The organism is Pseudomonas sp. AC463 (assembly GCF_979253585.1).
In genome coordinates this window covers 1-114,505 of sequence record NZ_CEEDDZ010000015.1, presented here as the reverse complement: position 1 = coordinate 114,505, position 114,505 = coordinate 1, and the positions used below count along the sequence as shown (strand labels likewise).

Annotated in this window: 99 protein-coding genes (1 of these 99 cut by a window edge); 33 read left to right on the top strand and 66 right to left on the bottom strand. The window is 62.9% G+C overall.

The window, feature by feature from the left end:
- Window positions 1-287, top strand: the 3' portion of a protein-coding gene (locus AC0IYH_RS19610; protein WP_116627295.1) for a thioredoxin domain-containing protein. 55 nt of this gene lie to the left of the window's left edge; 287 of the gene's 342 nt are visible here — the last part of the coding sequence; its start codon lies off the left edge, out of view; the stop codon is at window positions 285-287.
- 31 nt (window positions 288-318) lie between these two features.
- Here AC0IYH_RS19610 and AC0IYH_RS19605 read toward each other — a convergent pair whose 3' ends face one another.
- Window positions 319-1,587, bottom strand: coding sequence for an Hsp70 family protein (locus tag AC0IYH_RS19605; RefSeq protein WP_122774775.1), 1,269 nt, complete (start codon window positions 1,585-1,587; stop codon window positions 319-321).
- A gap of 237 nt (window positions 1,588-1,824) precedes the next feature.
- On the opposite strand from AC0IYH_RS19605, the gene AC0IYH_RS19600 reads away from it, so the two are divergent.
- Both AC0IYH_RS19600 and AC0IYH_RS19595 read left to right on the top strand, forming a co-directional pair.
- Entirely contained in the window at window positions 1,825-2,772 is a 948-nt protein-coding gene (locus AC0IYH_RS19600; RefSeq protein ID WP_471835818.1) for a DnaJ C-terminal domain-containing protein, read from the top strand.
- Window positions 2,773-2,862: 90 nt separating this feature from the next.
- A complete protein-coding gene (locus tag AC0IYH_RS19595; RefSeq protein WP_471835816.1) occupies window positions 2,863-8,910 on the top strand; it encodes an NEL-type E3 ubiquitin ligase domain-containing protein in 6,048 nt (2,015 codons plus the stop codon).
- A 44-nt stretch (window positions 8,911-8,954) separates the two neighbouring features.
- Here AC0IYH_RS19595 and ureC read toward each other — a convergent pair whose 3' ends face one another.
- From ureC to cbiE, 23 genes are all read right to left on the bottom strand, one after another.
- Window positions 8,955-10,655 (bottom strand): urease subunit alpha, encoded by a 1,701-nt coding sequence (gene ureC / locus AC0IYH_RS19590; RefSeq protein ID WP_116627291.1) that lies wholly within the window; start codon window positions 10,653-10,655, stop codon window positions 8,955-8,957.
- A 114-nt stretch (window positions 10,656-10,769) separates the two neighbouring features.
- The gene (locus AC0IYH_RS19585; protein WP_049710249.1) at window positions 10,770-11,075 is read right to left on the bottom strand and encodes an urease subunit beta; all 306 of its coding nucleotides are present in this window, start codon (window positions 11,073-11,075) and stop codon (window positions 10,770-10,772) included.
- On the bottom strand, window positions 11,072-11,605 hold the full coding sequence (locus AC0IYH_RS19580; protein ID WP_471835813.1) for a GNAT family N-acetyltransferase: 534 nt from the start codon (window positions 11,603-11,605) through the stop codon (window positions 11,072-11,074). Before AC0IYH_RS19580 ends, AC0IYH_RS19585 begins: the two co-directional genes overlap by 4 nt.
- A gap of 5 nt (window positions 11,606-11,610) precedes the next feature.
- Entirely contained in the window at window positions 11,611-12,123 is a 513-nt protein-coding gene (locus AC0IYH_RS19575) for a GNAT family N-acetyltransferase (RefSeq protein ID WP_471835811.1), read from the bottom strand.
- A gap of 9 nt (window positions 12,124-12,132) precedes the next feature.
- A complete protein-coding gene (locus tag AC0IYH_RS19570) occupies window positions 12,133-12,435 on the bottom strand; it encodes an urease subunit gamma (RefSeq protein ID WP_010213535.1) in 303 nt (100 codons plus the stop codon).
- Window positions 12,436-12,521: 86 nt separating this feature from the next.
- Window positions 12,522-13,361: an urease accessory protein UreD gene (locus AC0IYH_RS19565; protein ID WP_471835809.1), complete on the bottom strand. Its 840-nt coding sequence runs from the start codon at window positions 13,359-13,361 to the stop codon at window positions 12,522-12,524.
- A gap of 30 nt (window positions 13,362-13,391) precedes the next feature.
- Window positions 13,392-14,090 carry an urea ABC transporter ATP-binding subunit UrtE gene (gene urtE / locus AC0IYH_RS19560; RefSeq protein WP_116627286.1) on the bottom strand — a complete coding sequence of 233 codons (699 nt, stop codon included), beginning with the start codon at window positions 14,088-14,090 and terminating at the stop codon, window positions 13,392-13,394.
- A gap of 13 nt (window positions 14,091-14,103) precedes the next feature.
- Window positions 14,104-14,937 (bottom strand): urea ABC transporter ATP-binding protein UrtD, encoded by an 834-nt coding sequence (gene urtD / locus AC0IYH_RS19555; protein WP_163821523.1) that lies wholly within the window; start codon window positions 14,935-14,937, stop codon window positions 14,104-14,106.
- Window positions 14,934-16,001 carry an urea ABC transporter permease subunit UrtC gene (gene urtC / locus AC0IYH_RS19550; RefSeq protein WP_116627284.1) on the bottom strand — a complete coding sequence of 356 codons (1,068 nt, stop codon included), beginning with the start codon at window positions 15,999-16,001 and terminating at the stop codon, window positions 14,934-14,936. Before urtC ends, urtD begins: the two co-directional genes overlap by 4 nt.
- Entirely contained in the window at window positions 16,001-17,503 is a 1,503-nt protein-coding gene (urtB, locus tag AC0IYH_RS19545; protein ID WP_116627283.1) for an urea ABC transporter permease subunit UrtB, read from the bottom strand. The genes urtC and urtB overlap by 1 nt, the downstream gene beginning before the upstream one ends.
- A gap of 138 nt (window positions 17,504-17,641) precedes the next feature.
- The gene (gene urtA, locus AC0IYH_RS19540) at window positions 17,642-18,907 is read right to left on the bottom strand and encodes an urea ABC transporter substrate-binding protein (protein WP_116627282.1); all 1,266 of its coding nucleotides are present in this window, start codon (window positions 18,905-18,907) and stop codon (window positions 17,642-17,644) included.
- 186 nt (window positions 18,908-19,093) lie between these two features.
- On the bottom strand, window positions 19,094-20,104 hold the full coding sequence (locus AC0IYH_RS19535; RefSeq protein ID WP_471835806.1) for a FecCD family ABC transporter permease: 1,011 nt from the start codon (window positions 20,102-20,104) through the stop codon (window positions 19,094-19,096).
- Window positions 20,101-21,048, bottom strand: a complete 948-nt coding sequence (locus tag AC0IYH_RS19530; protein ID WP_122774765.1) for an ABC transporter substrate-binding protein — start codon at window positions 21,046-21,048, stop codon at window positions 20,101-20,103. The genes AC0IYH_RS19535 and AC0IYH_RS19530 overlap by 4 nt, the downstream gene beginning before the upstream one ends.
- Window positions 21,045-21,833: an ABC transporter ATP-binding protein gene (locus AC0IYH_RS19525; RefSeq protein WP_116627279.1), complete on the bottom strand. Its 789-nt coding sequence runs from the start codon at window positions 21,831-21,833 to the stop codon at window positions 21,045-21,047. Before AC0IYH_RS19525 ends, AC0IYH_RS19530 begins: the two co-directional genes overlap by 4 nt.
- Before the next feature lie 62 nt (window positions 21,834-21,895).
- Complete coding sequence (locus tag AC0IYH_RS19520; RefSeq protein ID WP_471835803.1) at window positions 21,896-24,004, bottom strand: TonB-dependent receptor; 2,109 nt, start codon at window positions 24,002-24,004, stop codon at window positions 21,896-21,898.
- Window positions 24,005-24,154: 150 nt separating this feature from the next.
- Window positions 24,155-25,537 (bottom strand): PepSY-associated TM helix domain-containing protein, encoded by a 1,383-nt coding sequence (locus tag AC0IYH_RS19515; protein WP_471835801.1) that lies wholly within the window; start codon window positions 25,535-25,537, stop codon window positions 24,155-24,157.
- Window positions 25,538-25,660: 123 nt separating this feature from the next.
- Window positions 25,661-27,694: a TonB-dependent copper receptor gene (locus AC0IYH_RS19510; RefSeq protein ID WP_471835799.1), complete on the bottom strand. Its 2,034-nt coding sequence runs from the start codon at window positions 27,692-27,694 to the stop codon at window positions 25,661-25,663.
- Between the two features lie 92 nt (window positions 27,695-27,786).
- Complete coding sequence (locus AC0IYH_RS19505) at window positions 27,787-28,182, bottom strand: DUF2946 domain-containing protein (protein WP_122774761.1); 396 nt, start codon at window positions 28,180-28,182, stop codon at window positions 27,787-27,789.
- Between the two features lie 11 nt (window positions 28,183-28,193).
- On the bottom strand, window positions 28,194-28,685 hold the full coding sequence (locus tag AC0IYH_RS19500) for a copper chaperone PCu(A)C (protein WP_471835796.1): 492 nt from the start codon (window positions 28,683-28,685) through the stop codon (window positions 28,194-28,196).
- Between the two features lie 46 nt (window positions 28,686-28,731).
- A complete protein-coding gene (locus AC0IYH_RS19495) occupies window positions 28,732-29,127 on the bottom strand; it encodes a DUF2946 domain-containing protein (RefSeq protein WP_122774760.1) in 396 nt (131 codons plus the stop codon).
- A gap of 97 nt (window positions 29,128-29,224) precedes the next feature.
- A complete protein-coding gene (locus tag AC0IYH_RS19490) occupies window positions 29,225-29,470 on the bottom strand; it encodes an addiction module antidote protein (protein ID WP_471835794.1) in 246 nt (81 codons plus the stop codon).
- Between the two features lie 151 nt (window positions 29,471-29,621).
- On the bottom strand, window positions 29,622-30,341 hold the full coding sequence (locus tag AC0IYH_RS19485) for a cobalt-precorrin-6A reductase (RefSeq protein ID WP_471835792.1): 720 nt from the start codon (window positions 30,339-30,341) through the stop codon (window positions 29,622-29,624).
- A complete protein-coding gene (cbiE, locus tag AC0IYH_RS19480) occupies window positions 30,338-31,543 on the bottom strand; it encodes a precorrin-6y C5,15-methyltransferase (decarboxylating) subunit CbiE (RefSeq protein ID WP_471835791.1) in 1,206 nt (401 codons plus the stop codon). Before cbiE ends, AC0IYH_RS19485 begins: the two co-directional genes overlap by 4 nt.
- A gap of 38 nt (window positions 31,544-31,581) precedes the next feature.
- On the opposite strand from cbiE, the gene cobG reads away from it, so the two are divergent.
- The 5 genes from cobG to AC0IYH_RS19455 all read left to right on the top strand — a co-directional run bounded on the left by cobG (window position 31,582) and on the right by AC0IYH_RS19455 (window position 36,930).
- Window positions 31,582-32,928, top strand: a complete 1,347-nt coding sequence (cobG, locus tag AC0IYH_RS19475) for a precorrin-3B synthase (protein WP_471835789.1) — start codon at window positions 31,582-31,584, stop codon at window positions 32,926-32,928.
- Window positions 32,921-33,547, top strand: coding sequence for a precorrin-8X methylmutase (locus AC0IYH_RS19470; protein WP_116627269.1), 627 nt, complete (start codon window positions 32,921-32,923; stop codon window positions 33,545-33,547). The genes cobG and AC0IYH_RS19470 overlap by 8 nt, the downstream gene beginning before the upstream one ends.
- Window positions 33,547-34,278 (top strand): precorrin-2 C(20)-methyltransferase, encoded by a 732-nt coding sequence (locus tag AC0IYH_RS19465; RefSeq protein ID WP_116627268.1) that lies wholly within the window; start codon window positions 33,547-33,549, stop codon window positions 34,276-34,278. Before AC0IYH_RS19470 ends, AC0IYH_RS19465 begins: the two co-directional genes overlap by 1 nt.
- On the top strand, window positions 34,278-35,915 hold the full coding sequence (gene cobJ, locus AC0IYH_RS19460) for a precorrin-3B C(17)-methyltransferase (protein ID WP_471835787.1): 1,638 nt from the start codon (window positions 34,278-34,280) through the stop codon (window positions 35,913-35,915). Before AC0IYH_RS19465 ends, cobJ begins: the two co-directional genes overlap by 1 nt.
- A 235-nt stretch (window positions 35,916-36,150) precedes the next feature.
- A complete protein-coding gene (locus AC0IYH_RS19455; RefSeq protein ID WP_471835785.1) occupies window positions 36,151-36,930 on the top strand; it encodes a hypothetical protein in 780 nt (259 codons plus the stop codon).
- Here the strand turns inward: AC0IYH_RS19455 and AC0IYH_RS19450 are convergent.
- The 13 genes from AC0IYH_RS19450 to AC0IYH_RS19390 all read right to left on the bottom strand — a co-directional run bounded on the left by AC0IYH_RS19450 (window position 36,927) and on the right by AC0IYH_RS19390 (window position 53,812).
- The gene (locus tag AC0IYH_RS19450) at window positions 36,927-37,523 is read right to left on the bottom strand and encodes a MarC family protein (RefSeq protein ID WP_003171467.1); all 597 of its coding nucleotides are present in this window, start codon (window positions 37,521-37,523) and stop codon (window positions 36,927-36,929) included. The two genes, AC0IYH_RS19455 and AC0IYH_RS19450, sit on opposite strands and share 4 nt — an antisense overlap.
- 180 nt (window positions 37,524-37,703) lie before the next feature.
- Window positions 37,704-40,475 (bottom strand): hybrid sensor histidine kinase/response regulator, encoded by a 2,772-nt coding sequence (locus AC0IYH_RS19445; RefSeq protein WP_471835783.1) that lies wholly within the window; start codon window positions 40,473-40,475, stop codon window positions 37,704-37,706.
- A 113-nt stretch (window positions 40,476-40,588) separates the two neighbouring features.
- Window positions 40,589-41,881, bottom strand: coding sequence for a phosphoribosylamine--glycine ligase (gene purD, locus AC0IYH_RS19440; RefSeq protein WP_116627264.1), 1,293 nt, complete (start codon window positions 41,879-41,881; stop codon window positions 40,589-40,591).
- Between the two features lie 73 nt (window positions 41,882-41,954).
- Window positions 41,955-43,562 carry a bifunctional phosphoribosylaminoimidazolecarboxamide formyltransferase/IMP cyclohydrolase gene (gene purH, locus AC0IYH_RS19435; RefSeq protein WP_012721993.1) on the bottom strand — a complete coding sequence of 536 codons (1,608 nt, stop codon included), beginning with the start codon at window positions 43,560-43,562 and terminating at the stop codon, window positions 41,955-41,957.
- Between the two features lie 81 nt (window positions 43,563-43,643).
- Entirely contained in the window at window positions 43,644-43,964 is a 321-nt protein-coding gene (gene fis, locus AC0IYH_RS19430; protein ID WP_002555375.1) for a DNA-binding transcriptional regulator Fis, read from the bottom strand.
- The gene (dusB, locus tag AC0IYH_RS19425) at window positions 43,961-44,974 is read right to left on the bottom strand and encodes a tRNA dihydrouridine synthase DusB (protein WP_116627263.1); all 1,014 of its coding nucleotides are present in this window, start codon (window positions 44,972-44,974) and stop codon (window positions 43,961-43,963) included. The genes fis and dusB overlap by 4 nt, the downstream gene beginning before the upstream one ends.
- Before the next feature lie 185 nt (window positions 44,975-45,159).
- Window positions 45,160-46,386 carry a DUF3426 domain-containing protein gene (locus tag AC0IYH_RS19420; protein ID WP_116627261.1) on the bottom strand — a complete coding sequence of 409 codons (1,227 nt, stop codon included), beginning with the start codon at window positions 46,384-46,386 and terminating at the stop codon, window positions 45,160-45,162.
- Between the two features lie 30 nt (window positions 46,387-46,416).
- Entirely contained in the window at window positions 46,417-47,295 is an 879-nt protein-coding gene (gene prmA, locus AC0IYH_RS19415) for a 50S ribosomal protein L11 methyltransferase (protein ID WP_471835779.1), read from the bottom strand.
- A gap of 204 nt (window positions 47,296-47,499) precedes the next feature.
- Complete coding sequence (accC, locus tag AC0IYH_RS19410) at window positions 47,500-48,861, bottom strand: acetyl-CoA carboxylase biotin carboxylase subunit (RefSeq protein ID WP_116627259.1); 1,362 nt, start codon at window positions 48,859-48,861, stop codon at window positions 47,500-47,502.
- 17 nt (window positions 48,862-48,878) lie between these two features.
- Window positions 48,879-49,340: an acetyl-CoA carboxylase biotin carboxyl carrier protein gene (gene accB, locus AC0IYH_RS19405; protein ID WP_116627258.1), complete on the bottom strand. Its 462-nt coding sequence runs from the start codon at window positions 49,338-49,340 to the stop codon at window positions 48,879-48,881.
- 24 nt (window positions 49,341-49,364) lie between these two features.
- On the bottom strand, window positions 49,365-49,820 hold the full coding sequence (aroQ, locus tag AC0IYH_RS19400) for a type II 3-dehydroquinate dehydratase (RefSeq protein ID WP_056860456.1): 456 nt from the start codon (window positions 49,818-49,820) through the stop codon (window positions 49,365-49,367).
- Window positions 49,821-50,126: 306 nt separating this feature from the next.
- Complete coding sequence (locus tag AC0IYH_RS19395) at window positions 50,127-52,088, bottom strand: methyl-accepting chemotaxis protein (RefSeq protein WP_471835776.1); 1,962 nt, start codon at window positions 52,086-52,088, stop codon at window positions 50,127-50,129.
- A 53-nt stretch (window positions 52,089-52,141) separates the two neighbouring features.
- On the bottom strand, window positions 52,142-53,812 hold the full coding sequence (locus tag AC0IYH_RS19390; RefSeq protein WP_122774749.1) for a response regulator: 1,671 nt from the start codon (window positions 53,810-53,812) through the stop codon (window positions 52,142-52,144).
- A 299-nt stretch (window positions 53,813-54,111) separates the two neighbouring features.
- Between AC0IYH_RS19390 and AC0IYH_RS19385 the strand changes: the two genes are divergently transcribed.
- The 5 genes from AC0IYH_RS19385 to AC0IYH_RS19365 all read left to right on the top strand — a co-directional run bounded on the left by AC0IYH_RS19385 (window position 54,112) and on the right by AC0IYH_RS19365 (window position 59,391).
- Window positions 54,112-55,179, top strand: a complete 1,068-nt coding sequence (locus AC0IYH_RS19385) for a DUF2333 family protein (protein WP_116627255.1) — start codon at window positions 54,112-54,114, stop codon at window positions 55,177-55,179.
- 2 nt (window positions 55,180-55,181) lie between these two features.
- Window positions 55,182-55,718 (top strand): NUDIX hydrolase, encoded by a 537-nt coding sequence (locus AC0IYH_RS19380; protein ID WP_116627677.1) that lies wholly within the window; start codon window positions 55,182-55,184, stop codon window positions 55,716-55,718.
- A 183-nt stretch (window positions 55,719-55,901) separates the two neighbouring features.
- Window positions 55,902-56,273: a translation initiation factor Sui1 gene (locus AC0IYH_RS19375; protein ID WP_471835773.1), complete on the top strand. Its 372-nt coding sequence runs from the start codon at window positions 55,902-55,904 to the stop codon at window positions 56,271-56,273.
- A gap of 142 nt (window positions 56,274-56,415) precedes the next feature.
- A complete protein-coding gene (gene speA / locus AC0IYH_RS19370; RefSeq protein WP_101266093.1) occupies window positions 56,416-58,329 on the top strand; it encodes an arginine decarboxylase in 1,914 nt (637 codons plus the stop codon).
- Window positions 58,330-58,497: 168 nt separating this feature from the next.
- A complete protein-coding gene (locus AC0IYH_RS19365; RefSeq protein ID WP_471835771.1) occupies window positions 58,498-59,391 on the top strand; it encodes an alpha/beta hydrolase in 894 nt (297 codons plus the stop codon).
- Here AC0IYH_RS19365 and AC0IYH_RS19360 read toward each other — a convergent pair.
- Entirely contained in the window at window positions 59,336-60,673 is a 1,338-nt protein-coding gene (locus AC0IYH_RS19360; RefSeq protein WP_471835769.1) for an MATE family efflux transporter, read from the bottom strand. The genes AC0IYH_RS19365 and AC0IYH_RS19360 overlap by 56 nt on opposite strands.
- Before the next feature lie 281 nt (window positions 60,674-60,954).
- Between AC0IYH_RS19360 and AC0IYH_RS19355 the strand changes: the two genes are divergently transcribed.
- On the top strand, window positions 60,955-65,850 hold the full coding sequence (locus tag AC0IYH_RS19355; protein ID WP_471835767.1) for an alpha-2-macroglobulin family protein: 4,896 nt from the start codon (window positions 60,955-60,957) through the stop codon (window positions 65,848-65,850).
- Between the two features lie 58 nt (window positions 65,851-65,908).
- Here AC0IYH_RS19355 and AC0IYH_RS19350 read toward each other — a convergent pair whose 3' ends face one another.
- Window positions 65,909-66,202: a hypothetical protein gene (locus AC0IYH_RS19350; RefSeq protein ID WP_116627249.1), complete on the bottom strand. Its 294-nt coding sequence runs from the start codon at window positions 66,200-66,202 to the stop codon at window positions 65,909-65,911.
- Between the two features lie 232 nt (window positions 66,203-66,434).
- Between AC0IYH_RS19350 and pbpC the strand changes: the two genes are divergently transcribed.
- From pbpC to AC0IYH_RS19320, 6 genes are all read left to right on the top strand, one after another.
- The gene (gene pbpC, locus AC0IYH_RS19345; protein WP_471835868.1) at window positions 66,435-68,747 is read left to right on the top strand and encodes a peptidoglycan glycosyltransferase PbpC; all 2,313 of its coding nucleotides are present in this window, start codon (window positions 66,435-66,437) and stop codon (window positions 68,745-68,747) included.
- 162 nt (window positions 68,748-68,909) lie between these two features.
- Window positions 68,910-69,218: a MazG-like family protein gene (locus tag AC0IYH_RS19340; protein ID WP_119737788.1), complete on the top strand. Its 309-nt coding sequence runs from the start codon at window positions 68,910-68,912 to the stop codon at window positions 69,216-69,218.
- The gene (locus AC0IYH_RS19335) at window positions 69,211-69,960 is read left to right on the top strand and encodes a methyltransferase (protein ID WP_471835764.1); all 750 of its coding nucleotides are present in this window, start codon (window positions 69,211-69,213) and stop codon (window positions 69,958-69,960) included. The genes AC0IYH_RS19340 and AC0IYH_RS19335 overlap by 8 nt, the downstream gene beginning before the upstream one ends.
- 24 nt (window positions 69,961-69,984) lie before the next feature.
- A complete protein-coding gene (locus AC0IYH_RS19330; protein ID WP_069021443.1) occupies window positions 69,985-70,587 on the top strand; it encodes a DUF4136 domain-containing protein in 603 nt (200 codons plus the stop codon).
- Window positions 70,588-70,632: 45 nt separating this feature from the next.
- Window positions 70,633-71,190, top strand: coding sequence for a DUF4136 domain-containing protein (locus AC0IYH_RS19325; protein WP_116627246.1), 558 nt, complete (start codon window positions 70,633-70,635; stop codon window positions 71,188-71,190).
- 120 nt (window positions 71,191-71,310) lie between these two features.
- Window positions 71,311-73,257, top strand: coding sequence for a pilus assembly protein TadG-related protein (locus tag AC0IYH_RS19320; protein WP_471835762.1), 1,947 nt, complete (start codon window positions 71,311-71,313; stop codon window positions 73,255-73,257).
- Here AC0IYH_RS19320 and AC0IYH_RS19315 read toward each other — a convergent pair.
- Both AC0IYH_RS19315 and AC0IYH_RS19310 read right to left on the bottom strand, forming a co-directional pair.
- On the bottom strand, window positions 73,254-75,971 hold the full coding sequence (locus AC0IYH_RS19315; protein ID WP_471835760.1) for a PAS domain-containing sensor histidine kinase: 2,718 nt from the start codon (window positions 75,969-75,971) through the stop codon (window positions 73,254-73,256). The genes AC0IYH_RS19320 and AC0IYH_RS19315 overlap by 4 nt on opposite strands.
- Window positions 75,968-76,417, bottom strand: coding sequence for a TadE/TadG family type IV pilus assembly protein (locus AC0IYH_RS19310; RefSeq protein ID WP_471835758.1), 450 nt, complete (start codon window positions 76,415-76,417; stop codon window positions 75,968-75,970). The genes AC0IYH_RS19315 and AC0IYH_RS19310 overlap by 4 nt, the downstream gene beginning before the upstream one ends.
- Window positions 76,418-76,489: 72 nt before the next feature.
- Between AC0IYH_RS19310 and AC0IYH_RS19305 the strand changes: the two genes are divergently transcribed.
- On the top strand, window positions 76,490-76,939 hold the full coding sequence (locus AC0IYH_RS19305) for a prepilin peptidase (RefSeq protein ID WP_116627242.1): 450 nt from the start codon (window positions 76,490-76,492) through the stop codon (window positions 76,937-76,939).
- Window positions 76,940-77,064: 125 nt separating this feature from the next.
- Window positions 77,065-77,853: a response regulator transcription factor gene (locus tag AC0IYH_RS19300; RefSeq protein WP_471835756.1), complete on the top strand. Its 789-nt coding sequence runs from the start codon at window positions 77,065-77,067 to the stop codon at window positions 77,851-77,853.
- A gap of 2 nt (window positions 77,854-77,855) precedes the next feature.
- Here the strand turns inward: AC0IYH_RS19300 and AC0IYH_RS19295 are convergent, their stop codons facing one another.
- From AC0IYH_RS19295 to cpaB, 8 genes are read right to left on the bottom strand one after another with little or no spacing between them, the layout of a single operon-like run.
- Window positions 77,856-78,125, bottom strand: a complete 270-nt coding sequence (locus AC0IYH_RS19295) for a DUF3613 domain-containing protein (RefSeq protein ID WP_471835754.1) — start codon at window positions 78,123-78,125, stop codon at window positions 77,856-77,858.
- A gap of 10 nt (window positions 78,126-78,135) precedes the next feature.
- The gene (locus tag AC0IYH_RS19290; RefSeq protein ID WP_116627239.1) at window positions 78,136-78,846 is read right to left on the bottom strand and encodes a tetratricopeptide repeat protein; all 711 of its coding nucleotides are present in this window, start codon (window positions 78,844-78,846) and stop codon (window positions 78,136-78,138) included.
- A gap of 9 nt (window positions 78,847-78,855) precedes the next feature.
- A complete protein-coding gene (locus AC0IYH_RS19285) occupies window positions 78,856-79,743 on the bottom strand; it encodes a type II secretion system F family protein (protein ID WP_471835753.1) in 888 nt (295 codons plus the stop codon).
- Window position 79,744: 1 nt separating this feature from the next.
- On the bottom strand, window positions 79,745-80,626 hold the full coding sequence (locus tag AC0IYH_RS19280) for a type II secretion system F family protein (protein WP_116627237.1): 882 nt from the start codon (window positions 80,624-80,626) through the stop codon (window positions 79,745-79,747).
- A gap of 10 nt (window positions 80,627-80,636) precedes the next feature.
- Complete coding sequence (locus tag AC0IYH_RS19275; protein WP_116627236.1) at window positions 80,637-81,908, bottom strand: CpaF family protein; 1,272 nt, start codon at window positions 81,906-81,908, stop codon at window positions 80,637-80,639.
- Window positions 81,905-83,098: a pilus assembly protein gene (locus AC0IYH_RS19270; RefSeq protein WP_471835751.1), complete on the bottom strand. Its 1,194-nt coding sequence runs from the start codon at window positions 83,096-83,098 to the stop codon at window positions 81,905-81,907. The genes AC0IYH_RS19275 and AC0IYH_RS19270 overlap by 4 nt, the downstream gene beginning before the upstream one ends.
- Window positions 83,095-84,312 (bottom strand): type II and III secretion system protein family protein, encoded by a 1,218-nt coding sequence (locus AC0IYH_RS19265; RefSeq protein WP_122774734.1) that lies wholly within the window; start codon window positions 84,310-84,312, stop codon window positions 83,095-83,097. The genes AC0IYH_RS19270 and AC0IYH_RS19265 overlap by 4 nt, the downstream gene beginning before the upstream one ends.
- A gap of 19 nt (window positions 84,313-84,331) precedes the next feature.
- Complete coding sequence (gene cpaB, locus AC0IYH_RS19260; protein WP_116627233.1) at window positions 84,332-85,273, bottom strand: Flp pilus assembly protein CpaB; 942 nt, start codon at window positions 85,271-85,273, stop codon at window positions 84,332-84,334.
- 329 nt (window positions 85,274-85,602) lie between these two features.
- Between cpaB and AC0IYH_RS19255 the strand changes: the two genes are divergently transcribed.
- Window positions 85,603-85,800, top strand: coding sequence for a Flp family type IVb pilin (locus AC0IYH_RS19255; protein WP_116627232.1), 198 nt, complete (start codon window positions 85,603-85,605; stop codon window positions 85,798-85,800).
- Window positions 85,801-85,850: 50 nt separating this feature from the next.
- Window positions 85,851-86,255, top strand: coding sequence for a response regulator (locus tag AC0IYH_RS19250; RefSeq protein ID WP_116627231.1), 405 nt, complete (start codon window positions 85,851-85,853; stop codon window positions 86,253-86,255).
- Between the two features lie 56 nt (window positions 86,256-86,311).
- Here the strand turns inward: AC0IYH_RS19250 and AC0IYH_RS19245 are convergent, their stop codons facing one another.
- The 4 genes from AC0IYH_RS19245 to AC0IYH_RS19230 form a co-directional block, all read right to left on the bottom strand.
- Window positions 86,312-87,994 carry a ShlB/FhaC/HecB family hemolysin secretion/activation protein gene (locus tag AC0IYH_RS19245; RefSeq protein WP_471835748.1) on the bottom strand — a complete coding sequence of 561 codons (1,683 nt, stop codon included), beginning with the start codon at window positions 87,992-87,994 and terminating at the stop codon, window positions 86,312-86,314.
- 186 nt (window positions 87,995-88,180) lie between these two features.
- A complete protein-coding gene (locus tag AC0IYH_RS19240; RefSeq protein WP_471835747.1) occupies window positions 88,181-89,674 on the bottom strand; it encodes a collagen-like triple helix repeat-containing protein in 1,494 nt (497 codons plus the stop codon).
- Between the two features lie 300 nt (window positions 89,675-89,974).
- The gene (locus AC0IYH_RS19235) at window positions 89,975-90,823 is read right to left on the bottom strand and encodes a MaoC family dehydratase (RefSeq protein ID WP_471835745.1); all 849 of its coding nucleotides are present in this window, start codon (window positions 90,821-90,823) and stop codon (window positions 89,975-89,977) included.
- A gap of 2 nt (window positions 90,824-90,825) precedes the next feature.
- Complete coding sequence (locus AC0IYH_RS19230; protein ID WP_471835743.1) at window positions 90,826-92,169, bottom strand: 3-oxoacyl-ACP reductase; 1,344 nt, start codon at window positions 92,167-92,169, stop codon at window positions 90,826-90,828.
- Window positions 92,170-92,282: 113 nt separating this feature from the next.
- On the opposite strand from AC0IYH_RS19230, the gene AC0IYH_RS19225 reads away from it, so the two are divergent.
- Both AC0IYH_RS19225 and AC0IYH_RS19220 read left to right on the top strand, forming a co-directional pair.
- Window positions 92,283-93,560, top strand: coding sequence for an acetyl-CoA C-acetyltransferase (locus tag AC0IYH_RS19225; protein ID WP_471835741.1), 1,278 nt, complete (start codon window positions 92,283-92,285; stop codon window positions 93,558-93,560).
- A gap of 133 nt (window positions 93,561-93,693) precedes the next feature.
- A complete protein-coding gene (locus AC0IYH_RS19220; protein WP_116627225.1) occupies window positions 93,694-94,590 on the top strand; it encodes a PA4780 family RIO1-like protein kinase in 897 nt (298 codons plus the stop codon).
- Between the two features lie 148 nt (window positions 94,591-94,738).
- Here the strand turns inward: AC0IYH_RS19220 and cueR are convergent, their stop codons facing one another.
- The 3 genes from cueR to AC0IYH_RS19205 all read right to left on the bottom strand — a co-directional run bounded on the left by cueR (window position 94,739) and on the right by AC0IYH_RS19205 (window position 97,785).
- Window positions 94,739-95,140, bottom strand: coding sequence for a Cu(I)-responsive transcriptional regulator (gene cueR / locus AC0IYH_RS19215; RefSeq protein ID WP_116627224.1), 402 nt, complete (start codon window positions 95,138-95,140; stop codon window positions 94,739-94,741).
- Window positions 95,137-97,338 carry a heavy metal translocating P-type ATPase gene (locus tag AC0IYH_RS19210; protein WP_471835738.1) on the bottom strand — a complete coding sequence of 734 codons (2,202 nt, stop codon included), beginning with the start codon at window positions 97,336-97,338 and terminating at the stop codon, window positions 95,137-95,139. Before AC0IYH_RS19210 ends, cueR begins: the two co-directional genes overlap by 4 nt.
- A gap of 66 nt (window positions 97,339-97,404) precedes the next feature.
- A complete protein-coding gene (locus AC0IYH_RS19205; RefSeq protein WP_116627222.1) occupies window positions 97,405-97,785 on the bottom strand; it encodes a hypothetical protein in 381 nt (126 codons plus the stop codon).
- 147 nt (window positions 97,786-97,932) lie between these two features.
- Here AC0IYH_RS19205 and AC0IYH_RS19200 point away from each other — a divergent pair, with 147 nt between their 5' ends.
- Window positions 97,933-98,130, top strand: a complete 198-nt coding sequence (locus AC0IYH_RS19200; RefSeq protein WP_049710182.1) for a heavy-metal-associated domain-containing protein — start codon at window positions 97,933-97,935, stop codon at window positions 98,128-98,130.
- Between the two features lie 84 nt (window positions 98,131-98,214).
- Entirely contained in the window at window positions 98,215-99,408 is a 1,194-nt protein-coding gene (locus AC0IYH_RS19195) for a multidrug effflux MFS transporter (protein WP_116627221.1), read from the top strand.
- A gap of 8 nt (window positions 99,409-99,416) precedes the next feature.
- On the opposite strand, the gene AC0IYH_RS19190 is transcribed toward AC0IYH_RS19195, so the two are convergent.
- From AC0IYH_RS19190 to AC0IYH_RS19180, 3 genes are all read right to left on the bottom strand, one after another.
- Window positions 99,417-99,590 (bottom strand): ATP-binding cassette domain-containing protein, encoded by a 174-nt coding sequence (locus tag AC0IYH_RS19190; RefSeq protein WP_163821521.1) that lies wholly within the window; start codon window positions 99,588-99,590, stop codon window positions 99,417-99,419.
- 145 nt (window positions 99,591-99,735) lie between these two features.
- On the bottom strand, window positions 99,736-100,749 hold the full coding sequence (locus AC0IYH_RS19185; protein ID WP_471835735.1) for a zinc-binding alcohol dehydrogenase family protein: 1,014 nt from the start codon (window positions 100,747-100,749) through the stop codon (window positions 99,736-99,738).
- Window positions 100,750-100,775: 26 nt separating this feature from the next.
- A complete protein-coding gene (locus AC0IYH_RS19180) occupies window positions 100,776-101,069 on the bottom strand; it encodes a putative quinol monooxygenase (RefSeq protein ID WP_116627219.1) in 294 nt (97 codons plus the stop codon).
- Between the two features lie 117 nt (window positions 101,070-101,186).
- Between AC0IYH_RS19180 and AC0IYH_RS19175 the strand changes: the two genes are divergently transcribed.
- Both AC0IYH_RS19175 and AC0IYH_RS19170 read left to right on the top strand, forming a co-directional pair.
- A complete protein-coding gene (locus AC0IYH_RS19175; RefSeq protein WP_116627218.1) occupies window positions 101,187-102,113 on the top strand; it encodes a LysR family transcriptional regulator in 927 nt (308 codons plus the stop codon).
- Between the two features lie 137 nt (window positions 102,114-102,250).
- A complete protein-coding gene (locus AC0IYH_RS19170) occupies window positions 102,251-102,946 on the top strand; it encodes an ArsR/SmtB family transcription factor (protein WP_471835733.1) in 696 nt (231 codons plus the stop codon).
- Between the two features lie 12 nt (window positions 102,947-102,958).
- Here AC0IYH_RS19170 and AC0IYH_RS19165 read toward each other — a convergent pair whose 3' ends face one another.
- Window positions 102,959-103,912, bottom strand: a complete 954-nt coding sequence (locus AC0IYH_RS19165; RefSeq protein WP_116627216.1) for an adenosine deaminase — start codon at window positions 103,910-103,912, stop codon at window positions 102,959-102,961.
- A gap of 193 nt (window positions 103,913-104,105) precedes the next feature.
- On the opposite strand from AC0IYH_RS19165, the gene AC0IYH_RS19160 reads away from it, so the two are divergent.
- Window positions 104,106-105,197 carry a calcium:cation antiporter gene (locus AC0IYH_RS19160; RefSeq protein WP_116627215.1) on the top strand — a complete coding sequence of 364 codons (1,092 nt, stop codon included), beginning with the start codon at window positions 104,106-104,108 and terminating at the stop codon, window positions 105,195-105,197.
- Between the two features lie 63 nt (window positions 105,198-105,260).
- Here AC0IYH_RS19160 and AC0IYH_RS19155 read toward each other — a convergent pair whose 3' ends face one another.
- The 6 genes from AC0IYH_RS19155 to AC0IYH_RS19130 form a co-directional block, all read right to left on the bottom strand.
- Complete coding sequence (locus tag AC0IYH_RS19155; RefSeq protein WP_122774723.1) at window positions 105,261-106,619, bottom strand: 8-oxoguanine deaminase; 1,359 nt, start codon at window positions 106,617-106,619, stop codon at window positions 105,261-105,263.
- A 188-nt stretch (window positions 106,620-106,807) separates the two neighbouring features.
- On the bottom strand, window positions 106,808-107,494 hold the full coding sequence (locus tag AC0IYH_RS19150) for an SDR family oxidoreductase (protein WP_116627213.1): 687 nt from the start codon (window positions 107,492-107,494) through the stop codon (window positions 106,808-106,810).
- Window positions 107,495-107,528: 34 nt separating this feature from the next.
- Window positions 107,529-108,110, bottom strand: a complete 582-nt coding sequence (locus AC0IYH_RS19145; RefSeq protein ID WP_116627212.1) for an IMPACT family protein — start codon at window positions 108,108-108,110, stop codon at window positions 107,529-107,531.
- A gap of 11 nt (window positions 108,111-108,121) precedes the next feature.
- Window positions 108,122-108,781, bottom strand: a complete 660-nt coding sequence (locus tag AC0IYH_RS19140) for a TetR/AcrR family transcriptional regulator (RefSeq protein WP_122774721.1) — start codon at window positions 108,779-108,781, stop codon at window positions 108,122-108,124.
- A gap of 87 nt (window positions 108,782-108,868) precedes the next feature.
- Window positions 108,869-110,263 (bottom strand): nucleobase:cation symporter-2 family protein, encoded by a 1,395-nt coding sequence (locus AC0IYH_RS19135; protein ID WP_122774720.1) that lies wholly within the window; start codon window positions 110,261-110,263, stop codon window positions 108,869-108,871.
- An 88-nt stretch (window positions 110,264-110,351) separates the two neighbouring features.
- On the bottom strand, window positions 110,352-111,272 hold the full coding sequence (locus tag AC0IYH_RS19130) for a LysR family transcriptional regulator (protein ID WP_116627209.1): 921 nt from the start codon (window positions 111,270-111,272) through the stop codon (window positions 110,352-110,354).
- A 125-nt stretch (window positions 111,273-111,397) separates the two neighbouring features.
- Here AC0IYH_RS19130 and aptA point away from each other — a divergent pair, with 125 nt between their 5' ends.
- Window positions 111,398-112,747 carry an omega-aminotransferase AptA gene (gene aptA / locus AC0IYH_RS19125; RefSeq protein WP_116627208.1) on the top strand — a complete coding sequence of 450 codons (1,350 nt, stop codon included), beginning with the start codon at window positions 111,398-111,400 and terminating at the stop codon, window positions 112,745-112,747.
- A 39-nt stretch (window positions 112,748-112,786) separates the two neighbouring features.
- Window positions 112,787-114,280, top strand: coding sequence for a CoA-acylating methylmalonate-semialdehyde dehydrogenase (locus AC0IYH_RS19120; RefSeq protein WP_471835728.1), 1,494 nt, complete (start codon window positions 112,787-112,789; stop codon window positions 114,278-114,280).
- Window positions 114,281-114,505: the final 225 nt, after the last annotated feature.

Genomic DNA, 114,505 nt, shown 5'->3' with positions numbered 1-114,505 from the left:
CAACAAAACCAGTGGTGCTGACCTTTGTCGGCAACCTGACCAAAGCCGATGGGACGCCAAGCTCCAGCGGAAAGATGAAAGCGGCGGTCGAGCAACTGGCCGACGATGACGTGGTCGGCGCCGGCACGCTGGTGTTGGTCAAGACATTCGACGCCGGTGGTCAAGTCGAGAAAGTCTTCGATGTCCAATCAGGCCCAACGACGCTCCTGCTTGAGGTGGAGCAAGTCGTAGGGTTTTACACGGCTGATTGGCTGAAGACCAAAGTCATCGACACCTTCAAACTCTGACCCCTCACCGAGAGTGAGGGGCCGGGCTTGATCAGATGCCGTAGCGCTTGCTGGCCTCAATCGCCAAACCACTGCCGATGCTGCCAAAGATATTGCCTTCCACGTGCCGCGCATTCGGCAGCATCGCCGAGATGCTGTGGCGCAGCGCCGGGATGCCGCTGGAACCACCGGTGAAGAACACCGTGTCCACTTGCGCGACACTCACCGAGGCATCGTTGAGCAGCTGCGTGACGCTGCCGCGCACGCGCTCCAGCAGGTTGTCGATGGACGACTCGAACAGCGCCCGGCTCAGTTCCACGCTCAGCCCCGCTTCGATACGGTCCAGCGCCACGTGGCGGCTGTCGTCGTGGGTGAGCTGGATCTTGGTCTCTTCCACTTCCATCGCCAGCCAGTGCCCGGCGCGCTGTTCGATCAGCTTGAACAGGCGGTCGATGCCACCGGTGTCTTCGATGTCGTAGCGCATGCTGCCCAGGGCCAGCTGGGATTTCTGCGAGTACACCGAGTTGATCGTGTGCCAGGTGGCCAGGTTCATGTGGTGGCTGGTGGGCATGTAGGCGCCGCTTTTCATTCGGCTGCCGTAGCCGAACAGCGGCATCATGCCTTGCAGGCTCAGTTGCTTGTCGAAGTCGGTCCCGCCGATGTGCACACCGCCGGTGGCGAGGATGTCGTCCTGGCGGTTGTCGTTGTGGCGACGGTCCGGCGACAAGCGCACCAGCGAGAAGTCGGACGTACCGCCGCCGATGTCGACAATCAGCACCAGCTCTTCCTTGGCGATGGTGGACTCGTAGTCGAAGGCCGCCGCAATCGGCTCGTACTGGAACGAGATGTCCTTGAAGCCGATTTTGCGCGCCACGTCCACCAGGGTGTTTTCGGCTTCCTGGTCGGCCATCGGGTCGTCATCGACGAAGAACACCGGGCGGCCCAGCACCACTTCTTCGAACTCACGACCGGCGGTAGCCTCGGCGCGGCTCTTGAGCTGGCCGATAAACAGCGCCAACAGGTCGGTGAACGGCATCGCCGTGCCCAACACGCTGGTGTCGTGCTTGATCAGCTTGGAGCCCAGCAGGCTCTTGAGCGAACGCATCAAGCGGCCTTCGTAGTTTTCCAGGTATTCGTGCAGGGCCAGGCGGCCGTACACCGGGCGACGCTCCTCGAAGTTGAAGAACACCACTGACGGCAAGGTGATCTTGTCGTCCTCCAGCGCGATAAGCGTCTCCTCGCCGGGGCGGATCCAGCCGACGGTGGAGTTGGACGTGCCAAAGTCGATGCCGCAGGCACGGGCTGGGGATGGGTTTTTCATGTCTATCGGGTTCCGGTTGAAAAACGGCCGCGCAGTGTATGCCAGTCGAGCGCGGATGCGTAGGCCGGCTATCTGTAAATACGCCTTGAAAGTGTGGGATTCGCCCCCACATCTGCTCCATACGGCAAGTGCCGATAAAACTCCGACGCACCCCCAGGCCACATCTCTCAACAGGTGCAAAGCAGCGCACGTTGTGCCCCGGGCTGTGCGATCTCGATTAAGGATGGTGAACCGCCGATGGATTTCAAAGATTACTACAAGATATTGGGTGTCGAGCCGAGCGCCGATGACAAGGAAATCAAGGCCGCCTATCGCAAACTCGCGCGCAAATATCACCCGGATGTAAGCAAGGAAAAAGACGCCGAAGCCAAGTTCAAGGACGCGTCCGAAGCCTATGAAGCGCTTAAAAGCGCCGACAAGCGCGCCGAATACGACGAACTGCGCAAATACGGCCAGCATGGCCAGCCGTTCCAGGGCCCACCGGGGTGGCAGAGCCGTGGCGGCTTTGGCGGCGGCGGCCAGGACCAGGGCGATTTCTCGGACTTCTTCAGCTCCATCTTCGGTTCGCGCGGCGACGCCTTTGGCGGCGGCCAGCGCCGGCCGACCGGGCGCAAAGGCCAGGACGTGGAGATGCAACTGTCGGTGTTCCTCGAAGAGACGCTGTCTACCGAGTCCAAGCAGATCAGCTTCCAGGTGCCGCAATACGACCCCTCGGGCCGGCATGTCAGCAACACCACCAAGAGCCTGAACGTGAAGATCCCCGCCGGCGTGGCCGACGGCGAGCGCATCCGCCTCAAGGGCCAGGGCGCGCCGGGCATTGGCGGTGGGGCGAATGGCGACCTGTACCTGATCATCAAGTTTGCGCCGCACCCACGGTTTGAAGTGGATGGCGAAAACCTGGTCATCAACCTGCCGCTGGCGCCCTGGGAATTGGCGCTGGGCACGGAAGTGGCCGTGCCGACCCTCACCGGCAAGATCAACCTCAAGGTGCCGGCCGGCAGCCAGAACGGCCAGCGCATGCGCGCCAAGGGCCATGGCTTGCTGAACAAGGCCGGGGAGCGCGGTTACCTGTTCGTGCAACTCAAGGCGGTGATGCCGAAAAACACCGACGACGAGGTTAAGGCGTTGTGGCAGGAACTGGCGAAAAAAGCCGCGTTTGATCCACGCGAGTCGTGGAACACCTGATACTCCGCTGCACCGCTACATAGATAGGCCCGGCCTTGGAAGTGAGCTGATTAAGTTAATCACCTTTCTACTCTTCAAAGGCAGGTGCCTATGTCCACTCCCCAAACGCCCGGTCCGGGCTCGCCAGTGCCCGATGTTCCAGGCGCCCGCGCGGTACCCGATCTTTCCCTGTCCAACGCGGACTATGTCAAACAAGCACTGCCCGCCTGGCTGATCAAGGCCAGCGCGCAACGTCGTGTAGAGATCACCCTGGGCGATCTCACTCAGCAGCCCTGGTTCCAGGGCCTTTCGTGCGAGCAGCAACAGAACCTGAAGCACTGCACCCGAACCAGCCTGCAATCCCAGCAGGTGGTAAGTGAGCGTATGGCCAACCTGCAGTCGGTCGAAGCGTTTGCCAAGGTGCATTTGTCCCAGGCGCTCAAGGACCGGTTCAAGGTTGAACTCGACGTCGACAACACCTTTATCAAGCTGGAGAAAAACCTCAGGTTGGGACTGCTGGGCATCAAGGCCGGAGAGTTCAACGTATTGAATGTCTCGCTGCTGCATGCAGCCCTGCACAACTTTGAAGAAGACGAAGGTCAGCCGGGCTTCTTTGGTGAAACCTCAGGGTTCACCACCAAGGACGGCTCACCTGTCAGCACCCGCCTGACCGTGGAACAGTTCATCAACCTGTGTCGCAGCCTGGACATCGGCGCGCAGTACCAGGCCTATATCAAGGGCTTTCTGAAACCACAGGACGCAGTGCTCGACTCCTCCTTGCGCCAAGTGGTCACCACCCGCAACAAGGATGCGATGCGGGCGGCGGCTTACCTGGCCCTGGTCAAGCACGACATTGAACCCGACGACTACGCCATGGTGCTCAAGGTCATCGACGGTGAGCGCAACCCGACATTGGGCGGCAAGCCGGTGTGGTTCTGTTGCCTGAGTGTCATGGGGCTAAAACTCAAAGGCTGTGTGGTGTTCGAGCCGGTGCAGAAGTACCGCTATGGCGATGCGTCGATTGTCTATGTGCCGCACGACCCGGAGCATCCGTTCAAACGCTACAACACGTCTGAAGCGCTCAAGGAAGAAATCACGCGGCAATTGCTGGCGCTGGATGCCACGCCGGCCAGCGCCGCAGCCGGGCCGCAACCCACGGGTTATCAGCGCTTTTTCAGCCAGTTTGTCGACGGTGAAAAACGCCCTTATTATTTCAGCCGCTTTACCGAGGCCGTCTCGGATGCGGGGGCAAACCTGAGGGCGGTTACCCGCTCGCCACTGTTCCAGGGCCTTTGGGATTTCGTCAGTCCGCTCTCATCGATAGCGCTCAAACCCCAGGAACAACCGCCGGAAAAACCGGCCACGCGGCATACGGCCCAGGCCCCTGACGTCAAACCGACGGTGGTTGCCCGTTACGGCCTGTGGTCGCCGAATGTCGATTTGTGGGCCGACCTCTACGAGGGCAATCGCGACAAGATCATCAACGACGCCCGCCACCAGGCCGTGCCCACTGCCGACGTGGATGCCAAGGTGCGCGCGCAGAAAATCGCGCACCTGTTGGAGGGCGGTTTCGTGGTGCTCGGGCTGGTGTCGATGTTCGTGCCGGTGCTGGGCGAAGTGATGATGGCGGTGATGGTCGAGCAGCTGTTGGCCGAAACGTTCGAGGGCGTGATGGACTGGAGCCAGGGCGACCGCGAGGCCGCCCGCCAGCACTTGCTGGATGTGGCGCAGAACCTGGCCATGCTGGCGCTGATGGCGGGCGCCGGCAAGGGCCTGGCGAGGTTGCCCAAGGTCGAGACACCGGCGTTGATCGATGAACTCAAGCCCATCAGGTTGCCCACAGGCGAACAGCGTCTTTGGAAGGCAGACCTTGCACCCTACCGCAGTGACGTGAGCCTGCCCGCCGAATCGGCGCCCAATGAGCTGGGTTTGCATCGCTACAACCGCCAGCAAATGCTGCCGCTCGACGACGGCCACTACGCGGTTACGCAAGACCCGGCCAGTGGTGAGTACCAGATCCCCCATCCGACCCGGGCCGACGGTTACGCGGTCCCGCTGGAGCACAACGGCGCCGGCATCTGGACCCATAGCGTCGACGAACCCCTGGCCTGGGACGGCCCGACGCTGATGAAACGCCTGGGCTATCGCGCCCAGGGCCTGGACGACGCACAGCTTGAGCGCGTGCGTGTGGCCAGCGGCGTCGAGATCGACGACCTGCGGCGCATGTATGTTGAACAGGATCAACCTTCGGCCTTGCTCAGCGATACGCTCAGCCGTTTTCGCATTGAGCATGACCTGGAGGTGTTCGCGCGGCAGATCGCCAGTGATCAGCCTCAAGACTTCGCCAAGGCCGACTTGCGTCTGCAATTCAAGATCATGCGCGAGCAGGGTTTGTTGCCGACCAAGCCCCTGCTGCGCGTGATGCTCAGCCGGTTCGATGACGTCTGGGAGGACCCCGCCCCTGCGGATGGGACCGTGCGCCGGCAGGTCATTGTGGTGGACGAGCCAACCCGTACCAATGGCTCGCTCCTTGAGTCCCTGCTAAAGATGTACAGCGCCCAGGGCGTGGACCTGAGCGTCGTACCCGGGACCTCGGAAATGACGATGGCCGAGCGTGCCGGCGCATTGCGCAAGGAGATTGCGGCCGATGCGCAGAGCAATCGGTTGATGCTTTTTGAGTCTCTCTATAAACAACAGACTAGCGGCGCCGACCCGCTGGTTGGGCGTATCCGGGCAAACTACCCGCACCTGCCGGACGCGGTGGCCCGGCAACTGCTGGAACAGGCTACCCCGGCGGAGCGGGAAGCGCTCGCCAACCCCGGCGCCTTGCCGCCGCGTCTCGATAGCCTGGCGCAGTGGTGCCATCAGGAGCTGCGAGTCAACCGGGCTTATGAGGGGCTGCATCTGGATATCAGCGCCAGCGTCGACAGCGAACGGCTGGCGCTGCATAGCCTGGAAACCTTGCCCGGCTGGCCGGCCAATGTGCGTTTCGAGTTGCGTGAAGGCGGTGCCCGCGGGCGCTTGCTGGACACGCTCGGGGTGCCATCGTCAGCGCTGCGCGGCGTGCTGGTGGTCAACGAGGGCTCAGGCTTTGCCCAGGACGGAAGCGGCAGCCTGTATGCCTCGGTATTGAGCGACCTGTTGGCGCAGGAGCGACAGGCGCTGGGCTTCACCCTGCGCGACGCCGAGCGGCTCAAACAGGCCGTGCAACGGGCGCCCATGCCCAGGGACGCTTTCCGGGCGGTGTTGCACGAGCAGCGCGTGCTCAAGCCCAGCCTGGAGCCGGGCTCTCGCCTGGCGGGTGGCATGCCTGTGTTTCAGCAAATGGCGGGCTGGTTCCGTACGTCACGTGGCCGGGTACGAAAGCTGTACCCCGGCTTCACCGAGATGGAAGCCGACGCGTTCCTGCAAACCCTGGGCGACACGGCCGACACCGAGTTGACCCGCCTTGAGGCCGAGTTCGCTGTCTTGAAGCGTGGGTTGACTGACTGGGCGCGCAAATCAGCTTCGCGTCTCGGGACTGATCGAGGGGTTGCCGCGCAAAAAGAGCAGCTGTCCCAGCGCCTCATGCGCTGCTGGCAGCGCCAGGGCGACACCACATTGAACCTGAAAAAGGCAACCGAATTACCTTCGCTAAAGGTACCGCTCCCCTACATCGAGGAACTGGTGCTGGACGAGTCATCCTTCAGTGTCAATGCCGACGCCTTCCTCAATGGGTTTCCCAGGCTCAAGCGCCTGCGCATCAAGGACCAGCGGCTGGGCGCGATCCCGCAGTCCATCGCGCGGATGCAGGACCTGACTCACCTGGACCTCAGTGGCTGCATGATCGAGGCAACCGAGACAGACGCCGCGCTTCTGGAAGGGCTGACCCAACTGCAAGACCTGAACCTGCAAGACCAGAATATGTCGCGACGCTTACCGGATTTCAGCCGCATGCCCGCCTTGCAACGGCTCAACCTCAAAGGCACCTTCACCCGCCAATGGCCGTCCGGGTTGCGTGATCAGGCCGACTTGCAACTGATAGATTTGCGTGACAACCAATTGCGCGAAGTGCCTGCGGCCATTCTTGATCCCGCGCCCGAGCATCTGGAGGCCCAAGCCAGGGCCAATCGGGTGACCTTGCTGCAGGGCAACTGGTTTACTCACGACGTCTATCGACAGCTCAAGGCCTATCGGGAGCGGCTGGCCGCTACCCGGCCAGAGTTGTTGGCGGGCGGGCTGGAGAACGCATTCATCGTGGCGGATCCCGTAGCCACTCGCTTGCTTGAGCTACGCCCCGGCTTGAAACCGGCGCAGGTCGAGGCGTTTTTGCAACCGCTGGAGACGGTCGAGGCCAGGCTGCGGGCCCTGGAGCAAGAGCTTGAGACATTGCGTCGCCAACTCTCGTCCTGGTCGTTTTCGGGCGGCGGTGAGGCGCAACGCTACGTGCGGTTAAATCGCGTGGCGCAAGCGGCAAGCACCCGTGGTGATCGCTACGAGGCAGTGGAACGTATCCTCAAATGCTGGCGCTGGGAGACGGCGCAGAAACTGGCGATTGACGGCACGCCGATCGGTCTGGAACTGAACCTGAGTGGCCTGACCCTGGAAAGCCTGCCGGACCTGGACGCCGACTTCAGCCATGTGGGGTCACTGAGATTGAGTGACATGAACCTGAGCAGTTCGCCGGATGGCTTCCTCAACCGCTACCGGGGCGTGCGTTGGCTGGATATGTCTAACAACCAATTGACCCGGTTGCCGCAGGCGCTGGGTGACATGCACGGTTTGACGCGTCTGTACCTGGATCGAAACCAGATTCGCCTGGACGTCGAGTCGGCTCGGGTGCTGTCTGAGCGAATCACCCTCAGGGGGCTGAAGCTGCAAGATAATCCGTTGGGTATGGCACCGGACTTTACGCAGATCACGGACATGCGCTCGCTCTTTTTGAGCAATACCGAACTCGAAACCTGGCCTGTCGGCCTGTCAGAACAACCGTTGATCGACATGATTGATCTGAGTCAGAACCGCATCACCACTATCCCGGACAACGTGGTGGCGCCGTCTGCCGAACATCTGGAGCAAATGTCGCGGCTCAATGGCGCGACGCAGATCTATGGCAACCCTCTGTCCGAGGCTACCCAGCAGCGGTTGAGCAATTACTGGGCCCGTCTTGAACGTGAACGGCCAGAGTTGGTTCGCACCCGGTATCAATCGGCTTTCAGGTATCAGGCGCCGGCGTTATCTGTGGTGGAGTCGGCGGGGACGAGGCTGGCCCGTGTCCAACTGCAACGCTGGACCCGGGACCTGCCGCTGGAACAGCAGGGAGTACGGGAGGCGCAATGGTTTCAGCTGGTCAGGCATCAAGAGGCGGCGGGATTCTTTGAAGTGCTGCGAGATCTGGATGCCTCGGGGGCAGGTTATGCCAATCTGCAGCAACGCGTATGGGCGGTGATCGAAACCATTACCCGCAACAGTGCCGAGTCCCGGGCGTTGCGCAAGCAAATGTTCGAGTGGGCGGGCAGGGCGGCCTGCGGTGACCGGGCGGCGTTGTCGTTCAGTAACCTGGAGATCATGTCGCTGGTCTACCGGGCCGAAACCCAGGCTGAATCAGGGCAGCGAGCGCCGGCGCTGTTGAAATTGGCCCGTGGGCTGTTCCGCCTCGATCATGTTGAGCGGTCCGCCCTGGAGGATATTGCGCACCGGACAGAACTGATCGATCAGATGACGGAGCTGACGGCGGATGAAAGAGCCATCCGTATCGCACATCTGGAAGAGGTCGAGATCCGGCTGGCTTACCGCTACGGCCTCAAAGACCGGTTGGAGCTGCCGGCCCAGCCCACCCAGGCCAGGTTTATCCAGCTGGCCGATGTCACGCCGCAGATGCTGGACAACGTGTATACGAGCATCGTTTCCATGGACAACTCACCGGCAGAGTTTCAGGCACTGCTGGCGCGGGACTTCTGGATGGACTACGTGACCAACACCTATCGCGCGCAGTTTGAGGCGCAGCGTGAACCGTTCCAGGCGCGCCAGGCTGCACTGCACGAGCGCCATTCGGCGGGGGAGATTTCGGACGAGAGCTATACACAGAGTTCCGATGCCCTGGCGGGGGAGTTGCAGATTGCGGAGGCGGAGTCGATCAAGACATTGAGCCGACAGCTGTTGGCGGATAACCCGCTTTAAAGACCTCGTGGCAAGGGCGCCAGCGCCCTTGCCAGCGGCCTTCGCTAGAACAGGAAATACCGCTGCGCCATCGGCAGCACCTCCGCCGGCTCACACCACAGCAACACCCCATCGGCCTTGACCTGGTAGGTCTGCGGGTCCACTTCGATATCCGGCAGGTAATCGTTGTGGATCAGGTCGGTTTTCTGCACGTCGCGGCAGCCCTTGACCACCGCAATCTGCTTCTTCAATCCCAACTGCTCGGGCAACCCCGCCGCCAATGCCGCCTGGCTGATAAAGGTCAGGCTGGTGGCGTGCAGCGAGCTGCCGAAGCTGGCGAACATCGGGCGGTAATGCACCGGTTGCGGCGTGGGAATCGAGGCGTTGGCGTCGCCCATCAGGCTTGAGGCAATCGCGCCGCCCTTGAGGATCAGGGTCGGCTTGATGCCGAAAAACGCCGGGCGCCACAGCACCAGGTCGGCCCACTTGCCGACTTCGATGGAACCTACGATGTGGCTGATGCCATGGGTGATCGCCGGGTTGATGGTGTACTTGGCGATGTAGCGCTTGGCGCGGAAGTTGTCGTTGCCCGGGCCATCGCCCGGCAGTGCGCCGCGCTGTTTTTTCATCTTGTCGGCGGTCTGCCAGGTGCGCGTGATCACCTCGCCGACGCGGCCCATGGCCTGGCTGTCGGAGCTGATCATCGAGAACGCGCCGAGGTCGTGCAGGATGTCTTCGGCGGCAATCGTTTCACGGCGGATGCGGCTTTCGGCGAAGGCCACGTCTTCGGCAATGCTTGGGTCCAGGTGATGGCAGACCATCAGCATGTCCAGGTGCTCGTCGATGGTATTGCGCGTGAACGGCCGCGTCGGGTTGGTGGAGCTGGGCAGCACGTTGGGGAAACCGCAGGCCTTGATGATGTCCGGCGCGTGGCCGCCACCGGCACCTTCGGTGTGGTAGGTGTGGATGGTGCGGCCCTTGAGCGCGGCGAGGGTGGTTTCGACGAAGCCGGACTCGTTCAAGGTGTCGCTGTGGATCGCGACCTGCACGTCGTATTCGTCGGCAACGCTCAGGCAGTTGTCGATGCTGGCGGGCGTGGTGCCCCAGTCTTCATGGAGCTTGAGGCCGATGGCGCCGGCCTTGACCTGTTCGATCAACGGCTCCGGCAAACTGGCGTTGCCCTTGCCGGTAAAACCGATGTTCATCGGGAACGAATCGCTGGCCTGTAGCATGCGCGCCAGGTGCCACGGCCCCGAGGTGCAGGTGGTGGCATTGGTGCCGGTGGCCGGCCCGGTGCCGCCGCCGATCATGGTGGTGACGCCGCTGGTCAGCGCCTCCTCGATCTGCTGCGGGCAGATGAAGTGCACGTGGGAGTCGATGCCGCCGGCGGTGAGGATCATGCCTTCGCCGGCGATCACTTCGGTGCTGGCGCCGATGGCCATGGTCACGCCCGGCTGGATATCCGGGTTGCCGGCCTTGCCGATCGCGTGGATGCGGCCGTTTTTCAGGCCTACGTCGGCCTTGACGATGCCCCAGTGGTCGATGATCAGCGCGTTGGTGATCAGCGTGTCGACCACTTCATGGGCCAGCAGTTGGCTCTGGCCCTGGCCGTCGCGGATCACCTTGCCGCCGCCGAATTTCACTTCTTCGCCGTAGACGGTGAAGTCCTGTTCCACTTCGACGAACAGCTCGGTGTCGGCCAGGCGAACCTTGTCGCCCACGGTGGGGCCGTACATGTCGGCGTAGGCTTGGCGGCTGATTTTCATGTGTGGTTGCCCTGAAAAATTTATGTTGAATGTGAGTCCGCTATCGGGGGCAAGCCCCCTCCCACAGTTGGAATGCGTATACCCTGCGGGAGGGGGCTTGCCCCCGATGAGGCCCTAAAGATCACCCATGATCCGCCCGGCAAACCCAAACACCCGCCTGCCACCGCTCAAATCCACCAACTCAACCTCCCGACTCTGCCCCGGCTCAAACCGCACCGCCGTCCCCGCCGGAATATTCAGGCGCATGCCACGGCTGGCTGCGCGGTCAAACGTCAGCGCGTCATTGGTCTCGAAAAAATGGTAATGCGAGCCCACCTGGATCGGCCGGTCGCCGCTATTGGCCACGCTGAGGGTGACGGTGCGCCGGCCCACGTTGAGTTCGATGTCGCCAGGCTGGATCTGATATTCACCAGGAATCATGCAGGTTGCCCCAGGGTCTTGAAGTAGATGGCGGTCGGGCTGTAGCGCCCGTCCGGGCTTTGGCAGTAGTCGGGCAGTTCACCGACCTTGGTGTAGCGCAGCGACTGGTAGAACGCTTCGGCGGCAGAGCCGGCCTCGGTGTCCAGGTACAGCAGCCCGCGCTTGTGCTGGCGCGCGGCGAGTTCCAGGGTATTCATCAACTGTTGGCCGAGGCCATGGCGACGCGCGCTGCTGTGCACCAGCAGCTTTTGCACCTCGGCGCGGTTCACGCCGTTGGCTTTCTGGCACAGCGCCAATTGCACGCTGGCCTGCACCTGTTCATCGCGCACCACCACCCACAGCAACAGGCTGGCGTCCTCGATACCGGCGTGCACGCCGCCCAGGTAATCGCGGGCCTGGGCTTCATCGAAGTCGGCCATGAAGCCGACCGACGCGCCATGCTTGACCGCGTCCAGCAACAGCTCAATCAAACCCTGGCGGTAATGGGCAAAACTCTCGGCATTGACTCGACGCAATTGCGCAGCGCTCATCGGTCTTACTCCTTGGGCGGCTCGGCGCCCGGGTTCAAGGCCAGTTGCATAAAAGTCAGGTCCAGCCAGCGGCCGAACTTGATACCCACTTGCGGCATCTGCCCGGTGGTGACGAAACCCAGGCGTGCATGCAGGCGGATCGAGGCCCGGTTGCCGCTTTCGATGGCGGCGACCATCACGTATTTGCCGCAGGTGCGAGCGCGTTCGATCAGGGCTTCCATCAGGCGTGGGCCGAGGCCTTTGCCGCGCTGGTCGTTGCGTACATACACCGAGTGTTCGACGCTGTAGCGAAAGCCCTCGAACGGGCGCCAGTCGCCGAACGAGGCGTAGCCGGTGACTTCATCGTTTTCTACGCTGACCAGGATCGGATACCCCTGGGCATGCCGGGCACTGAACCAGGCCTGGCGGTTGCCGAGGTCCACCGGTTGTTCGTTCCAGATCGCCGTGGTGTTGCGCACCGCATCGTTGTAGATATCGCGGATCGCCGGCAAATCGTTTTGGGTTGCATCACGAATCATGGCCGTGCCTCAGGCGATGGGTTGGTGAACGGTGACCAGCTTGGTGCCGTCGGGGAAGGTGGCTTCCACCTGGATATCCGGGATCATTTCCGGGATGCCTTCCATCACCTGCTCGCGGCTGAGCAGGGTGGTGCCGAAGTGCATCAGGTCGGCCACCGTGCGGCCATCGCGGGCGCCTTCCATCAAGGCGGCGGAAATGTAGGCGATGGTTTCCGGATAGTTGAGCTTCACCCCGCGCGCCAGGCGCCGTTCGGCCACCAGGCCTGCGGTGAAGATCAGCAGTTTGTCTTTTTCCCGTGGGGTCAGGTCCATGGTTCAAGATCCTTCATAAAATGCATTCTTAAATACAACAGAGATCAACTGTGGGAGGGGGCAAGCCCCCTCCCACATTTTGATCTTCATGTGCTCCAGATTCTTGGTGGTACTGCTTCGCGGCCCAGCACCGCCGGGCGTAGCAACTTCCATAAATCAATCAACCAACCCCGCGCCAACAGCGCCTCACTGGCCAGGCAGCGCGCCACCAGCAGGCCGGGCAATTGGGTCAGGTCGCCGCGCACGGCGTGGGGCAGGGCGCGGCATTGTTCAAGTAATTTTGCGTCGATATCGCCGGTCAGCAGCAGCGTGGCGAACACCGGTTGCCCGTCCAGGCCGATGGGCGAGTCGAGCAAGCCGTCGGCGCCCACAATGCGCTGGCGCTCATGCCAGAGCAACTGGCCGTCGCGGCGGATATCCAGGTGCGATTGGAAGTGGCCCAAGTCGAAGCGTTCGTCACTCGCCGGACGGCCGAGGGCGACCACGTCCCAGTAGAACAACCGTGCGTCACCGCGCAGGTCGATGCGCGTGGTGAGTTCAGCCTGGGCGGCGCTGAACACGATGGTTTCCTGGGGTAGCCACTCCAGCGTGGCGCCGGCTTCAACGGTCAAATCCAGCTGCTGGAATGCCGGGCCGCCGGCGCGGTACCACTTGGCTGCGCCGGGGCTGGTCAACTGCGCCCAGGCACCTTCGGCGACATGCGCGCGGATATCCAGGCGATCGCCGCCGGCAATCCCGCCGGGCGGGTGCACGATGATGTGCTGGCACACCTCGGGGCCTTCGGCGTACAGGTGTTTTTGCACGCGCAGCGGGCCGAGGTGGCGGCGCATCACCGGGCGCGTGGTGTCGCCGAAACGCGCGTAGCCGAGTTCCAGCTCGGCGTGCCAGCTGGGGGTGAACAGGGCAGGGGATACGGGCAGGTTCATGTTTTGTACTTATCGTCAGGACGCTACAGGTTAGATGGTAACCAAGCCGCGTACACCCTCGCTTTGCATATTTTCGCCACGGCCTTGCTGCACGATTTCACCCCGGGACATCACCAGGTACTGGTCGGCCAGTTCGGCGGCGAAGTCGTAGAACTGCTCCACCAACAGGATCGCCATATCGCCGCGTGCCGCGAGTTTTTTGATCACCGCGCCAATCTCCTTGATCACCGACGGCTGGATGCCTTCGGTGGGTTCATCGAGGATCAAAAGGCGCGGGCGACTGGCCAGGGCGCGGCCGATCGCCAACTGTTGCTGCTGGCCGCCGGACAAGTCGCCGCCGCGCCGGTGCTTCATCTGCAGCAGCACCGGGAACAATTCATAGATAAACGCCGGTACTTCCTTGGCCTCCGAGCCTGGAAAGCGCGAGAGCCCCATCAGCAGGTTTTCTTCCACCGTCAGCCGGCCGAAAATCTCCCGGCCCTGGGGCACGTAGGCAATGCCCGCGTGCACACGCTGGTGCGGCTTTAGGCCGGTGATCGCTTTGCCTTCCCAATTCACTACGCCTTCTTTGGCCGGCAGCAAACCCATCAGGCACTTGAGCAAGGTGGTCTTGCCCACGCCGTTACGGCCAAGCAGGCAGGTGACTTCACCGACTTTCACGTCAAACGAAAGCCCGCGCAGGATGTGGCTACCGCCGTAGTACTGGTGCAGCTTGTCGACTTGCAGCATGTTCATTTTCTCCTTAGCGGCCGAGGTAAACCTCGATCACCCGCTCATTTTCCTGCACCTGCTCCAGCGACCCTTCGGCCAGCACGCTGCCCTGGTGCAACACGGTCACGTGGTCGGCAATCGAGCCGACAAACCCCATGTCGTGTTCCACCACCATCAGCGAATGCTTGCCGGCCAGGCGCTTGAACAGCTCGGCGGTGAATTCGGTTTCGGCGTCGGTCATGCCCGCCACCGGTTCGTCCAGCAGCAACAGTTGCGGGTCTTGCATCAGTAGCATGCCGATTTCCAGGAACTGCTTCTGGCCGTGGGACAACAGCCCGGCCGGGCGCTGTACCGAGGCAGTCAGGCGGATGGTGTCGAGCACTTCGTCGATGCGGTCTTTCTGCTCGCCGCTCAGGCGCGCGCGCAGGCTGGCCCACACCGACTTGTCGGTCTTCTGCGCCAGCTCCAGGTTTTCGAACACGCTGAGGGCTTCGAACACCGTGGGTTTCTGGAACTTGCGGCCGATGCCGGCCTGGGCGATCTGCACTTCGCTCATGCTCGTCAGGTCCAGGGTTTCGCCGAACCAGGCCTTGCCGTGGCTGGGCCGGGTCTTGCCGGTGATCACGTCCATCAGCGTGGTCTTGCCCGCGCCGTTGGGGCCGATGATGCAACGCAGTTCGCCGACGCCGATATACAGGTTCAAATCATTGAGCGCCTTGAAGCCATCGAAGCTCACGCTGATGTCTTCCAGGGTCAGGATGGTGCCGTGGCGGGTGTTGAGGCCAGTACCGGCAGCCTGGCCAATACCGATGGCATCGCGGCCGCTGCCTGCATCGAAAATAGGTTCAAGCATGACATTCCTCATTTCTTCAGCAGGCCGATAACGCCCTTGGGCAGGTACAGGGTGACGATGATGAACAGCGCGCCGAGGAAGAACAGCCAGTATTCCGGGAAGGCCACGGTGAACCAGCTCTTCATGCCATTCACCACACCCGCGCCGAGCAACGGCCCGATCAGCGTGCCGCGCCCGCCCAGCGCCACCCACACGGCGGCTTCGATGGAGTTGGTCGGCGACATTTCGCTGGGGTTGATGATGCCTACTTGCGGCACATACAAGGCCCCGGCCAGGCCGCACAACACCGCGCTCAACACCCACACGAACAGCTTGAAACCACGCGGGTCGTAGCCGCAGAACATCAGGCGGTTCTCGGCGTCGCGCAACGCGGTCAGCACCCGGCCGAACTTGCTTTGCGCCAGGCGCCAGCCGATGTACAGGCTCGCAACCAGCAACACCACGGTGGCAAAGAACAGCACCGCGCGGGTGCCCGGCTCGGTGATGCCGAAGCCAAGGATGCTGCGGAAATTGGTGAAGCCGTTGTTGCCGCCGAAGCCGGTCTCGTTGCGAAAAAACAACAGCATCCCGGCGAAGGTCAGGGCCTGGGTCATGATCGAGAAATACACGCCCTTGATCCGCGAGCGGAAGGCGAAGAACCCGAACACCAGCGCCAGCACACCCGGCGCCAGAACCACCAGGCACAGGGCCCAGAGGAAGTGCTCGGTGCCGACCCAGTACCACGGCAGTTCGGTCCACGACAGAAACGTCATGAACGCCGGCAGCTCATCGCCGGACGCCTGGCGCATCAGGTACATGCCCATGGCATAGCCGCCGAGGGCGAAGAACAGGCCGTGGCCGAGGGAGAGCATTCCCGCGTAACCCCACACCAGGTCCAGCGCGAGGGCGACGATGGCGTAGCAGAGGATCTTGCCCACCAGGGTCAGGGTGTAGGCGGAGATATGAAAGGCGTTGTCCGGCGGCAACAGCGACAGCAGCGGCAGCGCCAGCAGCACTACAAGGATCAGCGCGCCCACGGCAATCGTGACTTTGGGGCCAGCCTTTTGCGCGGCTGTAAGCATCAATGGCTGGTTCATCAGTCGATCACCCGTCCTTTCAGTGCGAAGAGTCCCTGCGGGCGTTTCTGGATAAACAGAATGATCAGCGCGAGGATCAGGATCTTGCCGAGCACGGCGCCGATCTGCGGTTCGAGAATCTTGTTGGCGATCCCCAGTCCGAAGGCGGCCATGACGCTACCGGCCAATTGACCGACGCCACCGAGCACGACCACCAGGAACGAGTCGATGATGTAGCTCTGGCCCAGGTCCGGGCCGACGTTACCGATCTGGCTCAGCGCCACGCCGCCCAGCCCGGCGATGCCGGAGCCGAGGCCAAACGCGAGCATGTCCACACGCCCGGTTGGCACGCCGCAGCAGGCGGCCATGTTGCGGTTCTGGGTGACGGCGCGCACGTTGAGGCCCAGGCGCGTCTTGTTCAGCAGCAGCCAGGTCAGCACCACCACGCACAGCGCGAAGGCGATGATGACGATGCGGTTGTACGGCAGCACCAGGTTGGGCAGCACTTGGATACCACCGGACAGCCACGCCGGGTTGGAGACTTCGACGTTCTGCGCGCCGAACACCAGGCGTACCAACTGGATCAGCATCAGGCTGATGCCCCAGGTGGCCAGCAGGGTTTCCAGCGGGCGGCCGTAGAGGTGACGGATCACCGTGCGTTCCAGCGCCATGCCGATGCAGGCGGTGACAAAAAACGCCACCGGCAGCGCAATCAAGGGGTAGAACTCGATGGCAGCCGGCACGTAGCGCTGCATCAACAACTGCACCACGTAGGTGGAGTAGGCGCCGAGCATCAGCATTTCGCCGTGGGCCATGTTGATCACGCCGAGCAGGCCGAAGGTGATCGCCAGGCCGAGGGCCGCTAGCAGCAGGATCGAACCCAGGGACATGCCGCTGAAGGCCTGGCCGAGGATCTCGCCCATCATCAGTTTGCGTTTGACCTGGGCCAGGCTGGTTTCGGCGGCGGTGTGCACGGCGGCGTCGGTTTCCACACCGGGGGCCAGCAACGCTTCAAGGCGCGTACGGGCCAGCGGGTCGCCAGTGCTGCCGAGCAAACGCACGGCGGCGAGGCGCACCACCGGGTCGGGGTCGACCAGTTGCAGGTTGGCCAGGGCCAGGCTGAGGGCGGTGTGTACGCCTTCGTTGGTCTCGGCGGCCACTTGCTGGTCGAGGAATTTGAGTTGCGCAGGTACGGCGCTTTTTTGCAGGGTCACCGCTGCGGCCAAGCGCACCTTGGGGTCGGCGGCGAGCAGTTGCTGGCTGGCTTGTACGTTGTCGATCAGGCCGCGCAGACGGTTGTTCAGGCGTACGGTTTTTACTTCACCGTTTAGCGTGAGCTGGCCTTGCTGCAGGGCGTCCACCAACTCGATGCGCGCCGGGTCGGGCTGGGCGGCCCAGTCCTGGAGAAGCTTGGCTTGTTGCATCGGGTTGGCGGCAAGGAAGTCTTCGGCGTCGCTGGCGTGTGCGGCGAAGGGCAGCAATAGCAGCAGCGTCAGGAAGTAGCGTGTGAGGGCAGTGGGCATAAACAAATGTCCTGATCATGCGTGGACAGTGTGGGAGGGGGCTTGCCCCCGATAGCGGAGTGTCAGATGAAACTTCTGTCACTGATCCACCGCCATCGGGGGCAAGCCCCTCCCACATTTTTAACCTGTGGTGGGGTTTTAGTTGCTCTTCACCGCATGGTCCGGCTTCTTGTCATTGCCCGGAATGTACGGGCTCCACGGCTGTGCACGGATTGGTTCATTGGTCTGCCACACCACCGAGAACTGCCCATCGGCCTGGATCTCGCCGATCATCACCGGCTTGTGCAGGTGGTGGTTGGTCTTGTCCATGGTCAGGGTGAAGCCCGACGGCGCGGCGAAGGTCTGCCCGGCCAGCGCTTCACGCACTTTGTCGACGTCGGTGGACTTGGCTTTCTCCGCTGCCTGCGCCCACATATGGATACCCACGTAGGTGGCTTCCATCGGGTCGTTGGTCACCGCTTTGTCGGCGCCCGGCAGGTTGTGTTTCTTGGCGTAGGCTTTCCAGTCGGCAACGAATTTCTTGTTCACCGGGTTCTCTACCGACTGGAAGTAGTTCCACGCCGCGAGGTTGCCAACCAATGGCTTGGTGTCGATGCCGCGCAGTTCTTCTTCGCCCACCGAGAACGCCACCACCGGTACGTCGGTGGCTTTCAGGCCCTGGTTGGCCAGCTCTTTGTAGAACGGCACGTTGGAGTCGCCGTTCACGGTGGAGATCACCGCAGTCTTGCCGCCGGCGGAGAATTTCTTGATGTTGGCGACGATGGTCTGGTAGTCGGCGTGGCCGAACGGGGTGTAGACCTCTTCGATATCTTTATCCGCTACGCCCTTGGAGTGCAGGAACGAGCGCAGGATTTTGTTGGTGGTGCGCGGGTACACGTAGTCGGTGCCGAGCAGGAAGAACCGCTTGGCGCTGCCGCCTTCTTCGCTCATCAGGTATTCCACCGCCGGGATCGCCTGCTGGTTCGGCGCCGCACCGGTATAGAACACGTTCGGCGACATCTCTTCGCCTTCGTATTGCACCGGGTAGAACAGCAAACCGTTGAGTTCTTCGAACACCGGCAACACCGATTTACGCGACACCGAGGTCCAGCAGCCGAACACTACGGCGACCTTGTCCTGGGTCAGCAACTGGCGGCCCTTTTCGGCGAACAGCGGCCAGTTCGACGCGGGGTCGACCACCACCGGCTCGAGCATCTTGCCGTTCACGCCGCCCTTGGCGTTGATCTCGTCGATGGTCATCAGCGCCATGTCTTTGAGCGATGTTTCGGAGATGGCCATGGTGCCGGACAGCGAGTGCAGGATGCCGACCTTGATGGTCTCGGCGGCCTGGACGGTCCAGGTCAGGCCCATGGCGGCAATGGATGCAGACAGTGTGAAAGCCTTGATCAAGCTGCGACGCTTCATGGTGCAGTCTCCGTGAACTCAACATTGTTATGAGGGGGACAAGTCGAGGAGGTGATTGCAAGCGCTGTGCCTAGTCGGGAAACGGCATGAAATGGTCGCTTCGCCCATGGCCGGGCAGGCGTTGTGCACCATGAACTGGCAAGTCGCAGGGCTGGGTGCGTGGTGGTGCGCTACAACGGGGCAGGCTCAGCGCCTGCGCATCAAACCGATAAAAAACAGCCCGCCAATCGCGGCCGTGGCCACGCCGATGGGCAAGTCTTCCGGGGCGATCAGCGTGCGCGCGGCCACGTCGACCCACACCAGGAACACACTGCCCAGCAGTGCACACACCGGTAGCAGGCGGCGATGCTCGGCGCCGACCAGCCGCCGGGCGATGTGCGGCACCATCAGCCCGACAAAGCCGATGGAACCGCTGACGGACACCAGCACACCGGTCATCAGGGAGGCGATCAGGAACACGTTCAGCCGCACATTGCGTGCGTTCAGGCCGAGGGTCACGGCGGTCTGTTCGCCGGCCATCAGCGCGTTCAATGGGCGCGCCATGCCCTGCAGCAACCCCAGCCCGAGCAGCACCGTGGCGGCGGGTATTGCCAGCAGCTCCCAGCGCGCCAGGCCGAGGCCGCCGAGCATCCAGAACATCACCGCCGACGCCGCGCGGTGGTCGCCCATAAACAGCAGCAGGTTGGCGGCGGCCATCATCACGAACGATACCGCCACGCCGCACAGCAGCAGGCGATCACTCTCCAGCCGGCCACTGCGACTGGCCACCGCCAGCACCACCAGCATGCTCAGCAAGGCGCCGATAAACGCGGCGAGGGGCAAGGTCAGCAGGCCGATGATTTCACCCACATGCAGCACCACAATCACCGCGCCCAGGGTGGCGCCGGAGGTGACGCCGAGCAGGTGCGGGTCGGCCAGCGGGTTGCGCGTGACCGCCTGCAACACCGCGCCGATCAACGCCAACCCGGCGCCCACCAAGGCGCCGAGCAGCATGCGCGGCACGCGGATCAGCCAGACGATATGTTCCTGGCCGACGCTCCAGCTCACCTCGCCGAAGCCGAAGGCGTTGTGCAGTAAAATCCGCCACACCACCTCCACCGGCACCCGCGCGGAGCCGAACCCCAGCGACACCACGCAGGAGATCAGCAACAACGCGCCAAGGGCACTCAGCAGCAGGGCGTAGCGACGGGTAATCATTCGCCGTGGAACCCCTTGGCCAGGGTTTCCACCGCCAGCACGTTATCGATGCCCGGCGTGGCCTGCACGTAGGGGATCACGATAAAACGCTGGTTCTTGATCGCGTCCACCGATTGCAGCGCCGGGTTGTTGAGCAGGAACTGCTGTTTTTGCTCGGCGGTGATTTCGCTGTAGTCGACGATCACGATCACCTGCGGGTTGCGCTCCACCACGGTTTCCCAGTTGACGCGGGTCCAGCTGGCGTCGACATCATCGAGGATATTGCGCCCGCCGGCGGCATCGATCAGCGCCTGGGGCATGCCCAGGCGGCCGGAGGTCATGGCGCGGTCTTCGCCGCTGTCGTAGAGGAACACGCGGGGTTTGTCGGCAGGCAGGTCTTTGCGCACCTCGGCGACCTGCGCCTGCATCTGCGCGATCAGCGCATTGGCGCGGTCCTGCACGTCGAAGATCTTGCCGAGGTTGCGCAGGTCGTTGTAGGTGTCGTCCAGGGTCGCGGCCGGGCGCTTCATCACGAAGGCGCAGGATTCGGTCAGCTCATACACGTTGATGCCCAAGGGTTGCAGGGTGTTTGGCGTAAGGTCGCCGCCCACGCGCATGCCGTAGTCCCAGCCGGCGAAGAAGAAATCCACATTGGCATTGAGCAAGGTTTCCACCGATGGGTACTTGCTCGCCAGCTCCGGCAGGCCGTCGAGGGTCTGGGCCATTTCCGGGGTGACCGACTTCCAGCCGGTGACGCCGCTGTAGCCGGCCATGCGTGGCTTGAGGCCGAGGGCGAGCATCATCTGGGTCATGTTGATGTCGTGGCTCACCGCGTGTTTCGGGGCTTCCTGGAAGGTCACGTCGCGGTTGCAGCTTTTGACGGTGACCGGGTAATGGGTCGCGGCGGCGAACGCGTTGGCAGTGCCGAGCAGCAGGGCGAGAGGCAGCAGGGAGCGCAGGATCATGGTTGGGTTATCCAGGTGATTCGAGGGTGGTCGGCCAGGGGATGAGTGTCGATCAGCGCTTCAACGCCGAACACCTCGCGCAGCAGTTCGGCGGTCAGCACTTGATGGGGCGTGCCGCTGGCGACGATGCGCCCGTGGTCGATCACATAGAGGCGATCGCAAAACGCGGCGGCCAGGTTCAGGTCGTGGATGCTCGCCAGGGTGCCGATATTCAGGCGCTTGACCAGCCGCAGCAGCTCCAGCTGATAGCGTGGGTCGAGGTGGTTGGTCGGCTCGTCGAGGATCAGCAACTGTGGCTGCTGGGCCAGGGCGCGGGCGAGGATCACGCGCTGCTTTTCACCACCCGAGAGGGTGGCGAAGGCATGGTCTTCGAAACCCAGCAGGCCGACGGATTCAAGTGCGCTCTGCACCAACTGCTGGTCGTGCAAAGTGTCGCCATCGAACAAGCCTTTGTGCGGCGTACGGCCCATGGCAACCACTTCGTCCACGCGCAGGCCGAAGGCATCGGGGAATTCCTGCAGCACCACGGCGATGCGTTGCGCGCACCATTTGGCGGTTTGTTTCCACACGTTCTGGTGGGCGAGCAGCACGTCGCCGTGGGCCGGTTTGCTGAACCGGTAGGCGCAGCGCAGCAGGCTGGTCTTGCCGCTGCCGTTGGGGCCGATGAGGCCCACGAACTCCCCCGCACCGACTTGCAGGCTGGCGTTTCGCAGCTGGAAGTGGTGGTGACAGTGGCCGTGATCGGACGGGGTCCAAGTCACGTCGGTGAGGGTGAGTGAGGTCATCAATATTCTCAAGTCCAACACAGGTCAAATATGGGAGGGGGCAAGCCCCCTCCCACATTTTGTTAGAAGGTGTAGTCCGCCGTGACGAAGAATGAGCGTGGCTCACCTAAAATCCATTGCTGGCCGTCGTTGTATTGGCTCACGGCATAAGTGCGGTCAAACAGGTTGTTCAATTGCAGACCCAGGGTGGTGTTGCGCGCCGCCTGCCACGACACCGTCGCATCGACCACGGTGTAGCTCGGCAACTCGTTCTGGTTGGCCATGTCGGCATAACGCGCGTCGACGTAGCGCACCCCGGCACCGGCGCGAATGTCGTCGGTCACGGCCTTGCTCAACCACAGGTTGGCGGTGCGGCGCGGTACGTCCACCGGGCGGTTGCCATCGCGGGAGACCTGCACGCCGTTGACGTCCTGGTTGAAGTCGTCGTACTGCGCGTGGACGATGGCCGCGTTGGCTTGTAGCTGCCAGGCGTGCGGCAGTTGCAGGTCGAGGCTGGCTTCCAGGCCACGGGAGGATTGCTGGCCGACTTGCTGCTGGTGGTCGGGGTCGCCCGGTGTGTCGGTGAGCAGCTTTTTCTTGACGATGTGATAGGCCGCCAACGTCCATTCGCCGCGCTGGTTCCAGAAGGCTTGCTTGACGCCGATCTCGGTCTGCTTGGCGGTGGCCAGGTCGAATTGCTGCTGGCCGGGGCTCAGGGAAATCAGGCCGCCGACGCCGTCAGTGCTGGTGGCGTACTGGCCGTAGATCGAGGTGTCCGGGGTGATCGCATACACCAGGCCGACCTTCCAGTTATTGCCGGTGAGGGTCTTGTCGCTCTGGCTGCCGTCGCGCAAGTTGTCGCGGTCGATGTGCGCGTAGTCGCGGCGGATGCCGGTGATCAGCGACAGTTGATCGGTGAGTTGCAGGCGGTTTTCGGCGAAGCCGGCCACGGTTTTGGTGGTGCTGGCGAACAGCGGCTGGAACGGGTCGTTACTGGCGAACTGGCCGGGTGCCGGGTGGTTCACGTCGATGGGTTGGCCGGTGGAAAACGTGTCTGCAAACGGCGAGTTGCTGGCCAGGCGGAAGCGGATGCGGTTGTACTCCACGCCGGTCACGGTCTGGCTGTCGAGGCCGAACAGCGTGTGTTTGAAGGTGAAGGTCTGGCGGTCGCCGACCTGCTCCTGATTGTGCTTGATGCCGTAGTTGCCGCTGCGGGTCAGTTGGCCGTTGGTGAAGTTGTAGTTCTCGGCGTTCTGCCAGCGGCGCTGGTTTTTCAGGTAGAACAGCTCGTTGGTGGCGCTGACGCTGTCGTTGATCTGCCATTCGCTGGTCAGGCGCGTCCACTGGTCGTTGTAGTGCTGGGTGTCGTTGCTGACGTTGTAGTTCTTGTCGCGCAGGCCCTTGTGCAACTGGCCGTTGATCAGCGGCGTGCCGAAGTAGTTTTGCGGGTGCTGGTCGCCGTAGTCGCTGGCCAAGGTGAAGCTCAGGTTGTCGGCGGCCTGCCAGCGCAGGGCGCCGCTGACGAAGTCGCTGCTGGAGTCGCCACGGTCGATGAAACCATTGCTGCGCAGGCGGTTGAGGTTCAGGCGGTAGCTCAGGGTGTCGGTCAGCGAGCCGCCGCTGTCCAGGGCTTGTTGCTGGCGATCATAAGAGCCGTAGCCCAGGCGGATATGGTTTTCGATCGCGCCGCTGAACGGTTTTTTCGGCACGGTGTTGACCACTGCACCGGTGGCGCCTTCGCCATACAGCACCGAGGCTGGGCCGCGCAAAACGTCGACGCGTTCCACTGACCAGGTGTCCACCGGGAAGGTCGAGGTGCCCATGCCCATGTACATGCGATTGCCGTCGTACAGCTGCATCACCGAACCCTGGCCGGTAAAACCACGGGCCGACAGCGAGGTGCCGCCGTCGCCGGGCGAGCCGGTGCGGCTGATGCCGGTGGCGCGGGAAATGGCGTCCTGCACGCTGGCGTCGCCACGTTCGCGGATCTGCGCGCCGGTCTGGCTTTCGACGCTGCCGGGGGTTTGCAGGGCCGTGAGGTTCAGGCGCGAGCCGGCGGTGGTCGGGGTGTGCAGGTCGACGTGCTGGTCGTCCACTTCAGGCGCGGTGATGGGGCTGGCGGGCAGGGTCAGGGCCTGGGCGCTGTTATGCAGGGCGAGCAGGCACAGGCCGGACGCAAGGTACTTGTTCATCGGTCGATCAATCTTCTTTACGGGGGTACTCGCCGCAGAGCGCGGCGAGCAACGATAACGCAGAAAGTGTTATAAGTTAACACTTATTGGCTGCGGGGCAAAAGTTGCGCAAGGCTACAGAAGCCGTCTGCAGCGGGCATCTCGCCTGCTTCATGCAGAACCTGAGGCAGATTCACGTTGCGTGAACAGCCGCGCCAACACCAGGCGGTCCAGGGCCCACACCGCAATCAACGAGGCGCCCACCAACGGAAAAATGATCGACAGCGCGAGCATGATCACCATCGCGGTTTTCCACTTGGGCAGGTCATGGCGCAACGGCGGAACACCCAGGCCGCCCTGTGGGCGACGCTTCCACCAGATCACCACGCCACTCACGGCGCTGAGCAGGATCATCAGGCAGATCAGCAGCACGATCAGTTGGTTGACCCAGCCGAACATCTTGCCTTCATGCAGCATCACCCCGGTTTCGGTAGCGCGCGCCACCGTGTTGTAGTGTTCCCAGCGCACATCGGCGAGGACCTTGCCGGTGTACTGGTCCACGTGCAGGGTAGCGTCGTTGCGTGGGTCGTTGGCGAACACCGCCACGGTGAACACGCCTTCGGCGGTGGTCGGGAAGGTGATGCTGTAGCCGGGCTCGACCTTGCGCGCGGTGGCCAGGTCGACCACTTGTTGCAGGCGAATGCTCGGTGCGGCCGGCGCCGCATGCATGGACCCGTGGTTCATGTGTTCGGCGTGGTCGCCGGACATCGGCATCGGCGTGTTTTCCATGGCCCAGGGCACGGTCTGCTGGCTGGCGGTGTTGAGCACCCGCGCCTGCTGGTCGGATTGCGGCACGTTGTTCCACATGGCGGCAGGGAAGGTGTTCCACAGGTCGGCGTATTGCTTGCCCCAGAAGCCGGTCCAGGTCATGCCGCTGAGCAGCATCACCAACAGGAAGGCCGCGCCCCAGAAACCGGCGACTGCGTGCATGTCACGCCATAGCACACGGCCACGGCTGTTGAAGCGTGGCCACAGCACCCCGGCCGACGACTTGCCGCGCGGCCACCACAGGTACAGGCCCGACACCACCAGCATCACGCCCCAACCGGCGGCGAGTTCCACCAGGCGATCGCCCACGGTGCCGATCATCAGCTCGCCGTGCAGGGCGCGGGCGATGGCTTGCAGGTTGTATTTCGCGTCCTGCTCGCCGAGTACGCTGCCGCGATACGGGTCGAGGAACACGCTGACTTCGCGGCCGTCTTGATGCATAACGAACTGCGCGCTGCTGGTGGCGTCGGCTGGTGGCAGGTATTTGCTGATCTTGCCCTGGGGGAAGGCGGCCTGGGCGCGTTGCAGTTGCTCGTCGGCGCTCAGGGCGTGTTCGGCGGCGGGTACGGTGAGCAGGTTGGCGTACATCAGTGGGTCGAGTTGGGGTTTGAACAGGTAGATGATGCCGGTGAGGGCCAGCAGCACCATGAAGGGTGCGACGAAGAGGCCGGCGTAGAAGTGCCAGCGCCAGGCCAGGTTGTAGAAGGAGATTTTTTGGGTGGTCATCAGGGGGCTCCGCAAAGGCTTTGAATTTTTTGTGTTGGTCAGGCCGCCATCGGGGGCAAGCCCCCTCCCACATTTGATTTGTGAATACATTCAAAGGTGGGAGGGGACTTGCCCCCGATGCTTTTAAAAGCTCATGTCAACTTTGGTCCAGAGTGTTCGACCGGGCTCCTTGATGGCTTGCGGGTCGTTGGCCGGGTAGCCGAACCCGGCGTTGCCGGCCAGGTTCAGGTGCTCGGCGTAGGCCTTGCCGAACAGGTTGTCGACGCCGGTGCTGACCTTGAAGTTTTTATTGATGCGATACGCCGCATTCAGCGAGAACACGCCAAAGCCGCCGCTCTTGTCGAAGTCCTTGCCGACCACGTTGCCCTTGTTCGCGTCGATGCGATTCTGCGCGGCGACCACGCGCCACAGCGCGCCGGCGCTCCAGTCGTCTTCGCTGTAGGTGAGGCCCAGGCGCGCATCCAGCGGCGGCATCTGCGGCAGTGCCTTGCCGTCGCTGCTGTTCTTGCCCCAGGCATAGGCCAGGGTCGCGTCGGCCTTCCAGTTGCGCGTCAGTTTGTAGGCCGCGCCGAGTTCGCCACCCAGGATGCGCGCGTCTACGTTGCGCGCCTGGGAGGTGGTGCCCATCATCCCCGGCCGGTAGTCGAACAGGATGTAGTCGCGCACCTGGCCGATATAACCCGAGGCCCAGGCTTCGAGGTCGGCGCTTTTGTACTGCGCGCCGAAGTCGATTTGGGTGGTCTTCTCCGGTTTCACGCCGTCGAAGGCATTCACCGCACCGACGGCGCCGGTGTCTGGGGAAAACAGCTCCCAGTAATCAGGGAAACGCTCCGCGTGCCCCAACCCGGCGTAGAGGGTGGTGGGGCTGTCGGCCAGGTCGTGCTCGTAGCGCACAAAACCCGAGGGCAGGGTATCGGCGCGGGTGTCGCCTGCCGTTGCGCTGGCTTCGCGAAAATCCTTGGCCGAGGCGCGGTCCAGGCGCGCGCCGGTGATCAGGCGGTCGCGGTCGGCGGCGTACCAGGTGAGTTCGCCGAACACGCCGTAGTTGTGGAAGTTGGCGTCCTTGACCTTGGGCAAATCCTTGTAAGTGTCGATGCCCATGCTGCTGCGTTCGCGGTGTTCGTTGGTCTGTGCGTCCAGGCCGCCGATCAGTTGCACATCGGCCCAGCGCCAGGTGGCCTTGATGCGCGCGCCGAGGGTGCGGCGGTCGACGTTGGCGGCCATCGGCCCGGCCATCATCCCGGTGCCCGACGGCCTGCGCAGGCTGTAGTTGTCCATCACATGGTCGGCGTAGTTGTAGTAGACCTGGGCTTCGACCTTGTCCAGCACCTCGCCGATATTGGACTTTTCGAACCGCAGCCCCAGGCTTTCGCGCAGGAACTGCGAGCCGTCCATGCCGCGCCCGGCGTAGCGTGCTTCGCCATCGCCACGGCCGGCGGTGAGTTCCAGCAGGGTGTCGGCGTCGGGGGTGAAGCCCACGGCGACGTCGCCATTCCATTTGTCGTAGCGTGAGGCGACGGTGTCGTTGTTGCCGTCCTTGTAGTCGTCGGCGTGGGCCTGGTTGCCGATCACACGCACATAGCCCAGCGGGCCACCGGCGGCGGCATCGATGACCTTGTCGAAACGCCCGTTGGAGCCGGCCAGCACACTGGCGTTGAGGCGGGTGCCGAGCGCGCCGAAGTGCTCCGGCTCGCGCTCGAACAGCACCGTGCCGGCCGACGCTCCGGGACCCCAGAGTACGGTTTGCGGGCCTTTGATCACGGTGAGTTTGTCGTAGGTTTCCGGCGAGATGTACGCGGTGGGCGCGTCCATCCGGCCCGGGCAGGCGCCGAGCATCTGGCTGCCGTTGGTGAGGATATTCAGGCGCGAGCCAAACATGCCGCGTAACACCGGGTCGCCGTTGGTGCCGCCGTTGCGCACCAGGGCGAAGCCGGGGATGGTCTTGAGGTAGTCGCCGCCATCGCTGGCCGGCACCGGCTGGCGCGGGTCTTTCGGGTGGGTGACCACGGTCAGCGGTGAGCTGGGGGCGATGGCGGTGATCACCGTGGGGCTCAGTTCATGTTCGTCGGCCTGGGCCTGTGGCGCCAGGAGCGCGCCGCATAAAACGGCGAGCACGGGGGTGCATCCCAAACGGGTGTCAGCAGAAAACCTGGACATAAAAATCCCATCAATCAATCGTAAACAACACGGCCAGCAGCCTGCGGCTGGCTGTCTGAAGTCGGCCGGGGTGAAGTAACGGTATTAAGCGCTTACGCGATGATGGGCGGCGCGCGACTGCGGGCGCCGGGGAAGATGCTTTGCCGGGCGTGGCCCAGGCGCGTGGCGGGGGTGAGGGCGTTGGCCGGCGGCGGGGTGCTGAGGGTGAAGGTTGAAACGCCGCCGGGCAGGGCGGGGCAACTGTAGAGCAGGTCGCAATAGCCGCACTTGGACCAGAGGGCGTGGTGTTCGTCAGGGGCGGGGGTGTGTGCGTGATGGTCGCCCGACATGTCCATGGGCATTTGCATCGACATACCGGCGTGATGATCCATCGGCATCGCTTGGGAAATCAGCGGACCGATAAAGATCATCAGCATGGCGAACAGGCTGATCCAGCTGCCGCGCATTACGCGGTGGTGTGGACGGTGCCTGGCGCGAGGGGCGCCCATCGAGTGTTGGCCTACTGGGCGTGCTTATGCTCGTGGCTGGGCACTGGCGGCACTGGCGGCACTTTCTGCACCGACACTTCCACTTCGACCTTGCCGGCTTTTTCGAAGGTGAGGGTCAGCGGGAACTGTTTGCCATCGGCCAGCAGGCTGCGGTCCTTGAGACCGAGCAACATCACGTGGTACGCCATGGGTGCGAAGGTCAGGTCGCCCTTGGCGGGCACGGCCACGCTGGGCACTTGCTGCATCTTCATCAAGTCGCCCTGCATCACATGCTCATGCAACTCGGCCTTGTCGGCCACCGGGGTGTCGACGCTGAGCAGGCGGTCCGGGGTTTCGCCGGTGTTGTGAATCACGAAATACGCCGCGACGGTGGGCGCGTTCGGCGGCAATTCCTGGGACCAGGGGTTGCTGACCAACAGGTCGCCGGCCTTGTAGTCGTCGGCATTGGCGGCACTGAACACCGGCAGCAGCAATGCCGCCAGAAGCAGGGAAGATTTGAGCATGGCAGTTCTCCAGAACGGTTCTAAACGCAGTTCACTTGCGAAGAAATCAGACCGTTGGAGAGGCGCGCGGGTTGAGGCTCGGCCATTGCTGACGCGGTGTCGGCGATTGCAGCGAAGGGGGCGGCAGGCTCTGGAATGCATCGAACCGCGTGACATACAACTGCGGCACATGCCCCGGCAACGCCACCAACGGCGCCGAGCCCGAGCAACACCAGCAATGCTGCATGGTGGAATGTTCGTCCTGCTGCGGCGCCGGAATTTCCAGCTTGCCCAGGGCAATCGCCTTGAGGCTTGCGCCATTGGAGGAGCAGAAACCGCCCCATATCAATTGCTGCACAGGGTCCTGGGATTGCTGCATCGCACTGGCCATCGGCATGGCAAACGCATTGAACAGCACTGCTAGGCAGGCGATCCAGGCAATTGCAAAGCGTTGACGGGCCATGGCGGACGATCCGTAGGGTTAAACGATCAGGTGGGTATTTAGCCTGATCGGGGGGGATAAGTAAAAAGGGCCGGTGTGGTTTGGTGTCGCAGTGGTATCAGACCGCCCTGGCGTGAAGCTTGAGGCCCAGAGCTTTCATGACTTTCATGATAGTCGCGAACTCGGGATTGCCAGTGCTGGAGAGGGCTTTATACAAACTTTCGCGTCCGAGGCCAGCGTCGCGGGCTATTTGGGTCATGCCTTGGGCGCGTGCAATATCGTTGAGAGCGGTGCGAATCAAAAGACCATCACCCGCATTGTCTTCAAAGCAGGTCTCTCGCAGTTGCTGGCTGATCGGGTGCATGAGGGTATCGGCAGGCAATAGGCGCGGGCAACTCAGAACACAGGTCAAAGGTGGGAGGGGGCTTGCCCTCGATGGCAGTGTGTCAGTCAACAAATCTGTGACTGATACACCGCTATCGGGAGCAAGCCCCCCCACATTGGATCGGTGTTGTTCAAAGAGTCTGGATGGCCTGTAGGGTCGCCGCAGCGCAGGTGAATTCTCGGTCCACTGCTGGCAACCCCGGGCGCTTCAACACCAGCACCGGCACCCGGCGCTCCCGCGCGACTTCCAGCTTGGGCTCCGTCGCCGTACTGCCGCTGTTCTTGCTGATCAACACATCAATCCCACGCCGTTCAAACAACGCGCGCTCGTCATCAATCAGAAACGGCCCACGCGCGCCGATGACTTCACAGCGCGCATTTCCCGGATACATATCCAGTGCACGCAACGTCCAGAATTGATCGACGGGAATTTCATCAAGGTGCTGCAACGGCTCACGCCCCAACGTGAACAACGGGCGCTTGAAGGGTTGCAACGCCTCAATCAACGAGGCCCAATCACTGACCTCACGCCAATCATCCCCCGCCTGCGGCACCCACGCCGGACGCCGCAACGCCCAGCAAGGAACGCCACATAAACGCGCAGCCTCAGCGGCATTGCGGCTGATCTGCGCCGCATAAGGGTGGGTCGCGTCGAGTACCAGGCCAATCCCCTCAGCGCGCACAAACTGCGCCAATCCTTCGGCGCCGCCATAACCGCCGGCCCGTACCTGGCACGTAAGGTCAGTCGGCACGCGGCCAACGCCCGCCAGGCTGTAGATATGCTCCGGGCCCAAGGTCCGCGCGATGGCCAGTGCCTCGGTCACACCGCCCAGCAACAGGATGCGTTTCATAGCGGCTTGACCACGTCCAGCAACGTAATCGGCAGCGCCTGGCGCCAGGTATCGAACTCGCCCAACGGCTGGGCCTGGGCCACGTGGATACGCGTCAGTTCGCCGCCATGCTTCGCGCGCCAGTTCATCAGGGTCATTTCACTTTGCAGGGTCACGGCATTGGCGACCAAACGGCCGCCGGGGCGCAGGTGGTGCCAGCAGGTGTCGAGCACGCCCTCGCGGGTGACGCCGCCACCGATAAAGATCGCATCCGGCGCCGGCAGGCCGCGCAATGCGTCCGGGGCTTTGCCGCGAATCAGTTGCAAGCCGGGCACGCCAAGGGCGTCGCGGTTGTGTTCGATCAGGCCCTGGCGGCCTTCATCCGCCTCAATCGCCAACGCGCGGCAGCTGGGGTGCGCACGCATCCATTCGATGCCGATGGAGCCACTGCCCGCGCCCACGTCCCACAACAGTTCGCCGGGCACCGGCGCCAGGCGCGAGAGGGTCATGGCGCGTACATCGCGTTTGGTCAGCTGGCCGTCGTGCTTGAAGGCCGAATCCGGCAGGCCGGCCAGACGTGACAGGCGTGGGGTGTCGATGGACGCCAGGCAGTCGATGGCGACCAGGTTCAAATCGGCGACCGAGGCGTGTTGCCAATCTGCCGCCACGCCGTCGATACGCCGCTCATCCGCGCCACCCAGGTGCTCAAATACGCTCAACTGGCTGGGCCCAAAACCCGATTCCGCCAACAGCGAAGCAATCAACGCAGGGCTGTTGCCATCATTGCTTAACACCAGCAACCGCACGCCACTGGCCAGGTGCGCATTGATCGCCGCCACCGGCCGGGCGACTACGGATAAGGTCACCACCTCCTGCAACGGCCAGCCCAACCGCGCCGCTGCCAGCGACACCGAGGACGGCGCCGGCAGAATCAGCAACTCCTCCACCGGCACTTGCCGCGCCAGGCTGGCGCCCACGCCATAAAACATCGGATTGCCGCTGGCCAGTACACACACCGGCTCGCCGCGCTTGGCCAACACCGGCTCCAGGGAAAACGGGCTCGGCCACAGCTGGCGCTCGCCACGAATGCACACCGGCAGCAGGTCCAGCTGGCGCTGAGCGCCTATAATCCGCTGGGCACGCAACAGGGCATGCCGGGCATTCCTGCCCAGCCCCTTGAAGCCGTCTTCACCGATGCCTACAACCGTCAGCCAGGGCGACATATGAATTCCTTGAACGACATCCGACGGGCAGGCTTTTCATGCCGCCGGACAAAGCAGGCATAATACCGCGCCTTTACCCATCAACCGGTAGCCCCGTGAACCCAACGCCCACTGTAAATACCTTGCGCCCCTCGGCTTGTCCGGGGTTGCTTCGTATTGTCCAGGCGTTGGACGGCGGCATTTGCCGGATCAAACTGGCCGGCGGTTCGATCACCAGCGCGCAGGCGCATGCCGTGGCGGACGCGGCCCAGGCCTATGCGGGCGGGGTGATCGAGGCGACCAATCGCGCCAACCTGCAGATTCGCGGGATCGGCGCCGAGCAGGACGCGCTGATCGCCATGCTGCTGGCCGCCGACCTGGGCCCGAGCAACGCCGCCGGTGATGACGTGCGCAACCTGATGCTCAGCCCCAGCGCCGGCATCGACCCGTACATGCTGTTCGACACCCGGCCACTCGCCGCGCAGATCCTGGCCACCCTGCAAACCAATCCGCGCTTTCATGAGCTGTCGGCCAAGTTCGCCGTGCAGCTGGATGGCGGCGAGGCCCTGGCAATGCTCGAACATCACCACGACCTGTGGCTGTCGGCGTTTCTACGCAATGGCGAGACGCTGCTCGCGTTCGGCCTGGCCGGTTGCCCGGGGCTGGATGCGCCGTTGGCAGCCGTGCCATTGGAGCAGGGCCATGCACTGGTGGTGGCGGTGCTGGAGGCGTTTCTCGACCTGGCGACCGCCGAACAAGCGCGCATGCGCCATCTGGCTGTGGATAAGTTATTGGGCCGCCTCAGCCTGCCGCTGCTGCCGGCCGATGGCTTCAAACGCCCGGCCAGTGGCGCTTTGCTGCATCTTGGAACTTATCCACAGGTGCAAACGAATCAGTTCTACGTCGCCGCCATCGCCCCCTTGGGCCGCCTGGACTCGACGATGCTCAAGGGCATCGCGCAACTTGCCAGCGACCATGGCGACGGCACCTTGCGCTTCACCCCCTGGCAAGGCGTGCTGCTGCCCAACGTCGAAAAGCCTCACGCCGTCGCCGAGCGCCTGGCGCAGTTGGGCTTCCTCTGCTCAGTTGACCAGCCGCTGGCGCGCATGACCGCCTGCACCGGCTCCAGCGGCTGCGGCAAGGCGCTGGCGGACACCAAGGCCGACGCCGTGCAACTCGCCGCGCTGAACCCTGGCGTCGAGGTGCACCTGTCCGGCTGCCCACGCTCCTGCGCCGCCGCCCACGTGGCGCCGGTCACCTTGCTGGCGGTGAGCCCCGGCCACTACGACGTCTATTTTCGCGACGCAGCCCAACCCGGTTTCGGCCGGCTGCACGCACGCACTCTTTCTATTGAAGCGACGGGCGCCTTGCTGCGCGCTCGCCCACGGAGCAACACCGATGATTGATTACATCCGCGACGGTCAGGAGATCTATCGCAACTCCTTCGCCATTATTCGCGCGGAAGCCAAATTGGACCGCATCCCGGCTGATCTGGAAAAACTCGCGGTGCGGGTGATTCATGCGTGCGGCATGGTCGATGCGATCGACGGCCTGCAGTTTTCCGAAGGCGCAGGCAAGGCCGGGCGCGATGCGTTGGCCGCCGGCGCGCCGATTCTGTGTGATGCGCGGATGGTCTCCGAAGGCGTGACCCGCACGCGCCTGCCGGCCAATAACCCAGTGATCTGCACCCTGCGCGACGACAGCGTGCCGGAGCTGGCGCGCGAACTGGGCAACACCCGCTCCGCTGCCGCCCTGGAACTGTGGCGCCCGCACCTGGAAGGCAGCGTAGTGGTGATCGGCAACGCACCGACGGCGTTGTTCTACTTGCTGGAAATGCTCGACGCCGGCGCGCCGAAACCGGCGTTGATCCTCGGCTTCCCGGTCGGGTTTGTCGGCGCAGCCGAATCCAAGGCGATGCTGGCGGCCGACAGCCGTGGCGTGCCGTTCGTGATCATGCAGGGTCGCCTGGGCGGCAGCGCCATGGCCGCCGCTGCGGTCAACGCCCTCGCCACGGAGGTCGAATAATGCCGGCACGCGGACGTTTGATCGGCCTGGGCGTCGGCCCCGGCGACCCGGAGCTGATCACCCTCAAGGCCCTGCGCCTGCTGCGCGAGTCGCCGGTGGTGGCGTACTTCGTGGCCAAGGGTAAAAAGGGCAATGCCTTCGGCATCATCGAAGACCATCTGGTGCCCCAGCAAACCCTGATGCCGCTGGTGTATCCGGTGACCACCGAGGTGCTGCCGGCGCCGATGTCCTACGAGCAAGTGATCAGCGATTTCTACGACGCTGCCAGCGTCGACGTGGCCGCGCACCTGGACGCCGGCCGCGATGTGGCGGTGATCTGCGAAGGTGATCCGTTCTTCTACGGCTCCTACATGTACCTGCACGACCGCCTCGCCGAACGCTACGAAGCACAGGTCATCCCTGGCGTGTGCTCGATGCTCGGCGGCGCCTCGGTACTGGGCGCGCCGCTGGTGTATCGCAACCAGAGCCTGTCGGTGCTCTCGGGCGTGCTGCCCCATGACGACCTCAAGCGCCGCCTGGCGGATGCCGACGCGGCGGTGATCATGAAGCTGGGTCGTAACTTCCCCAAGGTGCGCCAGGTGCTGGAAGAACTCGGTCTGGCCGGGCGCGCGCTGTATGTGGAACGCGCCACCATGGCCAACCAGAAAATCGTCGCGCTGGATCAGGTCGACCCGTCGTCCTCGCCGTACTTTTCGCTGATCATCGTGCCCGGTGAACGGTGGCAAGGGTGATGACACCGGCAATCGTGATCCTGGGCCAGGGCAGCCTGGCCACCGCGCGCAAAATCCAACAGGTTTACCCTGGCGCATTGATCCACGGCCTGGCCGGGCGCGTTGAAGGCGCCGACCAGAGCTATAGTGAATTCGGCACGACCCTGCGCCAGCTGTACCAGCAAGGCACGCCGCTGATTGCCCTGTGCGCCGCCGGCATCATCATCCGCACCCTGGCGCCGTTGCTGCTGGAGAAGGGCGAAGAACCCGCCGTGCTGGCCGTGGCGGAAGACGGCAGCGCCGTGGTGCCCTTGCTCGGTGGCCTGGGCGGCGTGAACGTAATGGCGCGCGAGATTGCGGCCGCACTGCATGTGGCGGCGGCGATCACCACCAGTGGCGAGCTGCGTTTCGGTACCTGCCTGCTCAACCCGCCTGCCGGTTATCAACTGGCCGACCTGGAACTGGGCAAGCGCTTTGTCTCGGACCTGCTGGCCGGCGAAAGCGTGCGCATCGAAGGCGCGGCGCCGTGGCTGGAGCAGGCCAACTTGCCGCAGGATCAGCAGGCGCGCCTGGCGATCCATGTGGGCAGCGCCGAGCGCAAGCCTGAGGCCAACGAATTGCTGATTTACCCGCAGACGGTGTGCGTGACCTGCAAGCCGGGCGCAGATTTGGCCGAGCGTGTACGCACGGCCTTGCACGACGCGGGGATCGCGCTGCAATCCCTGGCCTGCCTGAAGGCCAGCGATACGCAGATGGCCGAATCCTCGTTGCATGAAGCCGCATTGGAGCTGGGTGTGCCGCTGCGGTTTGGCAACGTCGAGCAAGATGCCGATATCTCTATCAGCGTCGCCGAGCAGCCCTTGGACCTGGCGCAGGTTGGCCGCGCCCGTGGCCGCCTTGCCGTAATCGGCCTGGGCCCTGGCGCTGCCGAGCTGATGGTGCCGGCGGTGAAAGCCGAACTGGCGCGCTGCACCGATGTGCTGGGTTACGAAACCTATGTGCGCATGGCCGGGCCGTTCCGCGAGGATCAAGTGCAGCACTGCACCGACAATCGCGAAGAAATGCAGCGTGCCCGCCACGCCTTCGAGCTGGCCGCCCTTGGGCGTTCAGTGGTGGTGGTGTCCTCCGGCGACCCTGGTGTGTTCGCCATGGCGGCGGCGGTCATCGAGGCATTGCATGAGTCCAGCGACCCGGCCTGGCACCAGGTCGACCTGGAAATCCTGCCGGGCGTCTCGGCCTCGCTGGCCACCGCCGCCCAGGCGGGCGCGCCGTTGGGTCATGACTTTTGCGTGATGTCGCTGTCGGACAACCTCAAGCCCTGGTCGATCATCGAAAAGCGCCTGGACCTCGCGTCCCAGGCCGATCTGGCGCTGGCGTTCTACAACCCGATCTCCCGCTCGCGGCCATGGCAGCTGGGGCGCGCGCTGGAAATCGTCGCGTTGCATCGCACGGCGCAAACGCCGGTGGTGCTGGGTCGTGATATCGGTCGCCCGGGCCAGACCCTGCGCGTCACCACGCTGGGGCAGCTGACGCCGGAGCAGGTGGACATGCGCACCATGGTGCTGATCGGCTCGTCCACCACCTGCGTGTTTCCGCGCGCCGGTGGTGGCGACTGGGTGTACACGCCACGCTGGTACGGCGAAAAACCGGCCTCCTGAAAACGGCCTGCCATGCGCCAGAAAGCTCCGAATGACACAGGGTGAAAACCTGCGGTTGTTCGGAGCTTTTTCTTTTTTCAGCGCTGAATAACGGAAGGTGCACAGGTACGCCGCGTGATTGCTGGGCGTGGCTTTTTCGGGTGGCGGACCAAGCGATGTTTGTCGTCTGGAAAGCCCACCGGCCACGCACTAGTGTGGGGGTGAGCCCCATGTGGGGTGGTTGTGGAGAGCAGAAATGGAGCGACATCACAAAAGGATCATGGGTGCCAAAAGGCGCAAGTTGATTGCCGCCTACAAGCTGCCGGGGGGGCCGGGCGCGCCCCCTGCTGTGCCGCTGGGCACCGAGGATGAGTGTAATGCGGCGGTGGTGAACAACGGTGTGATCGCGTTTATCGAGGGGATGTCCGCCCTGAACCGCGAGTACATCCGCAAGAGCTACCTGCTGGCCAGCAGTTATGTCAGCGATGTGTTGCAGGTACAGCGCGGCACGGAGGCGTGGTACGCGGAATTTATCAAGGTGATGATCAGCCTGGGCTGGCTGCCGGTGCGCAGCCGCTTCGAACGGGTCAAGCATTCGGGCAAGGGCCTGACCGTGCAGTTGGCGGCGCTGAACATCATTGCCGCCATGCTGGCGTCGAGTTCGCTGGTCGGGCCGTTGCTGGGCGCATTGCCCAAGCTGGCGGCGGACGCACTGGAGGCGTTGAAGCAGCACCCGGCTTCATTCGAGCTGTTCAAGCGCAACAGCACGGTGCACCAGGGCGGTGACTTTGGCCTGGCCTCCTGCGCCGAAAGCGCGGGCGAAGTGACCATGGTGCTGGTGACTTACAGCTCACACGGTGTGGGCAAACAGGTGGGGCTGCCGTTTCTGGAGTGGGACAGTTCGTCATTCGAGGCTTTCAGCGGGCAGACCTGCCTGGTGCTGAATACCTCGGTGGTGAATGAAAAAACCATTCAACTGATGCGCGAAAGCGCGGGCGACAAGGTGCAACTGGCGATCGCCAAATACCGGATCTAGGGCACCAGATAACCGCGCACGCCGGTAAAGATGATTTGCGCGGCGAGGGCGCACACGAACAAGCCCATCAACCGGCTGACAATCTGCAAGCCCTGGTCGCCGAGAATGCGTTCGATGCGGTTGGACAGGTACAGCACCACGCCGACCGTGAGGCTGGCCAGGGCGATGCTGAGTATGGCGGTGAGCTTGTCATCCCAATGCGGCTGGCTCACGCCCATCACCAGCAGCGCGCCGATGGTACCGGGGCCGACGGTGAGGGGGATGGTCAGCGGCACGATGGTCACGTCCTGCTGCACGTTGTCGGTCTGTACCGCCGACTTGCCTTGGGCCATGCCCAGGGCGGAAATAAACAGCACACTGCCGGCGCCGATGCGGAAGGCATCCACGGTGATGCCGAACACACTGAAAATCACCCGGCCGAACAGGTACAGCAACACGCTCGATACCAGGGTGGCCAGCGCGACTTTCCAGGCCAGGCGGCGACGTTCCTTGCTGGAATAACCACGGGTCAGGCTGATAAAGCAGGACAGCACAAAGAATGGGCTGTAGAGCACCAGCATCTTCAGGTAAACGCTGAATAACACGTGGAGCATGAGGGGCGGCTCGCGAGCGGAAAAAGTGGTGAGAGTCTATCAGGCGACAGAGAGTAAATGTGGGAGGGGGCTTGCCCCCGATTGCAGTGGGTCAGTGACAGATGTGCTGGCTGATACACCGCTATCGGGGGCAAGTCGAATCGTCGCACCGCCCCTCCCACATTTGATTGCATTTCAAGGTCAGGACGGGGCGTGTTCCGGGCGCTGCTGGCGCTGGGCGACCCAGAACTCCACCAGCTCACGCAACTGCGACAACTCCACCGGCTTGGCCATGTGCCCGTCCATCCCCGCCTGGCGTGCGCGCTCTTTGTGTTCCGAAAGAATATGCGCCGTCAGCGCCACCACCGGCGTGCGAATGCGTTGGTGGCTGACTTCCCACGCGCGCAGTTGCTGGGTGGCAGAGAAGCCATCGAGGATCGGCATCTCGCAGTCCATCAACACCAAGTCATAGCGCTGGGCCTTCATCGCCTCCAGCGCCTCCTCGCCATTGCTGGCGGTGTCCGGGTTGAGGTTGAGCTTGCCGAGCATGCCACGGATCACTTTGGTGGAAATGCTGTTGTCTTCGGCCACCAGGATGCGGAAGTCGCTCGGCACGGTGATGGCCGCCGGCGCGCTGGGCACCACGCGGGGCAGTACGTTACCTTTGCTGCGCTGGGCCAGTTCGTCGGCCAGGGTGGTCTTGAGCGTGTAGCCCGCCACCGGCTTGGCCAGGATGCGTTTGATCCCGCAGTTACGCGCGATGATCTTGCTCGGCGCATTGCTGATGCCGGTGAGCATGATCAACAGGATGTCGTGGTTAAGGCTCGGGTCTTCCTTGATCTTGGCCGCCAGTTGCATGCCGGTCATTCCGGGCATGTTCTGGTCCAGCAAGACCACGTCGAAATAATCGCGCAGGTGCGCCTTGGTACGCAGCAGCGCCAGGGCTTCCTTGCCCGAAGGCACGGCGCTGACGTTGAGGCCCCAGGCGCTGCATTGCTGCACCAGCACTTTGCGGCAGGTGTCGTTGTCGTCCACCACCAGCACGCGGGCGTCCTTTAGCGGGCCGTCGAGGTCGGAGGTGGGGTGCTCCAGGCGTTCCGGATCCAGTGGCAGGGTCAGCCATAGCGTGCTGCCCTGGTGGGCGCCGCTCTTGATGCCGAACTCGCCGTTCATCAACAGGATCAGCTGGCGGGCGATGACCAGGCCCAAGTGGCCGCTCAAGCGGGTGGCCGAGAGGAAGTTCTTGCTGTGCAGTTCGCTGTGCAGCAGCGCGTCGCGCTCGGCGGCTTCCATCGGCAGGCCGCTGTCTTGAACCGCAATGCGCAGGCGCGGCTGGGTGCTGCGGTCGTCCAGCGCAACCACGATCAGCACTTCGCCTTCATCGGTTTTTTTCAGGGCGTTTTCCAGCAGGCTCAACATCGCCTGGCGCAGGCGCGTCGGGTCGCCGCTGATCACGCGCGGCACCTGGGGCTGGATAAAGCTGATCAACTCGACGTTCTGTTGCTCGGCCTTGGCGCGGAAGATGCTCAGGCAGTCGTCGATCAGCGCATTGAGGTCGAACTGCACGTCGTCCAGTTCGATCTGCCCGGACTCCAGCTTGGAGATGTCGAGAATCTCGTTGATCAGCGTGAGCAGTTCGTTGCCGGCGCTGTGGATGGTTTGCACGTAGTCGCGCTGTTTCACCGACAGCGGCGTGCCCAGCAGCAGCTCGGTCATGCCCAGCACGCCGTTCATGGGCGTACGGATTTCATGGCTGATCTTGGCCAGGAACTCGGCCTTGGCCGCGATCTCGGCATTGCTGGCCGCCAGGTCGCGGCTGAGGCTGAAGCGCGCCTCGACAATCGCGCGCTGGCGCTCGCCCAGAGCCAGGCTCATCAACAGGCCACTGAGGCAGATAAAGGCCAGCAGGGTGATGATCAAGCCTTGCGGCGACACCATCGTCAGCCCCAGCAGGGCCGGGAGGATGATCAACGTGCCGATGTTGAACACCACCATCGCCGCCACGAACAGACGCGCCGGCCGATAGCCTTTTTGCCAGTGGCACGCCGAGACGAACAGCATGCTCAAGCCGGCCAGGGCCACCAGGGCGTAGGTGATGATGTTCAGCGGCAGGGTGTTGACGAATAGCAGCAACAAGCCGCAGAGCACGATAAACAGGATGTCGGCCATCAACAGCTTGTTCAGCGGGTGGGGCCCCAGGGGCATGAAGAAACGGTAGGCATACATCAGCCCGCAGGGTGCGGTCAGCAGCAGCGCGAGGTAGGCGCCCGGGGTCTGGATCGCATGCCAGTTCGGCAGCCAGGGTCCCGCCAGGTTGAGCAACAGCAACAGGCTGAGCATCAACAGGATTTCGCAGGCCGCCAACCACAGGCTGCTGCGCGAGCGGTGGTAGGCGAAGCGCGTGATGTTGTGCAGGATCAGCATCAGCAGGCAGCCGAACAGCAGGCCGTAGATCAGCGTCTGGGTCTGGTCGGCGGCCGCGAGCACGGCCGGTTCCAGGGTGATGTAGGGGCGCAGTTCGTGTTCGGAGACCAGGCGCAGGTAGACCTCAAGGGGCTTCTGGCTCTGGGGCATTGGCAGCATGAAATCACTGCTGGGCAACGGGCGTTCCGCCTGGGGCTGGCGGGTGCCGGTGCTTTGTTGTTCGACCAGGGTGTCGCCGTCCAGCACGTAGAGGCTCAGGTGCGACAGATCCGGCGCAAATACCCGCAGCACCTGTTCGTGCTTGCCGGGCTGCAGCTTGAAACGTACCCACAACGCACCGTCCGGTTCCGCGGCGGTAATGCGGTCCAGTTCGATGGGGCTGAATTGGTTGGTGTAGCGCGAGGAACGGATGTCGCTCAGCTGCAGGTCGGCCTGCTCATCAAGCAATACTGCCCAGCCACTGCCTTGCGCGGCAGCCTGGGCCGGGAACAGGCAGAGCAGCGTCAGCAGGCTGACAGTGAAACCTATGGCGATCCTGAGCCAGCGCACGGCGAAATCCCTTCGTAGGTTGATGCACGGGGTTAACTATGCGCGGGGAGGCATGAGTACGGCAAGGGCCAGAGGCCCTTGCCTAACCGAACGGATAGCTCCAGCTGTACGGCTTACTGGCTCTCGCCGCGCTCACGGGCAATGGCGCGATAGCCAATGTCGGTGCGGTAGAAGCAACCTTTCCAATCGATTTTTGCCGCCAGCTTGTAGGCCTGTTGTTGCGCGGCGTCGACACTGGCACCCATTGCGGTGGCGCACAAGACACGGCCACCTGCGGTTACAACTTTGCCATCCTTGAGCGCGGTGCCCGCATGGAACACCTTGCCTTCCAGCGTAGCAGCCGCGTCCAGGCCTTCAATCACATCGCCCTTGGCGTAGTCGGCAGGGTAACCACCGGCTGCCAGTACAATGCCGACGCTCGGACGTGGATCCCACTGCGCTTCCACCTTGTCCAGGGCCTGGGCCAAGGCGGCTTCCACCAGCAGCACCAGGCTCGACTGCAAGCGCAGCATCACTGGTTGGGTTTCCGGGTCGCCGAAGCGGCAGTTGAACTCGATGACTTTCGGGTTGCCGGCTTTGTCGATCATCAGGCCGGCGTACAGGAAACCGGTGTACACGTTGCCTTCGTCGGCCATGCCGCGCACGGTCGGCCAGATCACCAGGTCCATCACGCGCTTGTGCACGTCAGCGGTGACCACCGGGGCAGGGGAGTAAGCACCCATGCCGCCGGTGTTCGGGCCAGTGTCGGCGTCGCCGACGCGTTTGTGGTCCTGGCTGGTGGCCATTGGCAGCACGTTCTTGCCGTCGACCATTACGATAAAGCTGGCTTCTTCGCCGTCGAGGAACTCCTCGATTACCACGCGCGAACCGGCTTCGCCAAAGGCATTGCCGGCGAGCATGTCGCGTACCGCGTCTTCGGCTTCCTGCAGGGTCATCGCGACGATCACGCCTTTACCGGCCGCCAGGCCATCGGCCTTGATCACGATCGGTGCACCGACTTCACGCAGGTACGCCAGGGCCGGCTCGATCTCGGTGAAGTTCTGGTAGTCGGCAGTCGGGATCTTGTGGCGTGCCAGGAAATCCTTGGTGAAGGCTTTCGAACCTTCCAGCTGGGCCGCGCCGGCGGTAGGGCCGAAGCAATCCAGGTTACGGCTGCGGAACAGGTCCACGACGCCGGCCACCAGCGGTACTTCCGGGCCAACGATGGTCAGGGACACATTCTTTTCAGCAAAGTCGGCCAGTTGCTCAAGGGCCAGCACGTCGATGGCGACGTTCTCGCACTTGGCTTCAATGGCGGTGCCGGCGTTGCCGGGTGCGACGAAAACCTTCTGGACGCGTGGGTCCTGGGCAACTTTCCAGGCCAGGGCGTGTTCACGGCCACCGCTGCCAATGATCAAAACATTCATGTCAAAAACCTCAAATTCTGTAGACGCCGCAGATGCGCTTTAGGTGGGAGGGGGCAAGCCCCCTCCCACATGATCAGTGACGGAAGTGGCGCATGCCGGTGAAGACCATGGCGATACCGGCTTCATCAGCGGCGGCAATCACTTCGGCATCACGCATCGAGCCACCCGGCTGGATCACGGCGGTTACGCCGGCTTTCGCGGCATTGTCCAGGCCGTCGCGGAACGGGAAGAACGCGTCGGAAGCCATTACCGAGCCCACTACCTGCAAACCGGCGTGCTCAGCCTTGATCGCGGCGATACGCGCCGAGTTCACGCGGCTCATCTGGCCGGCGCCGACACCGATGGTCTGGCGGTTCTTGGCGTAGACGATGGCGTTGGATTTAACGTATTTGGCCACTTTCCAGGCGAAGATCAGGTCGTTGATCTCTTGCTCGGTCGGCGCGCGCTTGGTCACGACTTTAAGGTCTTCGCTGCCGATCATGCCAATGTCGCGGCTCTGTACCAGCAGGCCGCCGTTGACGCGCTTGTAGTCCCAGGCAGCGGCGCGGTCAGCCGACCACTCGCCGCAGGCCAGCAGGCGCACGTTGGCCTTGGCGGCGACAATGGCGCGTGCTTCTTCGCTCACGCTAGGGGCGATGATCACTTCGACGAACTGACGCTCGACGATGGCCTTGGCGGTTTCGGCATCCAGCTCGCGGTTGAAGGCGATGATGCCGCCGAACGCGGATTCGGTGTCGGTGGCGTAGGCCAGTTCGTAGGCCTGGCGGATACCGCCTTCAGCGTCCGGGCTCACGGCCACGCCGCACGGGTTGGCGTGCTTGACGATAACGCAGGCCGGCTTGACGAAGCTCTTCACACATTCCAGCGCGGCGTCGGTGTCGGCCACGTTGTTGTAGGACAGTTCCTTGCCTTGCAGCTGGGTCGCAGTGGCGATGCCGACTTCGGCCGGCTTGGCTTCCACGTAGAACGCCGCGCTCTGGTGCGGGTTCTCGCCGTAGCGCATTTCCTGGGCCTTGATGAACTGGCTGTTGAAGGTGCGCGGGAACTGGCTGCGGCCTTCGGTCGAGAGGGTCTCGGCGGCCTGGTTCACGGTGCCCATGTAGTTGGCGATCATGCCGTCGTAGGCGGCGGTGTGTTCGAACGCCTTGAGCATCAGGTCAAAACGCTGGGCGTAGGTCAGGCCGCCGGCTTTCAGGCTTTCCAGCACTTGGGCGTAGTCGCTGGCGTTAACCACGATGGCCACGTCTTTGTGGTTCTTGGCAGCCGAGCGAACCATGGTCGGGCCGCCGATATCGATGTTTTCGATGGCGGTCGGCAGGTCGCAGCCTGGCTTGTTGATGGTGGCTTCGAACGGGTAGAGGTTAACGGCCACCAGGTCGATCGGCTTGATGCCGTGCTCGGTCATGATGGCGTCGTCGATACCGCGACGGCCAAGGATGCCGCCGTGAATTTTCGGGTGCAGGGTCTTGACCCGACCGTCCATCATTTCTGCGAAACCGGTGTAGTCCGCCACTTCCACTGCGGCCACGCCGTTGTCCTGCAGCAGTTTGAAGGTCCCGCCCGTGGAGAGGATTTCCACGCCCAGGGCTTCCAGCTCCCGGGCAAATTCGAGGATGCCGGTCTTGTCGGAAACGCTGATCAAGGCGCGGCGGATCGGCAGGCGGGTAGTCTGGTCGGTCATTTCAATTTCCATCAAAAGCAAAGGAGTCAGCAAAAAAGGCGACCGGTTTTACGCGGGCGCCTTTCTGGTTTGATTGAATGCTTACAGCAAATCGTATTGTTTGAGCTTCTTGCGCAAGGTGCCACGGTTGAGGCCCAGCAGCTCACTGGCTTTGGTCTGGTTGCCCTTGACGTAGTTCATCACGCTTTCGAGCAAGGGCGCCTCGACTTCGGAGAGCACCAGGTTGTACACGTCCGTGACGGAAGCGCCCTCAAGGTGGGCGAAATAATTGTGCAGCGCCTTCTCGACACTCCCGCGAAGGGTCTGGCCTTCTTCGCTCGGCGTGTTGAGGTGCTGTTTCAAATTGACGTTGTCGCTCACGGGTGTTGTTCCACTCACTAAAGTCTCGGTCATCATCGTCATGCGGCCACCCCTTCTCCGTCCCCTGCTCTCAGGCTCTTGTCTCGTTCGGCAAAGAACTCACGAACGGCGGTGACCTGTGCTTGCGTTTCATCCAAACGATTGAACCCGGCGCGGAACTCCCTGGCGCCCGGCAGGGTTGCGAGATACCAACCCACATGCTTGCGAGCAATGCGCACACCCATCACATCTCCGTAGAAGGTGTGAAGGGCGGCCAGATGCTCTAGCAGAATACGTTCCACCTCGACCAACTCCGGTGCCGGCATGATTTCGCCGGTACGCAGAAAATGGTCGATCTCACGAAAAATCCATGGCCGCCCCTGGGCAGCCCGGCCAATCAACAAGCCATCGGCGCCGGTTGCGTGCAGCACGCGCCGGGCTTTCTCGGCTGAATCGATATCGCCATTGGCAAACACCGGCATCGACACCGCCTGCTTGATCGCGGCGATGGTGTCGTACTCGGCTTCACCTGTGTACAGATCGGCGCGGGTGCGGCCATGTACCGCCAGCGCTGTAATACCTGCCTGTTCGGCGATCTTCGCCACCGTCAGGCCGTTCTTGTTGTCCCGGTCCCAGCCGGTACGGATCTTCAGGGTTACCGGCACATCCACTGCGGCGACAACGGCCTGCAGGATCTCGGCAACCAACTGCTCGTCTTTCAACAGCGCGGAACCGGCGGCCTTGTTGCAGACCTTCTTGGCCGGGCAGCCCATGTTGATATCAATGATCTGTGCGCCCAACTCCACATTGGCCCGGGCCGCATCCGCCAGCATCTGTGCATCACCGCCGGCGATCTGTACCGAGCGGGGCTCGGGATCACCTTCGTGGATCATGCGCATCCGCGATTTGCGGGTGTTCCACAAGCTCATGTCGCTGGTGACCATTTCCGAGACTACTAGACCCGCGCCCAAACGCTTGCACAGCTGACGAAAGGGCTGGTCGGTGACGCCCGCCATAGGGGCGAGAATCAAGCCGTTCTGCAATGTATATGGGCCGATGCGTACCGCCGACATAGGACTTCCCTGTTGTGGGGCCGGATCATTAGAGTTCGAAAAAGGGTTGGCATGATACCCGCTCTCGATGACTGGATAAAGGCTGAATTGGATAAAATCTGAACAGTTATTTCTTTATCGCCGCCGGTTTGGTTGCGCAGCGCCAAGTCAAGAATCTGCCGTCAAGCATCAAGGCATGAACCGATTCACTCGGGCGAGTGGAAGCTCAGGCTGTAATTCACGGCTTTGTTGCCCGGGTCGAGAATGTCCAGGGAGATATGGATCGGGGTCTGCGATGGCATTTCGCTCACGCCCGCCAGTTCGCCGCTCAGGTATTCGGCGGGTTTGAACCGACGACTGGCGATCAGGCTGCCGTTCATGTCTGCAAAGCGCAGCTCCAGCAGCGGGAACGGCTGGGAGAACACCGCGCGGTTGTAGATGATCGCGTCCACCACCAGCGCCCCGGCGAATTCCGGATGGCTGCGCACCACCAGATTACTGCTCTTGATGTGGGCGATATCGACCCGCGACGGCACGGTGCAGCCCAGTGTGGGGCACAGTTGCTGGAACCACGGGCGGTAGGCGTCCTGGCGGGCCAGGTCGTCGAACTGGTAGGCGATGTATTGGCCGGCCAGGCCGGCGGCGGCGATCAGTACCAGCAGCAACCAGAGCAGGCGACGGCCGAGGCTCGACTGGCGCTTCTGCGCGTAGAGGTGCAGCGGGTCGTCTTCCAGATCGTGCAGCATCTCGTCGTGTACCCCGGCCTCGGCGCGCGGGCGCTTGCGCCGCGGTTGCGAGCGTTCTTCGGGTTCCGGCGCTTCTGCTGCGTGGGTCAGGGGCGTAAACGGCGGGTCGAGATCATCGTCATCCAGTCTCGAATGTAACGTCGGTTCGTCTTCGATATCGTCGGCGTGAAACGACATGGAAGGTTCGGTGCGCTGGCGCGTCGGTTCAGGGTCGTCGTCGACGGCCTGGGCGCGCTCTTGCGGCGGGTCGCTGAACAGGCTGGCGGCCCATTTTTCTTCCTCGGCCTTGACGGTATCGCGGCTGGCGCTGAGGGCGTCGTCCTTTTGCCGGCGGTCGGAGCCTGCCTGGCGACGCTCGGCGCCGGCCTGCTGGGTATGCGAAATCTCGCGGCGCTCCAGCTTGGCCAGTTCTTCGTCGAGGTCGAGGTTGTCCAGGTCCAGTTCTTCGGCGGTCCATTGCTTCTGGCTGATGGCCCGCGGCGCCTCGGCGATCGGCTCGGCGATGCTCGGCTGCTCAGGTTCCTGTGCGCTGGCCTGGGCGCGCTGCTCCAGCAACTGGCGCACCGCGTTGAACACTTGCAGGCACGAACCACAGCGCACCACGCCTCGGGCCACGCTCAGTTGAGCATGGTTGACGCGAAAGCGTGCTTGGCAATGTGGGCACTGGGTGACGAAACTGTCGGTCATGCGGCCATCCGATTCAGGCAAGCGCTCATTCTAGCGCCGACGCCCGCTGATGCGTACCCAGCCATCGCGGTTGGCGATCGGGTCCAGCTCGAAATCCTGGGCGTAGGCGGCGGCCACGTCTTCGCCCTGTTCTGCGAGGATGCCCGACAGCGCTAGGCGCCCGCCCGGCTTGACCAGGCTCGACAGTTGCGGCGCCAGGGAGACCAGCGGGCCAGCGAGGATATTGGCCACCAGCACATCGGCCTGCACCTGGGGCAAGTCTTCCGGCAGGTAGAGGGGGAATTTGCCGTCAGGAATGTTGTTGCGCCCGGCGTTGTCGCGGGAAGCTTCCAGGGCTTGTACGTCGATGTCGGTACCCACGGCTTCCTTGGCGCCCAACAGCAGGGCGGCAATCGCCAGGATCCCCGAGCCGCAGCCGAAGTCCAGCACATGGCTGTCGGTCAGGTCCTGACCGTCGAGCCATTCCAGGCACAGCGCAGTGGTGGGGTGGGTGCCGGTGCCAAAAGCCAGACCCGGGTCCAGCAGCAGGTTGACGGCCTCCGGCTCCGGCGCGGCGTGCCAGCTCGGTACGATCCACAGGCGCTGGCCGAAACGCATCGGCTGGAAGTTGTCCATCCAGCTGCGTTCCCAGTCCTGGTCCTCGATCACTTCACTGTGATGCTCGGGCAACGGGCCACCGGTGAGCAGTTCCATATGGGCCAGCACGGCGGCTGCATCGGTGCCGTCTTCGAACAGGGCCAGCAAGTGGGTGTGCGACCACAGCGGGGTGGTGTTGAGTTCCGGCTCGAAGATCGGCTGGTCTTCGGCGTCCATGAACGTCACCGACACGGCGCCGACTTCGAGGAACGCGTCTTCGTAGGTTTCGGCTTGTTCTGGGCTGATGGCGAGACGGACTTGCAGCCAAGGCATGGCGGGCACCTTTGAAAAAATGAGTGTGCAGCGGGGAGGGGCTGCGAAAGGGCGCAAGTTTACGCGAGAGCAGGGCAGAAGACGACTGTACTGACTGAACACAAATCAAATGTGGGAGGGGGCAAGCCCCCTCCCACATTTGAACTGTGTGTGCCTGCCACAAACAACAAAGCCGCCCGAAGGCGGCTTTGTTGGGTGGAGCACTTACTGGTTGGCCAGTTTGTGTTCTAGGTAGTGAATGTTCACACCACCTTCGCAGAAGCCTTCATCACGCACCAGGTCCCGATGCAGCGGGATGTTGGTCTTGATGCCGTCGACCACGATTTCGTCCAGGGCGTTACGCATACGGGCCATGGCCTCGTCGCGGGTGGCGCCCCAGGTGATCAGCTTGCCGATCAGCGAGTCGTAGTTGGACGGAACCTTGTAGCCGCTGTACAGGTGCGAATCCACACGTACGCCATTGCCGCCGGGCGCGTGGAAATGCTTGACCAGGCCAGGGCTTGGGATAAAGGTTTTCGGGTCTTCGGCGTTGATGCGGCACTCCAGGGAGTGGCCGTGCATCTTCACGTCGTCCTGGGTGAAGGACAGCACGTTGCCAGCGGCGATGCTGAGCATCTCCTTGACGATGTCGATACCGGTGACCATCTCCGAAACCGGGTGCTCTACCTGCACACGAGTGTTCATCTCGATGAAGTAGAAACGGCCGTTCTCGTAGAGGAACTCGAAGGTACCGGCGCCACGGTAGTTGATGTCGATGCACGCCTTGACGCAGCGCGCCAGCACTTCCTCACGGGCTTTCTCGTCCAGGCCCGGTGCCGGTGCTTCTTCCAGCACCTTCTGGTGACGACGTTGCAGCGAGCAATCGCGGTCGCCCAGGTGGATGGCGTGGCCCTGGCCGTCGGAGAGTACTTGCACTTCCACGTGACGTGGGTTGGTCAGGTACTTTTCCAGGTAGACCATCGGGTTGCCGAACCAGGCGCCCGCTTCGGAGCGGGTCTGCTTGGCAGCTTCGATCAGGTCTTCTTCCTTGTGCACCACGCGCATGCCGCGACCACCACCGCCACCGGCGGCCTTGATGATCACCGGGTAACCGACTTCGCGACCAATGCGCAGAGCGGTTTCCTCGTCTTCCGGCAGCGGGCCGTCGGAGCCAGGAACGGTTGGCACGCCGGCTGCGATCATGGCGTCCTTGGCCGAAACCTTGTCGCCCATCAGGCGAATGGTTTCGGCTTTAGGGCCGATGAACGCGAACCCGGATTTTTCCACCTGTTCGGCGAAATCGGCGTTTTCCGCGAGGAAGCCGTAGCCCGGGTGGATGCCATCAGCGCCGGTCACTTCCGCGGCGGCGATGATGTTCGAGACTTTCAGGTACGAGTTCGTGGCCAGTGGCGGGCCGATGCAAATGCTTTCGTCCGCCAGTTTCACGTGCATCAATTCGGTATCGGCCGTCGAGTAAACAGCGACGGTCTTGATGCCCTCTTCCTTACAGGCGCGCAGGATACGCAGCGCGATCTCGCCGCGGTTGGCGATCAGGACTTTTTGCAGTTTCTTCGCAGGTTTCAACATCGAAGGCGCTCCGCGGTTCAAACGATGGTGAACAGCGGCTGGTCGTACTCAACCGGCTGACCGTTTTCTACCAGGATGGATTCGATGACGCCGGCTTTTTCAGCAGTGATGTGGTTCATCATCTTCATCGCTTCAACGATGCAGATGGTGTCGCCCACTTTCACGGTCTTGCCGACTTCAACGAAGGCTGGCGAGGTCGGTGCCGGGGTGCGGTAGAAGGTACCGACCATTGGCGACTTGACCACGAAGCCGTTCAGTACTGGCGCGGCCGGTGCGGCAGGCGCAGCGGCTGCAGCAGGAGCGGCGGCAGGTGCAGCAGCCGGAGCCGGTGCTTGCATCTGTGGCGCGTAGAACTGTTGGGCCGGGGTCTTGCTGTGGCGGCTGATCCGTACGGACTCTTCGCCTTCCTTGATTTCCAGCTCGTCGATACCGGATTCTTCCAGCAGTTCGATCAGTTTCTTAACTTTACGGATATCCATGAATCATCAACTCCCAAGGGTCGGTCAGGGGCGCTTGGCCGGTTGTTCAAGTTGTTCCAGGGCGGCCTCCAGGGCCAGTCGGTAACCGCTGGCGCCAAGGCCGCAGATCACACCTACCGCAACGTCGGAGAAGTAGGAGTGATGGCGGAAAGCTTCACGTTTGTGCACGTTGGACAAATGCACTTCGATGAATGGGATGCTCACCGCCAGCAACGCGTCACGTAATGCAACGCTTGTATGCGTAAAAGCGGCGGGATTGATCAGGATAAAGTCCACGCCTTCGCCACGCGCGGCATGGATGCGATCAATCAATTCGTACTCGGCGTTGCTTTGCAGGTACAGCAAATGGTGGCCGGCTTCACGGGCCCTGCGTTCCAGATCAAGGTTGATCTGTTCCAGGGTGACTGCCCCGTAGACGCCCGGTTCACGGGTGCCGAGCAGGTTCAGGTTGGGTCCGTGAAGAACCAGAAAGGTCGCCATCGGCTGTTCCTTGTTATTGATGTGGGTACGGCAGAACCCGGCGACTATGCCGCAAAGCCTTTGTGACTGTCCAGTTCTATGCAGTAGGCAGCACGATTAGCGAGGATAGCGCAAAGTATGTGACCAAGTTGTCCGGTCTGGTCATTGGCAACACATTTCTGAAAACACCGGAGGGCAAATGTGGGAGGGGGCTTGCTCCCGATAGCAGTGTGTCTGTCAAAAAATATGTCAACTGACAGACAGCCATCGGGGGCAAGCCCCCTCCCACATTTGCCTCCACAGGGTTTTGGATCTGTATTGGGCAGGTTAGACCCGGAAGGCTTTGACCGCCGTGTTGAGCTGCCCGCCCAGCACCAGCAAGTGCTCGCCCTGGCTGCGTCCCTGGCCAATTCGCAGCAGATTATCCTCACCCAACTGATGAATCCGCTCGCTGTTATCGCGAATCTCACTGACCGCGCCACTTTGCTGCGCCGTCACATCGGCAATCCGCACGGCGGTGTCGGAAATGGTCTGGATCGCGCCGACGATTTCATCCAGCGCGCCGTCCGCCGCCTGGGCCTGTTGGGCGGTGGCTTCAGCGTGTTCGACCTGCGCGCGCATGCCTTGCACCGACTGGTGCGCGGCGGCTTGCAGGCCGGCGATCAGGGTCTGGATCTCGGCGGTGGCGCCGGCCGTGCGCTGCGCCAACGAGCGAACCTCGTCGGCGACCACGGCAAACCCGCGCCCGGCCTCGCCGGCGCGGGCGGCTTCAATCGCCGCGTTGAGCGCCAGCAAGTTGGTCTGGTCGGCAATCGAGCGAATCACCGTGAGCACGCCGCCGATGGTGGCGGACTCTTCGGCGAGTTTCTCGATCATCTGCGCATTCTGCTGCACTTCACCCACCAGCGCGTGCAGGCCGGTGAGGCTCAGGCCGATCACGCGTTGGCCTTGCTCCACCGCCTGGCCCGCACTGCGGCTGGCGCCGGCGGCCTGGCTGGCATCGCCGGCGACTTGCTGGATGGTCGCTTCGAGTTCGCCCAGAGAATCACGGATCTGTGCAGTGTCCCCGGCCTGGCGTTCGGCGCCATCGTGCAGGCCGCTGCTCAACTCGGCGAGGGCGCGGCTGCTGCCGGCGACCTCTTCGGCATTGCCGCGAATGGTGCCCACCAGGTCCACCAAATAAGCGCGCAGGCGGTTCAGCGAGGCTTCGATGTCGTGCAGTTCGCGGTTGGTCTTGCCCAAGGCGATCGGCTGGCTGAAGTCGCCCTCGGCCCAGGTCGACAGGGCCGGAGCCAGGTTGGTCAGCACCCGCGCGAGTTTGCGCTGCAGGGTGTCGATCAGCAGCGCGATCAGCAGGATCAGGCCGATCATCACGCCTTGCATCAGGCGCACTTCGCCCTGGATCTTGGCGTGCTGCGCGCGCACTACCGGCTCCAGGCTGGCGATGGCCTGCTGCACAGCGTTGATTTTCAGGCGGGTGGCGTTGCCCAGGTCGGCGCGTTGCTGGATCTGTTCGCGGGTGCGCTTGAGCTCGGCGGGGTAGCGGGTGAGCAGGCTGTTGAGTTCGCGCTTGAGGTCGACGCCGGTGTCCTGGGCTTCGGTTTTCTCGGTGTTTTCCAGGCCCATTAGCGCGGAAAAATCATCGGTGTTCGATTCGGCGCTGGCCTTGACGCCCAGCAGCGGCAGTTGCTCCAGCACATCAGCTTGAGAGCGAATATTGGTGACTTCGCGCTCCACATCGTCGGCCAGTTCCGCGCGGCCGCTGCTCACCAGTTTGTCGCGGGCCAAAGACAACTTGCCCAAGTGCTGTGAGGCGGCCAGCAGCGGCGGCAGGTAACGCGCGGCATCCGCAGTGCTGACGCCCACAGCGTACTGGCTGAGTTGCTCGAGGTTGGCGCCCAGTTCGCGCTCGGCTTGCAGCAGCAGGGCTTGCGGGTCGCCGGCGAGTTTGCCGGCAGCGAGCAGGTCGGTCTTGCTGAAGGCGTCCAGGTCGGCGAGGCTCGGGCGCAGGTTTTGCGCGAGGTCGGCGGGCAGTTCGTCGAGGTGTTGCAGCAGGCTTTCCAGGCTCTGGCTGGCGCTGCTCAAACGCAGGGCGTCGCCGCTGGCGAGGTAGTCGTCGATATTGCGCGCGGCCTGGTTCTGGAAGGTCTGGGACAGGCCCAGGTAGCGCTCCATCAGCAGATACGGCCGCTCCAGCGCGCGTTGCGACCACCAGAGCGTCGCCCCCAGCGCCAGGCACACGGCCACCAGAAGAAGGGTATTGAGATTGGTCAGCAGCTTCAGGCGCATGCGTGGTTTCAACCGACAGCAAAAGATAAGTGCCTGAAGTTATTGCGTTTCCATTACAAAGTTATGACGGATTCGGTGGATTCCGGTGAAAAGATGGCACTTTGCTTTGATGCGCGCGCGGCCTGTACCCGGTTACGGCCGGCATCCTTGGCGCGGTATAGCGCCTCGTCGGCCTGGGCGGCCATCATCAGGCTGTCGGAGCCGTCGCACAGCTCCACCAGGCCGGCACTGAAGGTGCACCACAAGTCCTGCGGCTGGGCCGGGTAATGGATTTCGGCGAAGCGCCCACGGATTTCATCCAGCACCTTGCAGGCCGATTCCAGGTCGGTGTCGGGCATCACAATGGCGAATTCTTCGCCGCCGTAGCGCCCGATGTAATCGGTCTTGCGCAGGCGCTGCTTGAGAAACAGCGCCAGGCTCTTGATCACGCGGTCGCCCATGGGGTGGCCGTGGCTGTCGTTGACCCGTTTGAAGTGGTCGATATCCAGCATGGCAAAGCTCAGCGGCTTGTTCTCGCGGCGCGCGCGGAAGCTGCAGTCTTCAAGCAATTGCAGGATATGGGTGTGGTTGTACAGGCCGGTCAGGCTGTCGCGCACCATTCGCGCCTTGAGGTTGCGCGCCCGCGCCGCGCGGTTGCGCACCGTGGTGATCAGGTGGCGTGGCTTGATCGGTTTGGTGAGGAAGTCGTCGCCGCCTTCGCTCATGGCATCCAGTTGCTTGTCCAGGTCGTCTTCGGCCGACAGGTAGATGATCGGCACGCTGACGTAGCGGTCGTTGTGGCGGATTACCTTGGCCAGTTCGGTACCGGTACAGGCGGGCATATACATGTCGAGGATGATCAGGTCGGGCTGGAAATCCGCCAGCTCGGCCATGGCCTGGATCGGTTCGATCAAGGTGCGCGTGACGATGCCGGCGCTGTTGAGCAGCCGTTCGGTGTGCAGCGCCTGGGCTCGTGAGTCGTCGATGATCAGCACTTTGTAGGGTTCGTACTGGGCGACGCAGGTCAGCACTTCGATCTTTTCCAGCAGGCTGGAGGCTTCCAGCGTGCCGGTGAGGAATTCCTGCCCGCCGGCGCGCACGGCGGCCAGGCGGGTTGGGGTGTCGGTTTCCAGCAGGCTGAAAAACAGCAGCGGCAGCTTTTGTTCCAGACCTTCCTGAGCTTCGGCGGCGAGCTTGAGGCCCAGGCCTGGGCCACAGAAGTCCACGTCCATCACAATCGCCGAGGGCAGGCGTTCGGCCATCGACGCATGGAACGCCGCCACGCTGTCCAGGGACTGAGCGCTCATGCCAAAGAATTCCAGCTGCTTGGCCAGGCGCTCGGCGCGCTCGTGGTCGGCCAGCATCACGTAGATTGGCTTGCGCATCGGCGGCAGGAACGTTTGCTCAAGCTGGTCGCCCTGACGCAGGCCAGTGCGCGACAGGCGCTGCATCAAACGGTTGAGTTCGGTGATCAACTGGCTGCTGAGGCGGCCGCGGTTTTCGTCCACCGCCTTGAGGGATTCGCCGATGTGCTGGGCCAGCTGGCCGTGCTCCGGTTGTTCGAAACGCTCGGCAAAACGCAGCAGGCGCAGGTTGGCTTCGCTGAGTTCGGAGAGGTCGGCGCCGGACCATTCGGTACGTTGCAGGCGCTGCCAGATCTCAAGAATTTGACGTGCCTGATGAATTACCCGCTGGGCAAAATGCTGCTTGAGACGCTCACGGCTGGGGTCTTCTGGCTCGGTCATATCCTGACTACTAGTTAGGGTGCATGCTGAGGTCGAACTGATGGCTCTATGCTAGCACCTCTTTTGCAGCGGATGAGTGTCACACATCAATTAACTGTGTGCTCTAGATATTCAGTTACTGACCCGCTGGTCGCGCAGCGTAAAAAACGTGCATCCTTTATAGTCGAACGCCTCGCGCGCGCCCGTTTGGTGAAAAGCCCCGCATGGGCGGGCACGATGGGGTAGGGTTGTGGTCGGAGTGTTTGAACGCACGCCATCAATTCAAGTGCATGAACTCAAGTGATTGAAAGGATATCGCCATGCTGGACTGGAAAAACCGTGCAGGCAGTGCCAAAGGCCCCGCGCCTGAGCCCAAGTCGGCCAACCGCAGCTATTTGCGTACTCTGCTGATGAGCCGGGCCCTGCTGAGCGTGCTCGGCCTGTACCTGTTGGTCACCGGCGCTCTGGGCTGGTACTGGAGCGAGGAGCCGGCACTGTTTCCGGTCCAGCAAAACGCGCAACTGGCTGCCGAGAAGGAAGGCAAGCAGATGGTGGTGGGCTACACCACCGTCGAAACCCTCAAGACTGTGGTCGGCACCTTGCTGAACAAGCCTGGTGGCTATATTTCCAACGACCGTTTCCCCCCAGGCCTGTGGATGGACAACATGCCGAGCTGGGAATACGGCGTGCTGGTGCAAGTGCGCGACCTGACCCGCGCCCTGCGTAAAGACTTCGCCCGCTCCCAGTCGCAGTCGGCCGAAGACGCCGACCTGGCCAAGGCCGAGCCGCGCTTCAACTTCGACAACAAGAGCTGGGTGCTGCCGTCCAGTGAGTCCGAGTACCAGGAAGGCATCAATTCCCTGAGCCGCTACGAAGCCCGCTTGTCTGACCCGAACCAGCGCGGCGCGCTGTTTTATGCGCGTGCCGACAACCTCAACAATTGGCTGGGTGACGTGGCTACCCGCCTGGGTTCGCTGTCGCAACGCCTGTCGGCCAGCGTCGGCCGGGTCAAACTGAACACCGCACTGAAAACCGAAGCGCTGGCGCCGGGTGAAGTGCCGCAAGTCGATGAGGAAGTGGTGGAAACCCCATGGATGCAGATCGACAACGTGTTCTACGAAGCCCGTGGTCAGGCTTGGGCCTTGTCCCATCTGCTGCGCGCCATCGAGGTCGACTTCGCCGACGTGCTGGCGAAAAAGAACGCCACCGTCAGCGTGCGCCAGATCATTCGTGAGCTGGAAGCCTCGCAGGAGCCGGTGTGGAGCCCAATGATCCTGAACGGCAGCGGCTTTGGCGTGCTGGCGAACCACTCGCTGGTGATGGCCAACTACATTTCCCGGGCTAACGCTGCTGTGATCGACTTGCGTCAGCTGCTCAACCAGGGTTGATGATGGACGCGACTCAAAAGGAGGCCGCCCACCGCGCGGCCTCCGATGCCGAACTGATCTGCTGGGTCGACGAGCAGGACAACCTGCTCGGCCACCTGGTCAGGTCCGACCTGCGCCAGCGCGGCCTGATCGGCCGTTGCACCTTTATCTTCCTGTTCAACTCCAGCGGCGAGCTGTGTGTGCATCGGCGCACCCTGAGCAAAGCCATGTATCCGGGTTTCTGGGATACGGCGGCGGGCGGGATGGTCGCGGCGGGTGAGTCTTACGCCGCGTCGGCGGCCCGGGAACTGGAAGAAGAATTGGGCGTTGGCGGGGTAGAGCTGGTCGAACACGACCATTTCTATTTCGAGGATGGCGACAGTCGGCTCTGGTGCCGGTCCTACTCCGCGACCTGGGACGGGCCCCTGCGCCTGCAGCCCGAAGAGGTCATGGAAGCGCGCTTTTTACCGATTGAAACAGTCCTGCAAGAGGCCGAACAAAAGCCCTACTGCCCGGACGCCCAAGAGGGCTTGCGGCGCTATCTGGCCCTGCGTCGCTAAAGTTGCATAAATTGGCGCTATTTGGCTCTTAGCAAGTCGGCTTTTTGCCGTTACACTGCGCGACTTTTCACCCGGACCGCCTTGGCGGGCCGGTAGCGCTGCCCCTGCCTGAGTGGGGCTTCGCGGTCGGTCCATGCCCTTGGCGCAGACCGATCAGTCTCCATCCTCCCAAGAGGATTGCCGGTGGCCAAAAAAGCCGCATCCTTCGCCGCCCTTGGCGGCCTGGTATTTTCCACCGATGCAGGTCGACACTGCCCGGACTGTCGTCAGCCCGTGGATTCGTGCATCTGCAAACAGACCCTGATCCCCGAAGGCGACGGTATTGCCCGCGTGCGCCGCGAGAGCAAAGGCCGTGGCGGCAAGACGGTGACCACCATCACCGGCGTGCCGTTGGCCGAAGATGCCCTGAAGGAACTCGCCACCACGCTGAAAAAGCGCTGTGGCACTGGTGGCGCGTTGAAAGACGGGGTCATCGAAATCCAGGGCGAGCACGTCGAATTGCTGTTGGCCGAGCTGATCAAGCTCGGTTACAAGGCCAAGAAGTCCGGCGGCTGACAGCCTCTTCCCAACCTGTGGCTAAACTCTGTCCTGCTGGCGAGGTCTACCTCCCTTACAGGCAAATCGTCATTTTCATTCTTTAGACTGCGCCAGCCTCCGCTTGAGGTGGCGCCTTCGCCTTCATTTATAGGGGACTTCGATGTCCGTACGACGCACACGCAAAGACGATGGCAGCCAATGGACAGTTGCGGACAGCCGCAGTGTTTACGGGATCCGCCATTGGGGGGCCGGGTATTTCGCGATCAATGAAGCCGGTCGCGTTGAAGTCCGTCCGAACGGCCCGAACAGCACGCCCGTCGACCTCTACGAGCAAGTCGACGAGTTGCGCAAAAGCGGCCTTTCGCTGCCGTTGCTGGTGCGCTTCCCCGATATCCTGCAAGACCGTGTACGCCAGCTGACCGGCGCCTTCGATTCGAACATCGAACGCCTGGAATACCAGAGCAAGTACACCGCGCTGTACCCGATCAAGGTGAACCAGCAGGAAGCGGTGATCGAGAACATCATCGCCACCCAGAACGTCTCCATTGGCCTCGAAGCCGGCTCCAAGCCTGAGCTGCTGGCCGTGCTGGCCCTGGCACCGAAGGGCGGCACCATCGTTTGCAACGGTTACAAGGACCGTGAGTTCATCCGCCTCGCGCTGATGGGCCAGAAGCTCGGCCACAATGTGTTCATCGTGATCGAGAAAGAATCCGAAGTTGAGCTGGTGATCGAAGAGGCCGCCAGCCTCAAGGTCAAGCCACAGGTCGGCCTCCGCGTGCGCCTGTCGTCCCTGGCGTCGTCGAAATGGGCGGACACCGGCGGCGAAAAGTCCAAATTCGGCTTGTCGGCCGCGCAACTGCTGTCCGTGGTCGAGCGCTTCCGCGCCGCCGGCCTGGACCAGGGCATCCGCCTGCTGCACTTCCACATGGGTTCGCAGATCGCCAACCTGGCCGACTACCAGCACGGGTTCAAGGAAGCGATTCGTTACTACGGCGAACTGCGCAACCTCGGCCTGCCGGTGGACCACATCGACGTCGGCGGCGGCCTGGGCGTGGACTACGACGGTACCCACTCGCGTAACGCCAGCTCGATCAACTACGACATGGACGACTACGCCGGCGTTGTCGTGGGCATGCTCAAGGAATTCTGCGACGCGCAGAGCCTGCCGCACCCGAACATCTTCTCCGAGAGCGGCCGTTCCCTCACCGCCCACCACGCCATGCTGGTGGTGCAGGTCACCGACGTCGAGAAACACAACGACGAAATCCCGCTGATCGAAAACAAGGAAAGCCTGCCGGAAACCGTGCAATGGCTGGTAGACCTGCTGGGCCCGACCGACATCGAGATGGTCACCGAAACCTACTGGCGCGCCACTCACTACATGAGCGACGTGGCCACCCAGTACGCCGACGGCAAACTGACCCTGGCCGAAAAAGCCCTGGCCGAACAGTGCTACTTCGCCGTGTGCCGCCGCCTGCACAACTCGTTGAAAGCCCGCCAGCGCTCGCACCGCCAGGTGCTGGACGAACTCAACGACAAGCTGGCCGACAAGTACATCTGCAACTTTTCGGTCTTCCAGAGCCTGCCCGACACCTGGGCCATCGGCCAGGTACTGCCGATCCTGCCGTTGCACCGTCTCGACGAAGAGCCGCTGCGTCGCGCGGTATTGCAGGATCTGACTTGCGACTCCGACGGCAAGATCAAGCAGTACGTCGACGAGCAGAGCATCGAGACCAGCCTGCCTGTACACGCCTTGAACGAGGGTGAAGACTACCTGCTGGGGATCTTCCTGGTCGGCGCGTATCAAGAGATTCTTGGCGATATGCACAACCTGTTTGGTGACACCGATTCGGTGAACATCTACCAGCGTGAAGACGGTTCGGTGTACAGCGCCGGCATCGAGACCCACGACACCATCGAAGACATGCTGCGTTATGTGCACTTGTCGCCGGAGGAGTTGATGACGCACTACCGGGACAAGTGTGCGAGCGCGAAGATCAGTGCCAGCGAGCGCACCCAGTTCCTGGATGCGTTGCGCCTGGGTCTGACGCGCTCGTCCTACCTGTCCTCGTAAGCTGAGTTGATACAAATCCAACTGTGGGAGGGGGCTTGCCCCCGATAGCGGTGCATCAGTGATACATGTGTTAGCTGATCCACCGCCATCGGGGGCAAGTCGAATCGTCGCACCGCCCCTCCCACATTTGAAGCACTGCTAATCCTGAAATTGTGTGAGGGCTGAGCAATGTCGAGCAAGTTCTTTCAGGTCTTTACCCTGGCCATCGCCGCATTGTTGGCGGCCTGCTCGCCGATCAAAGTGCTTAACGCACTGACGCCTTCAAGCACCTTCACCAAAACCGCTTCCATCGCCTACGGCGACGACCCTCGCCAGAAGCTCGATATATACCGTCCCCTCCCTGAGATCCCGAATGCGCCCGTGGTGGTGTTTTTCTACGGCGGCAGTTGGAACAGCGGTTCCAAGGATGACTACGGTTTTGTCGGCGAAGCCTTGGCCTCACGTGGGATTGTGGTGGTGATCGCTGATTACCGGCTCTACCCGCAAGTGCGTTACCCCGCGTTTCTCCAGGACGGCGCAAAAGCGGTGGCCTGGACCCACCAGCACATCGCCGAGTACGGCGCCGATCTCGATCAACTGTATGTGATGGGCCACAGCTCCGGTGCCTACAACGCCTCGATGCTGGCGCTGGATGCGCGGTGGCTGAAAGACGTGGGCCTGGCGCCGTCGATATTCAAAGGCTGGATCGGCCTGGCCGGGCCGTATGATTTCTTGCCGATTGAAAATCCGGACGTGAAACCGGTGTTTTTCTTCCCCGATTCACCGCCCGAATCCCAGCCGATCAACCACGTCAGCCACGCTGCGCCGCCAAGCCTGTTGATCGCCTCGATCGATGACAACCTCGTTAACCCGACGCGTAACACTGGTGGGCTGGCGAAAAAACTGAGCGAGGCCGGAGTGCCGGTCGAAACCTTCTATTTCACCAAGACCAGTCACGCGACGCTGGTGGCGTCCATTTCCAAGCCGCTGCGCTGGCTGGCGCCGGTGCTGGATCGGGTCACGGCGTTTATCCAAGCCACTGGTCCTGGCGGTTCAATCGCCAGGCAATCGCCCACAAAGTAAGGCTGCGCAAGGCCATGAACAGCAAAAAGGTCAGCCACAGCCCGTGGTTGCCCAGCCCTTGCAAGGCCCAGGCGAATGGCAGCGTGAGCAGCACCGTCAGCAGCATCCCGTTACGCATTTCCCGCGCGCGGGTGGCGCCGATAAACAGGCCGTCCAGCAAATAACTCCACACCGCAATCAACGGCAGCACGGCAAGGTACGGCAGGTACAGGTCGGCGGTTGCACGCACGCTGGGGATGTCGGTCTGCATGGCGATAAACAGGTGCCCGGCGACGCTGAACAGCAGGGCAAAACCCACGCTGGCGAGCAGCGACCAGCCGCCGGCCACCACCAGCGAGCGGCGCAGGGCTTGGCGGTTGTGGGCACCGATGGCGTGGCCGCACAGGGCTTCGATCGCATGGGCCAGGCCGTCCAGCGCATGGGCGGTCAGCAGCAGGCCGTTGAGCAGCAGCGCGTTGGCCGCCACCGTGGCATCGCCCAGGCGCGCGCCCTGCACCGTGATCATGAAAAACACCGATTGCAGCGCGAGGCTGCGGATAAAAATGTCGCGGTTGACCGCCAGCAACGGGCGCCAGCTCTCCCACACTTTCAACGCGGCCCAGGCGATATGCCCGGGGTAGGCGCGCAGGGCTTTTTGCGTCATGGCCAGGCCAAGCAGGGCGCCGGTCCATTCGGCCACGACGGACGCTCTTGCCGAACCGACCACGCCCCAATCCAGGCCCAGTACAAACCACAGGTTCAGTGCGATGTTGACGAGGTTGGTGGTGAGCAAAATCGCCAGCGGCGCACGGGCGTTTTGTGTGCCCAGGAACCAGCCGACCAGTGCATAGCTGGCAAGGGCGGCAGGCAGGCCGAACAGGCGGGTGTGGAAGAAATCCTGGGTCAGTTGGTTCAGCTCGGGGGAGGGCTGCATCCATTCCAGCGCCAGGTGGCTGAAGGGAATACCGACGGTGCCCAGCAACATCGCCAGGCCGAGCGCCAGCAGCAGGCCTTGCAACAGAATCTGCCGCAGCGCCGCGCCATCCCCGCGCCCGGCAGCTTGTGCGGCAAAGCCGGTGGAACCCATGCGCAGGAAGCCCATGGCCCAGGCCAGGAAGGTGTAGAGGCTGGCGCCGACAGCCACGGCGCCAAGCTGGTGGGCGTGGGGCAGGTGGCCGATGACCATGCTGTCGACCAGGGCTACCAGCGGCACCGAGATGTTCGACAGGATCATCGGCGCGGCCAGGGCCCAGACGCGGCGGTGGGTCGGGCGGTGGCGCCAGTCGGTGAGTAGGGTGGGCATGGGGGCTCCTTGGGGAGCGGCATTGTAACTGGGGTGGATTAATGTGGGAGGGGGCTTGCCCCCGATGGCGGTGTATCAGACAAATATTTTTTGCTGAACCACCGCTATCGGGGGCAAGCCCCCTCCCACATTTGATCCTCACTGTTTGTGGGATTTGTCTTGAGCTTGAGAGCACTCAGAACCAAACCACCCTCCGTCGGTCAATGTGACCAGCGCCACATCGGCTTGGCCGACGCTGATATATAGTTCATCCCTCGGACCCCTCTCACTACGAGTGCCCCATGCTGAACAAAGGACTGATCCTGGCTTGCGCGCTGGCCCTGCTGAGCGCCTGCGATTCCTCCGATAAACCGGCTGCTCCGCCTGCGCCAACCGCAGTGGCGGCCCCCAAACCGGCCAAGGCGGCGGTGGATGTGGCGGCGTTGAAACAGCGTTACGCCGGGCGCGAGTTGAGCGTGGTGGACGTGTCCGAAGTGCAGCTGGACGGGGCCAGTACCTTGTCGGTGAGCTTTTCCATCCCGTTGGATCCGGAGCAGAAGTTCGCCGACAAACTGCACCTGGTGGACAGCAAATCGGGCAAGGTCGATGGCGCGTGGGAGCTGTCCGACAACCTGATGGAACTGCGCCTGCGCCACCTGGAACCGCAGCGCAAGCTGGTGCTGACGGTGGATGCCGGGGTCAAGGCGGTCAACGACAACAAGCTCGCTGCCGAGTACAGCGCCCGTCTGGAAACCCGTGACCTGCAAGCCACCGTCGGCTTCGCCAGCCGTGGCACCTTGCTGCCGACGCGCCTGGCCGAAGGCCTGCCGGTGATCGCGTTGAACGTCGACAAGATCGACGTCGAATTCTTCCGCATCAAGCCCGAATCCCTGCCTTCGTTCCTCGCGCAGTGGGGCCGCAACACCAGCCTGCAAAGTTATGAATCCCGCGAATTGCTGCCGTTGGCCGATCTGGTCTACGGCGGGCGCTTCGACCTGAACCCTGCGCGCAATACCCGCGAAACGCTGTTGCTGCCGATCGCCGGCCTCAAGCAATTGCAGCAGCCGGGCGTGTACCTGGCGGTGATGCGCGCCTCGGGCACCTACAACTATTCGCAACCGGCCACGCTGTTCACCTTGAGTGATATCGGCCTGTCGGTGCACCGCTACGCCAATCGCCTGGATGTGTTTACCCAGGCCCTCGAAGGCGGCAAGGCGCTGGATGGCGTCGACCTTGAAGTGCTGGATGCCGATGGCCGCGTGGTGGGCCAGGGCAAGACCGAAAAGGGTGGCCACGCCGAGCTGCCATTGCCGAAAAAAGCCCAGGTGTTGCTGGCCAAGCAGGGTGAGCAAACCAGCATGCTGCGCCTGGACAGCGCCGCGCTGGACCTGGCCGAGTTCGATATCGGCGGCCAACCTTCGCACCCGTTGCAGTTCTTTGTGTTCGGCCCGCGCGACCTGTATCGCCCCGGCGAAACCGTGCTGCTCAATGCCCTGCTGCGCGATAAGGACGGCAACGCGGTCAAGCCACAGCCGGTGAGCGTCGAAGTGCGCCGCCCGGATGAGCAGGTGAGCCGCAAGTTTGTGTGGGATGCCGATGCGTCCGGCCTCTATCAATACCAGTTGCAGTTGAACAGCGAAGCACCCACCGGGCGCTGGCAGTTGGTGTTCGACCTGGGCGACGGCAAGCCGCAGTTGTATGAATTCCTCGTCGAAGACTTCCTGCCCGAGCGCCTGGCGCTGGAACTCAAGGGCAGCGACACGGCGTTGAGCCCGGCCGACAACCCGGTCATTCACGTCAACGGGCGTTACCTCTACGGTGCGCCGGCGTCGGGCAACCGGGTCAGCGGCCAGGTGTATGTGCGCCCGCTGCGTGAAGCGGTCAAGGCGCTGCCGGGTTACCAGTTCGGCTCCGTGACCGAAGAAGAACTGAGTCAGGATTTCGAGCTGGATGAGACGGTACTCGACGCCAAGGGCCAGGAAGACCTGACCCTGGAAAGCAAATGGGCCGAGGCCAAGTCGCCGCTGCAACTGATCGTGCAAGCCAGCCTGCAAGAGTCCGGCGGGCGGCCGATCACCCGGCGCCTGGTGCAGCCGATCTGGCCGGCCGGGCAGCTGCCGGGCCTGCGCGGGTTGTTTGACGGCAAGGAAACCAATGGCGATGGTCCGGCGGAATTCGAAGTGCTGCTGGCCAACCAGGACGGGCAGAAACTCGCCGCGCAGAACCTCAAGGTGCGCCTGGTGCGCGAGCGCCGCGACTACTACTGGAACTACTCGGAGAATGACGGCTGGAGCTACCACTTCAACGAGAAATTCCTCAACCTCGATGAACAGACCCTGAACATCAAGGCTGGCGACACCGCCAAGGTCAGCTTCCAGGTGGAGTGGGGCCCATACCGTGTCGAGGTCGAAGACCCGCAGACCGGCCTGGTCAGCAGCCTGCGCTTCTGGGCCGGTTACCAGGCCCAGGACAATACCGAAGGCGGCGCCGTGCGCCCCGATCAGGTCAAACTCGCGTTGGATAAACCCGCGTATGGCGACGGCGATACCGCCAACGTCACCGTCACGCCGCCGGCAGCCGGCAAGGGCTACCTGTTGGTGGAATCCGCCGAAGGCCCGCTGTGGTGGCAGGAAATCGACGTGCCGGCCGAGGGCAAGAGTTTCGCGGTCAAGCTCGACCCGAAATGGTCGCGCCATGACCTGTATGTCAGCGCGCTGGTGATTCGCCCCGGCGAGCGCAAAGCCAATATCACCCCCAAACGTGCCGTGGGCCTGCTGCATCTGCCGCTGGATCGCACCCAGCGCAAGCTGGGCGTGACCCTCACCGCGCCGGAAAAAATGCGCCCCAAACAGCCGCTGACGGTGAAAATTGCCGCCAAAAATGCCGATGGCAGCGTGCCCAAGCACGTGCATGTACTGGTGGCAGCGGTGGACGTGGGCATTCTCAATATCACCGAATACCCGACGCCCGATCCGTACTCCAGCCTGTTTGGCCGCAAGGCCTATGGCGTGGACCAGTTCGACATCTATGGCCAGTTGATCGAAGCCGGCCACGGCCGCCTGGCCAGCCTGGCATTCGGGGGTGACGCAGCGTTGGCCAAGGGCGGCAAGCGCCCGGACACCAGTGTGACCATCGTCGCCCTGCAAAGCGCGCCGGTGACCTTGAACGAGCAGGGTGAGGGCGAAGTCAGCGTCAATATCCCGGACTTCAACGGTGAGTTGCGCCTGATGGCCCAGGCCTGGAGCGATGACCGCTACGGCATGGCCGAAGCCAAAACGGTGATTGCTGCACCGCTGATTGCCGAGCTGTCGGCCCCGCGTTTCCTCGCCGGTGGCGACCAGACCAGCGTGGCGCTGGACCTGTCCAACCTGTCGGGCAAGGCGCAGAAGCTGGAGGTGCAACTGAGTGCCGAAGGGCAGTTGGAGTTGGTCAACAGTGGCGCGCAAACCGTCGAGTTGAAGCAGGGCCAGCGCACCACCCTGCGTATCCCGGTGAAAGCCTGGGGCGGCCTGGGGCAGGGCAAGGTCAAAGTCACCGTGAATGGCCTCGACCTGCCGGGTGAAAACCTGCCGCCGTTCAGCCGCGAATGGACCCTGGGCGTGCGCCCCGCGTACCCGGCGCTGCTCAAGCATTACCGCGCGGTGCTCAAAAGCGATGCGTGGAGCCTGCCCGCCGGTGCATTGGACCAATTCGATATCTCAGGGCGTGAAGCGCTGCTGAGCCTGTCGAGCCGCCCGCCCTTGAACCTCGGCGCGCAGATCTCGGCGCTCAAGGCTTACCCTTACGGTTGCCTGGAGCAAACCGCCAGTGGCTTGTACCCGTCGCTGTATGCCGATGATGCCTTGCTCAAGCGCTTGAGCATCAAGGGTGAACCGGATGCCGAGCGTAAACGCAAGATCGAATTGGGCGTCGAACGCCTGCTGGGCATGCAGCGCTACAACGGCAGCTTTGGCCTGTGGGGCGCCGATGGCGAAGAGGAATACTGGCTGACCGCGTATGTCACCGACTTCCTGCTGCGCGCCCGCGACCAGGGTTTCGCCGTGCCGCCTGAGGCCTTGAAGAAAGCCAGCGAGCGCCTGCTGCGGTACGTGCAGGAGCGCAACCTGATCGAGGTCGATTACAGCGACAACGCCGACCACACTCGCTTTGCCGTGCAGGCCTACGCCGGTATGGTGTTGGCGCGCAGTCAGCAGGCGCCGTTGGGCGCGCTGCGCAGCATCTTTGAACGACGCAGCGAGGCGCGCTCCGGTCTGCCGTTGGTGCAGCTGGCTGTCGCGCTGCAGAAGATGGGCGACCAGCCGCGCGCCGATCAGGCCTTGCTCGCCGGCTTGGCGACGCAACGCAATGCCAATGAATGGCTGGCCGACTACGGCAGCCCGTTGCGCGACCAGGCGATGATTCTGGCCCTGCTCGAAGAAAATGACCTGGCCAAGGGCAAGCGCGAGGAGCGTTTGTTCGCGCTGTCGGATCAGTTGGCGGCCAGCCCGTACCTGTCGACCCAGGAGCGTAATTCGCTGTTCCTCGCCGGGCGGTTGGGGTTCGCGAAGCCTGAGGCGAACTGGCAGGTGTCGCTGACCGGCAGTGGCGGTGTGCAGGAATTGAATAACCAGCAGTCGACCCTGGCACTGGACGGCAAGCAGCTGTCCAGCGACCTCGCCTTGAGCAATCAGGGCGATACGCCTGTGTACCAGCAGTTGACGATTTCGGGTTATCCACAAGTGCCTCCGGCTGCGGGCGGTGACAACTTGAGCATCCGCCGCGAGTATCTGGGCATGAATGGCCAGCCGCTGAACCTGCGCAACCTCAACAGTGGTGATCTGGTGTTGGTGCACTTGGCGGTGAACGCCAAGCAACGGGTGCCAGATGCCCTGGTGGTGGACTTGCTGCCGGCCGGCCTAGAGCTGGAAAACCAGAACCTGGCGCAAAGTGCCGCCAGCCTGGAGAACGCCAGCAGCCAGGTGAAGGAATGGCGTGAGTCGATGCAGAACTCGACGCTCAAGCATCAGGAGTTCAGGGATGACCGTTATGTGGCGGCGATGAACCTGGACGGTTCGGGGACTACGCACCTGCTGTACCTGGCGCGTGCTGTGACGCCGGGGACGTATCGAGTGCCGCCGCCGCAGGTGGAGTCGATGTACCGGCCGAACTGGCAGGCGGTGGGGGAGACTCCGGCAGATCTGGTGATTAAGGGGCGCTGATTGCCTGATTTGAAATGGGGGCAAATGTGGGAGGGGGCAAGCCCCCTCCCACAAGGGATTAGTGGACTACCCAGCTGAGGAGCCACAGGCCGAGCAGCAGCCAGATGATTCCGAAGACGATCGAGGCGCGCATGAAGGCGCGTACGGCCGAGTACAGGAACAGCAGGCCGACGATCAGGGTGAGGATGCTGATGATCGATGTGTCCATGCCCAAGGTGCGGGACAGGCCTTCGACAAAGTTGCCGCCAGCGTGGGTCAAGGCACCGAATAACCCGCTGAGGCCATCGACGATAAAGCGGATGATGGAGCCCAGCGCCTGGCCCAGCCATTCGAAAAAGCTTTCTACCTGCATGTGTGTGTCCTGATAAGAGGTGGGCGTATCTGTGCCTTTGGTTGTTATTGCGACAGGCTAGTTCCCTATAAGCATAGAGGTTTGCGGGTTTGAGTTTTCTATTAATGACTCGGTTTAATGTGGGAGGGGCGGTGCGACGGTTCGACTTGCCCCCGATTGCGGTGTGTCTGTGAAAGCTTTGGCAACTGACACACCGCCATCGGGGGCAAGCCCCCTCCCACAGTTGAAATTACTGCGGTGGGGTTTGGGGTTTGTGGTGTTGGTGGTTGCGCTGCTGTGGCTGGCTGATCGTATTTGGCCTTTGCCTTTGCCCAAGGATGATCTGGCGCGGGTGGTGCTGGCTGAAGATGGCACGCCGTTGTGGCGATTTGCCGATGCCAATGGGGTGTGGCGTTATCCGGTGCAAACCAGTGAAGTGTCGCCGTATTACCTTGACGCAGTGCTCACCTACGAAGACCGCTGGTTCTATCAGCACCCCGGCGTGAACCCGTTGGCGCTGGTGCGGGCGACGTGGCAGAACCTCACGGGCGCGCGGGTGGTGTCTGGCGGCAGCACCTTGTCGATGCAGGTGGCGCGTTTGCTCGACCCGCATTCGCGGACCTTCCACGGCAAGCTGCGCCAGCTGTGGCGCACGGCGCAGTTGGAGTGGCACCTGTCCAAGGACGAGATTCTCAACCTGTACCTCAACCGTGCGCCGTTCGGCGGCACGTTGCAGGGTGTGGCGGCTGCCAGTTGGGCGTACTTGGGCAAGCCGCCAGCACAGTTGACCCATGCCGAAGCCGCCTTGCTGGCGGTCTTGCCCCAGGCGCCGAGCCGCTTGCGCCCCGACCGCCACCCGCAGCGCGCCCAGGCCGCACGGGACAAGGTGCTGCGCCGCCTGGGCGAATTCCAGGTCTGGCCGCAGTCGGCGGTGGATGAAGCCCTCGAAGAACCGCTGCTGCTCGCCCCGCGCCTGGAACCGAGCCTGGCGCCCTTGCTCGCCCGTCGTTTGAATCGCGCGGACAGCCCGCCGCTGATTCGCACCACCCTGGACGCCGCCCTGCAACGCCGGCTCGAAGACCTGCTGCTGGGTTGGCGCGCGCGCCTGCCGGAACACACCTCCGCCGCCATTCTGGTGGTGGAAGAAGACACCATGGCCGTGCGCGCCTACCTGGGTTCGGTGGATATCAACGATGCCAAGCGCTTTGGCCATGTGGACATGATCAGCGCACTGCGTTCGCCGGGCTCGACCCTGAAACCCTTCCTGTACGGCATGGCCCTGGACGACGGCCTGATCCATTCCGAATCCCTGCTGCAGGACGTGCCCCGGCGTTATGGCGATTACCGGCCGGGCAACTTCTCCATGGGATTTACCGGCGCGGTGCCGGCGAGCACGGCGCTGTCCAGTTCGTTGAACCTGCCGGCGGTGCAACTGCTGGAAGCCTACGGGCCCAAGCGTTTTGCCGCGCAAATGCGCATCGGTGGCGTGCCGTTGGCGTTGCCGGCGTTAGCCGAGCCCAACCTGGCGTTGATCCTCGGCGGCGCGGGCAGCCGCCTGGAAGACCTAGTCAGCGGCTACAGCGCCTTTGCCCGCGAAGGGAGGGCGGCAACGATTCGATTACAGCCGGACGATACGCTTAGAGAACGGCCATTACTGTCGCCAGGGTCCGCCTGGATTGTACGGCGCATCCTCAGTGGCCAGGCGCGGCCCGACCGCGACCCCCGCGCCGAGCTGGTACAACGGCCGGTGCTGGCCTGGAAAACCGGTACCAGCTACGGTTTTCGTGACGCCTGGGCGATTGGCGTGGGGCCGCGTTACCTGATCGGCGTATGGATCGGCCGCCCCGACGGCACGCCGGTGCCGGGGCAGTTCGGCCTGGCCTCGGCGGCGCCGTTGATGTTGCAGGTTCACGATGTGTTGACCAACCGCGACAGCCAGCGCGGCATCAGCGCGCCCGTGCGGCCGGTGCCGGCCAATGTCGGCGTGGCGGCGATCTGCTGGCCGCTGGGCCAGCCCATGAGCCGCAGCGATCCCAACTGCCGCCGCCAGCGCTTCGCCTGGACGCTGGACAACACCACGCCGCCGACCTTGCAGGCATTGGATCAACCCTTGAGTGTGGGGTTGACGGAAAACGTGTGGGTCAACGCCAAGGGCCTGCGGGTGGACGCTCACTGCCCCGCAGCGGAGTCCAGAACCATCGCCCTATGGCCCGCGCCCCTGGAGCCCTGGCTACCCAGGGCTGAACGCCGCGACGCACGCATCCCGGCGCCTGACCCGGACTGCCCGCCGCCGGCACTCGCTGCGTCCTCACCTTTATCCATCGTCGGCATCCGCGAAGGCGACCAACTGCGCCTGCCGGCGGCCAGCCAACAAACCCTGCACCTGAAGCTCTCCGCCCTCGGCGGCAGCGGCCGACGCTGGTGGTTCCTCAACGGCGCGCCGTTGGGCGACAGCGCCAACCAGGATTTTATCAACGCCAGCTTCGAGCGCCTTGGGCGCTACCAGCTCAGCGTCCTCGACGAAGCCGGCCAAACCGCCCGACTCGAATTCAGCGTCGTCGACTAAGCCCTATCGGGGGCAAGTCGAACCGTCGCACCGCCCCTCCCACCTTTGAAAGTGTTCGCAGGTCAAAATGTGGGAGGGGGCTTGCCCCCGATGAGGCCCTAAACGTTCACTTGCCTTCCAGCCCAATCCCCCCGAAGCTACCCACCTTCAGGAGCCCCCCGCATGAACCTCGAACACCTCACCGAACGCCTGCACCGCATCCGCGATAACAACGACTGGAAACAATTCCACAGCCCAAAAAACCTGGCCATGGCCGCCAGCGTCGAAATGGCCGAACTGGTGGAAATCTTCCAATGGCTGAGCGAAGACCAATCCCGCCAGCTCCCCGCCGACACACTCGCCCATGCCGGGCAGGAAGTCGGCGATATCGTGTTGTACCTGTTGTTGCTGTGCAGTGAGTTGGGCCTGGACATGAACGAGGTGGTGCGTGCCAAGCTGGCCGACAGCGAACGGCGGTTTGCCCATGAGTGACCGCCATTTCGACCAGTTGGCCACGCGCTTCGCCGAAAAGATCTACGGCGGCGCCAAAGGTGCCATCCGCCTGGCGGTGCTCCAGGCCGACCTCACCGAAGCCTTGCCCAAACGCCCATTGCGCGTGCTGGATATCGGCGCGGGGTTGGGGCATATGTCGCTGTGGCTGGCCGAGCAAGGCCATGACGTCACCCTGGCCGAGCCCGCCGCGCCGATGCTCGAGGGCGCCCGCCAACGCTTCGCCGAGGCCGGGCAGACCGCGACCTTTATCCACGCGCCATGGCAGGACCTGCTCGGCCAGCTCACCGAGCCCTATGACCTGGTGCTGTGCCACGCCGTGCTGGAGTGGCTGGCCGAGCCCCACGCGATCCTGCCGGTGCTGCACCAGCTCACGTTGCCCGGCGGCTGGCTGTCGCTGGCGTTCTACAACCGTGATGCGCTGATTTATCGCAACCTGCTCAAAGGCCACTTCCGCAAAATGCGCAAGAACGACATGGCCGGCGAGAAGCAGAGCCTGACCCCGCAACAGCCGCTCGACCCGCGTGAACTGGCGGCGCAACTCGCCGGGCTTTGGCAGGTCGAAAGCCAAAGTGGTGTGCGGGTTTTCCACGACTATATGCCGGTGGAATTCCAGGCCCGCGCGGATTTGCAGGACCTTCTGGAGATGGAACTCGCTCACCGTCGTCACCCAAGCTTTGCCGGACTTGGGCGTTATTTGCACTGGGTCTGCCGTCCGGTATAAGCGGCCCAGTCTGCGGAGGTCGAAATGCGTCGTCTCTGTTTGATCCTGTTGTCCCTTGGGCTGGCAGCCTGTTCCAGCCCCAATCCCTATGTCGCCGCGTCGGCGCCGATTCCACCGGCCCCGCCCCAGGCAGCAAACACCTTTGACGCCAGCGCCTACCCGGCGCCGGTGCGCGACTACGGCGCCTACCGCAACTGGGCCTGGCGCAACGGCCAGCTGCCGGCGGGAACGGCCTGGGCGGATTCGGCGCAAGTGGCCGAGGCGGTCAGCGGCGCCCTCGACCAGCGCGGCCTGCGGCCCTTGCACGACAACCGCCCGGCGGACCTGCTCGTGAGCGCCGATGTGCGCCTGGAGAAGCGCCTCAAGCAGGTCCAGGACGACTACGGCTACGGTTACGGCGGCTATAACCGCTATGGCAACGGCTATGGCATGTACAACTCGGTGCCGATCGTGCGCACCTATGAAGTGCAGGTGGTGGTGGTCCGCGTCAACCTGTTCGATGCCCGCACCGGCCAGCCGGTGTGGAGTGCCAGTGCGGAAACCGGCAGCCAGGGAAGCCTCAGTGAGCGGGGAGACGCCTTGCGCCAGGCGGTGCAAAAGGCAATGACGGCTTATCCTCCGAGTTAAGCGCTATTCTCATTTAAAGCTCAGGTCTTTCTTTGGAGAAAAACCATGTTTCGTCGTATCGCTACGCTCGCTTTTGTCGTGCTGCTGGGCGGTTGCCAGAGCGCGCAGGTCAACCACGATTTTGACGCCAGCCGAGACTTCGGCGCCTACCGCAGCTGGGCCTGGAAAGACCCGGCGCTGCAATACCGCCCGGATGACCCGCGGATCAAAAGCGACCTCACCGAGCAACGCATCCGCCAGGCCGTGGGCGAGCAGCTCGACCAGCGCGGCCTGCGCCCGGCAGCGGCCGGCAGCAAGGCTGACCTGAATGTGCAGGCCTACCTGATCGTCGAAGATCGCCAGCAGCAAGTCACCACCAACTACGGTGGCGCGTGGGGCGGCCCATGGAACGGCTACTGGGGCGCGCCGATGTACAACGAAACGCGCAACATCACCTACAAAGTCGCAACCATCCAGATCGACCTGCTCGACGGCAAGGACGGCAAGCTGGTATGGCGCGGCAGCGACGAACAAATGCTCGCCAGCTCGCCCAACCCCCAGGAGCGCGACAAAGCCATCCGCACCACCGTAAACCGCATCCTCTCCAGCTACCCCCCGCACTAACCCAACCCCAAACCCAACACAAATCCCCTGTGGGAGGGGATCAAGCCACCTCCCACATTTTGCTCCAGCCTTGTCTACACTCCACAACAACTACGGAGAGTAAGCGCTAAGGAGTGCCTGATGTCTCCCCGACTTGGTTGCAGGCAGCGTGGTGCAATTGGCTTGATGGCGGCAGGCACCCTGGCGGTCGCCCTGGTATTCATGCTGCTCGCGGTGGACAGCGGCCGCCTCTACCTGGAAAAACGCAAACTGCAGTCCGTCGCCGATTCCGCAGCGCTGGAAGCCGCCAGCCGTGGCGGGGTGTGCAGCCCTTCGACCACCGCCAACGACTACGCCGTGCAGAACGCCACGCGCAACGGTTTCATCCTGGTCGGCGGCGATGGCAGCCGTGGCCTCACCGTGACCTGCGGCAGCCTGGTGACCAATGCCGGCAATATCCGCGTGTATACCCCCGACCCGAGCAAAAACGATGCGGTCCGGGTCGTCGCAACCCGCAGCGTGGTCACCAGTGTCATCAGCGGTATCTGGAACATGTTCAGTGGCGCGCCGGTTGCCACGCAAACCCTGTTGAGCGCCACCGCCGTGGCCGCCTACGCGCCGCCGGTGGCGCAACTGACCATTCGCAGCAGCCTGCTGACGGTGGATTCCAGCCAATCTCCCGCCCTGAATTTCGCCCTCGGCAGTCTGCTCGGCGGTAGCCTGTCGATCACGCCGGCCGGTTGGAATGGCATCCTGCAAACCAACGTGAACCTGCTCCTTTATCTGGACCAGTTGGCGATCAACTTGAACGTGACGGCGGGGGACTACACCGCGCTGTTGAACACCGCCGCGTCGGCCACCGACCTGATCAATGCGGCGGTAATGGTGTTGCAAAAGAATGGCTCGGCGGCGCAGGCAGTGGTCAATGACGTACTGACCATCAAGGCCATCGCGCCCAACACAAAGGTGCTTACTGTGGGCAACCTGCTGAATGTGGCGACGGGCACGCCGACGGCGGCGCTGAATACCGGTGTGCAGCTGTTTCAACTGCTGGAGACGGTGGCACAGCTGTCCAATGGCAAGAGCGGCGTGAGTGTGGCCACCCAGGTGAATGTGCCGATCCTGGGCAGCGTGTCGATCCAGACCAAAGTGATCGAACCGCCGCAGTTGTCGGCGTTCGGCAACCCCGCATTGGCCAAGGCCGGGCTGGCGAATAACCCGCCGACAGATCAGATCTTTGTACGCACCGCGCAGGTCCGAACCCTGGTGATTGTGCAGGCGTCGGGGCTCAAGCTGGTGTCGGGGGTCGGGTCGATATTGACCGGGCTGGCGACACCGGTGTCGAAGGTGGTCGGCGGTTTGCTCAACCTCAATATTCCCGACATCGTCGGCGGCGTTTTGTGTCTGGTGGGGTGTAATGTCACCGACGTTGATATCAACACATACCTATCCATTTATATCGAGGCGGGCAGCGCCCAAGCCCATGTCACCGATTTCAACTGCGCCACGCCGGCCAGCAAGTCGTTGACGGTCAGCACGACCACCTCAATCGCCACCTTGGGCGTCGGCTATGTGGACCCGGCGGCAGTGTTTTCATCGTCTGCGGCGGTTAACGTGCAGCCGGTGCGGTTGATCGACTTTGGCCAGAAATATTGCCTGTTGACACTGATCTGCGGCGCGCGCACCGCCGGCGTCGGCGGCGGCTTGAACCTTAAAGCGCTGTCCACCGTGGGCGCACAAACCAGCCCGCTGGTGTTTGCACCGGTGAATGACATCAACGCGCTGACGATCTACAAAAGCCCGCCCACCACCGTGAATGTCATCAACAGCCTCGGCGCGACCTTGAGCGGTTTGCAGGTCACTTATGTGCCGCCCACGGGTAGCACGCCCAACAATCCGACGGCCGCTGTCACCACGGCACTGACCACTGTAATCAACTCGGTGACCAGCCTGGTGCAAAACGTGCTGTCGCCGATTCTCGACCCGATCGTCAATACCCTGCTCAAATCCCTGGGGATCAGCGCGGGCAACGCCGAAGTCGGCGCCAACCTCAGCTGTCATCTTGGGCGTGCGTATCTGGTTATTTAAACCACCGGCAATTCCACACAAAACCGTGCACCGTGCTCGCCGTTGGTGACGCTCAGGCGCCCGCCCATGTTTTCTACAATGCCGTAGCTCACCGACAACCCCAGCCCGGTGCCCACGCCAATCGGCTTGGTGGTAAAAAACGGCTCGAAAATCCGCTCCAGCAAACGCGGGTCGATCCCGCCGCCGTTGTCCTCGACCCAGACCCGCACATGCCGGCTGTCGTGCTCGCAATGCAGGGCGATCCAGGGGCGAAATTCCGAGTCTTTTTCACGTTTGCTCAGCAGCGCGTCGCGGGCGTTGACCATCAGGTTGATCAGCACCTGTTCCAGCTGGTCAACGTGGCCTTTGACCTGCACCGCAAAGTCCGCCGGTGTAATGCGCAGCTCTACGCCCTTGCCGCGCAGGCCCTCGCCCAGCAGCGACAACGTGCCGTCCACCGCCTGCGCCGGGTCGAAGGGGTGCTGTTCGACCTCCGAGCGGCGGCCAAACACGCGCATATGGTCCACCACCCGCGCCGCGCGCTGCACCTGGGCGTCGATGCGCTGCAGCTTTTCGGTGAGGTAGTCGGCCTGCGCGTCGCCGCTGGCCAGGCGCTTGAGCACGTTGACGATGGCCATGCGCATTACGTTCAACGGCTGGTTGATCTCATGCGCCAGGCCCGTGGCCATTTCGCCGAGGGTGGCCATCTTGGCGCTCTGGGTCAGTTGCTGCTGGGAACGGCGCACTTCGGTGTTGTCGCGGCCCACGGCCTGCACTTCCATCAAGGCCCCGTGCTGGTCAAACACCCCACGGTCGGACCACACCCACCAGGCATGTTCGCGCCCGGGCAGTTGCAGGCTGATTTCGGCGGTGCTCACCGGAAATTCGGGGGTCAATTGGCCGATGCGCTGGGTAAACGCCTGGCGCTGTTCATCCGACAGCCAATCACCCAGGTTCAGTCCCGGCAGTTGCGCGGGCAGGCACTCCAGGTAGTTGGCCAGCGGCGTGTTGCCGAAGGTCAGCGTCAGGTCCGGGCGATAGCGGCAGATCATCGCCGGGGAGTCTTCCACCAGGATGCGGTAGCGCTCTTCGCTTTGTTTGATCTGTTCAGCGGCCAGGGTCGCGTCGGTCACATCCAGCCACAGCCCGACGGCTTCCACCGGCAGGCCGAGGTCATCGCGCAGCAGCTTGGCTTCATCGAGCAGCCAGTGGTAGTGGCCCTGTTTATCGCGCACGCGGTAGCGGCTGCGCACGTTGCCTTCACGCAGCAGCTGGCGGGTGCGTTCGAAGTAGAGGTCGCGGTCGTCGGCGTGGATCAGTGACGCCAGGCCGTCGTGGGTGCAGTCGGCCAGGGTCCAGCCGAGCAGCGGCAGCAGGCTGTCACTGAAGAACGCCGGGTGCAGGGCGCCGTCGACATAGCGTTGCACATAGATCACCGCCGGTGCGCTGGCGATCAGGTTGTCCAGGCGCGCGTGGGCGGCGGCGGTGTGCAATTGCTGGTTTTTGATGTCGCTGATGTCGAGCATGAAGCCGACCCAGCGCCGCTCGTCGCCAACGCCCAGCACCTGGCCCTGCACGCGATACCAGAGCGGATGGTGTTCGGCGTCGGTGCGCTGCAGGCGCACGCTGGTCAGCAGCGGTTTGCCCAGCCCTTGCAAGTCGTGCAGGCGGCTGCTGAGTTCCTCGCGGTCGGCTGGGTGGATCAGCTCCAGCCAGGTGTCCAGCGTCTGGCGGGTGGCTCCCGGTTCCAGGCTCAGGTTGGCGAGCAACTGCGGCGCGAGCTGGATCTCCTGGGTTGCCGGCAACAGCTCCCACCAGCCAGTGCCAAGCAGGCCTTGCAAGGCTTCCATGCGTTCCAGGTGCTGATGGTTGCGTTGCTCGCGCAGGCGGTTCAGCAGCGGGGCGGCGAGGGCGGCGGTGAGGTCCAGCCAGTCGCGCTCGCCGGTGTGCGGCTGGCCGCTGTAGAAGCCGCAGAGCAACCAGGCGGCAATGCCCTGGCTGTCGCGGTAGGGCACCAGAAATCCGTCGGCGTTGCCAAATATGCTGTGCAGGCGCGGGTTATCGCTGCGCCCTTCGGCGAGGCTCAAGGGTGTGTTGCCATTCACGCTGTCGAGGCTGGTGCCCAGGTGCTGATCGGTTTGCCACAGGGCCGGGGCGTCAAGGGCGGCGTATTGGCTGTAGATCCGCCAACCGTGGTCCTCGTCATCGAGCACGGCCAGGGCCACGCAGGGGATGTGCCAGTGCTGAGCCAGGCTGCGCAGGTGGTCGTTGAGCACCTCGGGCAGGCGGCTCAGGCTGCACACGCGCAGCTGCTCGCTCATGCGGCAGGCGAGTTGATGGATCTGTTCGTGGTGCCGGGCCAGTTGCCGGCCGGCGAGCAAGTCGCCCACATCCAGCAAGTGCAGGCACCAGCCATCGCCATCGGGTGCGACCCAGCCACGGGTATGCAGGACCTTGCCGGCGGCGCCGCGAAAATTCAGGTCCAGGCTCTGGCGTTGCCAGTCGGCAGGGCTGCCTTCGATGCTCAGGGCGCTGTCGGCGCAGAGCAGCTCGCGCAGTAACGGTGTGGCCTCGTGCGCGGCCAGTTGCGTGCGCAGGGTGCCGCTGATGTTGACGACGCGGCCTTGCGGGTCGAGTTGCACGTGCAGCCCGGTAACGGGCACGGCAGGTGTGTCGAAGGCCACCGGGTGGGTGCGGCCCAGCAGTCGCCCGAAGAGGTTATCCCCCGAGGTCAAAACTGCAGACTCGAACTGGCGGTCAGGTTGGTCGGCAGATTCGGCACGGTGCCGACCCCCGGCACCACCAGTACCGGGAACACGGCGTTGAGGTTGGCGCTGGGGTAGCTGATTGCGACGGTCAGCGTGGTGGTGCTGATGTTGTAGGTGGCGTTGATGAAGGAGGGCTGAAACTGGAAGCTGGTGGGGATCCAGCTCAATTGGGCCGCTGCGGCATCTTTCGCGCGCTGGGTGAGCAGCGAGGGGTAGGCGCTGCCCGACGTTACCGGGTCGACCGCCATGGCCTGGCGTACGGCTTCGGCCGCCGCCTGGTTGAACGACTGCATCAACAGCAGCGGCAGGCTATAGGTGATCAACCCATAAAACACCGCAAAAAAGATCCCGAAGACCAGGGCGAACTCAATCGCCGCCGCACCTTTTTGCTTTCTGGGGAGGCCCGTTTTCATGACTGCGTCTACCCTGACGGTTACTACCTGATATCAGCATAGAATCATTCAGCGAAAAGGGATGTTTTTTACGTGATTCATGGCGCGGTGGTTCTACTCTGGTTGGCGCTTTGTGCAGTGCAGGATATTCGTCAGCGCCAGATCGCCAACGGCTTGACCCTCGGCGTGGCGCTGCTGGCACTCCTCTATTTGCTGTGGATGGGCAGCACCTGGCTGGGCGCGCCGGCGGGCGAGGGTGGCTGGGCGTTTGCCCTGGCGTTGCTGCTGACCCTGCCAGGCTATGCGCTGGGCCGCTTTGGCGCGGGCGATGTAAAGCTGTTGGCCGCGCTGGGCCTGGCGACGTCGGTTGATCATTTGCTGTGGTCATTGATCGGCGCAGCGGTGGCGCTGGGCGGCTGGTCACTTATTGATCAATGGTTTAGGGCGCGTGGCCGTACCCCGCCGGAGGGCGCGTCAACAAAGCAGCCGTTTGCACCGTTTTTATTGACAGGTTTTGCCCTGTACAGCTTTTGGATCCATTAGTCGCACAACGCCTCTATCGCTATGTACATAGTCGGAAAGTAGGTCTACGTTTATTGAGTAAATGTGTAGATTCTTCGTCAAAAGGGATAGGTCAAACATTTGGCACGCCATGCATGGAGTAGCACGTGAACAAGCTGACATCGCCAGTAAAAGTGCTAGTGGTTGACGACCAACCGTTGATCGTGGAAGAACTCTGTGAATTCCTCGAAAGCAGCGGCTATCGCTGCGTACCTTGCGAGTCCAGCCGCCACGCGTTGCAGCGTTTCAGCGAAGACGCCGAGATCGGCCTGGTGCTGTGCGACCTGCACATGCCCGATATGGACGGCATCGAGCTGGTCCAGGCCATGCAGCAGGTCGCCGGCAAGCAGCGCGCTTTCGAGGCGATCATGCTCACCGGTCGCGCCGACAAGCAGGATGTGATCAAGGCCCTGCGCGCGGGCATCGCCGATTACTACCAGAAACCCATTAACCTCGATGAGTTGCTCGAAGGCCTGCAGCGCCAGGAATCGGCGCTGGAGGAGCGGCAAAAAGAGTTGCAGCTCGGGCATCTGAACCAGAAGCTGCAATACCTCTCCGAATCCATCAATGACCTGTACCAGGACCTCGACAAAGTGCGGCGCAGCCCAAGTGCCGGGCTGGCGGACGAGGGCGAGTTGCCGGCGGACGAAGCGGCGCCGTTGGAAATCCCCACCATCTTCACGCAGCTGTCGCCGCGTCAGCTTGACGTTGCCCGCCTGGTGGGCAAGGGCCAGACCAACTACCAGATCGCCTGCGAGCTGGGGATCACTGAAAACACGGTCAAGTTGTATGTGTCCCAGGTCTTGCGCCTGACCCATATGCATAACCGCACCCAGCTGGCGCTGGCGCTTTCACCGAGCAACTCGGCGATGCGTCAGCGGGTCACCGCGCACTGAGCTTATTGGCTTTTGCCACCGCCAGATTTGCCGCCCGACTCGGATTCAAAGAACTCCGGGATCGGGTGCTTGTTGCTGTCCAGCCACCGTTGCAAGGCCTGTTCCCGTTCTGCGGGAGTGGTTTTTTGCGGCGTCGGCGACGCTGCGAGGCCATTGACCTGCAAAGCCAACCAGTTTTCTGTCTCGGCCTGGTACGGGGATGAAGGGCCGGGTTCGATAGCCTCTGCGCCCAGCGGCAACAGCGCCAGGCAGATAAGGTAATGGGCTTTCATCAGTCACTCCTTATTTGATCAACAACGACAGGTCATCGCTGACCGCCGCTACTTTGCGCGTTGCAGTGTTTGAGCCCTTGAGCTTGGCCGCGCGCGCCTGGGCATCGTTGACCTGCTCGGGGCTCAGGCCCAGCTGGCTGACCACTTTTGCCGCCTGGCCCCAGTTGTCCTGATAGATCAGCAGCGTCACCAGGTTGATGGCGGCCAGCGGGTCGCTCTGCTTGAGTTCGATGGCGGTCATGAATTCGAAGCGGGCGTCTTCCAGGCGCAATTGGTTGAGGTAGGCGACGCCCAAGTCATTGCGGATTTTTTCGTCGGTCGGCGCCAGCTGCGCTGCCCGCTGCATATGGGCCAGCGCCTGGGCGTTGTCGCCCTTGGCCGCCGCCAATTGCCCCAGGCCGTGTTCGCCTTCGGCGTTCATGCAGGTGCCCAGCAGGCTGCGGTACAACGGTTCGGCCTCGCTACGCCCCAGCAAACGGTAGGCGCGGGCTTTGCGCTGGCGCACCTGGGGCAGGCTGTCGGGCAGGCTTTGCAGGTTGGCGAGGCTGGCGTGCAGCTTGCCTTCGTTGGCCATGTCATCGGCCAGGTTGAGCGCCAGCTCCTGGTCAGACGCGGGCTTGGAGCAAGTGCCAGGTGAGGTCAGCGCCGCCCACGGGCTTTGGCCATTGGTTGCGCATCCGCCGAGCATCAGCAGGGCCACGCCGGCTATCAATGCTTTCATCACGTTCTCCTAAAAGTGCGTCAACGCGCGAGCGATGCCGATAAACGCCGGGCCGCCGAGCACGATCAGCAAGGCCGGAAACAGAAACACCATCATCACCACCGACATCTTTGCCGACATCTTCGAGATGTATTCCTGCAGGTTGGTCAGGCGTCGGTCATCGAGCAATTGCTTGAGGGCCAGCAGCGATTTCATCGCGCCGCCGCCTTGCAGGATCAGTTGCTGGAGGATGACGCAGGTGTCGGTGAACTCATCCACTTCCAGCACGCGGGCGGTCTTGCCCAGCTCTTCGCCCAGTTCCAGCCCGGAATCGACCCGCGCCAGGATCAGGCGCAATTCATGGGTGAGGCTGGGGAGCAGGCGTTGGCCTTCGTTGCCCAGCACGCGCAAGGATTGCTCAATCGCCATGCCCGACTCGAACAGGATGCGCAGCAGCGGAATGAAGGTGGAGATTTCCTTGGCGATACGCTGCTGGCGATGTTTGGCGGCAGCGGCCAGCACGCGTTTTGGCAGCAGGTAGCCGATGCCCAGCGCGATGATCGGGGCGATCCAGGCCGGCGACATTTGCGGGAACAGAATTTCCTGGCCAAGCAACGTCAGGCCCATCAGCACAATCGGCACGCCGATCTGGCAGGCGGCAAACAGCGAGCGCTGGTTGGCCTTGCGCCAGCCGATGCGGTTGAGCAGCGTCTGGGTTTCGTTGTCCAGGCTGACCGAACGCTGGGCCAGGGCGCTGCTGCCCAGTTGGCGCAAGAGTGTGCCGAGCCTGTCGTCGCTGGTCATGCGCCCCTGCAGGCGCTCTGCCACCCGCCGCTCGCGGCGGCGATGCTCGAGCATCTGGCCGCCCACCAATACCCCGGCGGCAAGCACCATCAACAGGCTGGCCAGCAGTACCATCTCAAATACTCCTCAGCATGCGCCACATGGCAAAGGAGCCCGTGAGGTCCATGGCCAGTGCGCCCAGCAACAGGTTGCGCCCGGTGTCGTCGTTCCACATGTTCATCAGATAGTCCGGGTTGACCATCAAGAAGTAACCCACGATAAGAATCGGCAACCCGCCCAGCACGTAAGCGGTCATGCGCGTTTCGCCGGTCATGGCCTTGAGTTGGCGCGCGCCTTGTTCGCGCTCGCGAATCATTTTGATCAGGTTTTCCAGCAGTTCGCTGGCGTTGCCGCCGTAGCGGTGGTTGACCTTGAGGCCCAGGGCGAACAGGCGAAATTCATCCTGTTCGTAAAACTCGGCAAAGTCGCTGACCGAGTCCGGCAGGCTCACACCCATGCGCACGTTGCGCTGCACACGGCCCATGGCTTCCTTGAGCGGGTTTTCAACACTCTCGACCCCGCCCAATACCGCGTCGGCCAGGGTTCTGCCGGACTTGAGGCTGCGCACGCTGTGGTCCAGCAATTGCGGCAACTGTTCGACCATGCGCTGCACGAGGCGCTGGTAGCGCCACGCGATGTAAATGCGCAACACCAGCGGCGGCCCCAGCAGCATCAGCAGCAGGCCCAGCCCATCGGCAGCCAGGTAGCCCAGCAGCGCACCAACCACCCAGGCACAGATCCACAGGCCCAGGCGGTCTGTGGGTTTGCCCAGCCCGGCGCGCAGGAACATGCGTTCCAGACCGGTCCAGGTGGTGGTCTGCTCCTGAACCTGGGGCTGGCCTTCGCTGAGGCGCTCCAGCACGCGGTCGGTCTGGGCCTTGCGCAGGCCATGGTTGAACAGCCACAGCGACAGGCCGATCAGCAGCAGGCAGATAAGCAACAACACCGGTCCGGTCATCGCTGGCTCCTTACAACGGCATGGCCGATTCGCGGCGCAGTTTGTCGCCGGCCGGGTTGAGGGCTTCACGCAGGAAGCCGAAGCCGGTGCGCCGGTCGAGGCGGAACAGGGTATTGGTGACATACACGTCATCGCGCACGCCCACCACTTCCACCACTTCGCTGACGCAGCGGCGGCCATCGGGCATGCGCGTGAGCTGGATGATCACGTCGAGTGCGGCGCAGATCATCTGGCGCAGGGTTTTTTCCGCGATCGAACGGCCGGTCAGGCCCACCAGGGTTTCCAGGCGCAGCAGCGCGTCCTGGGCATTGTTGGCGTGCACGGTGCTCATGGAACCGTCGTGGCCGGTGTTCATCGCGGTCATTACGTCGAGCACTTCCACGCCCCGGATCTCGCCAAGGATGATGCGGTCCGGGCGCATCCGCAGGGCGTTGCGGATCAAGTCGCTGGAGCGCACCTCGCCATGGCCTTCGGCATTCGGCGGGCGGGTTTCCAGGCGCACCACGTGGGGGTGGCCCAGTTGCAGTTCGGCCACGTCTTCGATGGTCACCAGGCGTTCGTGAGGGTTGATCAACTGGCTGAGAATGTTCAGCAGCGTGGTCTTGCCGGTGCCGGTACCGCCGCTGATGAGAATGTTGCAGCGCTTGCCCACGGCCTCCTGGAAGAACTCGAAAATGCTCTGGTCGATGGTCTGCATGGCCACCAGATCGCTGCTCTTGAGCATGTCCTTGCGAAATTTACGAATCGACAGGCACGGCCCGTCCAAGGCAATCGGCGGGATGATCGCGTTCACCCGGCTACCGTCGGGCAAGCGCGCATCCACCATCGGCGACGACTCATCCAGGCGCCGCCCCAGTGGCGCGAGGATGCGCTGCATCACACGCTCCACGTGGTGGTCGTCGATAAAACGCAGGTCACTCTGATGCAGCAGGCCGTCGCGTTCGATAAACACCCGATGCGGCCCGTTGACCAGAATCTCGGTCACCGACGGGTCGCGCAGCAGCACTTCCAGCGGGCCGAAACCGGTGAGTTCGTCGACGATCTCTTCGGCCAGGCGCTCCATTTCGTAGCGCGAGATCGCCAGGCGCATGCGCGTGATGTACTCGGAGACCTTGTCGACGACAAATTGCGCCAAGGACTGGCGCGTGCCTTCGAGCAGGTTCTTACCCGACTCCTCGATGGCATCGATGATGTAGCGGTGCAGCACCAGTTTCAGGCCGTCGTGGTCGCTGTTGCCACCGGCAGCGCGGGCCGGGCCGCCGAAGAGTTTTTCGCTGCTCATCGCCCGGCCCCCAGAATGCGTTCAAACCAGCGCATCGAGGGTTTTTCCAGGCCCTCGGAGCGTCTCGCCAGGCGCTCGCCCAAGGCGCGCACGGCTTGGGTCAAGGGTTCACGCGGAGCCAGGGCAAACAGGGTCTGGCCCTGGTTTTTTACATTCAGGCGCAGCTCTGCGCTCAAGGGCAACACGGCGACGCACTCCAGGCCGAAGCTTTTTTCCAGCGCTTCGGTGTCGGGAGCGCAGGCCTTGATATAGCGGTCGACCACCAGCTTGGCGTGGTCAAGCTTCATGCCTTTGTCGCGCCAGCGGTTGAGCACCGCCAGGTTGCGACGGCATTCCAGTACGCTCTGGTCGGTGCACCACAGCAGTTTGTCGCAGTGGCTGACAAAGGTGCGCAAGGCTTCGCTGTCCGGCTGCCCGGTGATGTTCACGACAATGTGCTGGAAGTGCTGGCGCAGCGCACTGAGCAACATGAACAGCTCGGCGGCGCTGGTGAGTTTGAGCGGTTCGTCGCCCGTGGCGTAGGCCAGGATGCGCAGGCCATCCAGCGCGGTGGTGAAGGCGCTGTTGATCAAGGTGGTGTCGAGGCGGCGCAAGTGGCGCAGCGCATCGCCGAAATTGAAAGTGCTCTCCAGGCCCAGCAAGGCCAGGCTGTCGCTGCGTGGCAAACCCAGGTCCAGCAGCAGGGTTTGCTGCCCGCTTTTTTGCACCACCAGGGCCAGATGGGTCGCCAGCATGGCGCCGTCGGCGTTGCTTTGGGTGCCGAACAGCACGGTCAGGCCGCCCAACTGCGCATTCGAGGCAACCTGTGGCAGGCGCTTGCTCAGGCGCCGCACCAGTCCTGCGACTTCGCTGGAGCGCGAGCCATAGGCAACAAAATCCCGCGCGCCGGCGCGCATGGCATTTAGCACCAACTGGTTGTCCATGCCATCGCCCAAGGCGACCACGGCGAGCATCGGCTTGGCCTCCAGGGCGCCTTCGATTAGCGCGCTCTGGGCCACCACGTTTTCGCGGTCGAGGCCGACGAACACCAGGTTGGCGAAGGTCACGTCCACCAGCGCGAGCAATTCGTCCAGGCTGCCCGTACCGGCACTGACCACTTGGCCAAGAGGGGCAAGGGCGCCCTGCAGCCATTCCAGGTCGGTGGTGTTGCGGGTAATTGCCAGAAACGTCTGGCTCAGGCTATCGCTCATTGGGAGAGTCCTGTGCGCCGGTCGAAGTTGCCGTTTTCCAGAAAGAACATGCGATACCAGTTCGGGTCGTAGCTGCGCAGTTTCTCGCCCGGCAACGACGGCAGCGGCACGTTGGCGGCCAACGGCTGGACCAGGTGCGGCGTGACGATCATCAACAGTTCTTTTTCTTCGCGGCTGATATTGGAGTCGCGGAAAAACGCACCGAGGATCGGGATGTCACCCAGCCCCGGAAACTTGCTGATAGTGGAGCGGTTGTTGGTGCTGATCAGGCCGCTGATCACGAAGCTTTCGCCATCGGCCAGGGACACGCTGGTGTCGGTGCGGCGCACGGTCAGGGCGGGCACCTGGATGCCCTGGATCACTACTGCGTTGCTGTAATCCAGTTCGCTGACCTCCGGCGCCACCTTGAGGGTGATACGGTTGCGGTCGATAACCGTGGGGGTCAGGGTCAGGCGGATGCCGAATTCTTTGTATTCGATGGAGATGGTGTCACTGCCCGCGCTGGGTACCGGGATAGGAACCTCGCCGCCAGCCAGAAAAGTCGCGCTCTGGCCACTCATGGCCACCAGGCTGGGACGCGCCAGGGTGTAGGCAAAGCCGCTGCGTTCCAGCGCGTTGATCATCGCCCTGACCCGGCCACCGCCGAAGCCGACGTTGAAGCTGTCGGTGCTGACCGGCAGTTTGAACACACCCTCGGAGGGCGATAGCAGGTTGGGGCTGCCGAGGAAGAAGTTGGTACCTATGCCGAGGAACTTGGTGCTGGCCTCCTTGAGCTTGGTACGGCTGACTTCGACAAAACGGATATCGGTCTGCACCTGGCTCGGCAGCAGCGGGTCTTCCGACGGCGACAACGCCAGGCTGGTCAGCGCCGACGTGGCCTTGCCCTTGACGAACACCATGCTCTGGCGCGGCGCGTTCGAGCAGGCGGTCCACACCATCAGGCTGGTGGCGCCGCTGGTTACGCCAGTCAGCAGGAAATTGCGGTCGCCGTTGACGCGTACGTCGGCGATGCGCGGATCGCCAATCGCCAGGCGGGTGATCGCCACCGGCGACTGCAATTCCTGTTGCAAGCCTTCGCCCACCTCGACCACGGCGGGCAACTGGCCCAGGGCGCTGCAATTGCCCGGTGCCGCCCACGCCATGCCGGCCGACAGGCTCGACAGCAGCAGGGCGCAGGCCAGTTGCGTGAACAGGGGCGCGTAGCGATGGCTCATTCAAGGCATCCTTGCTCAATCACGGAGTTTGTGGCGCCGCTTGCGCGCCGCGAATTACTTCAATGCCACGACGCACGGCCGGCTGACCGCCGGTTGCCGCGACCCGTTTCGGCGGGCCGGTCAGGGCCAGTTGGGTGAATTGGTAGAGGTCGCGGTTGGCGCTTTCCAGGGTGTCTGGCGTGTCGCTTTCCCCGGCCCAGTAACGGCTGAGCAGGTGCTCATCGGCGCTACGCACGGCCAGGCGCAAAACCCCGGCCTGGGCCGCGAGCATCAGGCGGCTCAATAAAGGCTCGGGTACGGCCAGCACCACGGTGCGTGCGGTGGCCCGGCGTTGGGCGGCCTGGGCACGTTCTTCGGGCGTTACCGGCGGCGGCATGGCGGGGGTGCCGTCGTTGGCCAGGCCCAACTGGTCGCCGACGCTCAGCAGGCGCATGGCCGGCAGCACGACTTGCGCCGACTGCTCGGCGTTGTCCACGTCCTGGCGCAGGAACAGCAGCACATCCACGTAATCGCCGGGGCTCAACTGGCCGCCGGCGCCGATCACCTCATCCACCGCGACGGCCAGCGCGCGCTCGTTGGGGCGGATCATGCGGGCGAGAGCGCCGCCGCCGGTAAAGCTGTCGTCAGTGAGCCAGGTGCCGGCGCCGAGGTCGCGCAGCGGCGTGCGGCCGATGGCCTGGTCCAGTTGGGTGAGACTGCCGACGGGCGCCTTGCGCAGTTTTTCCACGGCGACATCGTCGGCGGTGAGCGCGGTGAACGCGGGTACGTCATGCACGAGGACCACCACCGGTTGGCGGGTTTGGTCTTCGAGGGCAGCGGCGGTTTGTTCAGCGGAAACGACAGGTACGGCGGGTGCCGCGACAGGCTCCGGTTGACGGCTGAGTACCAGCCCCCAGTACCCGGCGATCAATGCCCCGATCAGCAGCAAGCCGGCCAGGACCATGCTGATGCGACTGTTCATGACGGCTCTCCCTTTCCTGTTGCACTACACACCCGCTAATCCAAAGGGGTTAATTCGCAACTTGGCTGTGATGAACATCTAACGATTTGGCTATTTGAAGGTAGCTCAGCTAGGACGAAATGCCATTACCTGACAGAAAATTTATCTGAACCTTGAACACTGCCGTTCAAACAGCGGGGTTATGGTGGCAACTTTTCGACTAATACTTTGTGATTAATCAGTTATTACAGTTGTGAGGCCGGGGTTTGTTGACAATGCTCTAGTGGCACGCCGTGAACATCGTGCTAGAGCCGTACCGGCTTTCAGTGGCGTTTTAGGGAGAAGTCTTTATGTTCCTTGACCTGATGTTGAAGTGTTATGTGCAGACGCAATTATTCTTCAAGCGCAAGGAGGGTGCTTCAGGTATTGAATACGCCATTATCGTGGCGCTGGTTGCACTTGTTATTGTCGGCGCCGGTACCGGACTCGGCACCAAGATAAGTGCCATCTTCACTAACATGGCCACCAAGATGCCGACGGGTACCTGACTTAGTGTTGTGGTTACCCCCAACGTTTATCCACTTTTCCAGGTACGGCCATGAGCGCATCGTCTTCGTCTCGCCAGCAAATTCTATTGGTGGACGATGAAGAGGACGCGCTGATTGAACTTGCCGAGTCCCTCGAGAACGAGGGATTCGTCTGTTTTACCGCCAACTCTGTCACCTTCGCCCTGCAAGAATTGACACTCCACCCCGATATCGCCCTGGTCATCACCGACCTGCGCATGCCCGAGGAAAGCGGTATTTCCTTGATCAAGCGCCTGCGCGAACACACCTCACGCTCGCACCTGCCGGTGATTGTGATGTCCGGTCATGCCGAGATGGATGACGTCAGCGACATGCTGCGCCTGCAGGTGCTGGACCTGTTTCGCAAGCCGATCTACCTGGTGCGGTTGATCGATACGTTGAACAGCCTTTTTCCACTTACCAAATCCAATTACTAGCGCTGCACCTGTGGCGAGGGAGCTTGCTCCTTCGCCGCAGTAGAGTGGTTGTCGGTTCAGAGCTGGTAACTGAAGCTCAACGTATAACGCGGCCGCCGATTGAAGTTGTCGAGGGCCACGTCCGACATCGGCTTGGCCGCCTCCAGCGAGATGTTGTAGTACTTGGCATCGCCAAAGCGCAGGCCCACGGCCGCCGATGACATGTCGTTGCCCTTGACCGGCAGGTCGTTGAACCAGGTCTTGGCGCGGTCGAACACCACATACGGTTGCAGGACGCGCACCCATTCGCCGGCGCGGTTGTAGCTGTAGTTGACCTCGTAAGCCACGCCCCAGCCCTTGTCGCCGCTGCCCTGGTCGTCGGGGTAGCCACGGCCGAAGTTCTGCCCGCCGAAGGTAGCGCGCTCGCTGTCGGGCAGGGTGTCGTCGCTCCAGTACAGCGCGCCGGAGAGCACGCCCTGCCAGTTATCGAAGAGCTTGTTGCTCTGCACGCCGGACAGGCGCAGGCGGAAGAAGTCCAGGTCGGGCTTAAGGCCGCCGAAGTCGCTGCGGGTCTTGGCGCCCATGCCGTTGGTGCCCTGGTACAGGCCGGCGCTGAGGATGCGCAGCTGGGTGGTGTCGGCCTTGCGCCAGTCACCCTCGAACGCGAAGGCGCGCAGGTCGGTTTCCAGCTCCAGGCGTTGGGCCAGGCCGTCGATTTTGTAGCGGGTGGTCTGGTCGACGGCGTAGTAGCGCGCGCCGAGGCTCAGCGACTCGTTGGGCGACGCGATCAGCGGGTGGCTGAACCCGATGGAGTAACGGTCGATTTCCTGATGCGGCTTGAGTTCGATGCCGTCGCCCAGTTGCAGGCGGGTGCGTGGGTCGGCGCGATAACGTTCGCCCGACAGTGCCAGTTGGGTGCCTTCGGCATTGATGAACTGGCTGTAGGCCGCGCGGTAGTAATGCTCTTTGTCGTCGCCCGGCGGGAACAGGCCGCTGACGCTCAGTTGTTCACCCATGGAGGTCCATGAGTTGCTGGTGGCGGTCAGCAGCGCTTGCGTGCCGCCGCGGCTGGCCTCGTTGAGGCTCATGCTGGTGGTGAAGGGCTTGCGGCTGGCGCTGATTTGCATGTGGGTGCCGCCGTCGGTGGTGCCGGGCGGCGGCACCTGGGCCTGCACGGTCACGCCGGGGATGGCGCCCATCAGCGTGGTGTAGCGCTCGAAGGTCTTGCGCGTGAGCGGGCGTTCGGCCTTGAGCTTCTCGGCGAGCTTGTCGATGTAGGACGAGACCGAACCGATGTCGCCTTGCAGTTGGTAATCGCGGATATAACCCTCCACCAGCACCACGTGCACCAGGCCATCTTCGAAGCGTTGCTCGGGCAGGAACGCATAGGACAGCAGGTAGCCATTCTCCTGGTAACGCCGGGTGATGCTGCGGGTGGCTTCGATCAATTGCGCCAGGTTGGTTTCATGCCCGATCAGCGGCTCGAAGACTTGGGCGACGTCCTTGAGCGGGTAGACCGTGCCGCCGTCGATCTGCAGTTTGCGGATGGTCACTTTGGTGTCCATCAACAGAGGCTGGGCGCCGGTGGCGGCGGGCGTGGGCAATTGGGTCTGCGGGGTCACCGGTCGGTAGGCGTCGGCGGGCAAGTTGGGTTGGGGCAGGTTGCGGATGGTGTCGTTGCTATTGAGGAAGCTGGGTAGCGTATCGGCGTGGACGTAAGCACTGAGGGTGAGCAACAACAACGGCGTCAAAGCGCGCATAGGACACTCCATGGTCAAAATTGCTGCAGCGTTTCGCAGATGCCCGCCGGGCTCTGGGGGCGCGGTTCGGGTGTTTTTCAGGGCAAGTCATTGGCCCATAAAAAAGACGAGAAACTTAGTTAGGGTTTCTCGTCTCAACCAAGCGTAGGCGCTGTAGGTGGGGCCGTCTAACGGCCAGGTGCAATTCTATTTTTTCAGGCCGCCCAACAGCCCGCCGAGCAAACCTCCGTTGGCACTCGCGCCAGCCCCTGCGGAAGCCGATGCACCAGCCCCCAGGTTCAGGCCACCGCCGAGCAAGCCGCCGCCGGTGTTGGTGCCGCCGGTGACCAGGCCGCCGATCGAGGCCACGGTGCCGCCCACTGCGCTCACGGTACCGCCCAAGGCGTTGGTGACCGGGTTGGCGTTGGTGCCGCTGATTTTGCCGCCGAGGCTGCTGACGGCGCCGCCTACGTTGGTGACCAGGCCGTTGACCGGTGCGCCCAGGCCAGTGGCGCCGCCGATGGTTTGGGTGAGGCTCTGCACACCGCTGGTGACCGGGTTGAGGGCGCCGCCGATGGGGCCGGTCAGGCCGGCGACCGGTACGCTGGTGCGGGTGCTGGGTGTACCGCCGCCGAGCGCCGCCACCGTGGTGCCCGCGTTGACGCCGGTGACGCCGGCGGCACTGACCACGCCGTTGCTGCTGCCTGCATCCAGGCCACTGCCGGCACCGGCGATAATGCCGCCGATGAGTTGCGCCAGACCCAGTTGGGCAAAGGCGCCACCGGTATCGCCAGTGCCGCTGCCGTCACCGCCGTTGCCATTGCCACCGTTCACGCGATCCGCCGCGAGGTCGACATAACCACGGGCCGTGCCGACCGCGCCGCCTACGCCATTGAGCACGTCCCCTACCGCGCCGGTTAACGGGTTGTTGCTGCCGCCCGCGTCGGCGAGTTTGTCGCCCAGGCCGTCGACGGTCGAACCTACTTTGTCCAACAGACCGCCGACCGGGCCATCCAGGCCGGTGGCGCCGCCGACTTTGCCGGTGGTGTTTTCCACCAGAGACACCACCGGCACCAGTACTTTCGCGCCGAGGGTGTGGGTGGCCGAGCCCAGCGGCCCGGTGGTGCTGGCCGTGCTCAGGGTGTCGCCGAGCATGGTCACGGCATTGCCGACCTTGCCTACGACATTTCCTACAACAGGGGCGGCATTGCCGACAACGGGCACTTGCCCCAGCAATGTCGCCACATTCTGACCGGTTGCGGTCACGCCGACGCCAAGGTCGGCCACGCCGTTGGCTACGCCGGCGACGGTGTTACCCAGGGCATTGCTGTCGGTACCCAGTGCACCCAGGCCATCCGTCAGGCCATTGCCGATGCTGCCGACTGCCGTTCCAAGCGAGGTCACCAGGCTGCGCGCACTGGCGCCTACGATCGGCAGGCTGCCCAGGGTGGTGCCCAGGCTGGTGACCGTCTCGCCGAGGTCGATCATAGAGTCGCCGGCGTTTTCGGCCACGCTGGCGGTGACCAGCGAACTGCTGTTTACGGCAGGGTCGGTACCGCCGCCCGTCGACGCGCCCGAGCCCGAGGAAGACGAACCGCCACTCTTATGCCCGCCACCACCGCTGCTGCAGCCACTGAGCGTCATTGCTACTGCCAGGGCCAGCGCGGTACTTGCTTTCCAAAACATTACTTGAGTTTTCATGATTGAGTTCCTTGCACCTGTACAACCTAGGTTGTTTCAAACACTCGCTACTTCTGTGGATGGCGATGTGTTTGTCCGTGGAGCTATAACAACTCCAGGTGCAATGGCTCACAATGCTCAACTTGGTATTAACGATTTATATACGGGTCGGATGTACCGGTTAAGCGACTAATACCAAGGGTGTAAGAGGAGTATGTATCAAGATGTATATATTTTATTAATCAATAGCTTGCATAAAAAAACGGACTTCTAGGAAGTCCGTTATAACTTAGAGTGTATATATACAATTAAACACTGTTCTTACGCGATCGGGCGCCACTTGCCGTGCATATGTTCAATATCGCCGCTGCCTTTCAACAACAATTCACCGCTGGAACCGGCGGCACTGGCCAGTAACGTCACTTCGCTGGGTAGGCGCACGGGCTTCTGGAACTCCACCTCTATTTCCAGATTTGCCGCCGGCAGGTGTTCGCCCAAGGCGGCCAGGGTGTGCGCCTTGTTCCACAGCCCATGGGCGATGGCCTGCGGGAATCCGAACAGCTTGGCCGTGAGGGCGCTGAGGTGGATCGGGTTGTAGTCGCCGGACACCCGAGCGTAACGGCGACCGATGTCGGCCGGGGCTTTCCAGCGGGCTACTTCGCTGATCTGCTCGGGGCTGGAAGGCGCATCATCCGTGGCCTCGCCTTCAAGCTTCACGCCGCGACAGAGCATGCGGCTCTCGGCTTCCCACAACAGGCCGAGGGAGTCTTCCGCGCGGGTCACCACCTCGAAGGTCGCGCCCTTGGCGTGGGACTTGAGGTGCTGCGTGTGCACGCTGATAAACAGCTCGCTGATACCGCCCAGCGGGCGATGGACGCGGATGCGGTTGTTGAGGTGCACCAGCCCCAGCAGCGGGAACGGAAACTGTTTATCGGTGAGCAATTGCATCTGCAAACCGAACGCCAGGATATGCGGGTAGGTCGCCGGCAACACCGCGCTGTCGGCAAACCCGCAGACCTTGCGGTACGCCGCCACCGCCTTGGAGTCGATGCCGACCCGGCAGCGCAGGCCCTGCTCGGGCAGGGCCTTGCCGGTGATCTTGCGCTTGAGCGCGGCCCGCCAATACAACGGCGGGAGAAACGGAGTACTGCCCAACGTCTGCCATTGCATGCTTACGCTCCCAATAGACTTTGCCCACACACGCGCAGCGCTTGCCCGCTGACCGCGCCGGAACCCGGCTGGCCCAGCCAGGCCACCGCTTCGGCGACGTCCTGCGGCAAGCCGCCCTGGCCCAGGGAACTCATGCGGCGCCCGGCCTCACGCAGGGCGAATGGAATGTGCGCGGTCATCTGGGTTTCGATAAACCCGGGGGCGACCGCGTTGATGCTGATCCCGCGCTCGCCCAGCAGCGGCGCCCAGGCCTGGGCCAAGCCAATCAACCCGGCCTTGCTCGCCGCGTAGTTGGTTTGCCCACGGTTGCCGGCGATCCCGCTGATTGACGCCAGCAGGACCACGCGCGCGTTGTCGCGCAGGGTGCCGCTGTCGAGCAGTGCCTTGGTCAGCACCTGCGGCGCATTGAGGTTTACCGCCAGCACCGCGTCCCAGTATTCCGGGGTCATGTTGGCCAGGGTTTTGTCGCGGGTGATGCCGGCGTTGTGCACCAGGATATCGAGGCCGTCGGGCAGGTGTTCGATCAACTGGCTGGCGGCGTCTTCGGCGCAGATATCCAGGGCCACGGTGCGTGCACCGAGGCGCGCGGCCAGGGCGTCGAGGTCGGCCTTGGCCTGGGGCACGTCGAGCAGGATCACCTCGGCGCCATCGCGGGCCAGGGTTTCAGCAATGGAGGCGCCAATGCCACGGGCGGCGCCGGTGACCAGCGCCTTGCGCCCGGCGAGGGGCCGGGTCCAGTCCTCGACCGGCGTGGCGCAGGCCTGCAGGCGGATGACCTGACCGGAGATATACGCGCTTTTCGGCGACAGGAAGAAGCGCAGCGCGCCTTCAAGCTGCTCTTCGGCGCCGTCGCCCACGTACAGCAATTGCAACACGCCGCCGTTGCGCAGCTCCTTGGCCAGCGACCGGCTGAAGCCTTCGAGGGCCCGCTGGGCGCTGGCGGCAAACGGGTCTGTGAGGCTTTCCGGGGCGCGGCCGAGGATCACCAGGTGCGCGCTGTTATCGAGGTTTTTCAGCAACGGCTGGAAGAACTCGCGCAGCTGCTTGAGCTGGTCGGTGTGCTGCAACTCGCTGGCATCAAACACTACCGCCTTGAGCTTGGGGCCGTGGCCGGGGATCCAGGTGGATTTCTCGTCGCCGTAGCTATAAGTGGCGTCGGTGAGTTTGTGCGCAAATGCCTGCACCTTGGCCGCCAGCGCGCCGCCGCCCAGCAACAGTGCGCCTTCCACCGGGCGCAGACGCCCGGCTTGCCAGCGTTCCAGGCGTACCGGTGACGGCAGGCCAATGGCGGCGACCAGGCGATGGCCGAGGCTTGAGTTGGCGAAGTCGATATAACGGTCAGACATGGAACGCTCTCCGAAGGCTGGGGTTCAAAGGGTTGACCATCCCAGGGTGGCAGTCGTTCGATCAGCCTAGGCTAGGCTTGATGATTCCACCCACAACCATCAGGGAGCATTTCATGACTCAATTGCGCCGTGTAGCGATCATTGGCGGTAACCGCATTCCGTTCGCCCGTTCCAATGGCCCATACGCCACCGCGAGCAACCAGGCGATGCTCACCGCCGCCCTCGAAGGCCTGATCGAACGCTACAACCTGCACGGCCTGCGCATCGGCGAGGTGGCCGCGGGTGCTGTGCTCAAGCACTCGCGCGACTTCAACCTGACCCGCGAATGCGTGCTGGGCTCGCGATTGTCGCCGCAAACCCCGGCCTACGATATTCAGCAAGCCTGCGGCACCGGGCTGGAAGCGGCCTTGCTGGTGGCCAACAAGATTGCCCTGGGCCAGATTGAGTGCGGGATTGCCGGCGGGGTGGACACCACCTCCGACGCACCCATCGGCGTGAACGAGGGGCTGCGCAAGATCCTGCTGCAAGCCAACCGCAGCAAATCCATGGCGGATAAGTTAAAAGTCCTGTTACAACTTCGCCCCCAGCACCTCAAGCCCGAACTGCCGCGCAATGGCGAGCCGCGCACAGGCTTGTCCATGGGCCAGCATTGCGAGTTGATGGCGCAGACCTGGCAGATCCCCCGCGCCGAGCAGGACCAGCTCGCGCTGGAGAGTCATCAGAAAATGGCCGCCGCCTACGCCGAAGGCTGGCACAACGATTTGCTCACGCCGTTTCTGGGCCTGATCCGCGACAACAACCTGCGCGCCGACCTGACCCTGGAAAAACTCGCCGCGCTCAAACCTGCCTTCGAGCGCAGCGAAAAGGGCACGCTCACCGCCGGCAACTCCACGCCGCTCACCGATGGTGCATCCCTGGTGCTGCTGGGCAGTGAGGCCTGGGCCAAGGAGCGCGGCTTGCCGATCCTGGCGTACCTGCGTGATGGCGAAGCAGCGGCGGTGGATTTCGTCAACGGCGCCGAGGGCCTGTTGATGGCGCCGGTGTATGCGGTGCCGCGCTTGCTGGCGAGGAACGGTCTTACCTTGCAGGACTTCGATTACTACGAGATCCACGAAGCTTTCGCCGCCCAAGTACTGTGCACCCTCAAGGCCTGGGAGGATGCGGACTACTGCAAAACGCGCCTCGGGCTGGACGCGCCGCTGGGTTCCATCGACCGTAGCCGCTTGAACGTGAAGGGCAGCTCCCTGGCAGCCGGGCACCCGTTTGCCGCGACCGGGGGGCGCATCGTCGCCAACCTGGCCAAGTTGCTGGATGCGGCAGGCAAGGGCCGCGGGCTGATTTCGATCTGCGCCGCCGGCGGGCAGGGCGTGACGGCGATCATTGAGCGTTGATTGCGGAAAATTTGGCATATTGGATGCATTCTTGAGTGGTCAGAGGTCGGTAGCCCCTCCCACCGGCGCGCCGATTGCCGTATAACGAGTGCCATACGCGTATTTGGTAATAAAGGACCCACAATAAAAGCTGATGAAGACTCCTAAACGCATTGAACCCCTGATCGAAGACGGTCTGGTCGACGAAGTGCTGCGCCCACTCATGAGTGGTAAAGAAGCAGCTGTTTATGTGGTGCGCTGCGGCAATGAATTGCGTTGCGCCAAGGTTTACAAGGAGGCGAATAAACGAAGTTTTCGTCAGGCATCCGAATACCAGGAAGGCCGTAAAGTCCGTAACAGCCGCCAGGCCCGCGCCATGGCCAAGGGCTCCAAGTTCGGCAAGAAAGAAACCGAAGATGCCTGGCAGAACGCCGAAGTAGCGGCGTTGTTCCGCCTGGCCGGCGCGGGCGTTCGCGTGCCCAAGCCTTACGACTTCCTTGAAGGCGTGCTGCTGATGGAGCTTGTCGCCGACGAGTACGGCGATGCGGCTCCGCGTCTGAACGACGTGACGCTGGAACCGGACCAGGCGCGCGAATACCACGCTTTCCTGATTTCTCAGATCGTGCTGATGCTGTGTACTGGCCTGGTGCACGGTGACCTGTCCGAGTTCAACGTACTGCTCACGCCTACCGGCCCGGTGATCATCGACCTGCCCCAGGCAGTGGATGCGGCGGGCAACAACCACGCGTTCAGCATGCTGGAGCGGGATGTGGGCAACATGGCTTCCTACTTCGGGCGTTTTGCCCCGGAGTTGAAGAAGACCAAGTACGCCAAGGAAATGTGGGCGCTGTACGAAGCCGGTACCTTGCACCCGGCCAGCGTATTGACCGGTGAGTTCGATGAGCCGGAGGAGCTGGCGGACGTGGGCGGTGTGATCCGCGAGATTGAAGCGGCGCGGCTGGATGAAGAGCGCAAGCAGGCGATTCGCGCGGCGGATGATGCGCCAAGCACCAAGACCGCAGAAGAACCGCCGCCGCCTTGGATGCAGTGATCTCCCGGCAAGTGAAGCTCTAAAGTCATTGGAGATCAAAATGTGGGAGGGGGCTTGCTCCCGATAGCGGTGGGTCAGCCAGCTTATTTGTAGCTGACCCACTGCAATCGGGGGCAAGCCCCCTCCCACATTTGTTTTGCGTACACATTTAAGAGCAGCAGTTGCCCGAAGCCAGCTCCTTGAGAATCGGACAATCCGGCCGGTGATCGCCCTGGCAGTGCTCCACCAGGTCCTGCAACGTGTCGCGCAATTGCCCCAGCTCCAGAATCTTCTGGTTCAGCTCATCAATATGCTGGCGCGCCAAAGCCTTCACATCGGCGCTGGCCCGTTGCCGGTCTTGCCACAGGGTCAGCAGCTTGCCGACCTCCTCCAATGAAAATCCCAGATCCCGCGAACGCTTGATAAACGCCAGCGTGTGCAAATCGTCGCTGCCATACACGCGGTAACCGCTGTCGGTACGGTGCGCGGCTTTCAACAGGCCGATGGACTCGTAGTAACGAATCATCTTCGCGCTCAGCCCGCTCTGGCGGGCGGCTTGGCCGATGTTCATGGGTGTTGATCCTCCAATTCCTTGGGTTTCCAGGTTTTCAACAGTAGCGCATTGCTCACCACGCTGACGCTGGACAAGGCCATGGCCGCGCCCGCGAGCACCGGGTTGAGCAGGCCGAAGGCCGCCAGGGGAATGCCGATCAAGTTATACACAAAGGCCCAGAACAGGTTCTGGCGGATTTTTGCGTAGGTCTTGCGGCTGATCTCCAGCGCGGCCGGCACCAGGCGCGGGTCGCCGCGCATCAGGGTGATACCGGCCGCGTGCATGGCCACGTCGGTGCCGCCGCCCATGGCGATGCCGATATCGGCGGCGGCCAGCGCCGGGGCGTCGTTGATGCCGTCGCCGACCATCGCCACCACGCCGGTTTTTTTCAGCTCGGCGACGGTGGCGGCTTTTTCGGCGGGCAGCACTTCGGCGTGCACATCCTTGATGCCCAGCGCCTCGGCGACCACGCGGGCGCTGCCGCGGTTGTCGCCGGTGAGCAAATGGCTGCTGATGTGCTGCGCCGTGAGTTGCTGCACGGCTTGCAGCGCGCCGGGCTTGAGGGTGTCGCCAAAGGCAAACAGCCCCAGCACACGCGGCTGCGCGCCTTGCTCGATCAGCCACGACAAGGTGCGGCCCTCGGCCTCCCAGGCGGTGGCCGAGCCCGCCAGGTTGCCCGCGCTCAAGCCGCTTTCTTCGAGCATGCGGCGGTTGCCGAGGGCCAGTTGCCGGCCGTCGAGGGTGCCGGCGATGCCGCGCCCGGTCAGGGATTGGCTGGCGCTCACGTCCGCCACGGCCAGGCCTTTATTGGCGCAGGCATCCAGCACGGCCTTGGCCAATGGGTGCTCGCTGCCACGCTGCAGGGCGCCGGCTTGTTGCAGCAACAGGGATTCGTTGCCATCCACCGCCGCCAAGTGAGCGATTTTCGGCGCGCCGCAGGTGAGGGTGCCGGTTTTGTCGAACACCACGGCGCTGACGGCATGCGCACGCTCCAGGGCTTCGGCGTCCTTGATCAGAATGCCGTAGCGCGCGGCAACCCCGGTGCCGGCCATGATCGCCGTCGGTGTAGCCAGGCCCAAGGCGCAGGGGCAGGCGATCACCAGCACGGCCACCGCATTGATGATCGCGGTCTCCAGAGGCGCGCCGTACAACCACCAGCCGATCAGGGTGAGCAGGGCCAGCACCAGCACGGCGGGCACGAATACCTGGCTGACTTTATCCACCAGTTTCTGGATCGGTGCCTTGGCGGCCTGGGCGTCTTCCACCAGGCGGGTGATTCGCGCCAATACGCTTTCGGCGCCTAACGCCAGGGTGCGCACCAGCAGGCGGCCCTCGCCATTGATGGCGCCGCCGGTGACGCTGTCGCCTGGCTGCTTGGGCACTGGCAGGCTTTCACCGCTGATCAAGGCTTCGTCGGCGTGGCTCTGGCCTTCCACCACTTCACCGTCCACCGGGAAGCGCTCGCCGGGTTTGACCAGCACCAGGTCATTGAGCTTGAGCGTGTTGATCGCGACGTCCTCTTCACGCCCGCCTTGCACGCGAATCGCGCGCTCCGGGCGCAGGGCTTCAAGGGCGCGGATGGCGCTGGCGGTCTGGCGCTTGGCGCGGCTTTCCAGGTATTTGCCCAGCAGCACCAGAGCGATCACCACCGCCGAGGCTTCGAAATACAGATGCGGCGCCATGCCGGCGTGGGCGGTGAGCCATTCATAGATGCTCAAGCCGTAACCGGCGCTGGTGCCGATGGCCACCAGCAGGTCCATGTTGCCGGCGCCTGCGCGCACGGCTTTCCAGGCGGCGATATAGAAGCGCGCACCGAAGATGAATTGCACCGGCGTGGCCAGGGCGAATTGCACCCAGGCGGGCAGCATCCAATGCAGGCCGAAGGGCTCCACCAGCATCGGCAGCACCAACGGCAAGGCCAACGCAATGGCCAGCAGCAATGCCCAGCGCTCGCGGTGCAGGCGCCGGGATTGGTCGGCGTCGGTGGCGGTTTCGCTTTGGGGGAGGGTGGCGGTGTAGCCGGCCTTGTCGACGGCGGCGATCAAGACGCCGGGGTCCATCTGGCCAAGCACTTCAACGTGGGCGCGTTCGTTGGCCAAGTTGACGGTGACGCGCTGCACCCCCGGCACCTTGCCCAACGCGCGCTCGACCCGCCCGGCACAGGTGGCGCAGGTCATGCCGCTGATGGGCAGGTCAAAGGTGGTGGTTCCATTCATGGGGCAGTCCTCCAGAAGACGTTGCCCCTAGGATCAACCTTGACCTGTGGGTAAGGTCAAGCGCGTTTAATATCCCAGTGCCGCGCCTTTGAGGTACATACCGTCCGGACCCTGGGCGATACGCAATTTGCGTACGTCACCAGCCTTCAATGTGATGTTCTGCGCCGGGGGCGCGAGCATGCCCGGCAGGCAGCCCGGCGACTGGCCCGGCAGCAGCTTCAGACGCAGCGACACGTTACCGGCTGGCAGGTTGAACGAAGTGGACTCCTCCTGGAACAGGCGTCCGGCGAGTTGGTCCTGGATGTACAGGCCGATTTCGCAGGTGGTGGGCACTTCCAGGCGTTCCCTGGAAATAATCAGCACCGCATAGTCTTGATCGGCACTGGCCGAGGGCGCAACGGCAGACAAGCTCATGAGGCCGACAAGGCCAAAAAACGACCAGCGCATGGCGAATGCTCCGTGGTTTGAATCAAAGATGGGTGAAGCTTGGCCGACGCCGCCGCCGAATACCAGCCCGGCAGCAATTCCTGGAACTTGACCTTGCCATCGTGGCAAGGTCCAGGCTGGTTTCAACCTCATCAAAGGAGTCATGTCATGCAAGTATTCAGCGTTGAAGGAATGACCTGCGGCCATTGCGTTCGGGCCGTGACCCAGGCCGTGCAGAGCCAGGATCCGGCGGCCAGTGTGAAGGTCGACCTGGCGGCCAAGGAGGTGGGCGTCGAGAGCCGCTTGTCTGCCGAGCAGGTCATCAGCCTGATCACCGAAGAAGGCTACAGCGCCAAGCTCGCCTGATTTTAATAGTTAGCGAGCTAACTTTATGTTCAAGGCTCCCAAGCGCGGCTAGACTGTCGGGCTGCCGACACACTTGGGTGCCTGATGAACCTTCGCATAATCCTGATTCTGGGTGCCTTGAGCGCCTTCGCGCCGCTGGCGATCGACTTTTACCTGCCGGGCTTTCCGGCCATGGCCACCGCCTTTGCCACCGACGAAAAACATATCCAGCTGACCCTGGCGGTGTATTTCGCCGGGTTGGCCATCGGCCAATTGATCTACGGCCCGCTGGCCGATCGCTTCGGTCGGCGCGGCCCGCTGCTCAGTGGCGTGACCCTGTTTACCCTGGCGTCCTTTGCCTGCGCCTTTGCGCCGACCCTGGAGTGGCTGATTGGCGCGCGCTTTGTGCAGGCCCTGGGCGGTTGCGCGGGCATGGTGATTTCCCGCGCGGTGGTCAGCGACAAATGTGATGCGGTGGGCTCGGCCAAAGTATTTTCCCAACTGATGCTGGTGACCGGCCTGGCGCCGATCCTCGCGCCGCTGGCCGGCGGGCTGATGGTGGGCTTGTGGGGCTGGCAATCGATTTTCCTCGCGCTGTCGCTGTTCAGCGTGATGGCGGCCATTGCCGTGGCGGTCGGCTTGCCGGAAACCTTTCCGGCCCACCAGCCGCGCCAGCCGTTGTCCGGCTCGCTACGCCGCTACTTCGGCTTGCTCTCGGACCGCGTCTACCTCGGCTACGCGCTGACCGGCGCGCTCTCGATTGCCGGGATGTTTGCCTATATCGCCGGTTCACCCTTCGTGTTTATCAAACTCTATGGCGTACCGGCTGAGCATTACGGCTGGGTGTTCGGCTCCAACGCCGCCGGCTTTATCCTGGTGGCGCAAGTCAACGCGCGGTTGCTGGCCAAGCGCGGCCCGGCGTTTCTGCTGTCGCGCTCGGTCTGGGTGTACCTGCTGGCGGGCCTGACACTGCTGGGCATTACCGCCTTGCGCACCGACGCACTGTGGCCGTTGCTGGTGCCGCTGTTTATCTGCATCGCCAGCCTGGGCTGCATTTTGCCCAATACATCGGCCTGCGCCATGAGTGGGCAGGGCGCACGGGCGGGTAGCGCTTCAGCATTGCTGGGTTGCATCCAGTTCGGTGTGGCGGCGGGCGCGGCGTCGTTGGTAGGGGTGTTGCACGATGGCACGGCCATGCCGATGGCAATCGTGATCAGCTTGTGCGGCGTGTTGGCGGTAACGGTGGCCGTGTCGACCCAGCGCCTGCAACGGGCCAGAGCCCTGCAAGCGCAGGTCTGACGTGCGGATCAGCCAGCAGCGGAGTGTTGCTGGCTGACTGGAAAACGGTGCGGCGCCTGAATGCGCGCTTGAAGGGTAGCGACGAAGGCGCGGGCCTCGGCCTCAGTGTGGAAAGTTATGGCCTTTTGATCCAGGCGAACTTCCCACTGGGATTTTGCTAACGCTTTTATCAGGATCTTCATTGCTGACTTCCTCACGTAAAAGAATCGTGGCAAAGGCGGCCAATATAAACCTGAATACGCGCGCAAATATGACAAAGATCAACTCTCTGACTAGCGGTGTCGTCCATTACCCACAGGAATAATGGACGACGCTGACAGACCTCTTTTAGAACCCTTCCAGCACGATCTTCCCCTTGGCCTTGCCGCTTTCCAGCAGCGTGTGGGCGCGGCGCAGGTTCTCGGCGTTGATCACACCGAAGTGCTCGCCCACCGTGGTTTTCAAGGTGCCGGCGTCGATCAGTTCGGCGACGCGGTTGAGCAGGTTGTGCTGTTCGATCATGTCCGGCGTCTCGAACATCGAGCGCGTGTACATGAACTCCCAATGCAGCGACAGGCTCTTGCGCTTGAGCTTGCTCACGTCCAGCGACTTGGGGTCGTCGATCAGTGCGAGCTTGCCCTGGGGTTGCAGAGCTTCCACCAGTTGATCCAAGTGCACGTCGGTCTGGGTCAGGCTGGCGACGTGGGTCACGTGGGCAATACCGGCGCGTTTGAGTTCTTCACTCAGCGGCTGGCTATGGTCGATCACCAGGTCGGCGCCCAGCGCCTTGGCCCACTCTTTGGTTTCCGGGCGTGAGGCGGTGCCGATCACGTTCAGCGCGGTGAGCTGGCTGGCCAACTGGGTCAGGATCGACCCCACACCGCCGGCGGCGCCGACGATCAGCAGGCTCTGGCCTTGATCCTCTTTACCTTCACGCACTTGCAGGCGCTCGAACAGCAGCTCCCAGGCGGTGATGGCGGTCAGCGGCAAAGCGGCCGCTTCGGCAAAACCCAGGCTCTTGGGCATATGGCCGACGATGCGCTCGTCCACCGTGTGCAACTCGCTGTTGCCGCCGGGGCGTACCAGGGAGCCGGCGTAGAACACCTTGTCGCCGGCCTTGAACAGCGTCACTTCGCTGCCGACGGCCTTGACCACGCCGGCGACGTCCCAGCCCAGCACCTTGGCGGCGCCATTTTCCGGGGCGACGTTCTGGCGCACCTTGGTGTCCACCGGGTTGACCGAGATGGCTTTGACTTCCACCAGCAGGTCGCGAGGGCCGGCGACCGGCGCGGGCAGTTCGATGTCTTGCAGGGAGTTTGGATCGGTGATCGGCAGCGAGGCGTAGTAGGCAATGGCTTTCATGGGGACTCCGGAAAAGTGGGCGGTGATCAGGCGAGAAACTTCAGGCGCTTGAGTTCGAAGTGTTCGAGCACATCGGCGGCCTTGGCGCGGAAACTCTGGATATGCGCGCTCTGGTCGTGGTCGGCGAGGGCGGCGTCATCGGCCCAGCGCTCGAGCATGTAGAAGGTCTCGGGGTGTTGCAGGTCCTGGTGCAGGTCGTATTGCTCGCAACCAGCTTCCAGGCGAGTGGGTTCCAGCAGGCCGCGCAGCAGGGTTTCGAGGGTGGCCTGTTGGCCGGGTTTGGCGATCAGCGTGGCGATGACGTTAAAGGCGGTGGACATATTCAACTCCAGACACGTGATGAACGGGATGGGCAGATCATTGGCTATTTCCCGCGAAGATAAAAGCCGCTAAAACAGCAGTCTGTTTCAACAATATTTTGATAATGGGTGGGTTAAATGCTGCGTTTCGATGATTTGCAGTTGTTTGTACGCGCGGCCGACCTGGGCAGCCTGTCGGCCGCCGCGCGGGTCATGGACCTCTCGCCGGCGGTCGCCAGCGCGGCATTGAAGCGCATCGAACAACAGCTCGGCACACGCCTGTTGGCCCGTTCCACCCGCAGCCTGCGCCTCACGGCGGAGGGCGAAGGCTTCCTCGAATACGCGCGGGCGGCGTTGAGTTCGCTGGACGAGGGCCGGCGCTTGTTGGCCAGCGGTCAGGACCATGTCAGCGGCGTGCTGCAGCTGTCGGCCCCCTCGGATTTTGGCCGTAACCAGTTGCTGCCGTGGCTCGATGAGTTCCAGCGCGAGTACCCGCAACTCACCGTGCGCCTGTTGTTGGGCGACCGGATTGCCGACCTGTTCCGCCAACCGGTGGACATTGCCCTGCGCTACGGCGAGCCGGAAGATTCCAGCCTGATCGCGTTGCCGGTTGCGCCGCAGAATGTGCGCGTGCTGTGTGCCGCGCCGAGCTACCTCGCGCGCCACGGCGAGCCCCGGCACCTGGAGCAACTGGCCCAGCACAATTGCCTGCTGTACATGCTCGGCAGCCGGGTGCACGACCATTGGAGTTTCCATGACGGTAAACGCGAAGTCAGCCTGACGGTCAGCGGCGACCGCTTCAGCGACGACGCCGACGTGGTGCGCCGCTGGGCAGTGGCGGGCGTGGGCATTGCCTACAAGTCCTGGCTGGACGTGAGCACCGACGTGCTGGCCGGGCGCCTGCGTTTGATCCTGCCGGAGCTGCGGGGCGAGCGCACGCCGCTGAATCTGTTGTGTGCCCATCGCGCGCAACTGAGTAAACCGATCAACTTGCTGCGGGAAATGCTCGTGTCACGCTGTAAGACATTGACGGCTCAATTGCCGGAGCGTTCAAGCGTGACGTAACTGCCTCCATAAAAGCAGGAAATTTCACTCAGATCCTGTCCCTGCCTGCGCTGTCAGACGGCGCGGAACCGGCGCTTTGCGCCCCTATACTTGGGCGCCAACCGCAGCAGAAAAATGATCAAACAGGGAGTGGATACATGGAAGCAGCACCTTGCATCAGTCAAATCGCCAGCTTGCTCGCCGAGCCCAAACGCATCGCCATGCTCTGGGCGCTGATGGACGGCTCGGCAAAGTCATCGCAAGAACTGGCGACGCTCGCCGGGTTGTCACCGGCTTCGGCGAATGCGCACCTGGCACGCTTGACCGCAGGCGGCTTGTTACGGGTGGAGACGCGTCGCGGCGGCCGGCTGTTTCGCGTGGCAGCCGCCGATGTCAGTTGCGCCGTCGATGCCTTGGCCACCAGCACCATGGCCAGCGCGGCCCGCAGCGCGCCGGATGCTTTACCGCCGGCCCTGGCAGCCCCGCCGTTGCTGCGCCGTGCCCGATGGTGCAATGGGCATCTGGGTGGGGAGTTGGCGGCGCAGTTGTATCAGCGCATGGTGCACGCGGGGTGGATCGATCGTCATGAGCAGCGTACCGACGTCACGCTCAAGGGCACCCAGCGCCTGGCCGCGCTGGGCATTTATACCCAGGCGCTGACGTCGCCGCTGGTGTGCGATTGTTTTGACTGGAGCCAGCAGCAGCCGCACCTGGGTGGCGCGTTGGGGGCGGGGTTGTTACGCCTGTTTTTGCAGTCGAACTGGATCAGCGCGATCAACGAGTCGCGTGCCTTGCTGGTCAGCAGCACAGGGCTATCCGAAATCAACCGGCTGGCTGCTCCCGAACGGCCCTGAGACCGTTGTGACCTAAGGCTTCACCAATCGCGCATCCAGGCTGTTCTGCGCCAGGCGTTTGGCCTGGTCCTGGGTCATGCCCAGGCTGGTGTACAGCGCGTGGAAGTTTTCGGTGACATAACCGCCGAAGTACGCCGGGTCATCCGAGTTCACTGTCACCTTTACGCCACGTTCGAGCATGTCGAGGATGTTGTGCTGGGCCATGTCGTCGAACACACACAGCTTGGTGTTGGACAACGGGCACACGGTCAACGGGATCTGCTCGTCGATGATGCGCTGCATCAGGCGCTCGTCTTCGATGGCACGCACGCCGTGGTCGATACGCTGGATTTTCAGCAGGTCGATGGCTTCCCAGATGTATTCGGGCGGGCCTTCTTCGCCGGCATGGGCCACGGTGAGGAAGCCTTCGTGGCGAGCACGGTCGAACACGCGCTGGAACTTGCTCGGCGGGTGACCCATTTCCGAACTGTCCAGGCCCACGGCCACGAACGCGTCACGGAACGGCAGCGCCTGGTCGAGGGTTTTCTGCGCTTCGTCTTCACTGAGGTGGCGCAGGAAGCTGAGGATCAAACCGCTGGTGATGCCCAGTTGCTGCTCGCCATCCTTGAGTGCAGCGGCGATGCCGTTGAGCACCACTTCGAACGGGATGCCACGGTCGGTGTGGGTCTGCGGGTCGAAGAACGGCTCGGTGTGGATCACGTTCTGCTCTTTGCAGCGCAGCAGGTACGCCCAGGTCAGGTCGTAGAAATCCTGGGAGGTGCGCAGCACATCGGCGCCCTTGTAATACAGGTCGAGAAACTCCTGCAGGTTGTTGAAGGCGTAGGCCTTGCGCAGGGTTTCGACGTCGTTCCACGGCAGCGCAATCTTGTTGCGTTCGGCCAGGGCGAACAGCAACTCGGGCTCCAGCGAACCTTCCAGGTGCAGGTGCAGTTCAGCCTTGGGCAGGGCGTTGAGCCAATCGTACATTTTTAAAATCTCATCAGGTGCAATGGCGGCATTCTACAGGTCATGGCTGAAATAATCGGCAAAACCTGACCGGCAGGAGAGTATTGGTTTAATTCGCGCAAGGGCGGCGTGAACTAAGGTGTAACGAAACGTTAGCAGCGTGCCGTAGTCTGTACCCCATCAATGACCGATTCGCTGTTTGATAAGGCCCGGAATGTTCACATCCCTCAAGCAAGAAAAATTCATGCTACTGGCGCTGATTGCCGCCATCGCCGCCTACCCGCTGGAGCACTGGATGCTCCACAGCGGGCAAATGGTGGCGCTGCTGGCCGGCGTGGTGCTGATCGGCTTTATCGTGGTGGCGTCGATGCGCGTGGCGCACCACGCCGAGCAACTCGCGGAAAAAGTCGGCGACCCCTACGGCACCATGATCCTGACCCTCGCCGCCGTGCTGGTGGAGGTGGTGATCCTGGCGATCATGATGAGCAATGAGCCGTCGCCAACCCTGGTGCGCGACACGATCTACTCGGCGGTAATGCTCGATATCAACGGCATCCTCGGCCTGGCCGCGCTGATGGGCGGCATCAAGCATGGTGAACAGTCCTACAACGATGACTCGGCGCGCACCTACAGCGTGATGATCCTCACCGCCATGGGCGTTTCCATGGTGGTGCCGGAATTCATCCCCGAGGCCGACTGGAAAATTTACTCGGCCTTCACCATCGGCGCGATGGTGGTGCTCTACACCTTGTTCCTGCGTATGCAGGTGGGGCCGCACAGTTACTTTTTCAGCTACAGCTACCCGGAAAAACGCCGCAAGAAACTGCCGGAAGAAGAGCAGGCGCCGCCGGTGAACCTGGCGTTCTCCATCGGCACCCTGGTGTTTGGCGTGATTGTGATTGGCGCGCTGGCCGAGGTGATGTCCAAGACCTTGGACTTGGGCCTGGAAGGCACAGGCGCACCGCCGGTGATCACCGCGATTGTGGTTGCGGCCATTTCGGCGGCGCCGGAGATCCTGACCGCGTTGCGCGCGGCGCTGGCCAACCGCATGCAGTCGGTGGTCAACATTGCACTGGGCGCGTCGCTGTCGACAGTGATTTTGACCGTGCCAGTGATGGAAGCCATGGCGCTCTACACTGGCCAGCCGTTCCAGATGGCGATGACGCCGGTGCAGACCGTGATGGTGTTTATCACGTTGATTGTCAGTGCGATCAACCTTAACGATGGTGAAACCAATGCCATCGAAGGGATGACGCATTTTGTGTTGTTTGCGACATTTATCATGTTGTCGCTATTGGGGTTGTAAGGCCGCAGCAGGGCAAATGTGGGAGGGGGCTTGCCCCCTCCCACATTTTGATCAATGTTTGGCTCAAGTTCCTGCGATCAACTGCCTTGCTGCTTGGCTGTGATCAGCGATTAAGCCTTTGAGGTCCAGGCCTTCCACCTGCCCATCAATAACCCGCCACTCGCCGCCAACCATCACCCGATCCGCCCGATCTGCGCCGCACAGCAGCAGCGCCGAAATCGGATCATGGCTGCCGGAGAAGCGCAGCTCATCGAGTTTGAACAGCGCCAGGTCAGCCTGTTTGCCTACGGCCAATTCGCCGATATCCGTACGCCCCAGCAACTGCGCCGAGCCTTTGGTGGCCCAGCCCAGCACGCCTTCTGGGGTGATCTTTTCCGCGCCGTAGCGCAGGCGCTGGATATACAGGGCCTGGCGCGCTTCGAGAATCATGTTCGACGCATCGTTGGAGGCCGAACCGTCTACGCCCAGGCCGATGGGCGCGCCGGCGGCGAGCAGATCCAGGGTCGGGCAGATGCCGGAGGCCAGGCGCATATTCGAGCTTGGGCAATGGCAGATGCCGGTGCCGGCCGCGCCAAGGCGTGCGATCTCGTCCGGGTTGAAGTGAATGCCGTGGGCCAGCCAGGTGCGCGGGCCGAGCCAGCCGACGCTGTCGAGGTAATCCACGGTGCGCAGGCCGAAGCGTTGCAGGCAGAAGTCTTCTTCGTCGAGGGTTTCCGCCAGGTGGGTGTGTAGGCGCACGTCGAGTTGATTAGCCAGTTCGGCGCTGGCGCGCATGATTTGCGGCGTGACTGAGAACGGCGAGCAGGGCGCCAGGGCGATCTGGATCTGCGCGCCGTCGCCGCGCTCGTGGTATGCGCGGATCAGGCGCTGGCTGTCGTCGAGGATCACCTGGCCCTCTTGCACTGTCTGCTGCGGCGGCAGGCCACCGTCGGCTTCGCCAAGGCTCATGGAGCCGCGGGTGAGCATGGCGCGCATGCCCAATTCGCGCACGCTTTCTACCTGCACATCGATGGCGTTTTCCAGGCCGTCGGGGAACAGGTAATGGTGATCGGCCGCCGTGGTGCAGCCCGACAAGAGCAACTCGGCGAGCGCGACTTTCGTCGCCAGGGCGAGTTTTTCCGGGGTCAGCCGCGCCCATACCGGGTACAGGGTTTTCAGCCACGGAAACAACGGCTGATTGACCACTGGCGCCCAGGCGCGGGTCAGGGTTTGGTAGAAGTGATGGTGGGTGTTGATCAGCCCGGGCAGGATCACATGCTCGCGGGCATCGAACACCTGTGCACAGGGCACGGCAGGTTCGCGGCCCCAGCCCAGCACTTCGGTGATCACACCGTCTTGCAGTACCAGGCCGCCACGGGCGTCGAGGCCATTGGCAGTGAAAATCGCGAGGGGGTTTTTTAACCAGATACGGGTCGCAGGCATTGGCCGGCTCCTCTGAATGATGGGTTCAGGTTTGCCAGCTCAGTGTTGCCCTGTCTGCTGATCCAGGGTCGCCGGGGAGGGCGAGGGCGTTAGATTACGTGTAGTCCGAGAGCTAGTCTACGGTAGGGGAATTGACGCGATCAGTGTGGGAGGGGGCTTGCCCCCTCCCACATTTTGATCAGCAGCATTTACCAGGCGATGGTGTCGCCCTTGTAGTCCACAAAGTGATGGCCGCCCTTGCCGGTGTAGGCATTCACCTGGTCCACCAGGCCGCGCACGCTGGTGTCTACATCGATATGCGCGTTTTCGCCGCCCATATCGGTTTTCACCCAGCCCGGGTGCAGCGACAGCACGGTCAACTTGTGATCACCCAGTTGGGTAATAAAGCTGTTGGTCATCGAGTTGAGTGCGGCCTTGCTCGCCTTGTATAACGCCAGGTCGGAGCCGTCGGGGATGGTCACGCTGCCCAGCACCGAACTCATGAAGGCCAGCACGCCGCTGTCCTTGCGGATCTGCCCGACAAAACGCTGGGCCAGGTTGATCGGCGCTACGGCGTTGGTGAAGAACAGTTGGCCGACTTCCGCCAGGGTGGCGTGGCCAGGCTCCTGGTTGGCCGGGCCCTTGACGCCGGCGTTGACGAACAGCAGGTCGAAGGTGCGGTCCTTGAGGCGCTGGTTCAGGGCGATCACGGCTTGCTGATCGTCCATGTCGAGCTTCTCGATCTGCACCGGGCCCACGGCTTTCAAGGCATCGGCTTTGCTGGGGTCACGCACGGTGGCGGTCACGTCCCAGCCGTCCTCGAGCAATTGTTTGACCAGGCCAAGGCCCAGGCCGCGCGAGGCGCCGATGATCAGTGCGGTTTTTGGCGTAGACATGAAAAGCTTCCTTTGGAGTCGCGGTTCAGGGAGTTCAACGTTGTAGCAGGATACGCCCACGGCTGAGGTCGGCGAGTTGAATTTGCAGGGTGTCGATGTGCGCTTCGCCCAGGGCGAGTTGTAGCTCGACGCCGTTGGCGGTGAAGGATTCTTCCACCACCAGCCCACCGAGTTCGGCAACGCGCAGCTTGACCAGGTTCAATTCGGAAAACCCGCAGGCGCAACTCAAGGGCACACGGCTGATCAATTCGATGCGTTCGGCAGTCTGCAGGCATTTGTTGGCGCCGCCGCCGTAGGCACGGGCGAGGCCGCCGGTGCCCAGTTGGATGCCGCCGTACCAGCGAATCACCAGCACCGCGACTTGATCAAACCCCTGCGCCTCGATGGCCGCCAGGATCGGTCGGCCAGCGGTGCCGCCAGGTTCGCCGTCGTCATTGCTGCGGTATTGATCGGCCAGTTTCCAGGCCCAGCAGTTGTGCGTGGCGTTCAAATCACTGTGTTGCTCGAAAAACGCCTGGGCATCCTGCGCGCTGGTGATCGGTGCGGCGAGGGTGATAAAGCGGCTTTTGCGTATTTCTTCGCGAAACTCGCAAAGACCGGTGAGCGTGAAAGGCATAAGTCCCGTCTTCAGTAGGCTGGCTTGATGCCGCAGCCCTTGAGAATGATGTGGATCAGGTTGGTGCCGGCGTCTTCCATGTCCTGCTTGGTCAGCTTGGTGCGACCGGTGACGCGGCAGATCTGGGTGGCGAAGTCGGCATAGTGCTGGGTACTGCCCCACAGCAGGAAGATCAGGTGTACCGGGTCGATGGGGTCCATCTTGCCCGCATCCATCCAGGCCTGGAAAACCGCGGCACGGCCGCTGAACCAGGCGCGGTAGTCCTGGCTGAAATATTCGGTAAGGCATTCACCGCCGCTGATGATCTCCATGGCGAAGATGCGCGAGGCCTGGGGCTGGCGCCGGGAAAACTCCATCTTGGTGCGAATGTAGCGGGTCAGCGCTACAGCGGGGTCGTCGTCGGCGGTCAGGGCGTTGAAGGTGCTGTCCCACAATTCCAGGATATTGCTGAGCACTGCGATGTACAGGCCCAGCTTGTTGGTGAAGTAGTAGTGCAGGTTCGCCTTCGGCAGCCCGGCACTGGCCGCGATGGTGTTCATGCTGGTGCCTTTGTAGCCATGGCGCGCGAACTCATCCTCAGCCGCCTGGAGAATCGCTTGTTCGTTCTTTTGCCGAATGCGGCTGGCAGGTTTACCGGCGGGGTTGCTGTGGGCAGGAACTTCGAGGCTCATGGAGGTTTCCGTGCTGATCGATGATGGCGACGTGTGCACAGATAACCCACCCTCAAGCCCCAGACAAGTCCCGATGCAATAAAACCGTCAAAGCGATTCCAGGCTGTCGTTTTCCGACGTGCGGTTTGCGGCAGCCGAGGTCATTTTGGCTTCCGGCAACAACAGACACAACACAATGGCCGTAAGCCCGCCGCTGGTGATGGCCGAGTCGAACAGGTTTTGCACCAGGGTGGGCATCAAGTGCAGCAGGTTCGGTTGGGCGGCGATGCCCAGGCCGACGCCGAACGAGGTGGCAATAATCAGCATGCTGCGGCGGTCCAGCGGCGCCTGGGCGAGGATACGCACGCCGGCGGCGGCCACACTGCCGAACATCACCAGGGTCGCACCGCCCAACACCGGTTTGGGGATTTGCTGCAGCACGGCGCCAATCAGCGGAAACAAACCGAGACAGAACAACACCACGCCGATATATAAGCCCACGTAACGGCTGGCCACGCCGGTGAGCTGGATCACACCGTTGTTCTGCGCGAACGTGGTGTTGGGGAAGGCGCTGAAGGTGGCGGCAATCATGCAGCTCACGCCATCGCCGAGTACGCCGCCCTTGAGTCGGCTTATATAAGAAGGGCCGCTGATGGGTTGGCGCGCGATCATGCAGTTGGCGGTCAGGTCACCTACGGTCTCGATGCTGCTGATCAGATAAATCAGCGCGACGGGTAGGAAAGCACTCCAGTCGAAGTTGAAACCGAAGCGGAACGGGATCGGCAGGCTGACTAGAGGCAGGTCGGGCAGGGCCTGGGGCACCAGCTTGCCGCTGAACCACGCCGCTACACTGCCGACGGCCAGGCCGATAATGATTGCCGACAGGCGCACCCATGGGGTGTTCGAGCGGTTGAGCAGGATGATTGTCAGCACCACGAACAGGCCCAGCGCCAGGTTGGTGGGCGCGCCGAAGTCCGGCGCATTGAAGCCGCCGCCGAGGTCAGTGATGCCGACTTTGATCAGGCTGATGCCGATCAGCGTGATCACAATGCCGGTCACCAGCGGTGTGATGACCCGGCGCAATTGCCCGATAAAGCGGCTCAGCACGATTTGCACCGCGGCACCGAAAAAGCACACGCCGAAGATCATCGCCAGGATGTCTTCCGGGCTGCCGCCACGTTGCTTGACCAGGAACCCCGCCGACAACACCGCGCCAAGAAACGCAAAGCTGGTGCCTTGCAGGCAGATCATGCCGGCGCCGATGCCAAACGGCCTGCGTGCCTGGATGAAGGTTCCTACGCCGGACACCATCAACGCCATGCTGATGAGGTAGGGCAGGTGGGCGGTCAGGCCGAGGGTGGAGCCGATAATCAGCGGCGGGGTGATGATGCCGACGAAGGCCGCCAGCACATGCTGCAGGGCAGCCAATAACGCGGCTGCGGGTTTGGGCCGGTCGTTGAGGCCGTAGATCAGGTCGCTGGGGCTGGTGGATTCTGGTGGCATGGCGAGTTAACTCGAGGCGGACGGTTCAAGGTCCTTGCACCCTTGCAAAAAGCTGTCCAGTTGCTCAGCTTTTTGCGTGAGGCCCGAGTTAGCGCGTTGCGGCCAGACTTTCCAGGAAACTTTCCAGCACCAAATGGGGGCGGCGACCTTTGCGCGTGACCGATGCCAGGCTTAAATCGTAAAAACGCGTAGCCGATTTCAGCGCGCGAAGTCGGCCTTGTTGCACCCACAGACTGGCGTAGTGGTCGGGCAGGTAGCCGATATAACGCCCGGTAAGGATCAGGAAAGCCATGCCTTCGCGGTCCGAGGCACTGGCGGTGCAGTTGAGCGCCTGGTAATGGGCCTGGATCTCGGCGGGCAGGCGGAAGGTCGGGGCGATGGCGTCCTGGCTGTTGATGCGCTCGTCGCCCAATTGCTTGTCGTCGGCGTAGAACAGGGGGTGGCCAACCGCGCAGTAGAGCAGCGAGCGTTCGCTGTACAGCGGCTGGTATTCGAGCCCCGACAGAGCGCTGGCCTGGGGCACCACGCCCACATGCAGGCGGCCGTCGAGTACGCCTTGTTCGACTTCGTTGGGCGCGATCATGCGGATCTGGATCTGCACGTCCGGCCCGCGTTCCTTCAATTGTGCCAGGGCGTGGGTGATGCGCATGTGGGGCAGGGTGACCAGGTTGTCGGTGAGGCCGATGATCAGCTCACCGCGCAGGTGTTGGTGCAGGCCGTTGACCTCAGTACGAAAACTTTCCAGCGCACTCAGTAGCTGCAGCGCCGACTGGTAGACCTCGCGGCCTTCTTCGGTCAGCGAGAACCCGGCGCGGCCGCGTTGGCACAGCCGTAAACCGAGGCGCTGCTCCAGGTCGCTCATCTGCTGGCTGATAGCCGAGCGGCCGATGCCGAGCACAGTCTCCGCCGCCGAGAACCCGCCGCATTCGACCACGCTGCGAAAGATGCGCAGCAGGCGGATATCGAAGTCGCTGACTTGGGCCAGTGGGTCGGGTCGACGGCTGCTCATAGTTTAGTGAAGGCCTGACTGAAGGTTAGAAGAGTTGAATTTCATCGACTTTATCCCCGTGGCAATTTAGCTGCAAGAACGCTTTTCAATCCCGACGCTGCCTTTTGCCCTGCGAGGTTTTGCTGATGAACATGCCCGAAAACGCCCCTTCGTCCCTGGCCAGCCAACTCAAGTTGGATGCCCACTGGATGCCCTACACCGCCAACCGAAACTTCCAGCGTGACCCGCGCCTGATCGTCGGCGCCGAAGGTAGCTGGTTGATCGATGACAAGGGGCGTCGGGTCTACGATTCGTTGTCGGGCCTGTGGACCTGCGGCGCCGGGCACACCCGCAAGGAGATCCAGGAAGCGGTGGCCAAGCAACTCGGCACCCTGGACTACTCCCCAGGCTTCCAATACGGTCATCCGTTGTCCTTTCAACTGGCGGAAAAGATCACCGACCTGACCCCAGGTAACCTCAACCATGTGTTCTTCACCGACTCCGGCTCCGAGTGCGCCGATACGGCGGTGAAGATGGTGCGCGCGTACTGGCGTCTAAAAGGCCAGGCCACCAAGACCAAGATGATTGGCCGTGCCCGTGGTTACCACGGCGTAAACATCGCCGGTACCAGCCTGGGCGGTGTGAACGGTAACCGTAAGATTTTTGGTCAGGGATTGATGGATGTTGACCACCTGCCGCATACCCTGCTGGCCAGCAATGCCTTCTCCCGTGGCATGCCGGAGTTGGGCGGTATCGCCTTGGCCGATGAGCTGCTCAAGCTGATCGAGTTGCATGACGCTTCCAACATTGCGGCGGTGTTTGTTGAACCGATGGCCGGCTCGGCTGGCGTGCTGGTGCCGCCACAGGGTTACCTCAAGCGCCTGCGTGAAATCTGCGATCAACACAACATCTTGTTGGTGTTCGACGAAGTGATCACCGGTTTCGGCCGTACCGGCTCGATGTTCGGCGCCGACAGCTTCGGCGTGACCCCGGACCTGATGTGTATCGCCAAGCAAGTCACCAACGGCGCGATCCCGATGGGCGCCGTGATTGCCAGCAGCGAGATCTACCAGACCTTCATGAACCAGGCGACGCCGGAGTACGCAGTGGAATTCCCCCACGGCTACACCTACTCGGCACATCCGGTGGCGTGCGCAGCTGGCCTGGCGGCATTGGACTTATTGCAGAAGGAAAACCTGGTGCAGAGCGTAGCCGAAGTCGCTCCGCACTTTGAGAATGCGCTGCACGGCTTGAAGGGCAGCAAGAACGTGATCGACATTCGTAACTACGGCCTGGCCGGTGCGATCCAGATTGCGCCGCGTGATGGCGATGCCATCGTGCGTCCATTCGAGGCCGGCATGGCCTTGTGGAAAGCCGGTTTCTACGTGCGCTTTGGCGGTGACACCCTGCAATTCGGGCCAACCTTCAACAGCAAGCCGCAGGACCTGGATCGTCTGTTCGACGCGGTCGGCGAAGTGCTGAACAAAATCGACTGATTTCTCCTTCTATATAGAACAACTTTTCAGGAGCCCTGCATGAGCGTTATTCAGCATTTGATCAATGGCCAGATGGTCAGCGACAGCGGCCGCACTGCCGATGTGTACAACCCGTCGACTGGCCAGGTGATCCACCAGGTGCCGCTGGCCAGTCGCGAAACCATTCAAAGCGCGATTGATTCGGCCAAGGCGGCGTTCCCGGCATGGCGCAACACCCCGGCGGCCAAGCGCGCCCAGGTGATGTTTCGTTTCAAGCAATTGCTGGAGCAGAACGAAGCGCGTATCTCACAATTGATCAGCGAAGAACACGGCAAGACGCTGGAAGACGCCGCCGGTGAACTCAAGCGTGGCATCGAGAACGTGGAGTACGCGTGCTCGGCGCCGGAGATTCTCAAGGGCGAGTACAGCCGCAACGTGGGCCCGAACATTGATGCCTGGTCGGATTTCCAGCCGTTGGGCGTGGTGGCGGGCATTACCCCGTTCAACTTCCCGGCGATGGTGCCGCTGTGGATGTACCCGCTGGCGATTGTCTGCGGTAACTGTTTCATCCTCAAACCATCGGAGCGCGATCCAAGCTCGACGCTGTTGATTGCGCAACTGCTGCAGGAAGCCGGTCTGCCGAAAGGCGTGTTGAGCGTGGTGCACGGTGACAAGGGCGCGGTGGATGCGTTGATCGAAGCGCCGGAATTGAAAGCATTGAGCTTCGTGGGCTCGACGCCGATTGCCGAGTACATCTATTCCGAGGCGACCAAGCGCGGCAAACGCGTGCAGGCGCTGGGCGGGGCGAAGAACCATGCCGTGCTGATGCCGGATGCGGACCTCGATAACGCCGTCAGCGCACTGATGGGTGCCGCCTATGGTTCCTGCGGTGAGCGTTGCATGGCGATCTCGGTGGCGGTGTGCGTGGGTGATCAGGTGGCGGATGCATTGATCGCCAAGCTGGTCCCGCAGATCAAGGCGCTGAAGATTGGTGCGGGCACAACCTGTGGCCTGGACATGGGGCCGCTGGTGACGGGGCAGGCGCGCGATAAGGTCAGCGGCTATATCGAAGACGGTGTGGCGGCGGGCGCTGAGCTGGTGGTCGACGGCCGCGGTTTGAGTGTTACCGGGCATGAAGAAGGCTTCTTCCTGGGCGGCAGCCTGTTTGATCGCGTGACGCCTGAGATGCGCATCTATAAGGAAGAGATCTTCGGGCCGGTGTTGTGTGTGGTCCGAGTTGATAGCCTGGAAGCGGCAATGCAGCTGATCAACGATCATGAGTACGGTAACGGCACCTGCATCTTTACCCGTGACGGTGAGGCTGCGCGGCTGTTCTGTGACGAGATTGAGGTGGGTATGGTCGGTGTCAACGTTCCACTACCGGTGCCTGTGGCGTATCACAGCTTTGGCGGCTGGAAGCGCTCGCTGTTTGGTGACTTGCATGCCTATGGGCCGGATGGGGTGCGTTTCTACACCCGTCGCAAGGCGATTACTCAGCGTTGGCCGCAACGGGCCAGCCATGAAGCGTCGCAGTTTGCCTTTCCTAGTTTGTAAGGCGCTGTAGCAGAAGGCCGGCCCCTTGGGGCCGGCTTTTGCGTTTTTGAAGGTTTTTTGACCGATATGACAGAAATATGAAAGTAGTGGTTGACGGCGATTTATATCTGTCTATAATTCGCCCCACTTCCGGCGCAGTCGAAACGGAAAACTCCTTGGTAAACAACGAGTTATGATGTTTTCGTCAGCAAGTTGCTTCAGCTCATCGAAGCCAAAAGGAAGTTG

Bases quoted from the DNA above. Each gene is read 5' to 3' on its own strand.
- AC0IYH_RS19450 (WP_003171467.1), bottom strand. From the start codon at position 37,523: ATGCTCCACGTGTTATTCAGCGTTTACCTGAAGATGCTGGTGCTCTAC.
- speA (WP_101266093.1), top strand. From the start codon at position 56,416: ATGTCCGTACGACGCACACGCAAAGACGATGGCAGCCAATGGACAGTT.
- purH (WP_012721993.1), bottom strand. From the start codon at position 43,562: ATGACCGACCAGACTACCCGCCTGCCGATCCGCCGCGCCTTGATCAGC.
- dusB (WP_116627263.1), bottom strand. From the start codon at position 44,974: ATGTCGGCGGTACGCATCGGCCCATATACATTGCAGAACGGCTTGATT.
- AC0IYH_RS19205 (WP_116627222.1), bottom strand. From the start codon at position 97,785: ATGCGCTGGTCGTTTTTTGGCCTTGTCGGCCTCATGAGCTTGTCTGCC.
- AC0IYH_RS19535 (WP_471835806.1), bottom strand. From the start codon at position 20,104: ATGATTACCCGTCGCTACGCCCTGCTGCTGAGTGCCCTTGGCGCGTTG.
- AC0IYH_RS19265 (WP_122774734.1), bottom strand. From the start codon at position 84,312: ATGAGCCATCGCTACGCGCCCCTGTTCACGCAACTGGCCTGCGCCCTG.
- AC0IYH_RS19175 (WP_116627218.1), top strand. From the start codon at position 101,187: ATGCTGCGTTTCGATGATTTGCAGTTGTTTGTACGCGCGGCCGACCTG.
- AC0IYH_RS19495 (WP_122774760.1), bottom strand. From the start codon at position 29,127: ATGGCCCGTCAACGCTTTGCAATTGCCTGGATCGCCTGCCTAGCAGTG.
- AC0IYH_RS19575 (WP_471835811.1), bottom strand. From the start codon at position 12,123: ATGATTCGTGATGCAACCCAAAACGATTTGCCGGCGATCCGCGATATC.
- urtE (WP_116627286.1), bottom strand. From the start codon at position 14,090: ATGCTGCAAGTCGACAAGCTGCACCAGTACTACGGCGGTAGCCACATC.
- urtD (WP_163821523.1), bottom strand. From the start codon at position 14,937: ATGAGGAATGTCATGCTTGAACCTATTTTCGATGCAGGCAGCGGCCGC.
- AC0IYH_RS19355 (WP_471835767.1), top strand. From the start codon at position 60,955: ATGCTGAACAAAGGACTGATCCTGGCTTGCGCGCTGGCCCTGCTGAGC.
- AC0IYH_RS19225 (WP_471835741.1), top strand. From the start codon at position 92,283: ATGACTCAATTGCGCCGTGTAGCGATCATTGGCGGTAACCGCATTCCG.
- AC0IYH_RS19310 (WP_471835758.1), bottom strand. From the start codon at position 76,417: ATGAAAACGGGCCTCCCCAGAAAGCAAAAAGGTGCGGCGGCGATTGAG.
- AC0IYH_RS19520 (WP_471835803.1), bottom strand. From the start codon at position 24,004: ATGAACAAGTACCTTGCGTCCGGCCTGTGCCTGCTCGCCCTGCATAAC.
- AC0IYH_RS19385 (WP_116627255.1), top strand. From the start codon at position 54,112: ATGCTGGACTGGAAAAACCGTGCAGGCAGTGCCAAAGGCCCCGCGCCT.
- AC0IYH_RS19255 (WP_116627232.1), top strand. From the start codon at position 85,603: ATGTTCCTTGACCTGATGTTGAAGTGTTATGTGCAGACGCAATTATTC.
- AC0IYH_RS19485 (WP_471835792.1), bottom strand. From the start codon at position 30,341: ATGAAACGCATCCTGTTGCTGGGCGGTGTGACCGAGGCACTGGCCATC.
- cbiE (WP_471835791.1), bottom strand. From the start codon at position 31,543: ATGTCGCCCTGGCTGACGGTTGTAGGCATCGGTGAAGACGGCTTCAAG.
- AC0IYH_RS19360 (WP_471835769.1), bottom strand. From the start codon at position 60,673: ATGCCCACCCTACTCACCGACTGGCGCCACCGCCCGACCCACCGCCGC.
- AC0IYH_RS19135 (WP_122774720.1), bottom strand. From the start codon at position 110,263: ATGCCACCAGAATCCACCAGCCCCAGCGACCTGATCTACGGCCTCAAC.
- AC0IYH_RS19280 (WP_116627237.1), bottom strand. From the start codon at position 80,626: ATGACCGGACCGGTGTTGTTGCTTATCTGCCTGCTGCTGATCGGCCTG.
- AC0IYH_RS19365 (WP_471835771.1), top strand. From the start codon at position 58,498: ATGTCGAGCAAGTTCTTTCAGGTCTTTACCCTGGCCATCGCCGCATTG.
- cobJ (WP_471835787.1), top strand. From the start codon at position 34,278: ATGACACCGGCAATCGTGATCCTGGGCCAGGGCAGCCTGGCCACCGCG.
- urtC (WP_116627284.1), bottom strand. From the start codon at position 16,001: ATGAACCAGCCATTGATGCTTACAGCCGCGCAAAAGGCTGGCCCCAAA.
- AC0IYH_RS19330 (WP_069021443.1), top strand. From the start codon at position 69,985: ATGCGTCGTCTCTGTTTGATCCTGTTGTCCCTTGGGCTGGCAGCCTGT.
- cobG (WP_471835789.1), top strand. From the start codon at position 31,582: ATGCCGCCGGACAAAGCAGGCATAATACCGCGCCTTTACCCATCAACC.
- urtA (WP_116627282.1), bottom strand. From the start codon at position 18,907: ATGAAGCGTCGCAGCTTGATCAAGGCTTTCACACTGTCTGCATCCATT.
- AC0IYH_RS19380 (WP_116627677.1), top strand. From the start codon at position 55,182: ATGGACGCGACTCAAAAGGAGGCCGCCCACCGCGCGGCCTCCGATGCC.
- AC0IYH_RS19515 (WP_471835801.1), bottom strand. From the start codon at position 25,537: ATGACCACCCAAAAAATCTCCTTCTACAACCTGGCCTGGCGCTGGCAC.
- AC0IYH_RS19455 (WP_471835785.1), top strand. From the start codon at position 36,151: ATGGAGCGACATCACAAAAGGATCATGGGTGCCAAAAGGCGCAAGTTG.
- AC0IYH_RS19335 (WP_471835764.1), top strand. From the start codon at position 69,211: ATGAGTGACCGCCATTTCGACCAGTTGGCCACGCGCTTCGCCGAAAAG.
- AC0IYH_RS19150 (WP_116627213.1), bottom strand. From the start codon at position 107,494: ATGTCTACGCCAAAAACCGCACTGATCATCGGCGCCTCGCGCGGCCTG.
- AC0IYH_RS19240 (WP_471835747.1), bottom strand. From the start codon at position 89,674: ATGAAAACTCAAGTAATGTTTTGGAAAGCAAGTACCGCGCTGGCCCTG.
- AC0IYH_RS19395 (WP_471835776.1), bottom strand. From the start codon at position 52,088: ATGCGCCTGAAGCTGCTGACCAATCTCAATACCCTTCTTCTGGTGGCC.
- AC0IYH_RS19295 (WP_471835754.1), bottom strand. From the start codon at position 78,125: ATGAAAGCCCATTACCTTATCTGCCTGGCGCTGTTGCCGCTGGGCGCA.
- accC (WP_116627259.1), bottom strand. From the start codon at position 48,861: ATGTTGAAACCTGCGAAGAAACTGCAAAAAGTCCTGATCGCCAACCGC.
- AC0IYH_RS19235 (WP_471835745.1), bottom strand. From the start codon at position 90,823: ATGCAATGGCAGACGTTGGGCAGTACTCCGTTTCTCCCGCCGTTGTAT.
- AC0IYH_RS19140 (WP_122774721.1), bottom strand. From the start codon at position 108,781: ATGAGCCTCGAAGTTCCTGCCCACAGCAACCCCGCCGGTAAACCTGCC.
- AC0IYH_RS19465 (WP_116627268.1), top strand. From the start codon at position 33,547: ATGCCGGCACGCGGACGTTTGATCGGCCTGGGCGTCGGCCCCGGCGAC.
- AC0IYH_RS19195 (WP_116627221.1), top strand. From the start codon at position 98,215: ATGAACCTTCGCATAATCCTGATTCTGGGTGCCTTGAGCGCCTTCGCG.
- AC0IYH_RS19250 (WP_116627231.1), top strand. From the start codon at position 85,851: ATGAGCGCATCGTCTTCGTCTCGCCAGCAAATTCTATTGGTGGACGAT.
- AC0IYH_RS19390 (WP_122774749.1), bottom strand. From the start codon at position 53,812: ATGACCGAGCCAGAAGACCCCAGCCGTGAGCGTCTCAAGCAGCATTTT.
- AC0IYH_RS19340 (WP_119737788.1), top strand. From the start codon at position 68,910: ATGAACCTCGAACACCTCACCGAACGCCTGCACCGCATCCGCGATAAC.
- AC0IYH_RS19350 (WP_116627249.1), bottom strand. From the start codon at position 66,202: ATGCAGGTAGAAAGCTTTTTCGAATGGCTGGGCCAGGCGCTGGGCTCC.
- AC0IYH_RS19600 (WP_471835818.1), top strand. From the start codon at position 1,825: ATGGATTTCAAAGATTACTACAAGATATTGGGTGTCGAGCCGAGCGCC.
- AC0IYH_RS19120 (WP_471835728.1), top strand. From the start codon at position 112,787: ATGAGCGTTATTCAGCATTTGATCAATGGCCAGATGGTCAGCGACAGC.
- AC0IYH_RS19525 (WP_116627279.1), bottom strand. From the start codon at position 21,833: ATGACCTCACTCACCCTCACCGACGTGACTTGGACCCCGTCCGATCAC.
- purD (WP_116627264.1), bottom strand. From the start codon at position 41,881: ATGAATGTTTTGATCATTGGCAGCGGTGGCCGTGAACACGCCCTGGCC.
- AC0IYH_RS19130 (WP_116627209.1), bottom strand. From the start codon at position 111,272: ATGAGCAGCCGTCGACCCGACCCACTGGCCCAAGTCAGCGACTTCGAT.
- AC0IYH_RS19530 (WP_122774765.1), bottom strand. From the start codon at position 21,048: ATGATCCTGCGCTCCCTGCTGCCTCTCGCCCTGCTGCTCGGCACTGCC.
- AC0IYH_RS19185 (WP_471835735.1), bottom strand. From the start codon at position 100,749: ATGAAAGCCATTGCCTACTACGCCTCGCTGCCGATCACCGATCCAAAC.
- AC0IYH_RS19500 (WP_471835796.1), bottom strand. From the start codon at position 28,685: ATGCTCAAATCTTCCCTGCTTCTGGCGGCATTGCTGCTGCCGGTGTTC.
- AC0IYH_RS19510 (WP_471835799.1), bottom strand. From the start codon at position 27,694: ATGTCCAGGTTTTCTGCTGACACCCGTTTGGGATGCACCCCCGTGCTC.
- urtB (WP_116627283.1), bottom strand. From the start codon at position 17,503: ATGCCCACTGCCCTCACACGCTACTTCCTGACGCTGCTGCTATTGCTG.
- AC0IYH_RS19570 (WP_010213535.1), bottom strand. From the start codon at position 12,435: ATGGACCTGACCCCACGGGAAAAAGACAAACTGCTGATCTTCACCGCA.
- AC0IYH_RS19470 (WP_116627269.1), top strand. From the start codon at position 32,921: ATGATTGATTACATCCGCGACGGTCAGGAGATCTATCGCAACTCCTTC.
- AC0IYH_RS19145 (WP_116627212.1), bottom strand. From the start codon at position 108,110: ATGCCTTTCACGCTCACCGGTCTTTGCGAGTTTCGCGAAGAAATACGC.
- AC0IYH_RS19585 (WP_049710249.1), bottom strand. From the start codon at position 11,075: ATGATTCCTGGTGAATATCAGATCCAGCCTGGCGACATCGAACTCAAC.
- AC0IYH_RS19325 (WP_116627246.1), top strand. From the start codon at position 70,633: ATGTTTCGTCGTATCGCTACGCTCGCTTTTGTCGTGCTGCTGGGCGGT.
- ureC (WP_116627291.1), bottom strand. From the start codon at position 10,655: ATGAAAATCAGCCGCCAAGCCTACGCCGACATGTACGGCCCCACCGTG.
- AC0IYH_RS19220 (WP_116627225.1), top strand. From the start codon at position 93,694: ATGAAGACTCCTAAACGCATTGAACCCCTGATCGAAGACGGTCTGGTC.
- AC0IYH_RS19160 (WP_116627215.1), top strand. From the start codon at position 104,106: ATGTTCACATCCCTCAAGCAAGAAAAATTCATGCTACTGGCGCTGATT.
- AC0IYH_RS19180 (WP_116627219.1), bottom strand. From the start codon at position 101,069: ATGTCCACCGCCTTTAACGTCATCGCCACGCTGATCGCCAAACCCGGC.
- AC0IYH_RS19170 (WP_471835733.1), top strand. From the start codon at position 102,251: ATGGAAGCAGCACCTTGCATCAGTCAAATCGCCAGCTTGCTCGCCGAG.
- AC0IYH_RS19290 (WP_116627239.1), bottom strand. From the start codon at position 78,846: ATGAAAGCATTGATAGCCGGCGTGGCCCTGCTGATGCTCGGCGGATGC.
- AC0IYH_RS19165 (WP_116627216.1), bottom strand. From the start codon at position 103,912: ATGTACGATTGGCTCAACGCCCTGCCCAAGGCTGAACTGCACCTGCAC.
- AC0IYH_RS19605 (WP_122774775.1), bottom strand. From the start codon at position 1,587: ATGAAAAACCCATCCCCAGCCCGTGCCTGCGGCATCGACTTTGGCACG.
- prmA (WP_471835779.1), bottom strand. From the start codon at position 47,295: ATGCCTTGGCTGCAAGTCCGTCTCGCCATCAGCCCAGAACAAGCCGAA.
- AC0IYH_RS19505 (WP_122774761.1), bottom strand. From the start codon at position 28,182: ATGGGCGCCCCTCGCGCCAGGCACCGTCCACACCACCGCGTAATGCGC.
- AC0IYH_RS19230 (WP_471835743.1), bottom strand. From the start codon at position 92,169: ATGTCTGACCGTTATATCGACTTCGCCAACTCAAGCCTCGGCCATCGC.
- AC0IYH_RS19270 (WP_471835751.1), bottom strand. From the start codon at position 83,098: ATGAGCGATAGCCTGAGCCAGACGTTTCTGGCAATTACCCGCAACACC.
- AC0IYH_RS19200 (WP_049710182.1), top strand. From the start codon at position 97,933: ATGCAAGTATTCAGCGTTGAAGGAATGACCTGCGGCCATTGCGTTCGG.
- AC0IYH_RS19420 (WP_116627261.1), bottom strand. From the start codon at position 46,386: ATGACCGACAGTTTCGTCACCCAGTGCCCACATTGCCAAGCACGCTTT.
- aroQ (WP_056860456.1), bottom strand. From the start codon at position 49,820: ATGGCGACCTTTCTGGTTCTTCACGGACCCAACCTGAACCTGCTCGGC.
- AC0IYH_RS19565 (WP_471835809.1), bottom strand. From the start codon at position 13,361: ATGAACCTGCCCGTATCCCCTGCCCTGTTCACCCCCAGCTGGCACGCC.
- AC0IYH_RS19245 (WP_471835748.1), bottom strand. From the start codon at position 87,994: ATGCGCGCTTTGACGCCGTTGTTGTTGCTCACCCTCAGTGCTTACGTC.
- cueR (WP_116627224.1), bottom strand. From the start codon at position 95,140: ATGAACATCGGCCAAGCCGCCCGCCAGAGCGGGCTGAGCGCGAAGATG.
- fis (WP_002555375.1), bottom strand. From the start codon at position 43,964: ATGACGATGATGACCGAGACTTTAGTGAGTGGAACAACACCCGTGAGC.
- AC0IYH_RS19320 (WP_471835762.1), top strand. From the start codon at position 71,311: ATGTCTCCCCGACTTGGTTGCAGGCAGCGTGGTGCAATTGGCTTGATG.
- AC0IYH_RS19595 (WP_471835816.1), top strand. From the start codon at position 2,863: ATGTCCACTCCCCAAACGCCCGGTCCGGGCTCGCCAGTGCCCGATGTT.
- AC0IYH_RS19580 (WP_471835813.1), bottom strand. From the start codon at position 11,605: ATGAGCGCTGCGCAATTGCGTCGAGTCAATGCCGAGAGTTTTGCCCAT.
- AC0IYH_RS19210 (WP_471835738.1), bottom strand. From the start codon at position 97,338: ATGAATGGAACCACCACCTTTGACCTGCCCATCAGCGGCATGACCTGC.
- cpaB (WP_116627233.1), bottom strand. From the start codon at position 85,273: ATGAACAGTCGCATCAGCATGGTCCTGGCCGGCTTGCTGCTGATCGGG.
- accB (WP_116627258.1), bottom strand. From the start codon at position 49,340: ATGGATATCCGTAAAGTTAAGAAACTGATCGAACTGCTGGAAGAATCC.
- AC0IYH_RS19155 (WP_122774723.1), bottom strand. From the start codon at position 106,619: ATGCCTGCGACCCGTATCTGGTTAAAAAACCCCCTCGCGATTTTCACT.
- AC0IYH_RS19275 (WP_116627236.1), bottom strand. From the start codon at position 81,908: ATGAGCAGCGAAAAACTCTTCGGCGGCCCGGCCCGCGCTGCCGGTGGC.
- aptA (WP_116627208.1), top strand. From the start codon at position 111,398: ATGAACATGCCCGAAAACGCCCCTTCGTCCCTGGCCAGCCAACTCAAG.
- AC0IYH_RS19285 (WP_471835753.1), bottom strand. From the start codon at position 79,743: ATGGTACTGCTGGCCAGCCTGTTGATGGTGCTTGCCGCCGGGGTATTG.
- AC0IYH_RS19190 (WP_163821521.1), bottom strand. From the start codon at position 99,590: ATGAAGATCCTGATAAAAGCGTTAGCAAAATCCCAGTGGGAAGTTCGC.
- AC0IYH_RS19490 (WP_471835794.1), bottom strand. From the start codon at position 29,470: ATGCACCCGATCAGCCAGCAACTGCGAGAGACCTGCTTTGAAGACAAT.